The 115,343-nt window shown below is 38.3% G+C and carries 102 protein-coding genes, 1 tRNA gene and 4 pseudogenes (2 of these 107 cut by a window edge); 33 read left to right on the top strand and 74 right to left on the bottom strand.

Annotated features, from left to right (window positions below; translation table 11 throughout):
- The 4 genes from ubiG to yfaE all read left to right on the top strand — a co-directional run.
- Positions 1–564 carry the 3' portion of a bifunctional 2-polyprenyl-6-hydroxyphenol methylase/3-demethylubiquinol 3-O-methyltransferase UbiG gene (gene ubiG, locus HRT55_RS17090; RefSeq protein WP_291623152.1) on the top strand. Its footprint begins 177 nt before the window's first position, so only the last 564 of its 741 coding nucleotides appear in the window; its start codon lies beyond the left edge, outside the window; its stop codon occupies positions 562–564.
- A 547-nt stretch (positions 565–1,111) separates the two neighbouring features.
- Positions 1,112–3,382: a class 1a ribonucleoside-diphosphate reductase subunit alpha gene (gene nrdA, locus HRT55_RS17095; protein ID WP_291623154.1), complete on the top strand. Its 2,271-nt coding sequence runs from the start codon at positions 1,112–1,114 to the stop codon at positions 3,380–3,382.
- Between the two features lie 132 nt (positions 3,383–3,514).
- A complete protein-coding gene (gene nrdB / locus HRT55_RS17100; RefSeq protein WP_291614688.1) occupies positions 3,515–4,645 on the top strand; it encodes a class Ia ribonucleoside-diphosphate reductase subunit beta in 1,131 nt (376 codons plus the stop codon).
- A 109-nt stretch (positions 4,646–4,754) separates the two neighbouring features.
- Positions 4,755–5,000 carry a class I ribonucleotide reductase maintenance protein YfaE gene (yfaE, locus tag HRT55_RS17105; RefSeq protein WP_291623413.1) on the top strand — a complete coding sequence of 82 codons (246 nt, stop codon included), beginning with the start codon at positions 4,755–4,757 and terminating at the stop codon, positions 4,998–5,000.
- Positions 5,001–5,195: 195 nt separating this feature from the next.
- Here the strand turns inward: yfaE and HRT55_RS17110 are convergent, their stop codons facing one another.
- From HRT55_RS17110 to HRT55_RS17215, 24 genes and pseudogenes are all read right to left on the bottom strand, one after another.
- Positions 5,196–6,560 carry a diguanylate cyclase gene (locus HRT55_RS17110; RefSeq protein WP_291623155.1) on the bottom strand — a complete coding sequence of 455 codons (1,365 nt, stop codon included), beginning with the start codon at positions 6,558–6,560 and terminating at the stop codon, positions 5,196–5,198.
- A 77-nt stretch (positions 6,561–6,637) separates the two neighbouring features.
- Entirely contained in the window at positions 6,638–8,812 is a 2,175-nt protein-coding gene (locus HRT55_RS17115) for an ATP-binding protein (RefSeq protein ID WP_291623156.1), read from the bottom strand.
- Complete coding sequence (locus HRT55_RS17120; protein WP_291623157.1) at positions 8,809–9,975, bottom strand: response regulator; 1,167 nt, start codon at positions 9,973–9,975, stop codon at positions 8,809–8,811. The genes HRT55_RS17115 and HRT55_RS17120 overlap by 4 nt, the downstream gene beginning before the upstream one ends.
- Before the next feature lie 22 nt (positions 9,976–9,997).
- Complete coding sequence (locus HRT55_RS17125; protein WP_291623159.1) at positions 9,998–11,746, bottom strand: SpoIIE family protein phosphatase; 1,749 nt, start codon at positions 11,744–11,746, stop codon at positions 9,998–10,000.
- A gap of 34 nt (positions 11,747–11,780) precedes the next feature.
- Positions 11,781–12,086: an STAS domain-containing protein gene (locus HRT55_RS17130; RefSeq protein WP_291623161.1), complete on the bottom strand. Its 306-nt coding sequence runs from the start codon at positions 12,084–12,086 to the stop codon at positions 11,781–11,783.
- 47 nt (positions 12,087–12,133) lie between these two features.
- Positions 12,134–13,324, bottom strand: coding sequence for a methyl-accepting chemotaxis protein (locus tag HRT55_RS17135; protein WP_291623164.1), 1,191 nt, complete (start codon positions 13,322–13,324; stop codon positions 12,134–12,136).
- Positions 13,321–14,436, bottom strand: a complete 1,116-nt coding sequence (locus tag HRT55_RS17140) for a chemotaxis response regulator protein-glutamate methylesterase (RefSeq protein WP_291623166.1) — start codon at positions 14,434–14,436, stop codon at positions 13,321–13,323. Before HRT55_RS17140 ends, HRT55_RS17135 begins: the two co-directional genes overlap by 4 nt.
- Positions 14,437–14,462: 26 nt before the next feature.
- Positions 14,463–15,122 (bottom strand): chemoreceptor glutamine deamidase CheD, encoded by a 660-nt coding sequence (gene cheD / locus HRT55_RS17145; protein WP_291623167.1) that lies wholly within the window; start codon positions 15,120–15,122, stop codon positions 14,463–14,465.
- Between the two features lie 36 nt (positions 15,123–15,158).
- Complete coding sequence (locus HRT55_RS17150; RefSeq protein WP_367241223.1) at positions 15,159–16,064, bottom strand: protein-glutamate O-methyltransferase CheR; 906 nt, start codon at positions 16,062–16,064, stop codon at positions 15,159–15,161.
- A 62-nt stretch (positions 16,065–16,126) separates the two neighbouring features.
- Positions 16,127–16,894, bottom strand: a pseudogene (locus HRT55_RS20975) (methyl-accepting chemotaxis protein); the annotation flags it as partial.
- Positions 16,888–16,932, bottom strand: a complete 45-nt coding sequence (locus HRT55_RS20980) for a hypothetical protein (RefSeq protein ID WP_367241224.1) — start codon at positions 16,930–16,932, stop codon at positions 16,888–16,890. The pseudogene HRT55_RS20975 and the gene HRT55_RS20980, both read right to left, overlap by 7 nt.
- Before the next feature lie 175 nt (positions 16,933–17,107).
- Positions 17,108–19,732: pseudogene (locus HRT55_RS17155) on the bottom strand (PAS domain-containing protein); the annotation flags it as partial.
- A gap of 134 nt (positions 19,733–19,866) precedes the next feature.
- Positions 19,867–20,418, bottom strand: coding sequence for a chemotaxis protein CheW (locus HRT55_RS17160; RefSeq protein WP_291623171.1), 552 nt, complete (start codon positions 20,416–20,418; stop codon positions 19,867–19,869).
- 33 nt (positions 20,419–20,451) lie between these two features.
- Positions 20,452–20,979, bottom strand: coding sequence for a chemotaxis protein CheW (locus HRT55_RS17165; protein ID WP_291623174.1), 528 nt, complete (start codon positions 20,977–20,979; stop codon positions 20,452–20,454).
- A complete protein-coding gene (locus tag HRT55_RS17170) occupies positions 20,976–23,144 on the bottom strand; it encodes a chemotaxis protein CheA (protein ID WP_291623176.1) in 2,169 nt (722 codons plus the stop codon). The genes HRT55_RS17165 and HRT55_RS17170 overlap by 4 nt, the downstream gene beginning before the upstream one ends.
- Positions 23,145–23,267: 123 nt before the next feature.
- Positions 23,268–23,630 carry a response regulator gene (locus HRT55_RS17175; protein ID WP_291623178.1) on the bottom strand — a complete coding sequence of 121 codons (363 nt, stop codon included), beginning with the start codon at positions 23,628–23,630 and terminating at the stop codon, positions 23,268–23,270.
- 74 nt (positions 23,631–23,704) lie between these two features.
- Positions 23,705–23,980, bottom strand: a complete 276-nt coding sequence (locus HRT55_RS17180; protein ID WP_291614719.1) for a lipid asymmetry maintenance protein MlaB — start codon at positions 23,978–23,980, stop codon at positions 23,705–23,707.
- Between the two features lie 274 nt (positions 23,981–24,254).
- The gene (locus HRT55_RS17185; RefSeq protein WP_291623180.1) at positions 24,255–24,455 is read right to left on the bottom strand and encodes a DnrP protein; all 201 of its coding nucleotides are present in this window, start codon (positions 24,453–24,455) and stop codon (positions 24,255–24,257) included.
- A gap of 31 nt (positions 24,456–24,486) precedes the next feature.
- Positions 24,487–26,343, bottom strand: a complete 1,857-nt coding sequence (locus HRT55_RS17190) for a VWA domain-containing protein (RefSeq protein ID WP_291623182.1) — start codon at positions 26,341–26,343, stop codon at positions 24,487–24,489.
- 180 nt (positions 26,344–26,523) lie between these two features.
- Positions 26,524–26,949, bottom strand: a complete 426-nt coding sequence (locus tag HRT55_RS17195; RefSeq protein WP_291623184.1) for a group 1 truncated hemoglobin — start codon at positions 26,947–26,949, stop codon at positions 26,524–26,526.
- A gap of 107 nt (positions 26,950–27,056) precedes the next feature.
- Positions 27,057–27,476, bottom strand: coding sequence for a hypothetical protein (locus HRT55_RS17200; protein ID WP_291623186.1), 420 nt, complete (start codon positions 27,474–27,476; stop codon positions 27,057–27,059).
- Positions 27,477–27,571: 95 nt separating this feature from the next.
- Positions 27,572–27,853, bottom strand: coding sequence for a cytochrome C oxidase subunit IV family protein (locus HRT55_RS17205; RefSeq protein WP_291623188.1), 282 nt, complete (start codon positions 27,851–27,853; stop codon positions 27,572–27,574).
- Positions 27,854–27,890: 37 nt separating this feature from the next.
- Positions 27,891–28,475: a cytochrome c oxidase subunit 3 family protein gene (locus HRT55_RS17210; RefSeq protein ID WP_291623190.1), complete on the bottom strand. Its 585-nt coding sequence runs from the start codon at positions 28,473–28,475 to the stop codon at positions 27,891–27,893.
- A 71-nt stretch (positions 28,476–28,546) separates the two neighbouring features.
- Positions 28,547–29,329 (bottom strand): CbbQ/NirQ/NorQ/GpvN family protein, encoded by a 783-nt coding sequence (locus tag HRT55_RS17215; protein WP_291623192.1) that lies wholly within the window; start codon positions 29,327–29,329, stop codon positions 28,547–28,549.
- A gap of 251 nt (positions 29,330–29,580) precedes the next feature.
- Here HRT55_RS17215 and HRT55_RS17220 point away from each other — a divergent pair, with 251 nt between their 5' ends.
- The 3 genes from HRT55_RS17220 to HRT55_RS17230 all read left to right on the top strand — a co-directional run bounded on the left by HRT55_RS17220 (position 29,581) and on the right by HRT55_RS17230 (position 31,063).
- A complete protein-coding gene (locus HRT55_RS17220; protein ID WP_291623194.1) occupies positions 29,581–30,147 on the top strand; it encodes a septation protein A in 567 nt (188 codons plus the stop codon).
- Positions 30,148–30,214: 67 nt separating this feature from the next.
- Positions 30,215–30,517, top strand: a complete 303-nt coding sequence (locus tag HRT55_RS17225; protein ID WP_291623196.1) for a YciI family protein — start codon at positions 30,215–30,217, stop codon at positions 30,515–30,517.
- A gap of 114 nt (positions 30,518–30,631) precedes the next feature.
- Entirely contained in the window at positions 30,632–31,063 is a 432-nt protein-coding gene (locus HRT55_RS17230; RefSeq protein WP_291623198.1) for a lysozyme inhibitor LprI family protein, read from the top strand.
- 89 nt (positions 31,064–31,152) lie between these two features.
- Here HRT55_RS17230 and HRT55_RS17235 read toward each other — a convergent pair whose 3' ends face one another.
- The 3 genes from HRT55_RS17235 to HRT55_RS17245 all read right to left on the bottom strand — a co-directional run bounded on the left by HRT55_RS17235 (position 31,153) and on the right by HRT55_RS17245 (position 35,619).
- Complete coding sequence (locus HRT55_RS17235; RefSeq protein ID WP_291616472.1) at positions 31,153–32,217, bottom strand: AI-2E family transporter; 1,065 nt, start codon at positions 32,215–32,217, stop codon at positions 31,153–31,155.
- 188 nt (positions 32,218–32,405) lie between these two features.
- The gene (locus HRT55_RS17240) at positions 32,406–34,916 is read right to left on the bottom strand and encodes an FtsX-like permease family protein (RefSeq protein ID WP_291623200.1); all 2,511 of its coding nucleotides are present in this window, start codon (positions 34,914–34,916) and stop codon (positions 32,406–32,408) included.
- Entirely contained in the window at positions 34,906–35,619 is a 714-nt protein-coding gene (locus HRT55_RS17245; protein WP_291623202.1) for an ABC transporter ATP-binding protein, read from the bottom strand. Before HRT55_RS17245 ends, HRT55_RS17240 begins: the two co-directional genes overlap by 11 nt.
- Here HRT55_RS17245 and HRT55_RS17250 point away from each other — a divergent pair.
- Together HRT55_RS17250 and HRT55_RS17255 are read left to right on the top strand one after the other, a co-directional pair.
- Complete coding sequence (locus HRT55_RS17250; RefSeq protein WP_291623204.1) at positions 35,618–36,238, top strand: arylesterase; 621 nt, start codon at positions 35,618–35,620, stop codon at positions 36,236–36,238. The genes HRT55_RS17245 and HRT55_RS17250 overlap by 2 nt on opposite strands.
- A gap of 366 nt (positions 36,239–36,604) precedes the next feature.
- Positions 36,605–38,176 (top strand): cation:proton antiporter family protein, encoded by a 1,572-nt coding sequence (locus HRT55_RS17255; protein WP_291623206.1) that lies wholly within the window; start codon positions 36,605–36,607, stop codon positions 38,174–38,176.
- Positions 38,177–38,671: 495 nt separating this feature from the next.
- Here HRT55_RS17255 and HRT55_RS17260 read toward each other — a convergent pair whose 3' ends face one another.
- The 13 genes from HRT55_RS17260 to yceD form a co-directional block, all read right to left on the bottom strand.
- Positions 38,672–39,439, bottom strand: coding sequence for a TatD family hydrolase (locus tag HRT55_RS17260; protein ID WP_291623208.1), 768 nt, complete (start codon positions 39,437–39,439; stop codon positions 38,672–38,674).
- 124 nt (positions 39,440–39,563) lie between these two features.
- Positions 39,564–39,890, bottom strand: a complete 327-nt coding sequence (locus HRT55_RS17265) for a PilZ domain-containing protein (protein WP_291616927.1) — start codon at positions 39,888–39,890, stop codon at positions 39,564–39,566.
- 9 nt (positions 39,891–39,899) lie between these two features.
- On the bottom strand, positions 39,900–40,913 hold the full coding sequence (locus HRT55_RS17270; protein WP_291623210.1) for a DNA polymerase III subunit delta': 1,014 nt from the start codon (positions 40,911–40,913) through the stop codon (positions 39,900–39,902).
- Between the two features lie 9 nt (positions 40,914–40,922).
- Positions 40,923–41,561, bottom strand: coding sequence for a dTMP kinase (gene tmk / locus HRT55_RS17275; RefSeq protein ID WP_291623212.1), 639 nt, complete (start codon positions 41,559–41,561; stop codon positions 40,923–40,925).
- A gap of 95 nt (positions 41,562–41,656) precedes the next feature.
- Entirely contained in the window at positions 41,657–42,667 is a 1,011-nt protein-coding gene (gene mltG, locus HRT55_RS17280; protein WP_291623214.1) for an endolytic transglycosylase MltG, read from the bottom strand.
- A gap of 50 nt (positions 42,668–42,717) precedes the next feature.
- A complete protein-coding gene (gene pabC, locus HRT55_RS17285; RefSeq protein ID WP_291623216.1) occupies positions 42,718–43,524 on the bottom strand; it encodes an aminodeoxychorismate lyase in 807 nt (268 codons plus the stop codon).
- Positions 43,525–43,909: 385 nt separating this feature from the next.
- Complete coding sequence (fabF, locus tag HRT55_RS17290; RefSeq protein ID WP_291616793.1) at positions 43,910–45,148, bottom strand: beta-ketoacyl-ACP synthase II; 1,239 nt, start codon at positions 45,146–45,148, stop codon at positions 43,910–43,912.
- Between the two features lie 168 nt (positions 45,149–45,316).
- Positions 45,317–45,550: an acyl carrier protein gene (gene acpP, locus HRT55_RS17295; RefSeq protein ID WP_011043112.1), complete on the bottom strand. Its 234-nt coding sequence runs from the start codon at positions 45,548–45,550 to the stop codon at positions 45,317–45,319.
- A gap of 160 nt (positions 45,551–45,710) precedes the next feature.
- Positions 45,711–46,457: a 3-oxoacyl-ACP reductase FabG gene (gene fabG, locus HRT55_RS17300; protein WP_291616785.1), complete on the bottom strand. Its 747-nt coding sequence runs from the start codon at positions 46,455–46,457 to the stop codon at positions 45,711–45,713.
- 148 nt (positions 46,458–46,605) lie between these two features.
- On the bottom strand, positions 46,606–47,544 hold the full coding sequence (gene fabD / locus HRT55_RS17305) for an ACP S-malonyltransferase (protein WP_291623218.1): 939 nt from the start codon (positions 47,542–47,544) through the stop codon (positions 46,606–46,608).
- A 111-nt stretch (positions 47,545–47,655) separates the two neighbouring features.
- Positions 47,656–48,705, bottom strand: coding sequence for a phosphate acyltransferase PlsX (gene plsX, locus HRT55_RS17310; protein WP_291623220.1), 1,050 nt, complete (start codon positions 48,703–48,705; stop codon positions 47,656–47,658).
- A 40-nt stretch (positions 48,706–48,745) separates the two neighbouring features.
- Positions 48,746–48,916, bottom strand: coding sequence for a 50S ribosomal protein L32 (gene rpmF, locus HRT55_RS17315; RefSeq protein WP_011043108.1), 171 nt, complete (start codon positions 48,914–48,916; stop codon positions 48,746–48,748).
- A 48-nt stretch (positions 48,917–48,964) separates the two neighbouring features.
- Positions 48,965–49,477 (bottom strand): 23S rRNA accumulation protein YceD, encoded by a 513-nt coding sequence (gene yceD / locus HRT55_RS17320; protein ID WP_291613533.1) that lies wholly within the window; start codon positions 49,475–49,477, stop codon positions 48,965–48,967.
- A gap of 194 nt (positions 49,478–49,671) precedes the next feature.
- Here yceD and HRT55_RS17325 point away from each other — a divergent pair, with 194 nt between their 5' ends.
- Complete coding sequence (locus HRT55_RS17325; RefSeq protein ID WP_291613535.1) at positions 49,672–50,271, top strand: nucleoside triphosphate pyrophosphatase; 600 nt, start codon at positions 49,672–49,674, stop codon at positions 50,269–50,271.
- 100 nt (positions 50,272–50,371) lie between these two features.
- On the opposite strand, the gene HRT55_RS17330 is transcribed toward HRT55_RS17325, so the two are convergent.
- Both HRT55_RS17330 and rluC read right to left on the bottom strand, forming a co-directional pair.
- Positions 50,372–51,061 carry an HAD-IA family hydrolase gene (locus HRT55_RS17330; RefSeq protein WP_291623222.1) on the bottom strand — a complete coding sequence of 230 codons (690 nt, stop codon included), beginning with the start codon at positions 51,059–51,061 and terminating at the stop codon, positions 50,372–50,374.
- Between the two features lie 5 nt (positions 51,062–51,066).
- A complete protein-coding gene (gene rluC / locus HRT55_RS17335) occupies positions 51,067–52,248 on the bottom strand; it encodes a 23S rRNA pseudouridine(955/2504/2580) synthase RluC (protein ID WP_291623224.1) in 1,182 nt (393 codons plus the stop codon).
- Positions 52,249–52,941: 693 nt separating this feature from the next.
- On the opposite strand from rluC, the gene rne reads away from it, so the two are divergent.
- From rne to HRT55_RS17350, 3 genes are all read left to right on the top strand, one after another.
- Positions 52,942–56,067, top strand: coding sequence for a ribonuclease E (rne, locus tag HRT55_RS17340; RefSeq protein WP_291623226.1), 3,126 nt, complete (start codon positions 52,942–52,944; stop codon positions 56,065–56,067).
- A 613-nt stretch (positions 56,068–56,680) separates the two neighbouring features.
- The gene (locus HRT55_RS17345) at positions 56,681–57,112 is read left to right on the top strand and encodes a DUF4339 domain-containing protein (RefSeq protein ID WP_291623228.1); all 432 of its coding nucleotides are present in this window, start codon (positions 56,681–56,683) and stop codon (positions 57,110–57,112) included.
- A gap of 84 nt (positions 57,113–57,196) precedes the next feature.
- Positions 57,197–58,135, top strand: a complete 939-nt coding sequence (locus HRT55_RS17350; protein WP_291623230.1) for a DUF4339 domain-containing protein — start codon at positions 57,197–57,199, stop codon at positions 58,133–58,135.
- Positions 58,136–58,287: 152 nt separating this feature from the next.
- Here the strand turns inward: HRT55_RS17350 and HRT55_RS17355 are convergent, their stop codons facing one another.
- The 4 genes from HRT55_RS17355 to zwf all read right to left on the bottom strand — a co-directional run bounded on the left by HRT55_RS17355 (position 58,288) and on the right by zwf (position 63,307).
- Positions 58,288–58,935, bottom strand: coding sequence for a bifunctional 4-hydroxy-2-oxoglutarate aldolase/2-dehydro-3-deoxy-phosphogluconate aldolase (locus tag HRT55_RS17355; RefSeq protein ID WP_291623232.1), 648 nt, complete (start codon positions 58,933–58,935; stop codon positions 58,288–58,290).
- A gap of 180 nt (positions 58,936–59,115) precedes the next feature.
- Complete coding sequence (edd, locus tag HRT55_RS17360; RefSeq protein WP_291623234.1) at positions 59,116–60,927, bottom strand: phosphogluconate dehydratase; 1,812 nt, start codon at positions 60,925–60,927, stop codon at positions 59,116–59,118.
- A gap of 215 nt (positions 60,928–61,142) precedes the next feature.
- Positions 61,143–61,838: a 6-phosphogluconolactonase gene (pgl, locus tag HRT55_RS17365; RefSeq protein ID WP_291623235.1), complete on the bottom strand. Its 696-nt coding sequence runs from the start codon at positions 61,836–61,838 to the stop codon at positions 61,143–61,145.
- Positions 61,838–63,307, bottom strand: a complete 1,470-nt coding sequence (gene zwf / locus HRT55_RS17370; protein WP_291623238.1) for a glucose-6-phosphate dehydrogenase — start codon at positions 63,305–63,307, stop codon at positions 61,838–61,840. The genes pgl and zwf overlap by 1 nt, the downstream gene beginning before the upstream one ends.
- 461 nt (positions 63,308–63,768) lie before the next feature.
- Between zwf and HRT55_RS17375 the strand changes: the two genes are divergently transcribed.
- Positions 63,769–64,617, top strand: a complete 849-nt coding sequence (locus tag HRT55_RS17375; RefSeq protein ID WP_291623240.1) for a MurR/RpiR family transcriptional regulator — start codon at positions 63,769–63,771, stop codon at positions 64,615–64,617.
- Between the two features lie 121 nt (positions 64,618–64,738).
- Positions 64,739–66,193 carry a pyruvate kinase gene (gene pyk / locus HRT55_RS17380; RefSeq protein ID WP_291623242.1) on the top strand — a complete coding sequence of 485 codons (1,455 nt, stop codon included), beginning with the start codon at positions 64,739–64,741 and terminating at the stop codon, positions 66,191–66,193.
- Positions 66,194–66,323: 130 nt separating this feature from the next.
- Here pyk and HRT55_RS17385 read toward each other — a convergent pair whose 3' ends face one another.
- From HRT55_RS17385 to HRT55_RS17395, 3 genes are all read right to left on the bottom strand, one after another.
- A complete protein-coding gene (locus HRT55_RS17385; protein ID WP_291623244.1) occupies positions 66,324–67,166 on the bottom strand; it encodes a LytTR family DNA-binding domain-containing protein in 843 nt (280 codons plus the stop codon).
- Between the two features lie 76 nt (positions 67,167–67,242).
- On the bottom strand, positions 67,243–68,319 hold the full coding sequence (locus HRT55_RS17390) for a sensor histidine kinase (RefSeq protein ID WP_291623246.1): 1,077 nt from the start codon (positions 68,317–68,319) through the stop codon (positions 67,243–67,245).
- A gap of 567 nt (positions 68,320–68,886) precedes the next feature.
- Positions 68,887–69,237, bottom strand: a complete 351-nt coding sequence (locus HRT55_RS17395; protein WP_291613563.1) for an HIT domain-containing protein — start codon at positions 69,235–69,237, stop codon at positions 68,887–68,889.
- A gap of 179 nt (positions 69,238–69,416) precedes the next feature.
- On the opposite strand from HRT55_RS17395, the gene HRT55_RS17400 reads away from it, so the two are divergent.
- The gene (locus HRT55_RS17400) at positions 69,417–70,481 is read left to right on the top strand and encodes a succinylglutamate desuccinylase/aspartoacylase family protein (protein ID WP_291623248.1); all 1,065 of its coding nucleotides are present in this window, start codon (positions 69,417–69,419) and stop codon (positions 70,479–70,481) included.
- Between the two features lie 129 nt (positions 70,482–70,610).
- Entirely contained in the window at positions 70,611–72,092 is a 1,482-nt protein-coding gene (locus HRT55_RS17405) for an alkaline phosphatase (RefSeq protein ID WP_291623250.1), read from the top strand.
- 110 nt (positions 72,093–72,202) lie between these two features.
- On the opposite strand, the gene HRT55_RS17410 is transcribed toward HRT55_RS17405, so the two are convergent.
- Positions 72,203–73,384, bottom strand: a complete 1,182-nt coding sequence (locus HRT55_RS17410) for a cystathionine beta-lyase (protein WP_291613569.1) — start codon at positions 73,382–73,384, stop codon at positions 72,203–72,205.
- Positions 73,385–73,843: 459 nt separating this feature from the next.
- Positions 73,844–76,360 (bottom strand): DNA polymerase II, encoded by a 2,517-nt coding sequence (locus HRT55_RS17415; RefSeq protein ID WP_291623252.1) that lies wholly within the window; start codon positions 76,358–76,360, stop codon positions 73,844–73,846.
- Between the two features lie 90 nt (positions 76,361–76,450).
- Between HRT55_RS17415 and dinG the strand changes: the two genes are divergently transcribed.
- A complete protein-coding gene (gene dinG, locus HRT55_RS17420) occupies positions 76,451–78,589 on the top strand; it encodes an ATP-dependent DNA helicase DinG (RefSeq protein ID WP_291623254.1) in 2,139 nt (712 codons plus the stop codon).
- A gap of 343 nt (positions 78,590–78,932) precedes the next feature.
- Here the strand turns inward: dinG and HRT55_RS17425 are convergent, their stop codons facing one another.
- Positions 78,933–79,985 carry a sel1 repeat family protein gene (locus tag HRT55_RS17425; RefSeq protein ID WP_291623256.1) on the bottom strand — a complete coding sequence of 351 codons (1,053 nt, stop codon included), beginning with the start codon at positions 79,983–79,985 and terminating at the stop codon, positions 78,933–78,935.
- A gap of 391 nt (positions 79,986–80,376) precedes the next feature.
- On the opposite strand from HRT55_RS17425, the gene HRT55_RS17430 reads away from it, so the two are divergent.
- The 3 genes from HRT55_RS17430 to rlmF all read left to right on the top strand — a co-directional run bounded on the left by HRT55_RS17430 (position 80,377) and on the right by rlmF (position 82,696).
- Positions 80,377–80,727: a hypothetical protein gene (locus HRT55_RS17430; protein ID WP_291623257.1), complete on the top strand. Its 351-nt coding sequence runs from the start codon at positions 80,377–80,379 to the stop codon at positions 80,725–80,727.
- Positions 80,728–81,264: 537 nt separating this feature from the next.
- Positions 81,265–81,747 carry a DUF2947 domain-containing protein gene (locus HRT55_RS17435; RefSeq protein WP_291623258.1) on the top strand — a complete coding sequence of 161 codons (483 nt, stop codon included), beginning with the start codon at positions 81,265–81,267 and terminating at the stop codon, positions 81,745–81,747.
- A 43-nt stretch (positions 81,748–81,790) separates the two neighbouring features.
- Entirely contained in the window at positions 81,791–82,696 is a 906-nt protein-coding gene (gene rlmF, locus HRT55_RS17440) for a 23S rRNA (adenine(1618)-N(6))-methyltransferase RlmF (protein ID WP_291623417.1), read from the top strand.
- An 82-nt stretch (positions 82,697–82,778) separates the two neighbouring features.
- Here the strand turns inward: rlmF and HRT55_RS17445 are convergent, their stop codons facing one another.
- The 6 genes and pseudogenes from HRT55_RS17445 to HRT55_RS17470 all read right to left on the bottom strand — a co-directional run bounded on the left by HRT55_RS17445 (position 82,779) and on the right by HRT55_RS17470 (position 86,248).
- Positions 82,779–83,582 carry a class II glutamine amidotransferase gene (locus tag HRT55_RS17445; RefSeq protein ID WP_291623259.1) on the bottom strand — a complete coding sequence of 268 codons (804 nt, stop codon included), beginning with the start codon at positions 83,580–83,582 and terminating at the stop codon, positions 82,779–82,781.
- A gap of 498 nt (positions 83,583–84,080) precedes the next feature.
- Positions 84,081–84,215: pseudogene (locus HRT55_RS17450) on the bottom strand (bifunctional 3-demethylubiquinol 3-O-methyltransferase/2-polyprenyl-6-hydroxyphenol methylase); the annotation flags it as partial.
- A gap of 16 nt (positions 84,216–84,231) precedes the next feature.
- Positions 84,232–84,402 carry a replication endonuclease gene (locus tag HRT55_RS20985; RefSeq protein WP_367241225.1) on the bottom strand — a complete coding sequence of 57 codons (171 nt, stop codon included), beginning with the start codon at positions 84,400–84,402 and terminating at the stop codon, positions 84,232–84,234.
- 215 nt (positions 84,403–84,617) lie between these two features.
- Positions 84,618–85,127, bottom strand: coding sequence for a hypothetical protein (locus tag HRT55_RS17460; protein WP_291623260.1), 510 nt, complete (start codon positions 85,125–85,127; stop codon positions 84,618–84,620).
- Between the two features lie 16 nt (positions 85,128–85,143).
- Complete coding sequence (locus HRT55_RS17465) at positions 85,144–85,386, bottom strand: hypothetical protein (RefSeq protein WP_291623261.1); 243 nt, start codon at positions 85,384–85,386, stop codon at positions 85,144–85,146.
- Positions 85,387–86,017: 631 nt separating this feature from the next.
- The gene (locus HRT55_RS17470) at positions 86,018–86,248 is read right to left on the bottom strand and encodes an Arm DNA-binding domain-containing protein (protein WP_291623262.1); all 231 of its coding nucleotides are present in this window, start codon (positions 86,246–86,248) and stop codon (positions 86,018–86,020) included.
- 303 nt (positions 86,249–86,551) lie between these two features.
- Between HRT55_RS17470 and fadE the strand changes: the two genes are divergently transcribed.
- Complete coding sequence (gene fadE / locus HRT55_RS17475) at positions 86,552–88,981, top strand: acyl-CoA dehydrogenase FadE (protein WP_291623263.1); 2,430 nt, start codon at positions 86,552–86,554, stop codon at positions 88,979–88,981.
- Positions 88,982–89,173: 192 nt separating this feature from the next.
- A complete protein-coding gene (locus tag HRT55_RS17480) occupies positions 89,174–89,815 on the top strand; it encodes a TetR/AcrR family transcriptional regulator (RefSeq protein ID WP_291623264.1) in 642 nt (213 codons plus the stop codon).
- A 107-nt stretch (positions 89,816–89,922) separates the two neighbouring features.
- Here the strand turns inward: HRT55_RS17480 and HRT55_RS17485 are convergent, their stop codons facing one another.
- The 6 genes from HRT55_RS17485 to HRT55_RS17510 form a co-directional block, all read right to left on the bottom strand.
- Positions 89,923–91,743 carry an acyl-CoA dehydrogenase C-terminal domain-containing protein gene (locus tag HRT55_RS17485; protein ID WP_291623265.1) on the bottom strand — a complete coding sequence of 607 codons (1,821 nt, stop codon included), beginning with the start codon at positions 91,741–91,743 and terminating at the stop codon, positions 89,923–89,925.
- A 506-nt stretch (positions 91,744–92,249) separates the two neighbouring features.
- Positions 92,250–92,326: transfer RNA gene (locus tag HRT55_RS17490), tRNA-Asp, on the bottom strand.
- A gap of 254 nt (positions 92,327–92,580) precedes the next feature.
- The gene (locus HRT55_RS17495) at positions 92,581–93,951 is read right to left on the bottom strand and encodes a TIGR03503 family protein (RefSeq protein ID WP_291623266.1); all 1,371 of its coding nucleotides are present in this window, start codon (positions 93,949–93,951) and stop codon (positions 92,581–92,583) included.
- Entirely contained in the window at positions 93,942–94,712 is a 771-nt protein-coding gene (gene dnaQ, locus HRT55_RS17500; protein WP_291623267.1) for a DNA polymerase III subunit epsilon, read from the bottom strand. Before dnaQ ends, HRT55_RS17495 begins: the two co-directional genes overlap by 10 nt.
- Before the next feature lie 50 nt (positions 94,713–94,762).
- Positions 94,763–95,251, bottom strand: a complete 489-nt coding sequence (locus HRT55_RS17505) for a DUF2919 family protein (RefSeq protein ID WP_291616239.1) — start codon at positions 95,249–95,251, stop codon at positions 94,763–94,765.
- Complete coding sequence (locus HRT55_RS17510) at positions 95,244–95,978, bottom strand: DUF599 domain-containing protein (RefSeq protein WP_291623268.1); 735 nt, start codon at positions 95,976–95,978, stop codon at positions 95,244–95,246. The genes HRT55_RS17505 and HRT55_RS17510 overlap by 8 nt, the downstream gene beginning before the upstream one ends.
- A gap of 349 nt (positions 95,979–96,327) precedes the next feature.
- On the opposite strand from HRT55_RS17510, the gene HRT55_RS17515 reads away from it, so the two are divergent.
- The 4 genes from HRT55_RS17515 to HRT55_RS17530 all read left to right on the top strand — a co-directional run bounded on the left by HRT55_RS17515 (position 96,328) and on the right by HRT55_RS17530 (position 98,712).
- Positions 96,328–96,750: an META domain-containing protein gene (locus HRT55_RS17515; RefSeq protein ID WP_291623270.1), complete on the top strand. Its 423-nt coding sequence runs from the start codon at positions 96,328–96,330 to the stop codon at positions 96,748–96,750.
- Between the two features lie 145 nt (positions 96,751–96,895).
- Positions 96,896–97,876, top strand: coding sequence for a cysteine synthase A (gene cysK / locus HRT55_RS17520; protein WP_291623272.1), 981 nt, complete (start codon positions 96,896–96,898; stop codon positions 97,874–97,876).
- A 144-nt stretch (positions 97,877–98,020) separates the two neighbouring features.
- On the top strand, positions 98,021–98,467 hold the full coding sequence (locus HRT55_RS17525; RefSeq protein WP_291623274.1) for a hypothetical protein: 447 nt from the start codon (positions 98,021–98,023) through the stop codon (positions 98,465–98,467).
- Positions 98,468–98,502: 35 nt separating this feature from the next.
- Positions 98,503–98,712 (top strand): DUF1653 domain-containing protein, encoded by a 210-nt coding sequence (locus HRT55_RS17530; protein ID WP_291623276.1) that lies wholly within the window; start codon positions 98,503–98,505, stop codon positions 98,710–98,712.
- A gap of 56 nt (positions 98,713–98,768) precedes the next feature.
- Here HRT55_RS17530 and HRT55_RS17535 read toward each other — a convergent pair whose 3' ends face one another.
- Positions 98,769–99,038: an acylphosphatase gene (locus HRT55_RS17535; RefSeq protein WP_291623278.1), complete on the bottom strand. Its 270-nt coding sequence runs from the start codon at positions 99,036–99,038 to the stop codon at positions 98,769–98,771.
- A 147-nt stretch (positions 99,039–99,185) separates the two neighbouring features.
- Between HRT55_RS17535 and HRT55_RS17540 the strand changes: the two genes are divergently transcribed.
- Positions 99,186–100,376 (top strand): class I SAM-dependent methyltransferase, encoded by a 1,191-nt coding sequence (locus HRT55_RS17540; protein WP_291623280.1) that lies wholly within the window; start codon positions 99,186–99,188, stop codon positions 100,374–100,376.
- A 212-nt stretch (positions 100,377–100,588) separates the two neighbouring features.
- Here HRT55_RS17540 and HRT55_RS17545 read toward each other — a convergent pair whose 3' ends face one another.
- The 7 genes from HRT55_RS17545 to HRT55_RS17575 all read right to left on the bottom strand — a co-directional run bounded on the left by HRT55_RS17545 (position 100,589) and on the right by HRT55_RS17575 (position 110,874).
- Positions 100,589–100,888, bottom strand: a complete 300-nt coding sequence (locus HRT55_RS17545; protein WP_291623282.1) for a PilZ domain-containing protein — start codon at positions 100,886–100,888, stop codon at positions 100,589–100,591.
- Between the two features lie 222 nt (positions 100,889–101,110).
- Entirely contained in the window at positions 101,111–105,253 is a 4,143-nt protein-coding gene (gene hrpA / locus HRT55_RS17550) for an ATP-dependent RNA helicase HrpA (RefSeq protein WP_291623285.1), read from the bottom strand.
- 273 nt (positions 105,254–105,526) lie between these two features.
- Complete coding sequence (locus HRT55_RS17555) at positions 105,527–105,727, bottom strand: hypothetical protein (RefSeq protein WP_291623286.1); 201 nt, start codon at positions 105,725–105,727, stop codon at positions 105,527–105,529.
- A gap of 150 nt (positions 105,728–105,877) precedes the next feature.
- The gene (locus tag HRT55_RS17560; protein WP_291623287.1) at positions 105,878–106,591 is read right to left on the bottom strand and encodes a hypothetical protein; all 714 of its coding nucleotides are present in this window, start codon (positions 106,589–106,591) and stop codon (positions 105,878–105,880) included.
- 135 nt (positions 106,592–106,726) lie between these two features.
- A complete protein-coding gene (locus HRT55_RS17565; RefSeq protein WP_291623289.1) occupies positions 106,727–107,617 on the bottom strand; it encodes a DMT family transporter in 891 nt (296 codons plus the stop codon).
- 568 nt (positions 107,618–108,185) lie between these two features.
- Positions 108,186–108,371 (bottom strand): hypothetical protein, encoded by a 186-nt coding sequence (locus HRT55_RS17570; protein WP_291623291.1) that lies wholly within the window; start codon positions 108,369–108,371, stop codon positions 108,186–108,188.
- A gap of 496 nt (positions 108,372–108,867) precedes the next feature.
- Positions 108,868–110,874 (bottom strand): collagenase, encoded by a 2,007-nt coding sequence (locus tag HRT55_RS17575; protein WP_291623294.1) that lies wholly within the window; start codon positions 110,872–110,874, stop codon positions 108,868–108,870.
- A 236-nt stretch (positions 110,875–111,110) separates the two neighbouring features.
- Here HRT55_RS17575 and trxC point away from each other — a divergent pair, with 236 nt between their 5' ends.
- Positions 111,111–111,545 (top strand): thioredoxin TrxC, encoded by a 435-nt coding sequence (gene trxC / locus HRT55_RS17580; protein WP_291623295.1) that lies wholly within the window; start codon positions 111,111–111,113, stop codon positions 111,543–111,545.
- Between the two features lie 120 nt (positions 111,546–111,665).
- Here the strand turns inward: trxC and HRT55_RS17585 are convergent, their stop codons facing one another.
- Positions 111,666–112,112 (bottom strand): plastocyanin/azurin family copper-binding protein, encoded by a 447-nt coding sequence (locus HRT55_RS17585; RefSeq protein WP_291623297.1) that lies wholly within the window; start codon positions 112,110–112,112, stop codon positions 111,666–111,668.
- A 470-nt stretch (positions 112,113–112,582) separates the two neighbouring features.
- Here HRT55_RS17585 and HRT55_RS17590 point away from each other — a divergent pair, with 470 nt between their 5' ends.
- Entirely contained in the window at positions 112,583–113,098 is a 516-nt protein-coding gene (locus HRT55_RS17590; RefSeq protein ID WP_291623299.1) for a hypothetical protein, read from the top strand.
- A 122-nt stretch (positions 113,099–113,220) separates the two neighbouring features.
- Here the strand turns inward: HRT55_RS17590 and HRT55_RS17595 are convergent, their stop codons facing one another.
- Complete coding sequence (locus HRT55_RS17595; protein ID WP_291623301.1) at positions 113,221–113,580, bottom strand: ATP-binding protein; 360 nt, start codon at positions 113,578–113,580, stop codon at positions 113,221–113,223.
- 104 nt (positions 113,581–113,684) lie between these two features.
- On the opposite strand from HRT55_RS17595, the pseudogene HRT55_RS20990 reads away from it, so the two are divergent.
- The 3 genes and pseudogenes from HRT55_RS20990 to HRT55_RS17605 form a co-directional block, all read left to right on the top strand.
- Positions 113,685–114,107: pseudogene (locus HRT55_RS20990) on the top strand (NADAR family protein); the annotation flags it as partial.
- A complete protein-coding gene (gene ribA, locus HRT55_RS20995; protein ID WP_367241226.1) occupies positions 114,096–114,734 on the top strand; it encodes a GTP cyclohydrolase II in 639 nt (212 codons plus the stop codon). The pseudogene HRT55_RS20990 and the gene ribA, both read left to right, overlap by 12 nt.
- A gap of 245 nt (positions 114,735–114,979) precedes the next feature.
- Positions 114,980–115,343, top strand: the 5' portion of a protein-coding gene (locus HRT55_RS17605; RefSeq protein ID WP_291623305.1) for a hypothetical protein. The gene runs 41 nt beyond the window's last position; the window shows 364 of its 405 coding nt (coding positions 1–364); the start codon lies at positions 114,980–114,982; its stop codon lies off the right edge, out of view.

The following is a 115,343-nucleotide window of genomic DNA, read 5'->3' on the forward strand; positions in this document are numbered from 1 at the left end:
GGTTTACTTGATAAGCAAGTAATAGATGTAGGCTGTGGTGGTGGTATATTATCTGAATCATTAGCAAAGTTGGGTGCTAAGGTAACGGGAATAGATATGGGTATTGAACCTTTAAATGTTGCTAAACTACACGCCCTAGAAACAGGCTTAGCCATTAATTACCAGAAAATTACCGCAGAAGAGAAAGCGCAAGAATCTAATGGCCAGTTTGATGTGGTTACCTGCATGGAAATGCTTGAACATGTACCAGACCCTGAATCTGTCATTCAAGCGTGTGCTGCATTAGTTAAATCGGGTGGTTTGATATTCTTTTCCACCCTAAATAAAAGTATAAAATCTTACTTGCTGGCCATAGTTGCAGCAGAAAAGGTCTTCAAACTCGTCCCTGACGGTACCCATGATCATGATAAGTTTATTCGCCCTTCACAACTCATTGGCTGGGCTGAGTCTCATGAATTAAAGTGCATTGATGCTAGTGGCATTCACTACAACCCGCTAACAGAAAATCACAAGTTGATAGACTCGCTTGATGTTAATTATATCTTATGTTGTCGTAAGCTTTAATTGTTAGCACTAAATAATATTGAGTAAACACACTTTGTGTGCTCAGGTTGAGGAATAAGTGTGTTGTATTAATAGCCAAGTTGTTCAAACATTAAACTACCCTAGCCTACTATCGCTAAGTAACTGTAATAACTGGTATTTTTGCAACTTAGATTAAATCACTATAGCGACCAGAGATTTTCATTAAAAATAATTTATATAATTCAGTTGAAAGTAAAATAACGAAAATAATCGTTGCTTTTAGCAAATTCCAAAATGAAAAAGTCTTGCTAGGTTAGTCAACACTAACCCTAGATTTCGGGTCATTAAAAAGGTAAAGATCAACTTATTTTATCGCTTGCAAAAGTGGTCAAACCTCATTATCTTGTGTTTGGAATTATAAAAAACCCTAGATATTGTGCATTCGATGCTCAGTTGTTATTTTTTAATACTACGTTTTAGGCACTGATTGCTAAGACGAGTGTGGGTTTTTTATTAGGGAAGTTTTAGACCCTTTTTATTAGGGACGATAAATAAACAATAACAATACTCTCTTTGCAGGAATTACATGAATAACAACCTCTTTGTAACTAAACGAAATGGTGAGAAAGAAGCCATTGATTTAGAAAAAATTCACCGTGTTATCGCTTGGGCAGCAGCAGGGTTAGAAAATGTCTCCGTATCTCAAGTAGAATTAAAGTCTCACATTCAGTTTTATGACGGAATAAAAACTGCAGATATTCATGAGACTATTATTAAATCGGCTGCTGACTTGATCTCTGAAGAAACGCCAGATTACCAGTATTTATCTGCTCGCTTAGCAGTGTTCCATTTACGTAAAAAAGCCTATGGTCAATTTGAGCCGCCAGCCCTTTATGATCACGTAGTTAAGTTAGTTGAAGCGGGTAAATATGATCAGCACTTATTAGCTGATTATAGTCAAGATGACTTTGAGCATATGGCAAGCTTTATGGATCACACTCGTGACCTTAACTTTAGCTATGCGGCAGTTAAACAACTTGAAGGTAAATATCTAGTTCAAAATAGAGTTACCGGTGAAATATATGAGAGTGCTCAATTTCTTTATATTTTAGTTGCTGCCTGTTTGTTTGCTAAATACCCAAGCAAGACCCGCTTGCGTTATGTAGAAGATTTTTACCACGCTATTTCAAGTTTTAAAATTTCATTGCCAACACCGATTATGGCTGGTGTTCGTACACCAACACGTCAATTCTCATCTTGTGTGCTGATTGAATGTGGTGATAGCTTAGACTCAATTAATGCCACATCAAGCGCCATCGTTAAATATGTATCTCAACGTGCTGGTATTGGTGTTAATGCTGGTCGAATTAGAGCATTAGGCAGTACCATTAGAAACGGTGAAGCATTTCATACCGGCTGTATTCCCTTTTTCAAACACTTTCAAACAGCGGTAAAAAGTTGTTCACAAGGTGGTGTACGTGGCGGTGCAGCTACATTATTTTATCCATTGTGGCACTTGGAAGTTGAAAGTTTACTGGTACTTAAAAATAACCGTGGTGTAGAAGAAAACCGTGTTCGCCATTTAGACTATGGTGTGCAATTTAATAAGCTGATGTACCAACGCTTAATTAAAGGTGGCCATATTACCCTATTTAGCCCAAGTGATGTTCCTGGACTATACGATGCTTTCTTTGAAGACCAAGAGAAATTTGATCGCTTATATGTGCAATATGAGAACGATGACTCAATACGTAAAAAACGTATTAAAGCAATAGAGTTATTTACCTTGTTTGCTCAAGAACGTGCCAGCACAGGTCGTATATATTTGCAAAACGTCGATCACTGTAATACTCATAGTCCGTTTGAGCCAAGTAAAGCCGCTATTCGTCAAAGTAACTTGTGTTTAGAAATTGCCTTACCTACTAAACCAATGAATGACATTAACGATGAAAATGGTGAAGTGGCACTTTGTACACTATCAGCATTTAACCTAGGCGTTATCGATTCATTAGATGAGTTAGAAGGGTTAGCTGATCTAGCCGTTCGCGCCTTAGATTGTTTATTAGATTATCAAGATTACCCCCTTGCTGCTGCAAAAAGTGCCAGCATGGCACGCAGAACACTTGGTATAGGTGTTATTAATTATGCTTATTACCTAGCGAAGAATGGTCTTTATTATTCAAATGGCAGCGCGAATAACTTAACCCATCGTACCTTTGAAGCCATTCAGTTTTATTTATTAAAAGCGTCAAATGAATTAGCTAAAGAGCAAGGTGCTTGTCCTAAATTTCATGAAACTCGCCTAAGCCAAGGTATATTACCGATTGATACTTATAAAAAGTCTATTGATGATATTACGGGTGAGCCATTACATTTAGATTGGGAAAGTTTACGAACAAGCATTAAGAAACATGGCGTAAGAAACTCTACTGTTTCAGCGTTAATGCCCTCAGAAACTTCATCGCAAATATCAAATGCTACCAATGGTATTGAACCACCACGTGGTTTAATCAGTATTAAAGCTAGTAAAGACGGAGTATTGAAACAAGTAGTGCCTGAGTATGAAAGACTTAAAGATAACTATGAGTTATTGTGGAATATTCCTAATAACCAAGGTTACTTAGAGTTAGTCGGCATTATGCAAAAATTTGTCGACCAAGCTATTTCAGCCAACACTAACTACGACCCTTCTAAATTTGAAGGCGGTAAAGTACCCGTCAAACAAATTCTAAAAGACATTTTAACCGCATATAAGTTAGGCGTTAAAACCTTGTATTATCATAATACTCGAGATGGTGCTAGTGACGATATAGAACTAGAAGATGATAGTTGTGCTGGCGGCGCTTGTAAGATTTAATGCGTTTGAAAAACTTATAGCATCACTATTCACCTTGAAATTAATAAATAAAAGGGCCTAGCATAGTACTGGGCTCTTGTTACTACAACAATCTAAGAATAATGCTTGTAGTACTCTAAAGGAATAAGATTCATGACGTATACCACGTTTAACCAAACTCCAAATAATGCTTTATTAGAGCCAATGTTTTTAGGCAATAACGTCAATATATCTCGCTATGATCAACAACGTTATATTGCTTTTGAGAAATTAATTGAAAAACAACTTTCATTTTTTTGGCGCCCTGAAGAAGTTGATGTATCTAAAGACAGAGCAGACTGGCAGAGTCTAACTGACTCTGAAAAGCATATTTTTATTTCTAATTTAAAATATCAAACCTTATTAGATTCAATGGCCGCACGTTCTGTTAACGCGGTGTTTTTGCCGCTAGTGTCTTTACCCGAAGTAGAAACTTGGGTAGAAACTTGGGCCTTTAGTGAAACAATTCATTCTCGCTCATATACCCATATTTTACGTAACTTATTCACCAACCCTGGTGAAGTATTCGATGACATAATCGTTAACCCCGCTATTTTAAAACGTGCAACAAGTATTGCTAAGTATTTTGATGATGTCATTCTGACCACACAATTATTGCAATCTCAGGGTGAAGGTAGCTATGAAGTTGAGGGCAAAACCATTGAAGTCAGCACTAGAAAGCTTAAAGAACGTTTATTCCTAGCAGTATGCTCGGTAAATGCCTTAGAAGCTATCCGGTTCTACGTCAGCTTTGCCTGTTCATTTGCTTTTGCCGAGCGTGAGTTACTTGAAGGTAATGCCAAAATAATTAAACTGATAGCCCGCGATGAAGCACTGCACTTGACCGGTACTCAACATATTCTAAATAATTGGAAATCAGGAAAAGATGATCCTGAAATGAAAATTGTGAGTGCAGAGATGCGAGATGAAGGCTTACAAATTTTCTTAGATGTTGTTGAGCAAGAAAAGGAATGGGCGCAATATTTATTTAAAGATGGCTCAATGATTGGTCTAAATGCTGAAATATTAAATCAATATATCGAGTATATTTCAAATCAGCGCTTAACGGCCATTGGCTATGATGCACCTTTCGACATAAAGAGTAACCCGTTACCTTGGATGAATGCTTACCTGGTTAGTGATAATGTTCAGGTTGCACCTCAAGAGACTGAAATATCGAGCTATTTAGTTGGTCAAGTTGATTCATCTGTTGATGCTGATGATTTTGACGGTTTTGATTTATAGTGATAAGTTGATGGTGATACTAGCCTTAATTTAGGCTAGTTAAATACGTATGAAAGTAAGGAATGCCACTCAAAACGTGAAGGACACCATCAAATTGCAGCCTAAAATTATGGTTCAGGGTAAAGTTGTTCCTTTTGAAAATAACGAAGAAACTTTACTCGACTGTTTAGAGTCTGCCGATATCGAAGTACATTATCATTGCCGGGATGGGTTTTGTGGTGCTTGTCGAGTCACACTAGTTGAAGGTGAAATTAACTACCCTCAAGGAGAGCCTTTAGCGTTTGTTGGTGAAAATGAAATTTTACCTTGCTGCTGTATTCCCGTAACCGACATTACCTTGGTAATAGATGATTAACATCTAACTAACAATCAGGGTAATGCTATTTCTTTCTTCAATCTGCTAAGCTCTTCTGATACCCGTGAAAATAAGCTATTAAGATTAGCTTGTTGCTGTATTACAGTACCTACAACCAACATTACCTTGGCAATAGACGACTAGCGCCACTCTAGTTATTACCAAGTTAATGCTTAGTGAATGCTTAGTTAAAACCTAGCTAACATCCAAGTGTAACTCTATCCCTTTCATCACTCGATTGAGCTCAGGGGAAAGCAGGGAAAATAAACCAACAAAATCATCTTGCTGATCATCATTTATGGCGATATCAAGTGCTTTAGTGGCTTCAAATAAATCCATTGCACCAACAGAGCAAGCAACGCCCTTTAATGTATGTGCAATATGCTTAGCGGTCTCAATATCTTGCTTTTGTATTGCACTTTGTAACTTCTGTCCATCAAGATGATGATCTTGATAAAACATCACTAAAATCTCTTTAAATAGGTCCTTATCCCCTAATACATTGTTAACACCAATATCAAAATCAATACCATCATAATTCACCACAATAGCATTACTATCAGCTATAGATAATATATTATCTGTAGCGATTAAGCTGGCTCTAATAAGGTCACTTTCTACTTCGGCTTCAACAAGGTGAATAAGAGTACCCACATCGACCACTTGGTTACGGCCATTTTCTTTGGCAAAATATAACGCACTGTCCGCTTGTTTTAATAATTCATCAATTGTTAAATTATCATCGTCCGCTAGAACTAAACCAACACTCACCGTAATATTTATTTTTATATTTTTACTATCTGTGTTTGTTATGTTGATACTCTGCTGCTCAACTTGTTGCCGTAATCTCTCGCAAGCAATATAAGCATCGCCACTACCGGTGTTAGGTAAACAGACAGCAAATTCTTCACCGCCAATTCGGCCAACAATATCATAATCTCGAAACACCTCGGTCATATTTTGACCAAACACACGTAATACTTGATCGCCTGCATCATGACCGAAATTATCATTAACTTGTTTGAATAAATCAATATCAAACATTGCTACAACTAATGGCTGCTCTGCTCTATTAGCTAAGCTTATGGCATTGCTGCTTAGTTCAAAAAAACTACCGCGATTATTCATGCTGGTAAGAAAATCAGTTTTAGCTAAGTATTCCAGTTGAGCGGTCTTTTCTTTTAATCTTATGGCTGTCCTAATGCGAGCAAGTAGCACTTTAGCAACATAAGGTTTAATAACATAATCCCCTGCGCCTAGCTCCAAAGATGCAACGACTTCGTCTTCATCTGTTGAGGCTGATAACATAATTACCGGAATTTGAGCACTTTTTACTTGAACTTTAATTTTTGTGAGCGTTTCTAACCCAGAGAGGCCTGGCATATACATATCGAGTAAAATAAGGTCTATTGCTAAAGTGTCTAAAAGAACCAATGACTCTTCACCACTATCACAGCTTGTAACCTGATAACCGGCAGCACCAAGATCAAACTCTAAGAGCAACTGAGTATCTTTAGCATCATCAACAACCAGTATTCTATATTCTTTCTCTAAAATCATTTAGCATTCACCTGGCTACAAAAAAACTATTATCTATGTTTCATAAAGTACACATAGAAGCTTATTACTACTTTCTATTAAATAGCGAGAAATTCAGCTAATTCCTTAGAATTAAAAGGCTTTCTAAGTACAGGGTAATCCCAACTTCTATCTTCGATGGCAATGTAGCCACTAATAGAGAATACATTAATATCTGGGAATTTTTCCATCACCAAGTTAACCGCTTCTTTACCTGATAAGTCAGGTAAAATCATATCGGTAATAAATATCTCAAAGTTAATACCCGAATTGATTTGTTCTATCAATTCTTTTTTATTATTGGCAACGGCAACCTTTGCCCCTTTACTATCAAGGAATAATGCAACAAATTCAGCAATACTAACTTCATCATCAAGCACTAATATATTGGTATTTTGATAACGTAGCGAAGTTAACTTAGACTCACGAGCCAAATATTTTTCTCTCAAGACTTTGCATTTGAACACCAGAGTGAAATGAGCACCACCAAGATCACTACTTCCTTCCACTTGAATCAAACCATTGTGTTTATACATGGTGCTATATACATTTGCCAGACCAATACCATTGCCTTTATTGACAGACTTAGAGCTATAAAATGGATCAAATATCTTAGTTAAATTTACTTTTTCAATACCTATTCCGCTATCTTTAACGTGAATTTCTAACCTGTTGTTATCCATTAAGTTTGCCGATATTTCGATTTGGCCACTAAGACCTTTTTCTTGAATTGCATCTTGAGCATTAAGCACTAAATTTAATAAAATATTAATAAACTCACCTTGGGGGAAGGTAATTAAACAATGCATTGGTTGAAAATTAAAAGTGATCTTAATAGTACTTAGCAATAGTTGCTTAAATAAATACTGATTATCGAAAATATCTTGAATGGGATCAAAGCTTACTACCTTAACGGTTGGTTTACGGGTAAAGGCCAATAAACGCTCAGTGACATCTTTACCTTTATCTATGGCATTTTTGACTCTGTCGATATACGACGAAATGTCTTGTTCTCCACGAGAAAATTTTATCTCTAACATTTCAATAGCACCAAGCGCCACACCTAAGACATTATTAATATCATGAGAGACATTACCAAAGGTATTACCTAACAAAGCTAAACGATTAGAGATCACTTGTTGCTGCTCTTTACGAAACTTATCGGTCACATTTTCAACTATCCAAATATAAATGCCTTCCTCTGCCTCATAAGTAACAGATAAATCAAAAACCGTGGTGTATTTGTCAAAGCTAACATTGTTTTCTTTTATTTGACCTTGTACTTTGGCGAGTTTTTTAAACTCCATATATTCAGTAATGCTAAAGTTTATATAATTAAACAGTACCGCACTGATCCCGTCGTGGTGAGGTGATATATCCTGATAAACGACATTATCATTATCATCTATAAAGAAAATAGGTACTTTTATTGTAAAGTTGACCATAGCTAAGAGCTTCAACTTTTCAAATATTTCTTCACTACGAGTAATGTCTTTATAAACGCCAAAAACGGCAAGTGCAATGCCATTACTATCACGCTCTACTTCAGCAATCACTTCAACCTTAACTTTTTTTCCAGACGGTTGCTTCAAAGCTGTTTTGAGATAAAAAGGCTGTTGTTGGTGAATAGCATTGTGAAAACTGGTGCGAAATTTGGGTCTATCCTTAGCTAAAAGTACATCAACTGCTTGCTCAAAAGTTGGGACGATGGCTTTATTAGTGAGCCCGTGAATACGAAATACTTCTGCAGACCAATCAAGTGTTTGCGACTTAATATCAAAGCGCCAATGACCCGAATTACTGATACGTTCGGCTAGCTTTAACCTGTCATTCTGTTTTTTTAATTGCGCTATCATGTTCTTTGTTTCTGTAACATCTTTTACAGTGCCAAACATCAAACTAGCTCGACCATCAATACGTTCAACAACTTTACCAACCGCATGTAGCCATAATTTATCATCTTGATTGTTTATAATCGCGATGGTGATATCAATGCGGTCAATTGCCCCTTTCAAGTGTTGTTGTATGTTTAGATGCACATTATTTAGGGTATTAGTGTCTAGATGTCTTTCCCATATTTCACTTGTTCCTATTTGTTCTTTATCTTCATAGCCCAATATTTTCATTAACTGAGCGGAATAGAAAATACTTTCATTAACAAGATCCCATTGCCAATAGGCCTCATCAATGCCCGTTAATACCTTGTGTGTTAGATCGTGTGATTGTGAGTTCAAAATAGTTCATCCTCATCATCAATGTCATAAGTATTATCAATTTGATCATTCTCCGTATTTAACTGCTGGAGTTGATCAACACTATTTAAGGCTTGATCGAGTAACTGGGTAACCTCTAGAAAGTTTATATCATCTTGACTATGTTTTTTAAGCGCACCATGGACTAAGTCGGTAAGGTAATCTTCTTGGTCTTGGGTCATATCTAAAATATGGAAACTAGTACCCATTTTTTGCACTATTTCATTCATCACTTCTTGTTGATGATGTTTAGATATTTCCACCATTTTTTTAGTGGTACTCACCGCTTGCTTTATCTGTTCTTGAACACTAACCAGTGAGTTTTTATAGGTAATGAAAGCAATTCTAGCGCCAATACATTCTATTACCGAGGCTAAGGCATCAATATATATATCCGTATCAACAGTGCCATTTTCAAGATTAAGAATGAATAAGGAAACCAAGGTATGATTGAATATGGTTCTTGAGCCAAAGCGATAAAGGCGTGGTTTAATCTTCAACAGCTCCATAACTTCAATTTCAACGGGTGAACAAATACCTTTTTGTGCACTATAGAAACTAGGTTTGTCATTTATTGGATAAAAAGCAATACAACCATGCAAGTCCATACTATTAAAGTAAGAAAAAACCTCATCTCTAATTTTCTCATAAGTAAAACAGTGATTGAGTTTAGAGGTCAATTGCATACAGCTGCCATATTTTGACGCTTGCGCCATTGAGACATTTATAACATTATTTTTTGATTGGATTTCATCTTCAAACTCATGGATCTTAGCTTGATACTCCATCAGCTTATCAAGCTTTGAATTAAGGGCTAATAAAGAAAAGGGTTTTGCTAAAAAATCATCCGCACCACACTCTAACCCCTTAAGTACCGCCTCTTCCGTTGCCGTACCGGAATATAGTACAAATGAAGTAGGGGCGTTTTCATTACCTTGCTGCGATTTAATCCAATCAGATCCCTTCTCACTGCCAATATTTTCATCAACTAAAGCAATATCAAAATGGATATTTTCTTTTAGTAAGTCTTGTGCAACCAAGAGGTTACTGGCACATTTTATCTCGAAAGAATCTTCTAAACTTTCCGCCAATAAATTTAAGTAGTCAATATCATCATCAATAATTAATAAATTATGCTTCACCATCTTACAGTTCCTTTTATGCTACTTAATCGTGCCAAATATAGCTGGCTGTCACTAAGGTACCTTGCTCTTGATAATCCAGGGTGTCACAAAGTTGATTTACTAATTCTACCCCACGACCACTTAACTTTAATCCGTCATTCATGGCAATGCTGTTATCTTTAAAAACATCCAATATATCAAAACCTTGACCACTATCTTTAATATTTATGACCATCTTTCCGCCATGTGCAAGCGGGAAATATTTTAGCGCTATACCGACAAAATCTTCAGATACTTTGTTATCCTCGTTGGCCAACAGATCTAGCCTGTGTGCTCGCTCTTTAAAATATTGACTGAAACCCTCTGCAGAATTTTTTAGCGAGGAGTTTAATCCTAGCACTCCGTGGTCAAGCGCATTGATAAACAGTTCTGTTAATATAGTATATAAACTTTGCCAGTGCTCGCCAGCGCCCTCTAAATCATTAATTTGATTCATAACTAACGGAATTGGGTTAACCTTTTTAAGTAGCCCTCCCGTTAAATGTAAGTGGTATGACCAAGTAGGTAATGAGTTGTCGGCTAAAGCAAAGTAGTTATCTTCTTCAGTGAAACCTTCAGGAATTGTTACTTTATTGCTCACCTTTATTTGTTGCCAGCCACTACAGGGAACATCGACTAAAGAAATATCATCTTCTTGCTCACAATTTTCACAAAAGTCATCAAGGCTGCTCAAAACATTATTAACAAGATCCTTCTGAATGATGCCGGCAATAGCCGCTTGTTCAAAACGATGAAAATCAAAAAGGTCACCTGCAGGGTTTCTCGCCTCTACTATGCCATCAGTAATAAAAACTAATCGGTCATTAGGTTTTACCTGTACCACTTCGACCTGAGCATCGGCTAATAATTGCGGTAATATACCTAAAGGCGGATGTGTGGAGACAAATTGCTGTTTGATGGTCCCCTGAACATCAAATAAGTAACCATCGGGTAAACCGGCATTAAATATATATGCCGACTTTTCATGCTCTGAAATGCAGGCGAAACAAGCGGCAAAAAACAAATCACCGGGAAGTAAGGTAAACATTTGTCGGTTTAATTGCGCGACAATATCTAATATGGAAAAGCCCTTTTTAGTCATGGCTCTAAACGTATCAGTCACAGGAATAGCACCAATTGATGCCCGTAAGCCATGACCAGTAAAGTCGCCAAGTAAAACATGAATGTCCCCATTTGGGCACAAAGCGGTTAGCTGGATATCGCCACTAAAAATAGTGGCCGCCTTTTTAATAGTACCAATTTTATCTAAAGCAAAGTTTCTTGCTTCAATCACCCCTGACATCATTTTTTCAGCCAGCTCAGCATCATTTTGTTGCTCTAGTTGTAGGCCTTTTACCTGGTCAACTAAATCACTAATCCTTTGCATTGCCTTTATTTTTGCCTTAAAAACCTTAGGGGTAAAAGGCCGTACCAAAATACTATCACCGCCCGCATCAACACTATCGATAAAAGCTTGTTCGCTATCCATACTGGTAATAAAAATAAGCGGTGCGAGTGTGCCCTCCCCTGAAAGTTTTTTTATTCTTCGAGTTGCTTCAAACCCATCCATAATGGGCATATTAATATCCATTAAGACAAGGTCAGGTTGATGTTCAATATACATTTGCACACCACTAGCGCCATCATTGGCAATAATTACCTGATAATCTTCCTCTTTCAGTAATACCGATAGCAATTTACATTGCATTTTTGAATCATCAACAACTAAAGCAATCTTTTGAATTCTAGGCATAGCTCGTCCCTAGTCTGTTTAAGGAAATAATAAACTACTCAATCGTCATTAACCGTTGAAATTGTGCTATTTCTAGAATTTTCCTTACCGTGTCGCTTGGCTTGGAAATCGTTAATTGCCCCGCATAAAGTTGCACATGATCTTTAAGTAATAAGATCATACCTAACGCTGAACTGTCCATATATTCTGTTTTGCTTAAATCAAGTACATAGCTTAAATCTTGAGTTGTTATACTGCTGTAAGCATCACGAAATAGTTGGTGCAATGAGAAATCAAAGCGATCATCAATTGCAATAACAAGTTCTTTTCCATCTCCTGAGATTCGACTGCTAACGGTCATAAAAGCATTCCTTATAGTTAGTTAATTACATAGGTTAAATAAATAAGTTAAAATAAATCTACTTCGCCTTCTTCCATATTAAGCTGCAATACACTGCGTGATTCATCTGCTTTTCTTGTCGCTTGATAGACATTTTGACAAGTCGATTTGAGCATAAGTAATTGTTGGTGCACGTCTATATCGGTGTCTTTATTGAACGTTGCCAAGACATCACTGATTTCATGAATACTGCTGACATTCATTTGCAAGGACTCTAGTGACTGCCTCGTAATATCTTCAAATTGCAACGAACGAATGCCAAGGCTTACGGCTTGAGTAATCTTAGGTGATAAAATAGCAAGCTCTTCAACATTCTTTGCTGTCTGAATGTTAACGTCCTCCACATGGCTCATCATGACCGACATTTGCTCTTTCGCTTCAAGGGTTGAGGTCATATCAGCAGAGGCCATTACTTCAACAGATGAACGTAGATTGGCAATGATGCCCTTGGCTTTATTTATTTCAGTACGAATATCCTCATTTAGCGCGGTGGAGCCGACAGACAATGAGCGCACTTCATTTGCAACAACGGCAAAGCCACGGCCAGCCTCTCCCGCTCTTGCCGCTTCAATAGCTGCATTTAAGGCCAATAAATTGGTTTGACTGGCTAAGCCCTCAACTTGCGCTAATAACTTAAATATACGTTCAAATTGTGACACCATCTCATCGGTATAAGTCATAGTTTCAAGGCTTTGTTTGCTGGTATTAATAATGACACCAACAAAGTCGTCTAAGGTTTTATTTGAATCGATGACAAAGTTTTCTAATGTTGCCCCTTTATCATCTTCTTCACTGCCCGAATGAGAAATAAGTGCTTTGATCATATATTGCTGCTCTTCACTTAAACTCTGCAGGTGCTTAAAGCTATCCGATATGCCAATTACCGCATCAGCAACCACTTCTTTGGTCCGCTCTAACTCTTGTTCAACGATATTTATTTCTTGGTGAATAAATTGTTGTAATTCAAAAATGACACTATGGATAAGTTCCTCATCAACCACAGACATGCCCAGGCCAGTTTTAGGTATACTTTCTTGTCGGATTATCTGATTAATTTTAGCAGCTAAATACACCAACAAAATCAGTAAGCTAGATAGGAATACAATAAAAAAGGTTTTATCATCAATAATAAGGTAACTTGCCAGCGACAGCAGGCATAAAAAGCACGATGCATACAAACCATTTTTTATATTTATCATAAAACGTCCCTAACAGTATTTTTTGCTAAAACGTCTTGCATTTCTGTTCTACTTAAACTTGCATATCTCAGCAAATGTTTCGATATTTCAAGTAAAGGTGACTGCATAGTATAAGCAGAAATAGCATGGGCCCTGCCAGGCATGCCCCAGATAAGACTTGAGTTTTTATCTTGAATTATGGTTCGTGAACCGAGCTCTTTTAGCCGTAACATGCCATGGGCACCATCTTGCCCCATGCCAGTTAACAAGACCGCTTGTACGTTATCGGCGAACTCACAAACAGAGTCAAATAACACATCGACAGCGGGTTTATGTCGATTAACCTCTTCACCATCACTTAAAGTACAAAACAAAGCACCATTTTTATGCACTACTTCTAAATGTTGATCTCCTGGGGCGATATATACATGACCCGCTTTAATTTTTTGGCCATGACTTGCCTCATGCACCTCAACTTGGCAGTTGTCATTTAAGCGCTGGGCGAAACGTAAACTAAAGGTTTTAGGGATATGTTGGGTTATAACAATGGCAGGAGAATTACTGGGTAAACTAACAAGAAGTTTTTTAATCGCTTCGGTTCCCCCTGTAGAGGCGCCTATGGCAATAAGGTGGTTAGCACGCTTGCTACCACTAAAAGATAAAATATTCTGGCTATCTTTAACAACTTTATTGCTTGTTAACGTATCCGATAATTTAAAATTCTTTTGATCTATAGTGACTGCTTGAGTTATTTTCTCCGTTAACACTTCTCTAAAGCTGGCTTGGGTGGCAAGTAACTCTTGTACCGTTGGCTTAGCAATGAAATCTACCGCGCCAATTTCAAGAGCTTGTAAAGTAATGTCTGCCCCTTTAGTGGTAAGTGTGGAAAGCATAATGACGGGCATAGGGCGCAAACGCATCAAATTAATAAGAAAAGTAATACCATCCATTTTCGGCATTTCTACATCTAAAGTTAATACATCTGGGTTTAATTTTTTGATCAGATCTCTAGCCACGAAGGCATCTTCAGCCTCGCCAACAACTACAATATTTGAACTGTGGCTTAATGCTTCCTTGATGATGTTGCGAATAACCGCGGAGTCATCAACAATAAGTACTTTAATTATATCCATATAATTTTACTCCTTTGCAGTTACCACTAAAAAAGTTCAACATCACCACTAACCTCTTTTTTATTAATTTCACTGCGATAATTACTTTCTCGGCGAATAATAGTGTCATTGTGCAAGTTATCCAGTCGCTTAATAAGTACTCGGCCACTATAAGGTTCAAAAATGACTTTTCTGGGGTAAATATCCCCGATATCACTACTTTCAATGACAATCTCTTCCTGATCTAAATAGGCCAAGGCAAAATCAATGTTCTTCTGGCCAACATCAGACATTTGATTTAGCACCTTTGCGCCACCAAATAGCTTTGCTCTTAAATTTTTTCGACAACCACCTGACCTTAAAATAGTATTAATGAGATGTTCCATAGCAAAGTTACCATAACGGGTTGCATCTGCCGTTTTGTCTCTTTGTCCCCAATTAACTTCATGTGCTTCTTTATTGGTGATCGGTAACATAAAGTGATTCATACCTCCTATACGGCTATTCTCATCCCAGATACACGCTGAAATACATGAACCCAGAGTTGTTGCTATAGCAACATTTTCAGTGGTCATATAAAATTCACCCGGTAAAATTTTGGCAACAACCATATCTCGTTGTTTATCCCAATAATGATTAATCTGCATAAATTCCGGCAAGCAAAGCGCCATATATTCAGATATTTGTGGATGATTATTACGTAGCACAAAACTTCCTTATTAAAACTGGCTTTAGGTGAATACCTATGGTTTTCTAAAAATGGTTCTCCCCACGCTACTAAAATACTGTTGATAATTACCTAAATTCTCACTGTGTCCTAGAAAAAGTAAACCTCCTGGGGCAAGCATTTCATAATAACGGGAGAATAATTCTTGCTGGGTTTTTTTATCAAAATAGATAATGACGTTTCGGCAGAAAATAGCATCAAAGGGCCCTTGCATCGGCCATTCATGTAATAAATTAAGCTGCTTAAAAGTGATCATATTTTTTAGCTTGTCATGTACTTTGACACTTTCGCTATTTTGCCCACGCCCCTGAAAAAAATAGTTTTGTTTTAATTTTTTTGGAATTTCTTCAATACGATTAAGATCATATATTCCTACTTTACCTTTCGCTAAAACATTACTATCGATGTCAGTGGCGAGAATTTTCACATCCCAGCGAGCTAGTTCATTTTTAAGCGCTTCAAGTATCGTAATGGCTATACTGTACGGCTCTTCTCCGGTGGAACTTGCAGAGGACCAAATTCTAAGTACCTTTTTACCACTCGCACCCGCCGCTTTGTTTTTCATCAAAGCCGGAAGCTCCTCATTGGTTAGATATTCAAAGTGATGATTTTCGCGAAAGAAACTGGTTAAATTAGTGGTTATAGAATTAATAAAATAATCTTTTTCTTGCTCACCTTGGTCTCTTAATAACTGACAATATTCAGAGAAAGTATTAAGATTTCGTTCCCTGATTATGCGAGTTAATCGTCGGTATAACATCTCCCTTTTACTATCATTGAGCACAATACCGGTATTGTTATAAACAAACTGGCAAATAAACTTAAAATCGCCTTGAGACAGTTGCATCGCCTGATCTCTATTAGCCCGACGGTCTTGCAGATGACCTTGCATATGATTAGTATTCCTCCTTAGCTCAGTCATCCCCATTTCCTCTCCATTATTTTCGTTCTAAATTCCTAGTTTTACTGTTTTATCTTGAACTGTTAGAACTCCTCCCATTCTTGATCTACGGCTGTGCTTGGACGTTTGGCTCTGCGTGTTGGCGCCGGACTTGCTGGACTAAAGTTTGACTGCCTCGCTGCTGGCGCCGCTTGTCTTGGAGCAGCTTGTCTTGGTGCTGCTTGTCTTGGGGCAGGTCTTCTTTGATGTTGCTCTGCTGGTTGTTGTTGTTGTTGTTGTTGGCCGTTATCGCCATTATTGAAAAAGGCAACTTGATCTAATAATGATTGAGACTGTTCTTCCATCGATTTACTTGATGCGGATGCCTCTTCAACCAATGCTGCATTTTGTTGAGTCATTTCATCCATTTGACTCACCGCCGCGCTCACTTCACCAATACCAGCAGATTGCTCTTTACCGGCACTATCAATATCGGCAATCATTTTACTGACATCTTCTATGGCCGTCACTAATTCACTAAAGGTTTGCCCTGTTTCATCAACTAACTTAGTGCCTTGACCAACCGCTTCGACACTGTCATTAATTAAGCCTTTAATTTCTTTCGCTGCACCTGCGGAGCGTTGTGCTAGATTCCTTACCTCTGCCGCGACTACCGCAAAACCGCGACCTTGTTCACCAGCTCTTGCCGCTTCAACCGCAGCATTTAGTGCCAGTAGATTGGTTTGGAAAGCTATTTCATCAATAACACTAATGATATCCGCAATCTTTTTACTGGATTTATTTATATCACTCATGGCCGTAATGGCATTTCGAACCACAGCGCCACCACTACTGGCCTTCTCCATCACAGATTTTGATAACTTACTTGCTTCAGTTGAATTCTCCGCATTTTGTTGCACCGTACTGGTTAACTCTTCCATGGCAGAAGCCGTTTCTTCTAAGCTTGAAGCTTGTGATTCGGTACGATGACTTAACTCATTATTTCCTGCGGCAATTTCGCGCGCTGAATCAAAAACATTGGTGGAAGCATTACGTATTTCATCAACCATTTGACTTAGATTTTCAATGGAGCCATTCATCGCATTAGCCAGTGCCAGGAATTCGCCACCATAATCACTACGCATACTTTGGGTTAAATCCCCCTCTGCAAGCGCTTGTGCAACTTGAATAGCATCATTAATAGGCTCAACAATTGAATCCATCAAACTATTAATATTATTGCCTAACTCCTTCATGAAACCTTGGTACTCCTCGGTAGTGATACGGCTATCTAACTTACCGGCGATAGCATCGGTAATTAACTTATCTATCTGACTTTGTGCATCTTTTTCTTCAGTTAAATCTACCCATTGCACCCCTGTGCCCACATGATTCCCATCGCTATCTCGTAAAGCCATGGCAATAAGTTGAAAGGTTAAGCCCGCAACCGAAATTTCAGTGGTATAGGGTAAATTAGCAGGATTGCCTAATAAATTTTGTTGATGTGCTGGGTTTTTATGGAAGCTATCAAAATTGGTACCGACCATAGTATCGACATTAAAAGAAGGTAAGACAGAACGTAGTGTTGTTTCTCTACGACGTAACATAGTTACTACTGCTGGGTTGGCATAAACAATATTACCGTGAGTATCAGCCATCATTATATTAGTAGTCATGCCTTCCATGGTCGAGGTTAAGCGCCCTACTTCAACAGCGTTTTGTCTTGCTGCTGTAACATCTTGCCATTCTAGGGCATTACCTATGTACTCGCCACTGGCATCCAAAATGGCGGTAACATTAAGCTGGAAGGTTAGGTGTTTTATCTGAATATCGGTCGAATATGGTAAGTTATTCGGGTCATCGAGTAATTTACGTTGATGGGCCGGATTCTTATGGAAACTGTCAATGTTAGTGCCAATAATCACCTCGGGATCGGCTTTAAAGCCAGGCCAATTTTCGGCAAAGGTCGCTTCGTGTTCTTTCAGTAAATCTAAAGTAGCTTTATTAGCGTAGGTAATAACAAAGTCCCTATCAATCATGATATTGGCGGTACCCGATTGATCAATGGCGCCTTGTAACTGCACGGTTTTATTTTCTGCCGCACGCGCCGCGGTGACATCTTGCCATTCAAGGGCATTACCTATGTACTCGCCAGCTGCATCCATAATAGCGGTAACATTGAGCTCAAAGGATAAGTGTTTAATTTGAATATCGGTTTTATAAGGTAAGTTATTCGGGTCATCGAGTAGTTTACGTTGATGTGAGGGCACTTTATGAAAAGTGTCAATGTTAGTGCCAATAATCACCTCGGGGTCGGCGACAAAACCAGGCCAGTTATCGGCAAAGGTCGCTTCATGTTCTTTTAATAAGGCAAGTGTGGCCGCGTTAGCATAGGTAATATTAAAATCTCTATCGACCATGATATTAGCAGTACCCGATTGGTCAATAGCGCCTTGTAACTGGGCTGTTTTATTTTCTTGTGCTCGCGCTGCGGTGACATCTTGCCATTCCAGCGCATTACCTATGTACTCGCCAGCTGCATCCATAATAGCGGTAACATTAAGCTCAAAGGATAAATGTTTGATTTGAATGTCGGTTTTATAAGGTAAATTATTCGGATCAGACAGTAATTTACGTTGATGTGACGGCACTTTGTGGAAACTATCAATATTGGTGCCAATAATAATTTCAGGGTCGGCGACAAAACCCGGCCAATTGTCAGCAAAGGTCGCTTCATGTTCTTTCAGTAAAGCCAAGGTGGCGGCATTAGCGTAGGTAATATTAAAATCTCTATCAATCATAATATTGGCAGTACCCGATTGGTCTATCGCGCCTTGTAACTGTACGGTTTTGTTTTCTTGCGCTCGGGCCGCCGTCACCTCTTGCCACTCCAGTGCATTACCTATGTAGTCACCCTTGGCATCTAAAATAGCACTGACATTGAGTTCAAAAGATAAGTGTTTAACTTGAATATCGGTTTTATAAGGTAAGTTACTCGGATCGTCGAGTAGTTTACGTTGATGTGATGGAACTTTATGAAAACCATCAATATTGGCGCCGATAAGCGCCTCTTTACTCGCTTCAAAGCCCGGCCAGTTTTCTGCAAAGGTCTGCTCATGCTTTTTAAGTAAAGCTAAAGTGGCTTCGTTGGCATATGTGACTTCAAAATCTCGATTAATCATCATAAATGCAGTCGCTGATTGTTCGAGTGCCCCTTGCAGTTGCACGGATAAATCGTTGCTTTGCTCATTTTTGACGGTATTCTTTTCCATGGTAGGTCCTTTTGCTGACTGAGTTGTTGCGGCGGCATCAGCTGCGGCAATCATAGTAGTTGCTAAGGTTTGGTATACCACTGTCCAAGCCTTTTTAACGGGGGCGGTAAAGTCATCACCTAAACCTATTGCTAAGGTTTTTAGTAACGCAGCGCCAACCGTATCGTAATGTTCAGGCTCTGCGCCGTAGCGAAGATGTTTAGCGCCTAAATTTTGCACTGCAGGAATTAATTTATCCGGGTTATCAAGTAACTTAACCGCAACATCAAGCATTGCCATTAATTTTTTGCCTTGCTCGGCCATATCATCAGGAAATAATGCTTTTAATGAAGGGTCCATTTCAAACAAAGTGGTATAAAATATGTCTGCGGCTTGTGGCGCAATAGGTAATACTTTTTGCCAACTTTTTTGCACTAAACTTATTTGCTTCGGGTTCATAAGTTATTTTCCTGTGTGGTTATTTTTAATTTATTTTTAATTTATTTTAATTAAATTTTAATAATGGCTGATGGTGTAGTCGCTCTCTTTTACCTGGGTTTACCTTTGATTTACCTTGGCTATAAATTTTCTAGTTAAGCACTTGATAAGGTTGGTGCAGAGGTTGTTGACGCTTGGCTAACCTCTACGTTCGCTGTCACTTGCTCAGACCTTGTTTCACTCTTATGAACAGTGCGATATAAGTCTTCTTCATTTAATAAAGAATCACTGTCGAGTAAAATAATTAGCTTGTCATCGACTGTCGCCATGCCTTTAAGAAAGCAGCCATCAATATTATTGCCAAAAGCAGGGGCTTTACGTATAGCTTGGCGGTTAAACTTATAAACCTCTGACACTGCATCAACAATAATGCCAACTACCATACTGCTGGCTTTAGATTGCTGCCGTAAAATGATGGTGATGGTTTGTTTATTATATTCAAGTGCGGGTTGACCAAAACGTTCACGCAAATCAATAATAGGAATGATTACCCCCCGTAAATTAATGACGCCTTTAATATAATTTGGCTTATTCGGAAGTTCGGTAATTGAGCTCCAGACACGAATCTCTTGCACACATAGAATGTCAACGCCATACTCTTCGCCTTTAAGTATGAAAGTAAGATATTCTTGTTCTATATCAGTCATGCTCTTTCCTTAAACAAAATTGTTACGGTATTACTAACTATGCAGGCTATGCGGTTCTACTTTTTGCAAATGATTAACATTAAGTATGGTGACGACATTTTTTTCACTGTTTATTAAGCCATCGATATATTGTTGACCCACACAGCCGCCAAATGCTGGCGCTGGTTTAATATCAGTACTCTCAATATTAAGCACATCAGAAACAGCATCAACAACAAAACCAATAGTGCGTGATGACTCTTCGCTTTCGTAGGTAAGTACAATCACTACGGTTGTTTCTAAGTAAGTCGCTTCACCAATGCTAAATTTGAGGCGTAAATCGACAATGGGCACGATAATGCCTCTCATATTAATGACACCCTTAATATAACTTGGCGAATTAGGGATTTTTGTTGGTTGCTCCCAACTTCTAATTTCTTCGACACACAAAATATCAACCGCATATAGCTCTTGTGCTAACATAAACGTTAGATACTGATCACCGCTGGTGATAAAGTCGACGCCTTCAACAACGTGTTCACCTTCAGCGGGAATATCTTGTGCCATCTCTTGAATATTCATAAACAAACCTCCGCTGTTACACTAGCATTACCATCAGTTTTTACCCGTTGGGCTTGTTGGGCTTGTGCTAACGCCATATGGATAATTCCCGGTATATCTAGAATCATAGCGACGGAGCCATCACCAAGAATTGTCGCCCCTGATATACCTCCGACCTGTTGGTAATTATCTTTTAAACTTTTTATAACCACCTGCTGTTGAGCCAGTAAATCATCAACCATCAAACCAATTTTTTGACCATCAGCTTCAACAACAACCAGTAAGGCGTTGTCTATTTCTGTACATTCTGTCGCCAAATTAAACAGTTGATAAATAGGTAGCACTGGCACATTGTCATCACGTAAGCGATAAAGCACCATATCGCCCGAAACACGATTAATAAGTTTGTTATCAATTTGCAGTGATTCAACAATAGAAATGAGTGGGATGATGTAGGTTTCGCTGCCCACTTTGACCAGTTGACCGTCTAAAATGGCCAATGTTAGCGGTAAGTGCACCTTAAATGAGCTGCCTTTACCTAGGGTAGATTTAACTTGAATTCTGCCACCAAGTGATTGAATATTGCGCTTAACCACATCCATGCCAACACCACGGCCGGAGATATCGGTGACTTCTGCCGCGGTTGAAAAACCTGGTTCGAATAATAAGTCATATACCTGACTATCCGTTAAGATAGCATTCGCTTCAACAAGCCCTTTTTCTACCGCTTTCGCTAATACAATTTCTCGGTTAATACCGGCGCCATCATCGTTAATTTCAATAACAATATTGCCACCTTGGTGATAGGCATCTAAAGAAATGGTACCTTTTGCTGATTTGCCATTAGCAAGTCTAACTTCACTTGTTTCGATGCCATGGTCAGCAGCATTCCTCACTAAATGTACTAACGGATCGCCAATTTGTTCCATTACCGTTTTATCTAATTCGGTTTGTTCACCTTTGATCACTAACTCCATTTCCTTACCGGTTTTTACCGCTAGATCATGAACAAGGCGAGGAAAGCGATTAAAGGCAAAACTGATCGGTAGCATGCGAATACGCATGACACTTTCTTGTAATTCTTTGGTATTTTGTAATAGTTGCTCAAGACCACTGGTGAGCCGTTCAACTTTGTCCATTTCAAAATCGTTACCCAGTTCTGACAACATAGACTGAGTGATAACTAATTCGCCCACTAGATTAATTAAATTATCTACTTTATCTACACCAACCCTAATGGAACCAACCTCAGCTTTTCCTTTAGTTTTAGTTTTAGTTTTAGAGGTTATATTGTTATCTTCGGCAGTAGAGTCAATAACCAGTTTTGTTTCAGGGTCCTGCACTTCAATATCTTCAGTAGGTTTTTGGCTGGTGTCAGGCTCTGTTTGCTGTTCATTATTTGTTAGAGTGCTTGAAGGCGAGCTTGATGACTGGGTTGATGAAGTACTTGCTGAGATACTTGCTGAGGTAGTTGATGGGGCTTTTATTGGCACTAATTCTAATAAACATTCATCTTCAACCCATTCAAATATTTCTCTGACCTCGCTTTCATCTACTTCAGTATAAAGCGTTAATTGCCAACTTAAATAAAGCTCTTGAGCATCAATGTCCTTTAAAGCGGGTAAATCTTTGGTATCGGCACAAAGTGTTAACTCACCTAGCTCTGCTAAAGCACTGAATAAAAAAATGGGATCATTGCCCGTTTTCGCTAAGCTATGCTCTGGTACGAAATTGATGTTATAACCAGAGATATTATTTTCTGCAACTTTCGTTGTACTTTGATTATCACTGTCCGTTGAGAGCTCATCACCCAAAGTTTCAGCTAAGCGCTTAGACGTTTTCTCAACCTTATCAATATCATACTCTTCATCATCCCGTGCGGCTTCTATTAATAAGCGCATACAATCGATGGAATCAAGCAATATTTCGGTATCTTTAGGGCTGATTTCGCGTCGGCCATCACGCATTTCATCAAGTAATGTTTCTACTAAATGAGTAAACTCAGTGACGTTATCAAAGCCAAAGGTTCCTGCCCCGCCTTTAATTGAGTGCGCGGCTCTAAAAATTGTGTGAATTGTTTCATTATCCCCCTCTTGCAAATTTAATAATTCAGACTCCATTACCTCGAGTCCTTCAAAGCTCTCTTCTAAGAAACTTGGAATAAATTGTGATAAATCAACACTCATAACTGATTACCTACTCTTTCCTTGTCAAAAATCGGGACATTATCACGACAGGGTACTTATATGATAAGTACCTAAGATAAGTATGTTACTAAACGGTTAAACAGGTTTTTTATACTAACAATGTCACTTAACCACTCGTTTAATGGTGGCTAATAATTTTTCTGGGTTAAAAGGTTTAACCAACCAACCCGTTGCTCCGGCCGATTTACCGCGCATTTTCATATCAGTGGAGCTTTCTGTGGTTAACATCAAAATAGGGGTAAATTTAAAATCACCTAACTTGCGTAACTCAGTGCATAAACTAATGCCATCCATATTGGGCATATTTACATCGGAAATGACCAAGTCAAAATTACTGCTTTTAGCCTTATTTAGACCATCCAGACCATCTTTAGCCTCGACGGTTTCGTAGCCGGCACTTTTTAAGGTAAAACTGACCATATCTCTTATTGAGTTTGAGTCATCAACAACTAGCACTTTAGTCATACTGGTTTCCTCATCGTTTAATGCATCGTAGTTTTGTGTTGTTAGCGTTATTTCTCATCGGAAAAACCAAGATTTCAATCCTTGATATATTGCAATAAAATGGCATCTTTGATACCAAGTTGTTGAATACTTTCCTTTAAGATGCTGGATTTTGATTGCCACTTAATTTCTTTACCCTGGGCAATGATGTAGGTAACAACGGCAAGGATAAACTGCACTCCGATAGTATCAATCCGTGCTAAGTCACTATCATCAATGGATATCACATCTTGACCATCTATTATTGGTATGATTAGCGCTTGATACTCGTTCACCTGAGCAATCGTTAAGTCACTGGGGAATTTAATCATTTTTTAATATCCGTATTTTTATTATTTTGCTTTGTGCCTTAAAGCATATGACAGATTTAACGGAATGCAAGAAAGTGTATTCAAAAAGAATGGAATGATGCAACACACTGAAATATAGATACTTTATATAGATTGAAAAATATACAGATAAAGCTTTTAGACTACATTGCAGCTAGCATAAAATATTGAAAGTGCAAGGAAAAATACTTTCCCTTACACTTTATAAGGAATTACCAGCGAGTAAATTGGCCTTGTACCTGCCAAATCAAGGGTATTAACGTGGTAAATAGAAGACCATAACCAAGCAAAACAGCGCTATAAGCCAGAAAGCTTTAACAAAAAACCTGACTTTACTATTTCTATCATTGGGATGTTTTTCGGGTAGCGCCATGCCGCAGTGTCGACATGGTTGTTTTTCATCATCACAGTTATTTTCTGTTTGGCAATACAAACATGTTTTTGTTAATTGAGCCATATTTACCTCTTTTATATTTCACAGCTGATGGTTACTGTGAGGTGAGTTGGTGATATAACTGCGGCAAACGCAATGGTAATTGCGCCGGTCGTAATATCTGGGTAAAACCATCATTGCCAAATAAGTAAGGTAAGTACTCTTGGGCATCGACATCTATGCTGATACAAAAAGGTTTAATACCTAAACGTTTGGCTTCATTTATCGCTTGATGAGTATCCTCAATGCCAAATCGTCCTTCATAGTGATCTATATCATTTGGCTTGCCATCGGTTAATATCAGTAAAAGTTTATCTGTGGTCTTTTGCTCACTAATGACCTTAGTTGCTTGACGAATTGCCGCGCCCATTCGAGTATAAAATCCGGGGGTAATTGCTTGAATGCGCCCTCTGACCTGATCACTATAATTTTCATTAAAGTTTTTCAACATAGTAAAGCGAATATGGCTACGTTTTACCGAAGAAAAACCGTACATAGCAAAACGATCTCCGACTGACTGTAGTGCTTCGCCAAATAACAACAAACTTTCTTGCACTACGTCAATTACCCGATTGTCATTATCTAAGTGTGAATCAGTCGACATAGATAGGTCGGCTAATAATAGACAAGATAAATCGCGATTATTACCCCGATAAGATTTAAACAAACCCTTTTCGGCGGTTGCTGCGGTTTTACTTTCAATATGAAAATCAAGCCAAGCATTGAGATCAAGCTCTTCTCCTTGCGGCTGAGCTTTGAGCCAATATCTGACACTGCGTAATTGCTCAAATTGTGCTTGGATCATTTTGGCTGTTTTTTGTAGTTTAACGGGTAACTTCGCCGGCGCAGCGTCACGTGGCAGCATAGGTTGAAGTAAACAGCGATCAGCTTGTAAGGTTTGAGTTTTATAATTCCACTCAGGTAACTTTATTCCTTCACCCAGTGGAATATCATCTTGTGAGGCCGAGGGTAAATCTAAATCAATTTTTATTTGACCACTTTTTTGATGCTCTTGCTTTTTGGTCAAGGTGATTTTATCTAGATCATCAATAGTACTTTGATAATCGTCTTCATCTTCATCAGTGTCATCCGTGCCACGGTCCATTTTTGAAAATTCACTCCATGAGAACAAGCTTTCTAAACGAAAAATCATCATGCCGCCGCGACTATCCGGTTCATCGACCCGCTCTGCTTTTTTTCGTGCACTGCGGGATTTCTTTGCTATTTTTTTCTCTGATTCTTTATCTTCACTATCCGTTAATAATTCATCTTCATCAAGTTCCGCAGCAACTACATCATCACTGTTCGCCGAAGGGTAAAGCCATAGGTAAACGGCCTTTGGAGCAAAGTTTACTACGGGAAAATCCGTTACCGAGCCTGGAGTAAATATGGCATCTCTTATGGCTTGTTCCATGATTCGTTCCACTTGTTGCATCTTTTCTAACGGCGGACGCATCGCTACAAAAGCTTTGGCTAAGCGGCAATATCGTTTATGTAATGCGGGAAATTTCTCTAGTACCTCTACTACTAACGCTTGGTTATCTTTGGCCCAATGACGGAAATTACCATCATGATGTGCAGCCAAAACGGCTAACCAAATATAGAGATCATAATTAAGGGTTTTGTCATTAAAGACGGCTAAAGATTCAGGCAAACGTAAACTCTCTTCATCTTGCCAAGCGAGGCTTACCAGTTGATTGTCGCCAGATATTTTTTGCAAGAAGCTTTTACGGGTAAGATATTCACGCCCTGTTGCTGCTTCCACGCGTTTAACAACATCACCACCTAAGGCTCTAAAAACCATAGCAACGGATTTACTTACTTGATCAAAATAGACACGCTCGTCGTCAAACTCAGGGTTTGCTTTACGGGTAATATATTTGTGCCAAAGTCCACCAACCCACTCTTCCATAACCTTAATTCTTTCATTCAGTTAAATAATAGTAAGATTGTATCAACAAAATTTTCACTTGCTGTGATGTGGGTCAACAGAAGGTTATTTCACTTGCAATAGCTTGTTCATTACGAGTGAAATTAAGCCCGAAAGAGGGGAAATAGCCATAGTAGGAGTATTTATTAAACCTAGCTGAGGTTATTTAGGTTTAGGAAAATTTAAAATAGGGTCGTTATTAAAACGTGGTTTACATTCAGTAGGCAATTTTTTAACCAAGACTCGACGAAAAGATTCATCAAGGGTCAGCCACTGATTAACCAATTCGGGATGGGTATTGGTTTCTCTAAAAGTATCTAAAAGTAGTTGTCTTCTAACATCAAATAACTCGTCCGGAATAAACATATGTTTATGCGCTATTGGCGGCGCTTTGCCTATGTAGTGATTTTCGCCGCCCAAGACTTTTTGCATAAAATCAACTTGCTGGTCTTCAATATGCTGCTGTGAAATATTAAGAAAATACTGCTTTAACCATGGGTGTTGATAAACTTTATCGTAAAAAACTTTGTTAATAGTAATTAAACTAGCGCGCCCGCCTATTCGGTTAAAGTTTTCACTTCTGGTCATTGCACAATGCGCCCCTATAGCCATTAGAAGAATAAATAGTTAACTAAATTATTACTAAACATTAGCTAAATTGTAGCCAAACTATAGGGTAAAAAAGCTAACATGGATTAAAATATAGGCAGTTTATTTGCCATTGCTCTCGCTAAATTAAACATACCAAGCAAGACAAAACCTGCATGCAAAGTAACAAAATACACTAAGCCAACCATAATAGAGGTTTGCAGCTCCGCTGAGAAATAAATGACCAATGAAGGTATAACTGCCAGTAACAGGCCCGCTAACACCGACAATTGTATACTGCGTATCAAATGAATTTTAGCTATACCTAGATTTCTCAGCCACACCTCATTATTACCGCTACTATTTTTAGCATGTTCGCCATTAATTTTTTTTTGCTGCTTAAATTGCTTAAAGTAATAAAGTAATACTAAGAAAAAAACGCCAGGCAGCAGAAGTAAATTTGCTAGGTATAAAGATTGATAAATTACCGCAAACTTACCGCTTGGGCTAGGGCTTCGATTAATCACACTTCTCTCCTTGATTTTATTTTTAATGACTAAGCTATTTTTAATGACTAGAATTTTTTAAATATTGTCTGTTAGTTGTTTTGGCATTACCAATATTAAACTAAATAAATAACGGCAATAATGAATGGTATCAAGATAATGTAACTTAATAACAGCCAACGCCACAATTTAGGTGCATGATGAAGCTCCATAAAGACATCAACAATTTGTTGGCCTTTAATCACCACGATGCTTAGCGCGCTCACGATATATAGACTTCGATTATCAATAAAACTTGCTAATAAAACCGCAACTATGGTTAAGGCAATCAGTAATAACCAACTGAGGGTAGCAAGGTTCTTTGTTTTGAAGTCTTGTATTGATTTATCTTTATTCACTTGAGAGAAAACTCCATTCGAACTATATACACTATGGTTAAATAACATAAATAAGTGGAAACAAGATAATCCATAATAAGTCCACCATATGCCAATAACTGGCGCCGGCTTCAAAGCCTGAAAGATTATGAGTTTGAGTTTGTTCATGCCAAACACTATGGGCAATGATAGCGAGGATAACCATACCCAATAACACATGCATTAAATGAAAAGCGGTGATTAAAAAATATAAAGTAAAAAAAGTATTGGTTTCAATAGTTATACCGAGTTCAAATAACGAAAGGTACTCCCAAACTTTGACCGTAATGTAAATTACAGCAAAAGCTTTAGCGGTAAATAATAAGTACACCGCCTGCTTTGACTGAGCCTTGTACATAGCCCTTAATGCTAAGGCAACAAAAAAGCTACTGGTAATTAGCGCTATGGTATTGATCAAGCCAAAGCTTTGATGTAATTGTGCCTTACCCTCAGTAAACATTGCCGGATATTGCTGTTCGCTGATGGCAAAGCCAATAAAGAAAATGGCAAAGACGGTAAGCTCTGCCAAGATAAAAAACCACATGGCTAAATCACCCGGTAGTTTTTTATTTTCTTGTGCTGCTGTAAATGATGCATTTGTCATAAAAATTAAACGATAACTTATGGATAACTGATTGAGAATTTATTGATAGCTTATTGAGAGCTTATTGATAACTAGTCGAAGTAGATTCTGGCAACGTCCATTAAAGCTCGCACTGTTTGTGGATCATCCGTCAATGGCTCAGCTAAACAGCAACGGCACACTTCTAATGGATCCATACCAGAGCTGATCATTCGGGCAGCGTAAATTAATAAACGGGTTGAAGCGACTTCATCTAAATCATTTTGTTCTAACCGACGTAACGCGCCCGCAAGCTCAACAAGTTTAAAGGCTAAATGAGGGTCAGCGTCGGCTTCTTTAATAAGTATTTGTTGCTCAAGTTCAGCACAGGGGTATTCAAAGCGTAAAGCGACAAAACGTTGCCGAGTACTGGCTTTCATGCCTTTTAGTAGGTTTTGATAACCTGGGTTATAAGAAACCACCAACATAAAGCCAGGCGCTGCTTCAAGTATTTCACCGGTACGCTCTAAGGGCAGTATACGGCGGTCATCCGCTAAAGGGTGTAATACCACTGTGGTATCTTTACGTGCCTCGACTACTTCATCTAAATAACAAATACCTCCTTCTCTCACCGCTCGGGTAAGTGGTCCATCTTGCCAATAAGTACCGTTAGGACCAATTAAATGCCGTCCCACTAGATCTGCAGCAGTTAAATCATCATGACAAGCTACCGTATATAAAGGTTTATTAAGTTTTTGTGCCATATGCGCAACAAAACGTGTTTTACCACACCCTGTTGGCCCTTTTATCAATACGGGCAGCTGATGTTCAAAGGCATAATTAAACAATGACACTTCATTGTTTTGTTCTTGGTAAAATAACTTGTCAGTTGTCATGGGAAATACTATCTAGGGTAATTAAACTTAACGCTAAACTACTCTGCTCCCTTTAAAAGTACAATTAGACAACGCCGGTTCATTGATAAGGATCAATGACTAAGGCGAAATAAAGGTTTTATTGTTTAATGATATGTAAATATAAGCTTGGCTATTAAACTCGCATTCGTTAAAATTGGCTTATTGCTAACAGACGATTATTAATATCGCTCTATTTGCTCCCTTAATGTCACTTTTAACAATGGTTTTATATGCAACTATTTCTTGAATACTTCCCACTGATTATCTTTTTCATTGTAAATTCAATCGCCGGGATTTACTGGGCTACGGGTAGCTTAATTGTCGCCGCTTGTTTGCAAATTATTTACTATAAAGTTAAGAAAGAAAAAATCCCCGCTAAACAATGGATAATCTTTGGTTTGGTGGTGGTTTTTGGTGGTCTTACTATTTATTTACAAAATGATGCCTTTCTCAAATGGAAAGTAACCATTATTAATACTTTTTTCGCCGCGGCATTATTAGTGAGTGATATTATTTTCAAAAAGAATATCATTAAACAGTTTTTAGGTGAGTCTTTATCACTACCAAAAAACATTTGGACAAGATTAAACTTTGCTTGGGCAATGTTCTTCCTATTTTGTGCTGGATTAAATTATTACGTAGCGTTTAATTTCGACCTTGATACTTGGGTAAACTTTAAGGTATTTGGCTTAACCGGCTTAATGTTTGTTTTCTCTATTACTTCTATTTTATTACTGTATAAGTATTTACCTATTGAAGAAGATGAAAACGATAAAGTTACCGATGATAAAAAGTAGTCACTCTAATTAAGCTACTGCCCTAATAACAAATTAACTCAAGCAATTATTTAAAGGAATACCCGCCATGTTTTATCTTATATACAGTGAAGATGTTGAAAACTCACTTAGCTTACGCCTATCGGTACGCGATAAACATATTGAGCGTTTAAAAGATTTACAAGCACAGGGGAAATTATTATTAGCGGGTCCATGCCCAGCTATTGATAGTGAAGACCCAGGTGAAGCCGGCTTTACCGGTTCATTAATCGTTGCTGAATTTGATAGTTTAACTGCCGCACAAACATGGGCGGATCAAGACCCTTATATCAGCGCTGGTGTTTATAAAAAAGTCACCGTTAAACCTTATAAAAAAGTATTACCCGCATAATTATTTGATAAAAAAAAAGATTATCAACTAAACTTAGCGCTAAAGATTACTAGCTAGTTTACCTGCTATTTAGCGCACTTTGTACTTGTCACTATTAGAGTTTGTAACCGAAAAATGATCTATAAGAAAACACTACTAACCTTATCACTTTTATATCCTTTATTGATGATGAGCCCTGCTAACGCGGCAAAAGATATTGCCTCATGTCAAAAACAAACCGCTGAGGAAATATCCTCTGCGGCTATGTCTCGGTGTTTAGATAGCGTTATTTCATATGTGGATAGGGAATTACAAACTTGGGTTAACTTACATACTTTTAATTTAGAAGAAAAAGCCTTAGTTAATGGCCGATATTCTGCCTTAAGAATGTTTAAGCGTTCACAAAGTAATTTTATTACTTATAGAGAAAATGATTGTCGCTGGCAATATCTAGCAATATCGCCAGAAAGAGGCGCTGATGTCGCCTATAAAACTTGTTATGTGTTATTAAGCCAAAGTCGGATAACTGCGCTTAGTAAAATTAAAACCACTAACACTGCGTCATAAGCCTTACTTTACCGAACTTCTTTATGCTTATTTAGCATGTTAATTAATTCAAATTAACATGCTAAAACTTACACTAGCTAAGTTTAATCCTAGCTAAGCAGTGCTTGTTCAGTTTTATCATCTAATTCATCTTCATCACTTAGCATCACAGCTAACCAACGACCCTCAGGTGAGCTTTCCAAGCCTATCTTTAATATCATGGTCAGTGGCACACTTAATAACATACCAACAGTGCCTAATAACCAGCCCCAAAATATCAGTGATAAAAACACCACTAACGTCGATAAACCTAAACCTTTACCTAGATATCTAGGTTCAATAATATTGCCCATCACCATATTAATGAAAACAAAGCCCAAACCTATTGCACCAGCGTCACCAATACCTAATTGTAGAATAGCTAAAGTCATCGGTGGTACTGAGGCGATAATAGAACCAATGTTAGGAATATAATTAAGTAAGAAGGCCAATACACCCCAGAGTAAAAAGAAGTCTAAACCAAAGGCCCATAACATCAGCGAAACAATACAACCGGTGGCAATGCTAACCAAGGTTTTAATGGCAATATAATGGTTTACTGAAGAGATAAATCGCTCAATTTGTTGCAAACGCATTTGTGGATCATCTAAAGCTAAATGCAGCTTATGCGGAAAAGATGATGATTCAAACAATATAAACACCACAGTTAAAACAATCAAAAATAGATTTGCCATCACCGAGCCAAAACTTGATAGCATTTCAGCCGCTAAGCCCATGGCTGCAGCGGGATCAAAGTACTCGGTTACGATAGAGGTAGAAAGTTGAATATCGTGTTTGGCAAAAAAGTCCGTTAACCAAACAAATTGTTGTTTGAGTTGCACTCGATATTGAGGAATATACTGTGAAAGTTCATTTAACGAACTGCCCACTAAGCCCGTTAAAAAAACAGCCATAGTGACAATAACGGCGATAACAAAAATTATGGAGATTGCTTTCGGTATTTTGAATTCACTGGCTTTTTTGATTAAGGGGTTACAGATGATAGCGATAAAGACTGACAGTAAAAACGGTACTAATATATTCGCTGCAGTTTTAATACCGGCAAAAATGATAAAAATAGCGGCTACCGTGACAAAGGCTTTTACGATAGAGCTATGATTTGAACTTGAAACCATGAAAATTAATCCTTATATTTTTATGATTTCAATATACCTTAAATACTTTAGTTACACTAGCTTAGCTATGTTTAAGCTCAAGTAATCAACTGGTTATTCTCCAGAGCCTGTATGGTTAAAAATTATAACCGCTATAGCCTATGTGCGAGCATAACGACCCAAGCGATAAGCAGGGTCGTTATCTGTGTTTAACCAAGCTTCCTTAACAAGCCTTGGGTATTTTGTCGCATGGTATTAGCCACCATAAGATAACCAATGCTTGAAACAAATAATGCACCACTTACCGGCCCTAACAACCATATATAAGGATGAAGGCGCCCTGCTATATCAAAGAGTTGCTGTTGAATAACCAGTAAAGCAACATCACTCACTATTGCGGCAACTAAGCCGGCAATGCCTCCCAACAGCATAAACTCATAAAGTGTTGCCAACTTAATCAACCGACCTTTAGCGCCTAAAGTTCGTAAAATCACCACTTCTTGCATACGCTCAGCCAAGCTTGCTTGAACCTGAGAAATAAGTACTAAAGCACCACTGACGAGGACAATAGATAAAACAAAACCAATAGCTAAGGATACTTGCGCAATAATTGCTTGCGCCTGTTCAATTTGTGCCTTGATATCTATCATACTTATTGTTGGGTATCGCTGTAATAACTGGCTGATACCTTTGGTATCGCGATCATGTAATTTCGCAGCACTAAAGTAGGTTACCGGTACTTTTCCGGCCATATTAGGGCTTAAAATCATAACGAAATTGGGTTTTAGGCTACCCCAATCGACTTTCCTGAAACTTGTGACTTTAGCGTCTATTGGTTGTTCATTGACCAAAAGTGTAATGGTATCGCCAATTTTTAAGCCAAGAGTTTCTTGCCAACCATCAAAAACGGATACTTCAATATCATCACCAGTACCGCCATCAGTAAACCATTCTCCTTCAGTTATTTCATTACCTTCAGGCAAAGATGTTAACCAAGTTAAATTAGGCTCTCTACTGACCCCTTCTCTGGCATTTTCATCTTTTTCCTCACCCTCTTGTTTAGACACGCGACGAGCAAATTCTTCGCCATTTACAGCATCAACACGGCCACTAAATACGGGATAAAAGTCTTCATGGGCAATGTTGTTGTCCTTAAAGAATTTTTTGATTGGCGTCACTTCTTCTTTAGCGATATTGATGATGAACATATTAGGTGCATCTGCAGGTACTTGCATTTGCCAGTCTGAAATGATGTCGTTTTTTAATACCACCAAAAATAGCATTAACTTAATCGCTAAAGCGAAACTGATCAGTTGGATGGCATTGGCATTGGCTCTTTTTTGTAAGGTGGCTATTGCTAATGACCAACTAGATCCTGGTCTAAGTCCTAGTTTACGACCTGCAGCAAATAATAAGCGTGATAAAGCAAATAAAACCGCAATGACAACTAAAGTCGAAGCAAATAAAATTAAGGTAGTAACAATCTCACCACTAAATAGCCACATCAAGACAAAAATAGTTAGCATTGAAAGGCCAATATGAATTCGGCTTATTGCTAAGGTATCACCTAAGTTACGGCGCAATACTCGAAGCGGCGGAATATCAAATAAATCTAACAGCGGTTTAAGTGAAAACATCAATGCACAAACAAGACCGATAAAAGCAGATAATAACCAAGGACGTACACCCGCTTGCGGCAATTCGGTGCCCATAAAGGTAGCCAAATAATCAGCGCCTATGGTTTGCAAGACAAAGCCTAGCGCTAAACCGGCAACGATTGAAAAAGTTGTCACCAAACTAAGGTGTAAAAGAAAAATATTACGGATAACTTTACGACTACCACCCAGTGTTTTCATCATGGCAACGGGGTCGTACTGTCGCTCACAATAGCGCTTAGCTGACACAGCCATAGCAACCGCGGCTAACATTATGCCAAATAATCCGGCCAATAATAGAAAGCGTTCGGCACGGTCTAAGTTATTGCCCAGTGGTGATTGTCTATCTTTAAGACCTTGCCAGTTTTGGTTACTTTTAAGCTGAGGTTTGAGCCAAGCATAATAATCACTTAACTCTTGTTCATTACCCGCAAAAAGTAGACGGTGGAATACTCGACTACCGGGTTGAACCGCTTGAGTAGTTACAATATCGGCATAGTTTAACAGCACACGCTTATTACCCGATAACGAGAAAAATGGCGCATCAGGCTCTTTTACTAACACTTTAGTGACGTTAAAATTACCAGCGCCCAACTCAACCTTATCGCCAACGTTTACCTTAAGAGTATAAAACAAGCCTTCACTAAGCCAAACTGAACCGGCCTTAGGGCCAGTATCGACTTCATAGGCTTTGCTGGCAAGATTGTCCTTGATGGTGATTTTTCCGCGCAGAGGATAAGCAGCAGTGGTCGCCTTCACTGAGCCTAAAACTAATTCATCATTGGCAAAGAGCATGGAATCAAAATAAAGCATTTGTGCCGTTGCCAGACCAAATTGACTCGCTTGCTTGAGCAACTGTGGCTCAAAAGCATGATTACTTGATAAGCGACGATCGCTGGCAATAAAGTCACTACTTTTTTGCGCAATATTTAGACTGATTCGCTCGGTAATTGCAGATAAACTAAATACGGTAAGCACAGCCAGAGCAATGGCAGCAAAGATAATAGTTAGTTCACCACGTCTAAATTCTCGAGAGAATAGCTTAAAGGCCAGTTTAACCCACATTGGCAGCTACCCCTTCGCTGATTTTTTCCAGTTGTCCGCCTTCAATATGTATAATGCGCTGGCATTTTTTTGCTAATTGTTCATCATGTGTCACGAGTACCAAAGTAGTACCGTTTTGCTTATTTAAATCAAAGAGTAGTGTTTCAATCAAATGACCATTTTTACTGTCAAGATTTGCTGAAGGCTCATCGGCAAAAAGTATTTTAGGCGAGCCAATAAAGGCTCTAGCAATAGCAACTCTTTGTTGTTCACCGCCGGATAATTGTGAAGGATAATGTCCAAGTCGATGTGAAAGCCCTACTTTATCCAATAATTCAACCGCTTGTGCTTTGGCATCATGGTCACCGGCCAGCTCTGCTGGTAACATGACATTTTCAAGAGCGGTTAAACTTTGCACCAACATAAATGATTGAAAGACAAAACCAATTTTTTCAGCCCGTAACTGAGCACGTGCTTCTTCATCGAGTGTACTTAAGGCATCACCGTCGAGATGAACCTCACCCTGACTTGCCACATCTAATCCTGCCAACAAACTCAGCAAGGTTGATTTACCCGAGCCAGAAGCACCAACAATTGCGACTGACTCCCCTGACTTGACAGAAAAGTTTATATCGCTAAGGATAGTGAGGCTTCCTTCAAGTGTGTTAACACGCTGAGTAAGCCCTGACACTTGAATAACATTTAACTGAGAAAGTACTGACATGACACGCTGTTTCCTAAAATCTATTATTATCTTAATTTTGACAAACTTGTCATTAACAAGCCATGCAAACGACAAAATATTACTTATTGGTGACAGCTTAAGCGCTGGCTATGGGCTTGAGCAAGCACAAGCATGGGTTCATTTGTTACAAAATAAATATATAGAAAAAAACCAAGCCATCACAGTAATTAATACCGCTATAAGTGGTCAAACGACCGATAACGCCTTATTGAAAATTGATGCTTGGCTTAAAACACACCAACCGAGTCATGTATTGATTGAACTGGGTGGTAATGATGGTATTAGAGGCTTTCCTGTAAAATTGTTGCAGAAGCATTTAAGTCAGTTGGTCACCATAAGTCAACAACATGGTGCGAAAGTAGCCTTAATGGAGATTCATATCCCGCCTAACTTAGGTCCAAGATATCGTCAAATGTTTACCGACAGTTATAGTAAGGTTGCCAAACAAACCGGCGCTTACCTTATGCCCTACTTTATGAGTGACATAGCTGTTGATACTTCGTTAATGCTTAATGATAACTTACATCCAAATGCCAAAGCACAGCCAATAATCCGTGATTTTATGTACAGTGAAATTAATAAATGGTTAGCCGACTAATTTAGCTCAGTAAGCTAAAGAACAAGCTCCAATAAAGAACGGGGCTATGGCAAGTAAAGACCAAAATGCTCGGCTAAAATGGCCTCAAGTGACTATAACGGGCTTACTCTCAACCCTAATAGCCAACTATTGCTCACACAAGTACCTTATTATCATAAATTCATTGCCGTCAAACTTACTAATTTAATTGGTATAAGAGTTTGTTTTTAAGGTAAACTTATCTTCTATAGCGATGAATACCTGCCAAGGTATTTATCGATATAAAGTAACTTCTGCAAAGATGTAGATATCAAGGTTTATGCCTGCATTTGTTACAAACACCTAGAACTTTCCCGCTCAGTAAAACAACTTAAATAGAGTAATGCTATGGACTTTATCTGGATACTTTTCGCCTTTATCTGCGGCTTGGCAGCAAAAACCACCTCACTTCCTCCCTCTATTGGTTTCCTTGCGGCTGGTTTTATCTTAAATATCGCTGGTTATCAAGCAGATGAAAGCTTGAGTGTACTCAGTGATTTAGGTATTACCATCATGCTATTTACCATAGGTTTAAAGCTCAACGTGAAAAACCTATTCAAAACAGAAGTTTGGCTAGGTTGCTCTTTACATACTTTACTTTGGATTGTGGTCACCATAAGCTTTATTAAAATACTCGCGCTAATGTCAGTGAGTTATTTCAGTGATTTAGATTTTATGACGGCAGCGTTAATCGCTTTTGCCTTAAGCTTTAGTAGCACAGTTTGCGTGATAAAATTATTAGAAGAAAATGGCGAGATGCGTACCCGCCACGGAAAATTAGCGGTAAGTATACTGGTTATTCAAGATATAGTTGCCGTTGTCTTTTTAGTTGTTGCTACCGGTAAAACACCATCAATATGGGCTTTTGCCCTACTGGGGCTATTTCTAATCAAACCCCTTATTAATAGAGTGATTAGCCATGTTGGCCATGGTGAACTCATTCCCTTAATGGGCTTTTTCCTAGCACTTGGTAGCTATGAATTATTCGAACTGGTGAACATTAAGGGAGACTTAGGTGCGCTTATTGTTGGTATGTTCTTAGCCTCTCATGTTAAAGCCTCTGAAATTAATAAAGCCTTAATGAGTTTTAAAGATATCTTTTTAATTGGCTTCTTCTTATCCATTGGTTTTACTGCGATACCAACACTAGAAATGCTAGGTTTAGCGAGTATATTAGTATTGTTAATACCGATTAAATTCGCGCTGTTTTATGGCATTTTCAGTCTATTAAAAATGCGTTGTCGTAGTGCCTTTCTCAGTGCCTTATCATTAAGTAATTTCAGTGAATTTGGCTTAATTGTTGGCGCGCTAAGCGTAACCGCGGGCTGGCTGAGTAATGATTGGTTAGTGATCATGGCATTAAGTGTATCCATTTCCTTTATTATAACGAATATCGTTTATCGCTTTGCCCACACACTCTTTGCTAAACATAGACGATTTTTATCCTATTTTGAACGCCAAGAAAAACTCGACGAAGACAGTTTCTGTCAACCTTGTCAGCGGCCTATTGTTATAATCGGCATGGGTCGCGTTGGCATGGGTGCTTATCAAGCCATTAACAGCCATAGTACTAATCCGGCATGGGGTTTAGATGCAGATAAAGACAAAATAACCTGGTTAACGAGTGAAGGCATTGAAGCTTATTATGGTGATGCTGAAGATATTCACTTTTGGGAGAGTATTGATCTTTCACGTATTGAATTAGTATTACTTGCGCTACCTTCAGTACAAGATGCAATTAGCATTACTACCCAATTAAATGCGGCTAATTATCAAGGAAAAATTGCTGCCGTCGCCCGTTATGATGATGAACGTTTACAACTAGAAGAATTCGGCATTGATAAAGTTTTTAACTTTTATACAGAGGCTGGAGTCGGTTTTGCTGAAGAAAGTTTAGCTTTATTAACTGAAACTAAGTAATAGCGAGTAACTAATGATAGCCGCTTACTGCGCTTATCATTAGTTAATATCAAAACACTTACGGCCCTAAACCGGCAAATAAACAGACAAAATCACGCTGTGCATAGCCTGTGTAAAAGGTGTGATAAAGCGGTGTTACAGCTGTTAACAATATCATTTAAAAACCTGCACAGAAACAACAAAATACCACCTAAGCACCTGTAATATAACAACTAAATAAATAATCAACAAAACATTAGCTATTTAAAAAACATACACTACACTTAATTACACAAGCTTAGCAGGGAGTAAGGTTTTTCCTGCTAAGGTGTTAGTAAACAGGATTTTACACCCTAGTTTATTTTTGTTTTTTGTTTTTATCTTAATTACCAGATAATGGTTAATTAGCGCACGGCTCAAACCCCTTGAGCCAATCTTTAAGCCCAAACGTTTGTTTGGGCCTTTTTTTGTCTTAAATTTATCAAGGTATCTATAGATGGAAGTTTTAACCGCGGATTAAAGCTTAAAAAGTCGATTAAAGTTATCACTAGAAAGTTTAGCTATTTCTTCAACTGATTGGCCACGAATACTTGCTAAATGTTTGGCGACTTCGACCACATAAGCAGGTTGATTTTCTTTACCTCGGTGAGGTACAGGAGCAAGATAAGGTGCATCAGTTTCGATTAAGAATTTATCATCAGGCACTAAAGCCGCAACTTCTCTTAATGCGGTGGCATTTTTAAAGGTAACGATACCTGAAAAAGAAATATAAAAGCCTAATGCTATCGCTTGTTCAGCCATATCCCAGCTTTCAGTAAAGCAATGTAGAATACCTCCTACTTGCTCTGCCCCTTCACTGCGCAGTAGCGCTAAAGTATCTTCTTGCGCTGCGCGAGTATGAATAATGAGCGGTTTATTTAATTGCTTGGCAACGTGAATATGTTTTTTGAATGAATCAAGCTGCAACGCTTTAGTCTCTGGCGCGTAATGGTAATCCAAACCAGTTTCACCAATAGCGATTACTCGCTCATTTTGACTTAAGGCTAATAGCTGCTCAGTTATAATTTCATCTTCTTGATTTAAAGGATGAGCACCGCAAGTCAGCAATACATTGTCATAATGAGCGGTTTTTTCTGCCATTTTAGGAAAATCAGCTAAGGTCACGCTGACACAAAGCAATTTATCTACTTTTGCCGCTTTGGCAGCCTGGATAACATTATCCAGATTATCATCATAAAGGGATAAATTAAGGCGATCTAAATGGCAATGAGAATCTATAAACAACGAGGAGCTCCTGTGCTTTAAAAGGTTTGGCTTTGAATAGCCGTTATAATTTTTGTCACTTATTTATTGTGTGACAAGAAAGCCGTATTATACCAATTGAACTAAGTAATTATTCCGTTTCGTATTACATAGTTAACGTCGGCTCTGAAGAATTTAAATGTCGAGCGATTATTTGCTCAATTTGATGGCGAGTTTTTTCAGGATCTTTAACAAAAGTAACACCAACACCAGGAGGAGTACCGTTTTGCGCGCCAATGGGGGTCAACCAACAAACTTCACCATGAACAACAGACTCTTCTAAAGCATCTGGCAGTAATATGTGTAATTCAACTTCATCACCGAGATCATATTGGCGTGGTGTACGGACAAAAACGCCACCTTCTTTAAGAAAAGGCATAAAGGCAAGATATAAATCACGCTCTGAATGAAACTCTACGTTTAATGGAACCAAGTTGCTCTCCTATGTCGATGGTCTAACGATATCATTTATCGTCATAAGTAGCTGTTCAGCGACGAATTGTCGATTAGCTTGTGTATAAGACTTTATCAGTTTATGACTACTGATGATAGCTTGATATATTTGATTCAACACCTGTACTGAAATTTTCTGATTAACAATCTGCGTAGGCTGTTCAGGGTCATTATCTGAGCCATTAACGAGATAATATTGCCTTACTAGGTTACAGGTTATTTTTTCTAGCCAACGTAAACCGTGTTTATTATCCACAAGCTGGTTGAGTAAAGTAGCTTCACTTTGACCATGATTTAAGTAATCTAAAAAGCATTGATTAAAGGCTTGAAACGCTTGGAAAACATCTTCATCGGTTAATTCGGGCAATTGGGATAAATTAACAAAAGCATTAGCATTTAACTTGTCATTAATACTAGAGCCATTGGCTATTTGAGAGTTACCATGCAGCGATGTTGTGAGTTGAGCCAATAATGCTTCACCGACCATAGGTCTGATAGCATATATTGCACAGCGACTAATTATGGTCGGTAATAAACACTCAATATCATCGGTAATTAAAACAATATAACTGTTCGCGCTTGGCTCCTCTAAGGTCTTTAATAAAGCATTAGCAGCAGCAATCGTCATTGTTTGCGCTTGAGGAATTAATATTGTTTTCAACCGGCCAAGATGCGCTGTTTTTTCTAAGAAAGCATTACCGCGACGAACATCATCAACCCCTAAGGTTTTATTCTCACTGGTTAATAATAAATGATCGGGATAACTGTTACTTTTTCTTAATAAACAAGCTTTGCATTGCTCACAGGCTCTGCTGATGTTGCCATCATCAGCAGAATCACTGCTTGATAATGGTTGTTGGCATATTAGTAAATCAATTAGCCACTTTGCCAAGGCATCTTTACCCGCACCAGCTATACCTTGCAAGATAATGGCATGAGCCAAGGTTTGTTGCTGATATTGTCGGCTTAATTGCACTTGCTTTTCGCGGCATATTTGTAACATATGGGCTATCTAATCCAAGTCTGCTTGCGCGATAAATTTGATCACCGCTTGTTCTATATCTTGATGCACGGCTAGCATTGTTTGTGCTGCATCAACTGTCACAATAGATGTATCCTGTGCGGCTAGCTCGCGATATTTATTATGAACACGAATAAAAAATTCCATCTGCTCTAATTCAATACGGTCTAAATCACCTCGTGCTTTTGCACGAGATAAACCAATATGTGGGTCTATATCTAAATAGAGAGTGATGTCAGGGCGAAAGCCTTTTAAAGTAATATTACTGATAGTATCCATAATATTTTCGTCAAAGCCTCGACCGCCGCCTTGGTATGCACGTGAACTTAAATCATGGCGATCCCCAATTACCCATTTGCCTTCCGCTAAGGCTGGCAATATTTTGTTGGCAAGCAATTGACTGCGACTGGCATACATAAGTAACAATTCTGTTTCAATAGTAAGCTTTTCTTGGTGATCTACTGATTTGACCATATCACGCAAGGATTCAGCCAAAGGTGTGCCACCTGGCTCTCTGGTATTAACATAGTCAATACCTTGTTTCTTTAAGATATTTTCTATTACTGCGATAGCCGAGGATTTACCCGCACCTTCCATGCCTTCAATGACAATAAATTTTCCTGTAGACATATTTTCGCTTTTACCTTGGGTCAGTTATTTTTTAATTTAATCAATTGTGTATTTTAAACACGTGAGTAATATCTACTCAGCTCTTACTGCTACTTTTACCGATTTGCTCTTTTTTGTTTGTTCAAGTAATCCCTAACCGCACGATTATGTTCAGCCAGTGTTTTACTAAAAACATGTTTACCGTTACCACCACTTACAAAGTAATAATAATCACTCGTTGCAGGGTGCAAGGTTGCTTTAAGAGCTGATAAACCAGCCATTGCAATAGGTGTTGGTGGTAAGCCATTAATTCTATAAGTATTATATGCTGTTTTTTCACGTAAATGTGCCCGGGTGATATCCCCTTGATAACGTTCACCTAGGCCATAAATAACCGTCGGGTCGGTTTGCAAACGCATTCTTTTACGTAAACGATTGACAAAAACTGCTGAGATCACAGGCTGCTCGGCAATATAACTGGTTTCCTTTTCTATTATTGAAGCCATGATTAACGCTTGATAAGGCGTTTTATAAGGTAAATTTTTAGCCCTAGCTTCCCATGCAGTATTAAGCTGCGATTGCATATTGGCATAAGCACGTTTTAATAAGGTTAAATCTAAAGTATCTGCGGTGAAGGCATAAGTATCTGGAAATAACCAACCTTCTGGATTTGCTGAATCAATACCAAGTTTTGCTGCTATTTCACTAACGGGTTTACCGTTAACACTTTGTTTAATTTGTGGATGTTCTGCCAAAATAACTAAAGCATCTTTAAAGCGAGTGCCTTCAATAAAAGTAACTGAAAACTGATGCTCTTTACCCTCAACAAGCTGGACTAATAATTGTGCTAAAGTAGAATCTTTTTTTATCAGATAGGTACCCGCTTTAATATTGGCTTTTTGTGGAAATAATCGACCATAGTTTCTTAGCCAAAAACGTGTAGTTACCCACTGTTTTTGCTCTAATTGCTTAGCAAAAGAACTAATAGAACTGCCTGAGGACACAGTTAAAAAGTTATCTTGAGCAATGGCTAGCGGCGTAGTCAAAGCTTTATCAAATTGGTAGGCTAAAGTCGCCGCGGCGCTCAGCAATGCTAACAAAATAAGTAGAATTAGTTTTTTGAGCACACCCTGTCCTTTTTAAAAATAAATATGATAGATAAGTAGATAAAGGTCGTTTAGATAAACCCTGTCATTTGCTTTTGCAGTCGCTGCACATCATCCATTGCAAGTATGCGATTATTGTACGTTTTTACCGGGATAATGCCCATCAAAGAATTACAGATAAACATCCCTTGTGCTTGTTTAAGCTCGCTTAACTTAATTTGGCTAACGTTAATATGCGGATATTTGGCTAAAATAGCCTTCCTAATAATACCATTAACGCCAGAGGATGATAAATCTGGTGTGCATAATTGCCCATCTAGCCAGTAAAATAAATTAGCGCTGATTGCTTCTATGACATACCCTTGGCAATTAGTAACGATTAGGTCATCTTCAATACGATCATCAAGCTCAGCTTTTAATAACACTTGCTCGAGTCTATTTAGATGTTTTAACCCCGCAAGCATAGGGCTAGTCGATAGCTGTTGTTTACTATCCCCTAAGTTAATTCCTTGCTGGGCAAGTGCGCTATAATGACTTGGGAAATCTGACACCATAATAATAACATTGGTGGCGCTTTCGCTTAGCCCTATTCTCGAGTAACCTCTGCCGCCACTACCTGCAGTAATCATCACTTTTAAGACTGCAAGCGGATAAGCTTTAGCAACCGATTGCAATTGTTCCGTTAAGTTTGCCATTACTGGCGATGTTAACTTTAATTGCTGGCAACCTAGCGTTAATCTTTCGATATGTTTATCGAGTAATACTATTTGGCCATCCACAATTTTTGCTGTGGTGAATAGTCCATCACCGTATGCTAAACCGCGATCAGTAACTTGGATATCTGTTTGCTGTTGACCATTTACCGAGCAATATTTCATTGATTGTCACTACATTAATGATAAATACCAAGTACATTAATCAATTGACCACTTAGCGAGAATTAAAAGGCTTAGAGGCAAGGCATTGATTGAAGAGAATGGTTATTCCCTTGTCGAAATTAATAACGATGCATGTAGGCCTTTTAAACTCGCCCTTTGGGAGTTTATTAGCAAACTAATAACTACTCAAAATTAAAGAAATATAGAATAACTATGTTTAAGTAATTTTGTTTGCTCTAAGCTCGCTAATACAACTCTAAGTTGATCAATTCATTAGTGTAATTGGTATGACATAAAAAAGCCTGAAGACTTCCTCAAAGTGAGGCTAGCATTCAGGCTTACTCATTGTTTTTCAGGAAATTGGTATTAGTTATTAGGCACTAAGCTAAATTTTCTTAAAGATAAGGGAGCCGTTCGTGCCACCAAAACCAAATGAGTTACAAAGTACGTATTCAAGTTCAACATCACGCGCTGCACCGGCAATATAATCTAAATCACAACCCACATCGGGGTTATCTAGATTGATCGTTGGCGGCACTTGGTTATGCATCAGTGCCTGAATACTAAAAATAGCTTCAACAGAGCCAGCTGCACCTAATAAGTGTCCAGTCATTGACTTAGTAGAGCCCATCATAACCTTGTGTGCACTGTTACCAAATACGGTTTTAACCGCATTAGTTTCGGCAATGTCACCCGCGTGTGTCGAAGTACCATGAGCATTGATATAGCCAATTTTACTGATATCAATTTTTGCGTCATTAATCGCATTTTGCATAGCACGCGCTGCACCATCACCATTTACAGGTGGTGATGTCATGTGGTAGGCATCACCACTCATGCCAAAACCAACCAGCTCTGCATAAATCTTAGCGCCACGTGCTTTAGCATGTTCATATTCTTCAACAACGATAACACCAGCACCATCACCAAGGACAAAGCCATCACGGTCTTTATCCCAAGGACGCGATGCGGCCTCTGGGTCGTCATTTCGACGAGATAAAGCCCGTGCAGCACCAAAGCCGCCCATACCTAGGGTAGTAGATGCTTTTTCAGCACCACCAGCAACCATAGCATCGGCATCACCATAAGCAATCATACGCGCAGCATGGCCGATATTGTGCACACCACTAGTACAGGCTGTGGTAATAGCAATATTTGGACCTTGCAGACCAAACATAATAGAGATGTGCCCGGCAATCATATTAATAATGGTTGAGGGGACAAAAAATGGCGATAACTTACGCGGATTACCTTCGGCTTTTAACAGCTTATTGTGGTTTTGTTCAATTAATCCTAAACCGCCAATACCTGAGCCAACAGCAACACCAATACGAGGAGCATTTTGCTCGGTTATTTCAAGGCCTGAATCTTTAAAAGCTTGCACACCAGCAGCAACACCGTATTGAATGAAAAGATCCATTTTCTTGGCTTCTTTTCGTTCCATATAGTTTTGCGCATCAAAACCTTTTATTAAACCAGCAAACTTAGTTGGATAATCTGTGGTATCAAAATGGTCAATATTAGCTATACCACTTTTTCCAAGTAACAGGTTTTGCCAGGTTTCTTCTGCGGTGTTGGCTAAAGGGCTAAGCATGCCCATACCAGTAACTACTACACGTCTCATAACAGAGCGGCCTCCGAAAAATTTATTGTATTACCTAAGTTAAGGCTTAATTTAGCCCATAAGTTAAGTATTATCGTCATATTAAAGATAAAAAAAAAGCGGTCACTTACAATTAAGTATACCGCTTTTATTATTTTATAAGCCCGATAAAATCGAACTTATTAACAATTACTGGTTTGCAGTAACGTAATCGATTGCTGCTTGCACTGTAGTGATCTTTTCAGCTTCTTCGTCAGGAATTTCAGTATCAAATTCTTCTTCTAACGCCATAACTAATTCTACAGTGTCTAATGAGTCAGCACCTAAGTCATCAACAAATGATGAATCAATTTTTACTTCTGCTTCACTAACACCTAGTTGTTCAACTGTAATTTTTTTTACGCGTTCTTCGATATTACTCATCTTCTTTCCTTTACTAAAAAGTGTATTCTTTCAAATTGTGTGTAGTGTATTCGTCAACAGCTCACCATGCAAGCTTCTAATTCACTTTTTTATCTGGTCTAACCTGTTGAACTATTGAAAAATATTATTAAAAAACAATGTAAGGCTTAACAAATAAGGCTTACACCATATACATACCACCATTGACGTGAATAGTTTCACCCGTCACATAAGCAGCAGCATCAGAAGCTAAGAAAGCTACCGTACTGGCAATCTCTTCTGGCTTACCTAAACGTTTTGCCGGTACTTGAGAGAAAATACCCTCTTTTTGCTCGTCAGTCAGTGTTTTTGTCATATCAGTATCAATAAAGCCTGGTGCAACTGTATTAACAGTAATACCACGAGAAGCGACTTCACGTGCCAAGGCTTTAGTAAAGCCTAATAAGCCCGCTTTAGCTGCAGCATAGTTTACTTGACCGGCATTACCCATAGTTCCCACAACAGAGCCTATATTGATGATACGGCCAGTGCGTTTCTTCATCATAGGACGAATAGCCGCTTTACTTACTTTAAATACCGACGTTAAGTTAGTATCAATGATATCTTGCCACTCGTCATTTTTCATACGCATAAACAAGTTATCACGGGTAATACCGGCATTATTGACCAAAATATCAATAGAACCATGTGCTTCTTTAATAGCAGCGAACATTTCGCTGATCGAATCATCACTGGTCACGTTAAGCACTAAGCCCATACCACTGCCATTATTTTCCGTTAAGTATTCGGCAATGTTCTTTGCGCCATTTTCTGATGTCGCTGTACCAATTACCGTTGCACCAAGTGCTTGTAATTGTGTTGCTATCGCTTTACCAATACCGCGGCTCGCGCCAGTTACTAAAGCGACTTTACCTTCTAATGAAAACATATTTATACCTACTATTTTTATTTTATCACGCTAACTTGCAGAACAAGTTAACGAGTTAACGAGTTATTTACATTAATAATATTTTGCTAGTTTCTGTCAGCTATTTAACAATAACTTAGCAATGATTTAAAATTATCGATTGTTTTACTTAACTATTAATAAGATCTTTTGCTTGTTGCAAAGTATCATTAGTGTTGTAGCTCACACTTTTTAGTGATTTGTTAATCCGCTTATTTAAGCCTTGCAAGACCTTACCTGGACCCACTTCAACAACTTTTTCGATACCTTCACTGGCAAGTTGGCTGATAGTTTCGCTCCAACGAACCGGTGAATATAGTTGCTTAACCAAGGCGGCTTTAATTGCTGCGCTTGCTGTTTCTTTAGCTACATCAACATTATTGACCACATTAATGGCTGGCACTTTAAAGGTCACTTTATCGAGTTCAACGGCCAACTTAGTGGCAGCATCAGTCATTAAAGCACAGTGCGATGGCACGCTTACTGGTAGCGGTAAAACGCGTTTGGCGCCTGCCTCTTTACATAGTACTCCAGCACGTTCTACGGCTTCTTTATGACCGGCGATAACCACTTGGCCTGGAGAATTAAAATTCACCGCAGAAACCACTTGTGTTTCTTTTGCCGTGGCACAGGCTTTAATAGTCTCATCGTCGCTTAAGCCAATAACCGCAGCCATAGCGCCAACACCTGCAGGTACACAGGCTTGCATAAATTCACCACGTTTTTCAACCAGCACTACCGCTTCACTTAAGGAAAAAACACCGGCACAAACTAAGGCAGAATATTCGCCTAAACTGTGACCAGCCATAACATCGGGAGTCACATCAGACTCGGCTTGCCAAACACGCCATAAGGCAACACTAGCAGTTAACAATGCTGGTTGGGTAAAATTGGTCTGGTTGAGTTTTTCTGCTGGGCCTTGAGCAACTAATTGCCACAAGTCATAACCCAAAGCTTTAGAAGCTTCGGTAAAGGTTGCTTGTACAATACTATTTTCTACAAAGTCACTGAGCATGGCAACAGTTTGAGAGCCCTGCCCTGGAAATACGAATGCTAATTTATTTTGCATCTTGATTCTCTATTTAAGTTCTATTTAGTAAATACGATTATTGATTATTTTTATTGAAGTTAATGCTGTCGATTTTGTTACTTATCGAGACGCTGAATCAGCTATGAATCACTATCGAGCAGAAAAACCGTGTTCTAAAGAGTTTTTGATTTTTTCAGGTACTTGCCTTTCAACTTCTTTAACCGCTTCCATAATTGCGGCTAAAAAAGCACCTATATTGGCATTACCATGACTCTTAACGACAATACCACGTAATCCTATCAAACTTGCGCCATTGTACTGGTCGGGGTTCATGGTTTTAAACAACTTTTTAAAGCTAGGTTTTAACAAGGAACCAAACAATTTAGCCACTAAACTCGCATTAAAGGCCGTTTTTGACTTTTCATAAACTAAGCGAGCGACACCTTCACAGGTCTTTAAAGCAACATTACCAACAAAACCATCACAGACAATGACATCGGCTTTATTAGAAAAGATATCACAACCTTCTATAAAACCGACGTAGTTAATATCTTCATTTTCTTTTAATTCAAGTGCGGCAAGTTTTATATGATCGCTGCCCTTAATGGCTTCTTCACCCATGTTGAGTAAAGCAATGCGCGGTTTAGTAATGCCATCGACTTGCTCGGCCATTACTGAGCCCATAACACCAAATTGGTATAATACATGAGAGTCACAAAAGACATTGGCGCCTAGATCAAGCATAAAGACATGTTTATCTTTATCATGGGTAGGTAGAGATGAAATAAGTGCTGGGCGTTCGACCCCGGGTAAGTTCTTTAAGACAAAGTGTGCCATTGAAAATAGTGCACCGGTATTACCAGCACTGACACAGGCTTGTGCACGCCCGTCATGAACGAGATCAAGCGCTTTACGCATTGATGAATCTTTTTTAGTACGCAAAGCCACAATAGGTTTATCGGTCATAGAGACGACTTGTGAAGTAGCGAAAATACTTAATTGTTTATGAGTAGTTAATTTTTCTTTAGAAATATGGAGACGAGCAAGAGTTTCTGTAATGATTAGTTCATCACCACAAAGAATGAGGTGCAATTTAGGCTGTTGCTTTATCGCCATTATTGCTGAAGAAATTGTTATAAAGGGGCCTTGGTCGCCCCCCATAACATCTAACGCGATGGTTAGATTAGTATCTAAGCTCAAGCGCGAAGCCTAAACTATTTTACTATAACAAAGTAATCGCTTAAACAGCGATTACTTTAACGCCTTTGTAAAAGCCATCAGCCGTTATATGGTGACGACGATGCGTTTCACCTGATACTGGATCTACTGATAAGTTTTCTGGTGTAACTGCATCATGTGAACGGCGCATGCCACGTCTTGAACGAGACTTTTTGCTTTTTTGAACTGCCATGAGTTTCTCCTAAATCGGTTATTAGTTAAAGGGCTGTATGCTTATTAACTACTTGAATTGTTTTAATACATCAAATGGATTTGGCTTCTCAAGCTCTTCTGGCAATTCACCCCAAACTGAATCAGCATCTGCTGGACAGTCTCGAATTTTATGCCGTGGAATTAATGGAAGAATAAGCATGAACTCTTCTTCTATTAATTCGCGTAAGTTTACTTCACCATTTTCATCTAATTCTACTACGTCATAATATGACGGAATTTTTTCAGCGGCTTCCTCATTTTTGGCCGGACTAAAAGTAAACTCTACTTTAAGTTTATGGTCAAAATTTTCGTTACACCGCTGACAAGTTAATGCAACTAATGTCGAGCTCGTACCTGACATTACTGTCAAACCACGTTCATCGACATCAAACTTAACACTAACTTTGACTTCATCGCTTCGGCTTTCGCATTCAGCAAGTAATCGAGTCATATCTGACAATTTAAACGCACCTTCACACACAAGTCTGCGCTGTGCACTACGGGATGGGCTAATTGTTATTGGAAGTTTAAGATTCTGCATAAGCCGCGCATATTATAGTCCCTATAGGCAAGTGTCAAAAGAAAATTGCACTATTTTGTTTAAAAGCTCAAGATAGCTCCAATAATAGTAATAATTGCTTAATAATTGTTTATTTAGACAACGTTTGTCATTCAAATAATCAATTGCGTTAACTTTACCTGCTCAACTCATCATTCTCATTTTAAAGGCTCAATATGAAAACCTTAGTGCTAGGCTCTACCTCTGTATTTCGTAAAACCATTTTAGAAAAACTGCAATTACCGTTTAACTGCGCAAAACCTAATATTGATGAAAGTGCTCAGCAAGGTGAATCACCACAGGCTTTAGTTGAGCGCCTTGCCATTGAAAAGGCAAAAGCGGTTACCGCACAGTACCCAAGTGCTTTAATTATTGGTTCAGACCAGGTAGCTGTATGTGAAGGAGAAATTATTGGAAAACCCCATAATTTTGACAATGCGGTTATACAATTAACTAAATTTAGCGGTAAAAGCATTACCTTTTATACGGGGCTTTGTGTCTATGACAGTAAAAAAGATACTGTGGCGGCTTTAGTCGAGCCCTTTATCGTGCATTTTAAACCATTAAGCCTAGAGGAAATCACTAATTACCTTCAAGCCGAGCAACCTTATAACTGCGCTGGTAGCTTTAAAAGTGAGGGTTTAGGAATATGTTTATTTAGTCGACTTGAAGGGGATGATCCAAATACTTTAATAGGTTTACCCTTAATTAAGCTAGTTGCCTTATTAAAACAACAGGGTATCGATGTATTGGCCGAGCAAAACAAGATTCATTAATAGAGTATAGAAATGATAAAGGCAGTCCCCTTAGGGACTGCCTTTATATTAAGTGTCATTGCAGATACTCGTGCATAAAATCATAAGGCGTTAGCGGCCCCTAAGCAGGCAGTAATAACTGCTGCAACTCTGCCAAAGAGTCAACAATGGCTTTTGGTTGATAACGGTTTAATACCTCTCTATCATGCACTCCTAAAGTGATACCAATCCTATCAACTCCCGCTGCTTGCGCCATTTGCATATCATAACTAGTATCACCAATCATAACAGCCTGCTCGGGTAAAATGTTCAGTTCTGTCAATAGACTTAAGACCATTTGCGGATCAGGTTTTGACCGCGCTTCATCGGCACAGCGTGAGGCATGGAAGAAGTGCTCAGTTTGGCTTTCACAAAAAACCCGTTGTAAACCTTGCCGCCCTTTACCTGTTGCTACCGCAAGCAGTGTATTATTATCCTTAAGCGCAGTTAGCAGTGACAGTGCATTATCAAATAAAGGGGCTGGCGGATTATCACCCTCGACATATTGATATTTATATTGACTGAGCATCGCGGTCAATTGCGATTGGGAGCTATGCGGAAACAGAATATCCAGTGCGATAGGTAAACTTAAGCCAATGATCTCTTTTACTTGCATTGCTGTTGGCATCTCTAATTGACAATGATGTGCAGCGGCTTGCATTGCCGAAACAATACGAGCAACCGAGTCCATCAAGGTGCCATCCCAATCAAAGATAACTAATTTATATTTAGGCTTATATTCAGGCATAAGGTCAGGTATAAGGTCAGGCATAGCGTTTATTCTTTTACCAGTTTAGATAACAATCGCTCTAAACTTGCCTCTAATGGCGCTTCAATTTTCATGCGTTGCTCCGTTACAGGGTGAGTAAATTCAATACTCGCCGCATGTAAGAATAATCTCTTTAAGCCTTTACTCTTCATTTGCTCATCAAACTCTTCATGACCATACTTAGCATCCATGGCTATGCAATGACCACTCGTTTGACAGTGAACACGTATTTGATGTGTCCTGCCTGTTACTGGGAAAGCCCTTACTAGGGTTGCGCCGCGATAACGCTCTAACACCCTAAAGCGTGTTTCAGACTCTTTACCATTTTGGTTGTCGACAACGACAACACGTTCACCCGATTTCAAATCATTTTTCTTTAGTGCTGCAGTCACTCGAGTCAGTTTAGTAGGCCAATGGCCTTTAACTAAGGCGTGATAAAACTTCTGTACATTTTTATCACGAAACTGTTCATGTAAACTGCGTAAAGCCGAGCGTTTTTTAGCGACAAGTAAACAACCTGATGTATCTCTGTCTAATCTATGTACCAATTCTAACATCCGCGCTTCTGGTCTTAACGCACGTAATGCTTCAATTAAGCCAAAACTCAAACCACTACCGCCGTGTACTGCCATACCGGAAGGTTTATTAATAACAATTAATCGGTCATCTTCAAACAATATTTGCTTTTCTAAATTAGCAACAATACTTAATCCCGTAGAAACAGCATCTTTTTGTTCAGAAACTCTAATGGGAGCAATACGTACTTCATCATTAATGGCTAACTTATAAACCGGTTTAATTCGTTTTTTATTAACCCTGATTTCACCTTTACGCATAAGGCGATAAAGATGGCTTTTAGGAACACCTTTAAGGGTTCTTAATAGAAAATTGTCGATACGTTGCCCTGCATCTTCACTATCTATAGTGATATAACGCACCTTAGGCCTTTCCACTTCTTCTGCACTTTTAATTTGCGCAGTATCTTCAACAGGTTTTTTTTCATGCTGGATCTTTTTTACAACAGGTTTATTTGCTTGTTGTGTCTTTTTTATAGCAGGCTTATTTGAATGCTTTATCTTCGTTACAACAGATTTTTTGGCATGCTGTGTCTTTTTTACAACAGGACGTTGTTGATGGTTTGATTTATTTTTATTCACGTGATTAGCTTTTTGAGTGTTTATTTCTTTCATAACGGCAGTTTAACACATTTTATTTAGCGAATAATGCAATTAACTTCCTTTATTATTAGCTAATAAGCAAAGATAGTGGGATAATAAAAGGGTTATTAGTTGATATTTAACGCTAACACCGTATTAAGCAGCCATATGAAAAAACTAACATTAGGCTAATCGACGTAACAATTTAACCCTAGAAGCTTTAAAGAGAGACGTAAGAGGCAAACTGCGGCCACATTAGTATGCGACATTTTTTTTTGTTAATTGTACCTTTTAGGCGCTAACATCATAAAAATAAGACATGCTGATAGTACGGCCTATTGCATAAACTGACACAGGTAATTATCGCTTTTGAAAGTTACCCGATGTAGATTGTCAAAAAAGCATAAACAGTTTTAACAATTTGATTTTAAGATGTTATTAGCCCAGCACCATAAAGCAATTATTATAAAATAATACCAAAGCGATATAAGCTGGTATTTTGCACAGCACACAAGCTGAGCACATAAAGAAACAAATTAACATTGCCTCGCTCAATTAAGGCAGTGATATTGAAAAAACAATCAGAATTTATAACAGCTTAACCTGGTTTTATGACAGGTTAACCCTGACAACCGTGAGGCTGACAAATTGCTGTTACCAGAAAAACAGATTGCTTTGTGTCCTAAGCAAATGGTGTGTTGTGACTAAAAATGAGTCCGACAAACTATGAAACGTATGTTAATTAACGCTACCCAATCAGAAGAATTGCGCGTAGCACTAGTAGATGGCCAAAAACTTTACGATTTAGATATTGAAAGTCCTGGTCACGAACAAAAAAAATCAAATATTTATAAAGCAAAAATCACCCGTATTGAGCCTTCATTAGAAGCAGCTTTTGTTGATTATGGCGCAGACCGCCATGGTTTCTTACCAATGAAAGAAATTGCACGTGAATACTTCCCTAAAGGCTATACCTTTCAAGGCCGCCCAAACATTAAAGAAGTGTTGCGTGAAGGCCAAGAAGTTATCGTTCAAATAGATAAAGAAGAACGTGGCCAAAAAGGTGCTGCACTTACTACATTTATCAGTCTCGCCGGTAGTTACCTCGTTTTAATGCCAAATAATCCTCGTGCAGGTGGTATCTCACGTCGTATCGAAGGTGATGAACGTACCGAATTAAAAGATTCTTTAAGTAAGTTAGAATTACCTAAAGGCATGGGCTTAATCGTAAGAACCGCGGGTGTTGGTAAAGATTATGACGAATTAGCTTGGGATCTCAGTGTACTTTTACACCATTGGCAAGCAATCAGCGATGCAGGAAAAAGTCGCCCTGCCCCTTTCTTAATCCACCAAGAAACAAACCTTATTTTACGTGCTATTCGTGACTACTTACGTCGTGATATTGGTGAAGTATTAATTGATCGCCCTAAAACCTTTGAAAGTGTTAAAAAACACATTGAAGTGGTTCGCCCTGACTTCTTAAACAAAATAAAGCTTTACACCAGTGATGTACCTTTATTTACTCATTACCAGATTGAAACTCAAATTGAAACGGCTTTTCAGCGTGAAGTACGTCTACCTTCTGGCGGTTCAATAGTTATTGACCCAACAGAAGCGATGACATCTATTGATATCAACTCTGCGCGTGCCACTAAAGGTAGTGATATTGAAGAAACTGCTTTTAATACCAATTTAGAAGCAGCTGAGGAGATTGCTCGTCAATTACGTTTACGTGATTTGGGTGGATTAATCGTTATTGATTTTATCGATATGACTCCGGTTCGTCACCAGCGTGAAGTGGAAAATAGAATGCGTGATTCTGTTCACCAAGACAGAGCCCGTATCCAATTAGGTAAAATATCTCGCTTTGGCTTGTTAGAAATGTCTCGCCAACGATTACGTCCATCTATTGGTGAAACTAGCCAAGGTGTATGTCCACGTTGTAGTGGTACCGGTCATGTACGTGGTGTTGAGTCTTTAGCTTTATCTGTATTACGTTTAATGGAAGAAGAAGCCATTAAAGACAATACCTTGCAGGTACAAGCACAAGTACCTGTACCTGTTGCTACCTATCTATTGAATGAAAAGCGCCGCTCAGTTATGCATGTTGAAAAACATCATAATGTCAGAGTTCTGATCATTCCTAATCCACATATGGATACTCCGCAATACGAAGTACTGCGTGTTAAGAATGATGAAACAGTCGTTGAAGCAAGTTATGAATTACCGGTAAAAGAAGCTGAACTTGAAGAAGCTAAAATGCCTAAGTTTGATAAATCTGCAGCGAAGCGTGACGAACCATTAATTCAAGGGATGACAGCACCGACACGTGCTCCTAGACCTAGTGATAAGGCAGATAAAGCTGACGACACTACAATAGCAAAGCAAGAGAAACCTAGTGGCTTCTTTGCTTGGTTGAAGAAGCTTTTTGTTGCTGAAGAAGTTGTTGAAGAAGTTAAAGAAAGCAGCCCTGTTGATAAACCTAGACGTTCTCAAGGTAGACGTGACAGTCAACAAGGTAAACGTCGTAACAGTCGTGGTGGCAACCGTAATCGCAATGACCGTAGTGAACGTACTGAACGTACTGAACGAAATGGTGATAGTTCAACTACTCACTCAAGCAACAGTGCTAATGAATCAAGAAGTCCTCGTCCTGCACGTGCTGACGAACAGACTAAACCTAAGAGACAAGCCCGTAAAAATGACAACCTAGATAAAGATAATGTTGTTAAAGAAGAGAAAAATACTGAACGTCGTCAACGTAGAACGAATCGTAAAAAAATACGTATTCAGTCTGCAGATAAAGCTACCGACTCAGCAGAATCTTTAACAGCCGTTAAAGCGACTGATAATGAACAGCTTAACAAGCCAGTGGTAGACGTCGAAGTTAATATCGAAGTGAATAATGAAGACAGACCACGCAATAGACGTTCACCTAGACACCTAAGAGCAAATGGGCAGCGTCGTCGTCGTAATAACAGTGCTGAAAATAATGCTGAAGTTTCACCAGTAAACCAAGCATTGACTGCTGAACCGGTAACTGCCGATGAATCCGTAGCAGCGCGTTACCCTGCGGCTGCGGTTACAGAAACAGCAGAACAACAAACGGTAGAGACTACTGCAAATGAAGTTAAAGTAACTACTGAAGAAGTTGTTAAAGAAGCTGTCGTTGAACAAGTGAATGCTGCGCCCGTTGTAACTGCTGTTGAAGAACAGTTAAGTACTCCTGTAGTAATAGATACGCCGAAAGCCGAAGAAGTTTCAACCGCAGCGGTTGTTGAGCCAGTAATTGAGCCAGTAATTGAGCCAGTAATTGAGCCAGTAATTGAAGCTAAACCAGTGACTGAAGTTCAGCAAGAGTTACCTTTAGAGCAACAAGAAGAAATTGCTACGACTAAAGAAGCTTCACCTGAAGTGAAAACAGAAGTTGTCGAAGCTACTGTTGAAACTACAGTTGAAACAGTGGTGACAAATCAAGCGACTGAAACTGTTGAGCCAGAAACGGCAAGTGTTGTTACTCCGGTAGCTATTGCGACTGAAACTGCCGATACCAATACCAATGCGCCAGAGGAAAAGGTTGAGGTAAAAGTTAAACCCGCTAAGAAAGCAGCTCCTGTAGCTAAAAAATCGGCTCCAAAGGATAAAAAGCTAGCGAGACAAGTGAAGAAAGCAAATCGCCTTTCTGGTCGTGCAACGGCGCCAATGACAAAAACAGAAACCATCACTACCATTAAAGACATACCAACAAGCTTTATGGCTGATAACGAGCGACTAGCTCATCAATCATCAGGTAGAACGGCTATCACGGCTGATGTTGTGAACCGTAGTAGCGCGCAGGCAACTAAGCCTTAGCAAAACACCTACGAAAAATACAAAGCCAGTTATAAACTTTATAACTGGCTTTTTTTTGTCTAAATTTCAGCTACTTTAATCACAATAATTATTATTCAATTAAAGCAAAAAGGTATGTGATACCAATCTGTATAAGAAAGTGATCGCTTAGCGATAGTTTAAAGGCTTAGAGGCAAGGCATTGATTGAAGAGAATGGTTATTCCCTTGTCAAAATTAATAACGCCGATTATAAGCCTTTAAAAATCGTCCTTCGGGAATGTATGAGTACCATGATAACGACACAAAACCTGTTTGATATAGAACGTAACTATATCTATACAACTTTTATTTGTTCTAATGTCGCTCATATCATTCTAAGTGGTCACTTCTTTATACTGAATGGTATTAATTATGCCATTAAAATATAACATTTATATTACAAGCTATATGGATGGTAATCTATAAAGGCTATACAGGACTATAACTTAGCATTAACAAAATAGCTTGACTGTTGGTCTAGGCTAACGTTAAATAGTTAAATAGTAGAAGACCAGCTGTTAATAAATGATATAGGTCATAATTGTTACCTAGTGAATAGTAAGGTAACGGATAAAAAAGAGAGTAATAATTATTATGAAAAAATGGTTTTTTTCTGACAATGGTGAAGTAACAGGTCCTCTAGGGCTAAAAGAGTCAAACGATTTAATTGCTAAAAATCCAGATTTATATGCTTGGCACCCTTCTTATACTCATTGGGTCCCGGTTAGTTGTATTAATGAATTTGAAAGCACTATCACACCTCCTCCTCCGCCAATAGAGATCCCGAGTGACCTTATTGATGATTTAATTGGCGAAGAAAAAGAATTAATTACCACCTTAGAACGTATCGATAAAACGATTAAAACTACTTCCGACTCTTTATATGAAATAGATACTGACTTAGATAATTTTGGCCAAGTTGCTCATAATTTAACGGAACAAGTTAGAGTGGTAGTGAAGACCATTGAAGAGCAGTATGCCTCTCTACAGAAGAACCTAGCTAACGTAATTAAAACTGATTACTAATAATATTGAGTTGTTTTAACTAGCAGCTAACTAATTCATCAGCTTAATTATAAAAACTAAAGTTAACAGATAAGAGTATTTACAATGAAAAAATGGTTTTTTTCAAATAATGGCGAAGTAACTGCCCCATTAGACTTAGACGCAGCAAAAGATTATTTAGCCAGCAACCCCAATGTATATGGCTGGCATCCTTCCTTTAATCAATGGAAACCGGTCAATTGTATTAGTGAATTTGTCGACGTACTACCACCAACAGTACAAGCGCCATTAATTCCAAAAGCAATATCTGACAAATTTTTAGCAAAAAAACAACGCTTAGAAGCAAAGTTAACCTCAATTGACGACAGTATTAATCACAGTCAATCATCTTTAGGTAAATTTGAACAACAAATTGCCGACTATAAAGACTTAACAAAAAACTTAAATGATGATGTTAAAGGTGCTATCGATAACATCGAGAAAAAATACAAAAGTTTAAGCCGTAAGCTATCGCAAGTTAAAGACGCGGTGCATATTGCAGAAACAGAAATGTCTGAAGTTGTTGACGACTTTGCACATAGAATGAGCTCTAATGACATTTTTATGCCCTCTTGTAATCAAAGTACAGCGATGCCACAAGACTATTCAAGTACAGCATTAGCAGACAGTGCTCATGCAAGCAAAGCCAAACTGGCTCAACAGAAATTAGCAACGCCTCACAGACGCGAAACTCAGGTTGAAGAAGCAGCAATTGCAGTACAAGAGCCGGTAAAAGCGCCTGATAAGAAAGAAGTTAAAAAAGCGGCGAAGAAAACAGAGAAGCCGGCCAGCAAATCACTTTTATATGACACATACGAAGCCAATCACTCTCCTAAAGACAGCTTCAATGGCATGAAAAATATGATGAAGTCGGTCTTTAAAGGCGATAATAAAGTAGACAAGATTGAAAAAGAACAGAAAGTAGAAAAAGTAGAGACAAAGAAAGCTAAAGATGAGCCTTTATCAATGGCTGAACGTTTAAAGATGGCACAAAACAACCAATAAAATCGTTACTGCTTTAGTAATAATATAATTATGAGTAGTCCTTAAAACGACATCAAAAAAAGCCAGTCATTATTTAAAATGACTGGCTTTTTTATTATTAATAAGCAGTAAATGTTTACCGAAAAGGCTAAACATTTACATTTATGGCAAGGCTATTTTACATGCGCTAATGCTTGTTTAGCTAACTTGGTAATTTCAGACCAAGTCTTATTCTCAACGATATCACTTGAGACTAACCATGAACCACCACAACAAACAACATTAGGTAAGGCTAAGTAGTCACGAACGTTATTTAAATTGATGCCGCCGGTTGGGCAAAAACGAATATCAGGGAAAGGTCCACCAATTGATTTGATAGCATTTACACCACCAGATGCTTCTGCTGGGAAAAATTTCAAGTGGTCATAACCATAATCAGCGCCGTCCATAAGTTCTGAAATTGAAGATATACCTGGAATTAGCGCAATATTGCCTTCATTACCCGCTTGTAATAAATCCTTAGTTAAACCTGGGCTAATCGCAAATTTAGCGCCAGCATCATAAGACTGTTGTAGCTGATGACGATTGGTCACTGTACCTGAGCCGATGATTGCTTCTGGCAACTCTTTGGCTATGATACTAATCACATCAAGCGCAGCTGGTGTACGTAAGGTCACTTCTAATACCTTAACATCCGCAGCTAATAATGCTTCAGCAATGGGCAGCGCATCTTCAACATTATTGATTACGAGTACAGGAACAATTGGTCCCATGTTGAAAAGGTCCTTTGGCATAATTTTCCAATTTCTTGATACTGTCATAAATCCTCTTTATCTTTCATTGCGATCCTTACCCTATAGATAAGTATCACTAGATTCTTTTTAATTATTATCGCTAAGCACTATCAAAGTGTGTTTAGCGAGTACTTGTATTAAACTTTTTTGCTGAAATGGCAGCAGTTAATGCGGTCATTAATTATGGGGTACTTTCTTTAACTGAACCTAATCAAATAAAGAACAGGCTCCGGTTTCAGCTGAACTTAAATTACGGCGCATAAAGCCAAATAACTCACGCCCCATACCTTCATGATGACCATTAACTTGAAATATTGCCGTCTTGCGATTGGCTAATTCCTGCTCATCAACAAGCAATGTTAACTCACCTGTTTCACCATTTAGGTTAATCATGTCGCCTGTCTGAACCTTAGCAATCAAACCACCGTCAAGTGCCTCAGGGCATAAATGAATGGCTGCAGGTACCTTACCTGAAGCGCCAGACATACGTCCGTCTGTAAGAAGCGCAACTTTAAAGCCTTTATCTTGTAAGACACCTAACAGAGGTGTCAGTTTATGAAGCTCAGGCATACCTCGCGCTTTAGGGCCTTGAAACCTTACTACGGCAACAAAATCTTTTTCGAGTTCTCCAGCGTCAAATGCCGCCTGTAATTCATGTTGATCTTCAAAAACAACCGCTGGTGCTTTAATGATAAAGCTGCCTTCTCTAAGTGATGACGTTTTAATAACAGAAACACCTAAATTACCTTTCATCACTCGTAAACCACCATGTGAACTGAATGGCTTAGCAACGGTGGCAATAATTGCATCATCAAGTGACTTTTCAACGCAATCAACCCACTTAAGCTCGCCATTATCTAGAATAGGCTTCTTAGTGTATCGAGTTAAACCGCGACCACAGATGGTTTCTACATCTTCGTATACAAGTCCACCTTCAATAAGTTCACGGAACAGTAACGCCATACCACCCGCTTCTTGGAATTGATTGATGTCAGCATGACCATTAGGATAAATGCGTGTTAATAAAGGCACACTTTCAGAAAGGTCATTAAAGTCTTGGAAGTTAATAATGATGCCAGCCGCTTTAGCAAAAGCAATGATGTGCATGACCAAGTTAGTTGAGCCACCCGTTGCTAATAAGGCAACAATTGCGTTAACTACTGATCGTTCATCGACCATTTTACCGATCGGCATATAATTACCCGATTGCTGGGTTAAACGTGTCGCCTGACGAGCAGCAGCTTTGGTTAATTCTTCACGAAGCTGTGTATTCGGTGCAATAAAAGAGGCTCCTGGTAAATGTAAACCCATCACTTCAACAACTAACTGGTTAGAGTTTGCTGTGCCGAAGAAAGTACAAGTACCGGCAGAATGATAGGATGCAGATTCGGCCTCAAGTAACGCTACCTCATCTACTTCACCCTTAGCATGCTGCTGACGCACACGGGCTTTTTCTTTGTTTGGAAGACCTGAAGGCATGGGCCCAGCAGGAACAAATACAATAGGTAAATGGCCAAATGTCATACTTGCTATCAACAAACCCGGGACAATTTTGTCACAGATGCCTAACATTACTGCACCATCAAACATATTGTGTGACAAACCAATTGCTGTAGCCATTGCGATAACATCACGACTCATCAGGCTAAGATCCATACCTGGTTGACCTTGGGTTACACCATCACACATTGCAGGTACACCCGCAGCAACTTGTGCCACGCCACCGGCATCTTTAACTGCAGCTTTGATAATGTCAGGGTATGTCTGATATGGCTGATGAGCACTAAGCATATCGTTGTAAGAGGTGACAATAGCGATATCTGAGTGTTGAATGCCGCGTAACGATGTTTTATCTTCTTTGCCACAAGCAGCAAAGCCGTGGGCTAAGTTACCACATGACAAACCAGCACGATGTACGGTGTCTGATTTTGCCGCGTCAATTTTTGCTAAGTATTGAGCACGTGTTTTAGCACTACGTTTTATGATTCTGTCGGTAATATCTACTATTTGCTGTTTCATTTACTCTCTCAACTTATATACTTTTAATTTTATTTAATACTTAACTTATACCAATTTCATTAAATTATTGCCCACTTGTGCTGGTTAAAACACTCCATGTCAGCGTTGTTCCCAATAGCCAGCTATTGCTCAATCGAGTGCCTTGCCCTGATTTATTTTTCCTATGCACAACAAGATCACGAACTTAATGTTATTGGTATTATTTAACAAGTGAGTTATGGAGCCCAAAAAATTTGAGTGTTTAAGCTAGGGTGCTGTAAAAATGCTCTAATCGGTATTTCAAATGCATCATCACCATTTAACGCTTGTGTTAATACCGTCTTCTTTCCTTCTCCACATGAATGAAGGAAAATATTTTTGCTGGTGATTAAGCTAGCAAAAGTGAAACTGATACGTTGATGCGGCGCTGTTTTAGGTTGCACTTTCATGAGTGCTGCATCGTTTGTCTCATCAAGAGCAACATTGATTTCGTCGCTACACGGGAATAATGAAGCAGTATGACCGTCTTCGCCCATACCTAAAATTAATACATCCAATGGTAATAAAGTGGCTTTAGCAGCAATGTTTAAATCCTTGAGTGTTTCCTCACTAAACTCTTCACCTTGTTTTAAGTGGAAGAATTTCGCTGCTGCAGCATTATTTTGTAGTAAATTTTCATGTACTAAACGGGTATTACTGTCTTGGCTATCAATTGCCACCCAACGTTCATCGGCTAAAGTGACTGTAACTTTTGACCAGTCAATATCACTTTGTGATAACACCTTAAAAAAGCCTTTTGGTGTTGAACCACCTGAAACGGCGATACTTGCTTTACCTTTACGTTTTATTGCTTGTGCAAGGATTTCACTGACTGATTGTGCCAAAGTGACATCTAATTCATTTCGTGTTGAGAACTCTGTTAACTGGTGCATTATTCAACCCACTGGCGATCATCACGCGCGATTAGAGAAATAGAAGATACCGGACCCCAAGAGCCTGCGGCGTAAGGTTTAGGTGTTTCATTGGTGGTTTTCCAAGCTTCAATGATGCTGTCAGCCCAAATCCAAGCGGCTTCCACCTCGTCACGACTAACAAATAATGATTGATTACCATTTAACACTTCTAGCATCAAACGTTCATAAGCATCAACTACACGCTCATCGCCATAGGTATCAGAGAAACTTAAATCTAATTTGTTTTCTTGGATTAGCATTTGTGAAGCTATACCAGGAATTTTATTCATCATTTGTAATTCAACCCCTTCATCAGGTTGCAAACGAATGGTTAATTTATTGGCGGGTAAATCACTGTAACTGTCTTTAAAAATATTATGAGGTTGTTGTTTAAAGTGCACCACTATTTCACTGTGTTTCTTCGGCATACGTTTACCGGTACGAAGGTAAAATGGTACACCTTTCCAGCGCCAGTTATCTATTTCGGCTTTTATCGCAACAAATGTTTCGGTATTACTGTTGGTATTAGCACCTTCTTCATTTAAATAACCAGGTACGGGTTTGCCTTCTAAGAAACCATCACTGTATTGGCCACGAACAACTTTATCTTTAATATTGTCTCGGTTAATTGCTTTTAAGGCTTTAACGACTTTAAGTTTCTCGGCGCGAACACTTTCTGCACTTAAGTCAGCCGGTGGCTCCATGGCCAGTAGCGACAAAATTTGCAATAGGTGATTTTGTACCATATCGCGCATTTGCCCTGCTTCGTCATAAAAGCCCCAACGTCCTTCAATACCAACACTTTCTGCTACTGTGATCTGTACATGGTCGATACTGTTTCGATCCCAATTATTAGTAAATAATGAGTTAGCAAAGCGTAATACCAATAGGTTTAGCACTGTTTCTTTACCTAAGTAATGATCGATACGGTAAGTTTGCTTTTCAGTAAAGTATTGTGAAACTTGATTGTTGATTTCAATAGAAGACTCAAGAGAGTGACCAATTGGCTTTTCCATAACAACACGATCCGCATCGTTAATTAAACTGGCGTGCGCTAAGCCCTGGCAAATATCACCATAAATCGCCGGAGGCGTTGAAAAGTAATAAACACGGGCACTATTGCCATTAGCTAAGGCCGTAGCGAGTTTTTTAAATGAGCTAGCCTCTTTAAAATCTAATTGTTGATACACCAAACGATTAATGAAACGGGCCAGAACTTGCTCATCTATTGTTTCTTTAACAAAATCATTTAAATTTTCAACAACAATATTTTTGAATTCTTCAAGACTATGCTCTTGTCTTGCGGCACCTACTATACGGCTATCTTTATTGATTAAACCACAGACTTCCAATTGGTAGAGGGCGGGTAATAGCTTACGTCGTGATAAGTCACCTAAGGCTCCAAAAATGACGATTTCACTCGCTGCTTGACCATTTAACTTACTCATAGCATTTCTCTTATATAAAATTTATTGCTTTAATTTTACTTAAACCTGCACTCAAGCCTAGGCGCTAGTGAACTTACCGTAAAATAATTAGTTGTAACTAAACTACATATAACCCTAATTTAGCGCTTGTTTAGCTGACAGTAAAGAACTTTTTGTAATTTTACTACACAAATAACTTTCACAAAGAATAATTGGCTTATATGTAAGATGAGATGAGTAATAATGGCGATATTACTGCCATTGAGATAAATACTGTACAGTTTAAAGAGTAACCATCCTGCCTGTTTTGACTTGTTTTCACCCTACATCATGAAATAAAATTTCATTTTTTCTGTTCCTTAAGCAGAAAATAAATTACAGTATAGACAAAATAGCCTGTTTATTGATGCAGGCTATCATTGAAATAACGTTTAAAACTTACTTTAGAAATGAAGATAAACAAGATCTAGGATCAGTCCATAATGAATATATTAGAAAAGATCACTAACGAACTAGACACGCTCAGTAAATCTGAACGTAAAGTAGCAGAAGTCATTTTAGCGTCACCAAGTACCGTTATACACTCTAGTATTGCTGCACTTGCCAAACAAGCCAATATCAGTGAGCCTACCGTTAACCGGTTTTGTCGTCGTTTAGACACTAAAGGCTACCCTGACTTTAAATTACATCTAGCGCAAAGCTTAGCCAATGGTACGCCTTACGTTAACCGTCATGTCGATGAAAATGATAGCGCAGAAGAATATACCGACAAGATTTTTGAATCTACCATGGCCAGTCTTGAATTAGCGCGTAAAAGCTTAGATGCAAATGATGTCAATCGTTCGGTTGATCTATTAACCCAAGCCAACAAAATATCCTTTTTTGGTTTAGGTGCTTCGGCCATTGTTGCCCATGATGCACAAAATAAGTTTTTCCGCTTTAATGTGCCAGTGGTTTATTTTGATGACATATTAATGCAACGTATGAGTGCTATAAATAGTCGCCAAGGTGATGTCGTTATTGTGATTTCACACACAGGTCGTACCAAATCATTGGTTGAAGTGGCCAATTTAGCAAAAGAAAACGATGCCACTGTTATTGGCATTACCACTAAAGGTACACCACTGGCTAAGGAATGTAGCATAGTGCTTACCGTTGATGTCTGTGAAGATACTGACCTCTATATGCCAATGTCATCACGTATCGCTCAACTCGCCCTAATTGATGTTTTAGCCACCGGCTTTACTTTACGTCGTGGTAGCAAATTTAGAGACAACTTGAAAAAAGTAAAAGATAGCTTAAGAAGCTCACGCTTTGAGAAAAAAGACTAAAAAGAAAGACTAAAAAGAAAGACTAAATATATAGTCGCTAATGTTTGAAACTATCTTTCAAACATTAGTACTACCATCGATAAACCTATTTAAACGTAATCAAAAACGTAAGAGGATTAACATGCCTAGAAGAACAAAAATTGTTGCTACCTTAGGTCCTGCAACTGACGATAGAGAAGTTTTAAAAAATGTATTAGCTGCCGGTGTCAACGTAGTTAGACTTAATTTTTCTCATGGTATTCCCCAAGATCACATTGATAGAGCCAAAAATGTTAGAGAAATAGCAAAAGAGCTTGGCATTTATGTTGGTATCTTAGGTGATTTACAAGGTCCTAAAATCCGTGTTTCTACTTTTAAAAATGGCCCTATTAAATTAGCCATTGGTGATAAGTTTGAATTAGATGCCACCTTAGAAAAAGGCCAAGGCTGTCAAGAAAAGGTCGGTATTGATTATAAGAAATTAGTACAAGATGTTAGCACTGGCGATGTTTTATTACTGGATGACGGCCGTGTGCAATTAAAAGTATTATCCACCTCTGACACTTCCGTATTTACAGAAGTAACCGTTGGCGGCCCTTTATCAAACAATAAAGGCATTAACCGTCAAGGTGGTGGTTTAACTGCACCAGCACTTACTGCTAAAGATAAAGAAGATATTAAACTTGCCGCTAAGATTGATGTCGATTTTCTAGCCGTATCTTTCCCACGTAATGCTGCCGATATGCGCGAAGCACGCTTACTTGCCCAAGAAGCCGGTTGTGATGCCCGTTTAGTCTCTAAAATTGAACGTGCTGAAGCGGTTAATGATGATAAAATTCTTGATGGTATTATCTTAGCCTCCGATGTTGTTATGGTAGCTCGTGGCGATTTAGGTGTTGAAATTGGTGATGCGGCACTAGTGGGTAAGCAAAAACATATTATTGCCCGCTCTCGTCAACTTAACCGCGTAGTTATCACTGCCACACAAATGATGGAAACCATGATTGAACAGCCTATGCCAACACGTGCTGAGGTTATGGATGTAGCAAACGCAGTATTAGATGGTACGGATGCGGTAATGTTATCGGCAGAAACTGCCGCAGGTAAATATCCTGTTGAAACTGTAAAAGCGATGGCAAATGTTTGTCTCGGCGCTGAGCAACATCGTTCAGTCAATATTTCCAGTCATAGAATTGAACTTACCTTTAGTGAAGTCTCTGAAACAATTGCCTTATCAGCTATGTATGCAGCCAACCATTTAGACGGTGTTAAAGCGATTATCGCCTTAACTGAGTCAGGTCAAACCAGTAAAATAATGTCACGTATTACCTCTGGCTTACCAATTTTCTCATTATCTCGTCATGCAAAAACATTGAATAAAACGGCAATTTACCGTGGTGTTTACCCGATTGAATTTGATTCAACCGATGTTAACAATGACAATTTATCTAATGAGATATTAAAAGCGGTCAGTGGTCACATTGACTTAGTCGTAGGAGATAAGTTAATTTTAACGCACGGTGATACCATGGAAACCGTTGGTGCATCAAATACCTTAAAAGTATTAACCGTCACTAAAAAGAACCTTAGCAAGTAGCTGCAAATGCTAAGACTAAATAAGTAACAAAAAGGCTAGATGTTGATAACATCTAGCCTTTTTTATTGCTATGTCTTGCTACATTAAGTGAAGCTCCATTCAATGCTGTTACATTCAGTGCTGTTACAGACTAACTATTCACTGCCTGCTTTACTTTATCTTTATAACTTCGACTCACTTTTAATTCTTTACCATTTTTCAATACAAGAAAATACTCGCCATTGACTTGGCTGCAAAATTTTTCAATCACCTTCTTGTTCACTATCGTCGATCTATGATTGCGGATAAATTGTTTGGGATCTAAACACGCTTCTAATTCTTTCATGGTTTTTCTAAGAATATAGGTGTTTTCTCGTAAAGTATTTTGCTTAGTTTCCAAGGTGTGAACACACATATAATCACCGGCAGCATCAATCCAAAGAATATCTTTTACCGGCACACGATTCACTTCACCAGCATCTTTAATTGCCAAGACATCGGAATAGCTAGACAAGGTTAATTCTTGATTGTTCTCTAATTCTGCTAATATTTTTTGATAATCATTACCAGTAACATCACTCACTAAACGCACTAATTTCGATTTATGTGCACTATCAGCACTGTTTTTAAAATATTGTTGTATTTTTTCAATGGTCTGCTCAAGTCTTTCTTCGTCGGCTGGTTTTAAAATATAATCCAATGCATGTACTTCAAAAGCCTTTAATGCGTATTGATCAAATGCGGTAACAAAGACCACGACAGGCATGGTTAAACCTTGCTCGATAATACTTTCAAGTACCTGAAAACCATTAAGACCTGGCATTTGAATATCGAGAAACATCAAATCGACTTTATAAGCACGTATGGCTTCTAATGCCTCTCTACCGTTACAACACTGCTCAATAACATTAATATTATCATGAGCTTGTAATCGTATAGCTAAACCTCTACGAGCAAGTGGTTCATCATCAACAATAAGGGTTGATAGTGACATAAAAAATTCCTAAGTAATTAGTTCCGGTAAACAACAGCGCAGCGCTAACCTATTCGAACAATTTATAATTCTATTATTAGCTTAGCTCAAATGGCATACGCAGATTTACTTTAACACCTGAAGGTTGGTTATGGGAAACAACTAACGAAAATTTTTCATGGTATAAAGCTTGTAGGCGTTCACGAGTATTGACTAAACCGACACCACTTTCTCGGTGTAAATTGCCATTGATAATATCAGCTCCGGGTCCGTTATCCGCGACTGAAATTAATAAGTCGTCGGCAAAGCGCTGTACTGAAATGGTAATTTTTCCGCCCTGCTCTTGTACAGCAATGGCATGTTTAATCGCATTTTCAGCTAAGGGCTGTAAAATCATACTCGGTACTAAGGCCGCTTGGCAATCATCGTTTATTTTAAAGTCCAGCTGTAACCTGTCTTCAAATCGTACTTGCTCTATCGCCAAGTACAGTTGTAAAGCTTGTATTTCAGTTTGTAAACTGACTTTTTTCAATGGGTCTTTATCCAATGAATAGCGTAGAAATTCACTGAGTTTAGTCACCATGGAATTAGCGATTTTATTTTCTTCCACCAAAATAAGCGTTGAAATAGCATTTAGGGTATTGAACAAGAAATGAGGATTCAATTGATAGCGCAACATTTTTAACTGTGCTTGATGTGCCACAGCATTCGCTTTTAATACATTTTGTTTTTCTATTTGCAGCATTTGATAGTATTTACTACCAAAATATAAACCACTCCAACTTAAAATAATGTAAAAAGATCCTAACGTTGAGCGGGTATACATATACCAAAACTCTGGCTCATAGCCATGTTTATAGATTTCCCAATAATTAATATTTTTAACTATTTGCCATAATACGCCGGTAAAATAGGATGAAAGTATCACTACTAGGGCAATTTTAATGGGCGGAAAGTTCCACGCCTTTCGATAAATATAACGCAGCGGTACAGTAAACAACCAACCGGCATAAGCGTTAAGAAAGATAATTATCACAAATATATCACGCAAATCATGCTGCAATGAGCCAAGATAATGCACAAATGCAAAGCCAAACCAGCCTGCGGTGTGTGCTAGCCAAAATAAGCGATTTCTATTTTCTAGTAATTCTTTCCAATTCACAAAAGTAACCATTTAAAGGATGCTATAAGCAAGTATGCGCTAATAATTAGATGATTTCATTGCCTTTGACCTTAGTAAAGTGGCGACTTATCGCATAATTAGCATAATAAGTAGCCGATAAGTCATCTTATATTTTAGCACTGGCTACATGGTTCCTAAGGCGTGTCCATTAGGCTCAAAGATAGGCTATCACCGATTAAGAGCCAATCTCATATGGCCGACAAAACATTTTAACTAGTGGGTAAATAATACTCTGTCAGGATATATACCCGTTACCATGCAAGATGCATGTTTCAGAGTGCTTGAGCAATTTCAATTCAAGGCATATCAATGTAGCCATGGTTATTCAGGAGAATATGCTCCTGCATTCTCTTCTAAGCTACATCCATGTAGCGCCATTTCAAATTGATGTAACGATGAAGTGATGTTGCTCAAGCGCTTCTTCGATGGGTTTAAAATGACTTTAAGCGGCGTTCAAGAACAAAAATATAGAGTGACTATGTTTACGTCCTTCTCCTTGCCTAAAGTCATTTAAATTCCCACTGAAATCGAGCACTTTGAATGGTAACGGGTATAGACCTAACAAGATAACATTGGCCCTAAATGCTGACCACCGAGCAAATGCATATGAATGTGATAAACCTCTTGGCCGCCATCACTATTACAATTGATAATTAAACGATAACCACTTTCATCAATACCCTCTTCCTTGGCCAGTTTTTTAGCAACCGTAATCATACGCCCTAAGGTCAACTCATCTTCGCTAGTTACATCATTAATTGTCGCAATGAGTTTATTAGGCACGATTAAAATATGGCTATCGACTCGCGGAGAAATGTCTCTAAAGGCGGTAACGAGTTCATCTTGATATAACAATGGCGTGGGAATTTCTTGACGAATAATTTTTGAAAAAATGGTTTCTTCACTCATAGCAGTATCTCTATAAAGGTTCTATACAAATGTACTGCTAGTTTACCGCCAAATAAATATAAATCACCTCTTTACTGCACTTTATTGACCTTAATCAACACCCTAGATGGTACAACTATGACAAGCTTATTGATTCTAAAAGGATGTTACCTCAAACATAAAATAACCTAGGCAATACTATGGATATAGATTTTAGTGAAATCAACTACTTAAAAGATCCAACATGGCAAGATTTGCATGCGGATTACGAACAGTTCCTTTTATCGATGACAGGCCCAACTGTTATTGATGTATCGGGGAAAAATCAAGAAAAGTTCCGGGTATTTACCACACTACTCCATGGTAATGAGCCTTCGGGTTTAATTGCCATGCATCGCTATTTAACTGAAGTTTTGCCGCAAGAACAACCCGAGACCAACTTACGTTTTATTATCTGCTCGGTAGAAGCCGCCACTTCACGCCCTCTTTTTAGCCGACGCTATATTAAAGGAGGGATGGATATTAACCGCTGTTTTGGTAAAAACTGCTCTTTTGAATGTCTCCAGGGTCAAAGAGGTTATTGTCAGCGAGCATCATTGATTGAACGGGCGATTAAAGAGGTCGAGCCAGAAATGGTGATCGACCTTCATAATTCGTCAAGCTCAGGACCAACCTTTGCGGTCAGTTCAGTGGTGACCACGGAAACCTTATCTCTGGCTTCACTTTTTTGCCAAACGCTAATTTTATCTGATTTAACTATGGGATCGATAATGGAGCAAGATTTTAATTGCCCATTTATTACTATTGAATGCGGCGGTTGCCAAGACGAACAAGCCCATGAAATTGCTTTTTCCGGCATTAGCCAAGTAGCAAGCTGTGAGAATATTGGCTATATCCACCAAGAAAAACCGGTAGAAGTCATTTATCGGCCGTTAAGGTTGCAACTAAAACCAGCAACAGAACTCTCTTACGCGCAACATGACGAAGGCTATAGTGGCGTTACTTTGAAAGACAATATTGAGTGTTTTAATTTTGGCAGTGCTCACCAAGATGAAATGCTAGGCTGGATTGATGGTAATGGCTTAGATAATTTACAACTTATCGATAAAAGTGGTGCTAACGTCTTGGACGAGTATTTTTATGCCCGTGAAAATCAGTTAGTTTGCCGGCATAACCTGAGACTTTTTAAAGCAACAACCAATAAAAATACCGCGATAAATGACTGCTTATTTTATGTAGTTAAGCTCATTTCAGCTGAAATATAACCGGTTTAACACACATACTAAGATGTTTATTAAAGGGTATGCTGTTGAATTATTGCTCTTTGTTATTAAGTAGACAAAACCAAGGTGACTGTTTAGAATTAAGCGTTTTTCACATTCTCTGGTACCCTTATGTCTAGTTCAAAGTTTAATTTGAAACTTAACTTAAAGTTAAGTTCAAAAGTGTATAACTCGAAATTGTTTAGCCCGAAATTATCAACCACCTTGCTCTCGACATTTGCCTTACTGAGTTGTGTTGGTCTAGCAACTAATAATGCCATTGCTGCCAATAGCGAGCAAAATTCACCGGTAAGTCAACAAGACCTACCAAAAAATATCATTATGGTTATTGCCGATGGCATGGGGCCAGCTTATACCTCTGCTTATCGATACTTTAACGATGACCCAGCAACAGCTGAAATAGAGAAAACTGTTTTTGAAAGACATCTAAAAGGCCTTAGCAGTACTTACCCGGCTCCCGTGTCAGGTTATGTTACTGACTCTGCCGCCGGTGCAACGGCACTGGCTACCGGGGTAAAAAGCTATAATGGCGCCATTAGTGTAGATGTAAATAAAAAACCATTATTGACCGTGCTTGAATGGGCTAAACAACAGGGCAAGAGGACCGGCGTAGTAGTCACTTCTCGTATTAACCATGCCACACCCGCCTCTTACTTATCGCACAATGAAAGTCGAAGAAATTATGATGAGTTAGCTAATAGTTATATCGATAACGGTATCAAAGCAGATGTCTACTTTGGCGGCGGCTGGACCAACTATATTCGCGACGATCGCAATATCGTTAATGAATTTAAACAAGCGGGCTTTCAATATATTGATAGTTACTCACAGTTAGCTGGACTAGCAAACGATAAACCGGTTTTGGGTTTATTTGCTGACTTTGGCTTGCCGTGGGCACTGGATGACAGTAATAAACACCGACTAGCCATGATGACAAAAGCAGCTACCGGACAACTTAAAAATGACGCCGGATTTTTTATGCTCGTTGAAGCGAGCCAAATTGATTGGGGTGGACATGATAATAATATTGCCACAGCCATGCATGAGATGGACGACCTAGCTAAATTAATGGAGTATTTAGAAGTATTCGTTGAGAAAAACCCCGATACCTTAGTGGTATTAACGGCGGATCACAGCACTGGGGGTTTTACCTTAGCGGCTAATAAAGAATATCGCTGGGACCCAGAAGTGTTACGAACCATGAAATACTCTCCAGCAACAATAGCTAAAAATATCATCGCCAAAGACCCGCTAGATCAGAAGGAAATTAATAAGTGGCTTAACTTTGAGTTAAACACAGAGGAATTCCAGCAAATAACTAAGGTCGACTCTAGCTATCAGCAAGCCAAAGCAAAATATGTGTTACTTAGTGCGACAGAAAAAACAGAGAAAAAGGCGCCTGAACTTAAAGAGCTCTATCGCCGAGCAATATTGGCAATCATTGATAAACGCACTAATACTGGCTGGACCACGTCAGGTCATACAGGAATAGATGTGCCGGTATTTGCATTTGGTAAACACAGTGAACAGTTTAGTGGCCAATTAGATAATACCGATATCGCTAAGAAGATTTTCACCTTATTAGGCAAGTAAAGATAATAAGAGAGATAATGTAACGGTACAAACAAAAAGGCAGATAAGTGCAATGAGTCATGCGTTTATCTGCCTTTTAGCTATTTGTCAGTCAATGCTTTTAAAGACACTTAACTCTTAGCAAGTACTTGATTAAAACGTGCAAAACCTGCTTCAAGGTCACTGATCAAATCATCAACATCCTCTAGGCCAATGTGAAGGCGAATTAATGGGAACTCACAATCAAACGTTGTTGCACTACGAATAGCATTAACATTGCTAATACCCAAAATTAAACTTTCAAAACCACCCCATGAATAACCCATTTTGAAGTGGTCTAAACCATCTAAAAACGCGGTTAATGCCACTTTATTGCCACAATTAAGTACAAAAGAGAACAAGCCATTAGCGCCGTTAAAATCTCGTTTGAAAAATTCATGACCAGGACAAGACTCAAAAGCAGGATGAAGAATTTTAGCCACTTCTGGTCGCGACTCTAACCAATTGGCAACGGTGAGTGCACTTTGTTGGTGTTGCTTTAACCTAACCCCAAGGGTACGAATACCGCGAAGCGCAAGATATAAATCATCAGGAGAAGTACACTGGCCCATCAGGTAACTGTAATCACGTAGTTGTGGCCAATATTTCTCAACCGCAGTAGCAGTGCCAAGCATGACATCAGAATGACCGACAATATATTTAGTAGCCGCTTGTACACTAACATCAACGCCATAATCAAAGGGTTGAAAGTTAATACCGGCACTCCAAGTATTATCGAGCATAACAATACAATCATGTTTATGGGCAACAGCACTAATGGCAGGCACGTCTTGCACTTCCATGGTAATTGAGCCTGGGGATTCTAAGAAAATAAGACGGGTGTTATCTTGGATCAGCGCTTCAATTCCAGCACCTAACATAGGATCATAATAGGTAGTGGTAACCCCTATTTTAGCTAATATTTTATCGCAATAATCACGGGTAGGCTCATAAGCACTATCAACCATTAAAATATGATCACCTTGCTGAACAAAAGCGAGAATTGCATTGGTAATAGCCGCAGTACCCGATGGGTATAATGCACAACCAGCACCGCCCTCTAACTCGGTCATAGCATCACTAAAAGCAAAAGCTGTGGTGGTGCCACGGCGACCATAAACCATGGTTTGATTATGTCGGTTAGCAACGGCATGATTCATTTCGGCTACCGTATTAAAAACAACCGTTGAGGCCCGGGTAACTGAAGGGTTTACCACACCCTTAGTCCATTTAGCACTTCGTCCAGCATTTACTATTTTAGTATCTTGTTTCATAATCACTTCCATTGGAAAAACTCAGCTTTAGCAGAATAAATATTATACCAATCGGACTAATTAACTGATCACTTAGCGAGAATTAAAAGGCTTAGAGGCAAGACATTGATTGAAGAGAATGGTTATTCCCTTGTCAAAATCAATAACGCCGCATGTAAGCCTTTTAAACTTGTCCTTCGGGAACTCGTTAGTAAACTGATAACGTCACAAAATGAATGAAATATAGAATAACTATGTTTAACACATTTTGCTTGTTCTAAGCTCACTAACGTAGTTCTAAGTTGGTAAGTTAATCAATCCGTTTGGTATCAGTTCAGCTATCTAGCCATCTAAAAATCTTTATAAAGTAGTTATAACCTGATTAAAGCTTACTGGCTAGAAATTGTTAATATAAATTGAAAATAAATGTCTTATTAAATGCAATTAAAATAAAAAGCGATAGCAGCCATTAAATAGCCTTCAAAAAAGACCCAACTGATCACCGGCAATGGATTCAAAGTCTTTGCCAATAAAGGGTAAAATATCATCTGCTATTGGTTTAAGTTGTTTCTCAACATAAAAATCATAATCAAGTTTGCTGTCCTTAAACTCTAAAGGTTGTACACCATCTAAGGTAATAACATAGCGGATAGTACTTCTATGCTGATATTTTTGCTTCAAGCCCTGCTCTTCAAGCTTTTTATTAGCAATCAAAGCCGCTTTAATATGAGGGGGAGTATTAACATAATCATTTAACTGACGTCGAATTTTTTTCTGGTAGATCAAGCGTTCATCAAAGAGCCCATGCCTCAAATCGTCGACTATTTTTAGAATATACTCATCAATGGGTTCATCGTTAAACACTAACCGATAAAGCTCTTGTTGGAAGTCTTTACTTAACTCGGTCCAATCACTTCTCACTGTCTCCAGGCCCTTAAAAATCATGACGCCATTAGCAATACCGGCATAACGTTTTTTGGTTCCGATAGCTTTTTGATCTTTACCGGCGTATTTACTAGTATTAAAGCCACGTATTTTTGGCATTAAAAATTGAGTAAAATGCGTTTCAAATTCAATGTCTAATTGGCTGGTAATTTTGAAGTCTTCTTTTAGGGTCTGTTGCCATTTATCATTAATAAACCCCTGTAACTCCAAACCTAACTGCTTAGCCTGCTGCTTTGATTTATCAGCGCCGATATAAACGAAAATGGAGTCAGTATCACCGTAGATGACCTTATGACCTTTTGCTGAAATCCACTTGCTGGTTTTCTTTAAAATCTCATGGCTGCGCTTGGTAATAGAGCCAGATAGCCGAGGATCAAAAAATCGACAACCATTAGAGCCTAGTACACCATAAAAGCTATTCATAATAATTTTTATCGCTTGTGATAAGGCGGCATTTTTTTGCAGTTTGGCTTTATCTCGCTCTAACCAAAGAGACTCGATAATATCAGGTAAAAAGTGTGCCTCTCTAGAAAAATAAGCACCATCGAAGCCCTGAATAACAAGGTGTCGATTATCGTGATCTAATTGCCCAACTTGATCTTGAGCAGAATTGAACGCACGAACCTCTTTAAGCCCCTCAATTAAGCCCATAGGATCAATTTTAAAGGTGCGAATTATGGACGGGTATAGTGATTTAAAATCCAAAACAAGCACATTTTTATAGAGCCCTGGAATGGAATCCATGACATAACCGCCAGGCGACACTAAACCCGAGTCACCATCACCCATATTAGGGGCGATATATCCACTGCGATGAAGTTTAGGTAAATAAAGGTTGGTAAAGGCGGCAACCGAGCCGCCGACTCTATCAATAGCTAAGCCGGTAAGTTGTGCGCGTAACTGGGCAAACGCTAATAACTGTGTTTTTTCAAAAATAAGCCAAACTAAGCGGCAATCTTCTAAGTTATAAGCGGCTAGTGCTGCTTTGTTATGATGAAAATTATCGGTGATTTCTTGTACCCTATTGTCAACATCAGCAACCTTTTTACCCAGGCCAAGTAAATTTTTGGCAACATTATCAAGGGAAAAACTGGAAAAACTATAGGTCGCACTTTTCAGCAAATCAATACCATCGAGAACAACACGCCCTGCTATTTCAATAAAATTTTGCTCGGGGTTATTGGCATTTTTACGCCAATAAGGCGCACTACCATCACGGCCGATGGCAAACTTAATACCATGGAGATCACAGCGTTTTTGTAGCAATGAGAAATCAAAATTAATCACATTCCAGCCAATCAAAATATCGGCATCAAAGTCATTAATTTCATCAATAAATTTTACTAATAACTGTCTTTCATCTGTTAGCCATTGAATATAATTTTCAGCGTTTGATTGCGCGTCACCAATCATTAATACCCGCTTAAATTCCTCTTTAGTACCCGAAGAGTTAGTATTAAGAGCATACAAACCAATAGAGTAGAGCTCCCCTTGCATAGAGCATTCAATATCTATAGAGAGCATTTTCAGGCTGACTTCAGCGGGTGTTTTTGCACGCTTACATCGGGTTTGTTTTACTAATTGATAACTTTTAGAAGCTGACTCGTTTTGATTGCCAGCAATATAATCACCTACCCCCTTACCAATAAAATCAATATCCGCGGTAATATGGCGTTCCATTAAAAACCTATCATCGGGCCTAATATCATCTTCATAACATTTTATTTGTTGGTCTTTTAAGGCATCCCTAGCACGGTAAAAACTGCGCATAGAACTGAAATACAGACCGGCAACTTTTTGCTGAGCAAAGGTTTTTAAGGATAATTGTTGATATTTTTTAAGTGGAATGCGTTGTTCATTCAGGCTACTAAGCGCTAGGTCTAGTTGATGATGTTCAATAAAAAAAACAGCTAACTCATTATTTACCTGTAGTTTAACTGGGCCAGTGCTGCTTTTCAGCCACAGGGTTATTTGTAAACCACTGGCGCTATCTTGCACTTGTCGGGTCAGTAAGAAACCACTATTGATATTGATTGTGTTAGAAATTGCCATTTTATCTTGATTTTTTTCGTGCTACGCGCGTAAACCTGTTAATATATACAGCAGTGTAACCGATCTTCTGTTTTTTGGAAACTAGTAACAATGTTATCTGATAAGTTAAAACAAGCTATTCGTCAAGCTTATAAAGCCATAGGCGAGAACTTAACGCACTTTAATCCTCGTAAACAACAAACTTTCCTTATTGCCGAAATAGCCAAGACTCTAGCGGGTGAATACAGTAAAGATAGAAAAATTATTACTATTGAAGCCGGTACCGGTACAGGTAAATCACTCGCCTATTGTTTAGGTACCATTCCACTCGCCCTTGCCCGAAATAAAAAGGTTTGTATTTCAACGGCTACCGTCGCCTTGCAAGAACAATTAGTCGACAAGGATTTACCCTTTTTAAAAGAGCACGCGGGATTAAACTTTGACTTCACTTTAGTCAAAGGCAGACAACGTTATGTATGTCGCCAAAAGCTTACGCAAGCGGTAACCACCAGTTCAGGTAATGAGCCCACTCAAGTGGGTTTTACTTTCGCAGAAAAGCCCGATGCCAAAGAGGTCAGAACACTTAATGCCATGCACAAGGCACTACTCGATGGTAGTTGGCTTGGCGATATTGATTCATGGAAAACACAGTTACCACAACATATTTGGCAGCAAGTGCAAAGTGATAAACATAGCTGTTTAAAAAACCTATCTGAGCATAGTCATTGCCCTTTCCACAAGGCGCGTGAAACTATGGATCAAGCCCATGTTTTAGTGATAAACCATAGTTTGTTATTGGCTGACTTAGAGCTAGGCGGCGGTAGAATACTGTCTTCTCCTGAGGATACCTTTTATATCATTGATGAGGCACATCACCTGCCAAAGGTGACACGTGACTTTTCCAGTGCCAGTATCACCTTAAAGGGCACAATTGAATGGTTAACAAAGCTTGGTGAAACCGGCGATAAAATGGCTAAGTTAATTAAGTCTCAGAGTGCTATTTCTCCTGCGTTAAAGTTAGGTGATGACTGCCAAGAACTATTGTTGGAAATGCAAAAAGTCCTTAACTTTATTGAAGCTAATGCCAATGTCTATTTTCAAGCAGATGATTCACTATCCCAAGGTAATAAATTTACTAAGAAATCTCCGCATGATGAACAAGTATATCGATTTGAAAATGGCATCATTCCACCAACATTAAAAAATTGGGCGGAAGATATACAAAGCCTGAGTAAAAAATCATTAAGCCATTTAAATAAACTCTATAACGGACTTATTGAATCGGTAAAAGATGGCGATACCCAAACCTATCTAGCTGAGCCTCTACTGGGAGAAGCCGGTTTTCTGTTACAACGTTTAGAGAGTTTAACGGCACTTTGGACTATGTATGCCAAAACCGATAATGAAAAATCTGCGCCAATGGCACGTTGGTTAGAAAAACTAACCAGTAAACGTCATGATTACCTATTAAGCGCATCTCCTATCGAAGTAGGCTTCACCCTAGACAATATGCTGTGGAGTAAATGTGAAGGCGCAGTATTGTGCTCGGCAACATTACGTGCCTTAAATTCATTCGACCACTTTCGCTTTCAAGTCGGTTTAAGAAATGATGACGGTAGTCAATATCAACAAGTTGACTCGCCTTTTGATTACCAGAACAATGCACAATTAGTCATAGCGAAGATGGACAATGAGGCCAGTGCTGCTGATTTCACTGATGAAGTAATTACTAAATTACCTAAGTACCTTGACCAGGGTAGTGCTAGCTTAGTGCTATTCTCTTCCTATTGGCAAATGAATAAAGTCGCACAAGCCCTAAGAGAGAACAGCAAACTTGAAATAATGGTGCAAGGAGAGCTATCACGCCAACAAATAATAGAGCAGCATAAAAAACGTTGTGATAATCACAAACAAAGTATTATTTTTGGTACCCAGAGTTTTTCAGAAGGGCTAGATTTACCTGGAGACTACCTCAATAATTTAATTATTACTAAGTTGCCATTCTCGGTACCAACCTCGCCTGTTGAACAGGCACAAGCTGAATATGTCACCGCAAAAGGCGGTAATCCTTTTATGACATTATCAGTACCAGATACTTCAAAAAAGCTTGTTCAAGCTTGTGGGCGGTTATTACGAAATGAAAGGGATAAAGGTGTTATAACACTACTAGATAAACGGGTAGTAACCAAACGCTATGGTAAACAATTACTTGATTCTCTACCGCCCTTTAGCCGAGTGTATGAAAAATAGTTTAATAACTTATTATGCCTATGCACTTTGCTCCGGAGCATTATCCCCGTGGTGTTTTAATCGGACTCGCCATGGATGTCACTTATTAGAGAATGCAGGATGCACATTCTCCTGAGCTTATTGTCCTGAATCCCGGGTCTAAATAGCAATAGTTCTTCGATATGAAGTTTACAAAGAGTTCCTGAGTAAACTATAGAGGCATATAACTTATTTGATTCTCGCTTTGTTTTGCTACGTTGTTCTTCTACTTTAAAAATAGTTTTCTAACAGACATAAAAAAGGCTTAAATAAATTCAAGCCTTTTTTAGTCACTAACTATTAAATAATAATCAAAATACTATTGCTAATTTTTAGCGTCTTCTAATGCTTTTTCAAATGCTTTTGTAGTGGCTCTAACATTAGCTTGTTTAGTAAATTCAATATTCACACCTGCGTTAACTACTTCTTGGTAGAAATCAGCAATGGCACAACTTTCTACTTGTTGACAAACTATTGCATACTTCAATATTGCTGGCTCATAAGCCTGCAAAGCAGCTTTTTGAAACAAAGTAAGTGCTTGGTGTAAATCTTTATCTACCGCGGTGCCGTTAAGGTACATTTGCGCAAGGTTTACTTGACCTTTAGCAAAACCATAGTCTGCGGATTCTTGAAACTTCTCTAAGGCTAATTCCGATCTCTTACCGCCATTAGCAAATTTTAAATATTCTAAGCCTGAAAAATTTTCTTTTTTACCCGGGATGAATACTGAACTAGAGTCAAAATGCGAATCTGGCACAACTACGTTGCCATCAAGCATATTACCTTCAGGACGACGCGCCAAAACAATAGCACCCGACTCGATCATTGCCTGCAATTCACTAATTTTGTAATTATGACGTTTTTCTTGGAAAAACTTTTCAAATCTCAGTTGTGCATAACGAATAGCTTCATTCAACTCATGCTCTTGTAGATAAAAATAGCTACTAAAGTTAAGCGTTACTACATCACCAGTAATATCTTTAACTTTCGCCATTCTAAATTTTTCTGCCGGACGAAGGTTATCTTTTATAACTCGGAAATCGATATAATAAAAATCATTCAATTGCGGTGCAGCTACAATAGCTTGTGTTTGTTGATTTAATAGATTGTCTTTATAGAACATGCTACCTGCTACAGCAACGGCAGCTAAGATAACTAAAGCAATAATTTTGCTTTTATGCTTTATCAACCAAGGATCGGGATCCTTAGTATCAACGGTATAATGGTAATACGGTTCTTCTTGTTTATCGTCAGCGGTCGGAGAATCCACACTAGCTAATGCTTCTTCAGATTCCGTAGGTAATGCTGCCTGTTGATCAACTTCTGCTGTTGGCAAATGCTCATCTTCCTTATATTGGCGAACTGCTGCTTGTGGCATAACCGTTCCTTATTTTTATTTTATTAATTAATACCATTTGAACATAAATTAAACAAGCGTTAATTTTATGTTACTTAGATTTAACATTTCTATTGCTAAACCAAGTCCTTCTTATCATTACGCTAAGATGCCCAGTAGTAATGACTTTCATTCACATCGCAAGCATCTGAGTTTATTAAATTTATTGAAAATGTAACTCAATGTATTTTATTATTTTGAGTATACATTTTTATTTCAATTAAAACAATCGTTTGATTATTGAACCAGAACAGTTTCTTAAGAAACAAAACTGGTTTCCATTGCAAGAAAACTTGCTGTTATTTTGTATAGCCTAACTTAAGTTATCATTATATGATGTCTTTACTTTAAAAGGCTTACCTGTAGTCCACACATGAAACAAACAACCAAAGTTACCTTATTTTCATTACTGATTTTCCCCGGGGCTGGGCATTTATTATTAAAAAAATATGCGATAGCCCTAGGCTTTATTGCTAGCTTTGCATATCTGCTATTGGGATTTGTTAAAGATATTCTTACTAAGAGTCAGCAAGTTATCGATAGCATTATGCGAGGGGAAGTTTCTATGGAGATTTCGGCAATCCAACAAGCATTGGTGGACCAAGGAGTAATAGATAACCCTCAGCTTGCTACTTCGGGGTACTTAATGCTATTTATTTGGGGACTTGCCGCTTTTGACGCCTATCGAATTGCTAAAAAAAATCAGCCAGATAATATTTCCTAATTATCATCGGCTAAAGTTTGTCCTTAAAAACTCAACCACCTTTTACTTTTAGATTTAAAATAGTAAAAAAAATGGCCAGTTAAAATATCAACTGGCCATTTTTTTTAACTAGAGTCTGATGATCTTTCAGGGTCAAAATTTAAAGCGACTTTAATCACGCCGCGAATGTTGTCGCATAGTTATCCTGTGCAAAAAAACGAGCGACAATGAGTAAAAACGCTTTAAATGAAGCCATGGCAGAATTATGGAACCCCATGTCCTATACCTCAGAGGTGTTACCCCTTTACTTTTGACCCAAAAGGTATTACTGGCTAAACACTTTTTAGTTAAGCGCTTATTATACACTTAGCTGTACCTGACTATAAAAAGTATGGATTTATACAAATTAAAGCTTAAGTAGCTAAAGCATTAATTCACCGCATAATAGCAGTATTATTCTGTCATTGAAGCATGTAGTAACTTGTTAGTTTATGTAGCGCTTTTTTATTTGGCAATTGCTGGGTATAATTACCTTGTTTTCCTTTTTGAGCGATATTAATGAATTACCTGCCCCTAGAGAGTTTAAAAAATGCTTGGATTTTCAAGCATAAAAGTTTACCTATTGTAGAATCTGACCTAGCAAAAATAAAACCTATGAATATTGAACGCGCTAATATTGTATGGGATACCTTTATTTCTCGCCAAGTAGATCACCCTGACTTTTTCAAAAAAGGCGATTGGCCTACGGATAAGAGCAACTGGTTAGAGCAAGGGAAATGGGAAGGTCTTTGGGACAGCAATGAAGAAGCGCTACCTGAGCTAATCGAAAAGCATCTGGACTGGGATCAAAATACCGTAGTCTACTACTGTAGCTCACGAGACAATGTCATAGAAACCAACTGGTTGATATTCAAGCGTTGTTGGAAAAACTTTTTATTTATGGATGATGGTCCTATTCTATTGGGTAAAAAACGCCAACAGGTCGTACAATTTACCAGTAATGGCTATTTTAAAATTGGCCAAAAGCCAAGTAGTAATTAAGCAAGCCGCTATTCAAATCATCTTTTATTCTAACGGTACTACTTTGCATAAAAACAATCGGCATATACAGGGTTATAATTTTAAAGCATTGGTGAAAGCTAATACTAAATTATCACCTTTTATTATAAAAAATAAATATAATAATCAAGACACTATAGATTTTTCAAATCCTTTGGCTATTAAAGCCCTGAATTTTTCATTATTAAAAAGTGACTATAAAATTAATTTTTGGGACATACCTGAGGGCTATCTATGCCCAGCAATCCCAGGAAGAGTAGACTATATTCACCATCTACATGACTTACTTGCGACAACGCCTAAAACACTTATAGGTGATAAAAAACAGGTGAAGGTGCTTGATATAGGCACAGGAGCAAGTTGCATTTATCCCCTGCTAGGGCAAAGAGTATACGGTTGGCATTTTGTCGCTTCAGATGTTGATCCTATTTCCATAAAAGTTGCCAAGCACATAGTCTCTGCTGATAAGACACTCGTTAAAGCGATTACCTGTCGTTTACAAGAAGATAGTAATCATATCTTTAATGGTATTATTGCTGAGGATGAATTTTATCATTTAACCCTATGTAATCCACCATTTCATCGTTCTTTAGCTGAAGCTAGCCAAGGCACTAGCCGAAAATGGCAAAATTTGAATAAAGCGAAGACTCCTGCTAAAGCGCAAAGCAAACAACTAAACTTTGGTGGACAAAAAGCTGAGCTCTGGTGTCCCGGTGGCGAATTAGCTTTCATTGGTAATATGATTAAAGAGAGTAAGACTTATCAAAAACAGGTACTTTGGTTTACTTGTCTGGTGTCGAAAAAAGATCATATATCTAAGCTAAAGCTCAGCTTAAAAAAAGCCCAAGCAAGCCAAGTTAAAGTCATTAACATGGCTCAAGGACAAAAAATCAGTCGCTTTATCGCTTGGAGTTTTTATGATGTTAGCTAAAACAACAGTAAAGCATCATGTTATTAGCTTTAGCTATTAAGCACTTTCTTTATCTGTATTAATATCTGGACTAATATCTACACTAATCGGCATTAACATCTGCACTAGTGATATCACCAGCAACTAGCTCTCCTAAACAAAATAACTGCCATTGACCTGGTACCATTTTATGCCAGGTCTCATCATCTGTCAGTGGTTTAGTGGCAATAACGGTAACAACATCATTGCTATTGGTTTCTTTTTTAAAGTCCACCGCCATTTCCGCATCAATAAGACTGGCTTGGCCAAAAGGAGCTTTACGGGTAAGCCAATGTAAATTATTAGAGCAATAAGCGAACAAGTATTCACCATCGGTAATAATAATGTTGCCAACGCCAAGGCTATCGATTTTTGCCGCCAGTGAGGCAACAAAAGAAAACAAGGTTTTAGCTGCAACTTGCTTAGCACCAAACTCTAAGTGCAATTGATCAAGTATCCAGCAAAAAGCATGTTCACTGTCCGTTGTACCAATAGGTAAGTGAAATTCAATCGGTAGTTCATTAGCAAAATCTTTTAATTGACCATTATGAGCATAGGTCCAATTCTTCCCCCACATTTGTCGAACAAATGGGTGAGTATTTTCAAGGCAGACTTCACCTGAATTAGCTTGTCTAATATGACAGACTACCGCTTCACTTTTCATCGGGTATTTAGTAACCAGCTCAGCAATAGGAGAATGTGCACTTGGCATAGGATCTTTAAAGCTACGACAGCCCTTACCTTCATAAAACGTCACTCCCCAACCATCTCTGTGCGGTCCGGTATTACCACCACGTTGCATTAAACCACTAAAACTAAAACAGATATCGGTTGGTACATTGGCACTCATGGCTAGAAGTTCACACATAAATCATTTAATCCTTTTAAAACAAGTAACTTAACCGAACTGACAACCTTTAAAATTCCTCACAGTGTCCGTAAGAGTGTCACTATAGAAAATAAAAAGCTAAACAGATCAAAAATCCGTTTAGCTTTTATTTATATTAAGCTGTAATTGGCTTTAAGTCATTAGATAACTTAACTGCACTGCATTTTGGATAGTGAAAACAGCGGCTTGTGATAATAGTACTGCCAACCAAGTATGTGCATTAACAGCGTAAGAGCTAACTTACGACAAAGCACCTTAATGAAGACAATCCATTAGTTAAATACCCAATGTCACAAACGTCTTTTTTTTGCACTAAATCGGGAGCTTAAGAAGAGTGAATTTTTCTATGGTTTGAATGTTGAGAGATTATTATTGCAGCAATACTGTGACTGCATATAATCACAGTTAACTTTTATTGGTTTGGTGCTAATTATGGCTCGCGGTAATTTTCTGATAATTAATGGCTAAGCCTGTTTATAGAGCGTGTAGTTTAGCAACATTTAAGGGTTCAGTACCCATATCTATACCCGTTACCTTAGCGCCTAACTTTGCTAATGATTCAGATAATATACCACCACCACCTACATCTATTACTTGCTTATCAAATAAGCCATTATTTGAATGAGTATCAATATCTTGCTGGGCAAGTTAGCGTGTAAAAAACGCCAACAAAGCCTAGCTCTGTGGCTATTTCTTCACTTTCGCGTAAGCGCAACATGGTTTCACAACATCTTATAGCTGGGTTGGCAATACCTGCTTTAACGGCTTCGAGTAAATCAATTACTTTACACTCATGGATATTGGTTTAACTTTTTCATCATGTACATTATTTACTTTAAGGGAAGCGTACTTTGAGCGACCATAATATAACTTTACCTTGTTCAAGTTATCTTCCGTGTCTGAATAACGTTCGTTAGGTGGCCGTGATAAAATCCACCCGTTTACATCAAAATAGAATGAGCATGTACATACTCAGTTTCCTTTCAGATAAAATATCTTTTCTATTTTATATCCCTACTCCGCTATAACCTGCTTTCTAATTTCTAAAATCGATATGGTTGCTAAAGTTATTATTATTGATAATTCAACCAATAGTGTACTTGGCGTATACCAGGTCCATAACCACCAACTTTCTCGGTTTTCTAACACCATAATATCAATATGCATTGCTAAATAGGTAATCGTATTAATAGCAAGTAAATACATGATTGCGAATGTAGCTTTGTGTAATTTAACTCTAGTAACTAAGTGAACGGTAATGATAGAAATTATTGCTAATACATCATACTCAAGCCAGCGTAGATAGAAGTTATAGTCTGGTTGAGTATTATCAGTCAGCCAGAAATATTCAAAGGTATTGTTTGCAACCACAAAGCAGCCAAAAAGAATAATACTACAAATAAAAACCGATGGATTAACCCGCCAATTTTTATAACTTAAAATAAAGACACCGATAAAGCCTAACATTACTAAAAAGTCTATTAGCTGAGCGGTCTCTGGGTTGTTAAGTAAATCGAAGTACATTCATTAAAGTCCTTGCTTATGCTTTGTGCTCTTTCTTTGGTGGAACGTAAACGCCGCCGCCACCATGATAAGACTTAACCTGTTCATCATTTAACGCTTTTGAAGCTTCAGCGCTTATTGTCACTGAATCATTAACTTTGGGAGGAACATATACACCACCGCCACCATGTTCAGGTGTTACGATTGTGTCAGTTTTTTTTGTCGTTGAAGGTTGTTCAGAACTTTGAAGTTTACTGCTATCCACACCAGATAAATCCATTGTGATTGAATCCTTAAAATTTAAAGTTAATAAAAAAAGACAGTTAATAATTTTCAAGCTTTATCAAAGCCCTTTAATTATTAACTGTAAATAAAACCAGTACATTTGACCTGGTACACTTTAAAAAACAAATACAACAGGGAAAACTGTAACGCTTTGTTACGAATAAAAACATTACAAGGCATTACGCGCTATTGAATGAAGTACTACTGTCATGTTAAGCCTCTCTATGTTATTGCATTTGTTATGATTTTTTATTTATTACCTTTTCCATTAAAAATGGCTATCCTCGTATTCAGGGCTGCGCGCTTTTCATTTATGTAGTTATATCTATCATAATGAGTCGCAAATACGTCCGATTTATCATGTTGCTGCAATATATCTCGCATTTCCTTACTGATACCCGCCGCCCCCATTAGCGTTTTGCATGTTCGCCTAAAGTCGCACGGGGATAACATTACTAGTTAATGAATTATTAGTGTGTTTGATTGTGGTTGGTGCCCAATTATTTTTAATAAACACAACAAAGTCTTCAATAAATTCTAATAAAGAACTCTGTGCCTCGGCTTGTTGCTTTTCGACTTTTATTTGAATCTTATCAGCAGCCGGATTACCACCTCATGGCACTAATTCAGATAGCGCTAAATTTTTTTTCTGGCATCCGCAACGAAATAGCTCCATAAGGGCCAATTTCTATTCGTCTTCGGCCGTTAGTATAATATTGAAATTGGAATTTTTTAGTGCCTGTTGGGTATACTTTTAATTGCAAGCTGCCAATGTCCCGGACATCACTTTTTGCGGTAGCCACACAGAGCTTTTCTTTAGCCTTTAAAGCCTTAAGACTTTTATCTGTAAAGTGCATAGTGTCAGTTAGCCCCAAACAAGGGTGGCTATGTGAGACAGTATAAACTGCTTAGCTCGTGTAGCAATTGTATTTACTGGGGTGTGGGAGATATCCTGATGCTAATCAAGAAAGAATAAAGAGACATAACTAAGAGTTCAAACATATTTAACCACCTAAAACAGCCAAACACTTAAAAGTAAAATATGCTTGGCTAAATCATCAATTTATTCTATAAATAGAGTATATCATTGACTAAAAAGTATTTTAAATTCAATTACTTTTTCTCTCACCTCACAAAAAAAATACTAAAAGGGAATCCTTGTGGATATTATTATTTGGTTATTTGTCGCATTTACGCTTACTTGGTTTATGAGCTATGCAAGAACATCATTATCCAGTTACACCTTAGCTTTTGCTACGCTGATGGTATTAGGGTCGTTTTTCAACATCATTGGCATTGTCTCTTGGTTACTCTTTGCTGTAATCGCACTACCACTGAATATTGATAGTATTCGCCAACAATTTATAAGTATGCCTTTATTGGCTCTGTTCAAAAAAATAATGCCACAAATGTCCTCGACCGAACAAGAAGCAATTGATGCTGGCACCACATGGTTCGATGCTGATTTATTTCGCGGTGACCCTGATTGGAAAAAGCTCCATAATTACCCTCGCCCAAGGTTAAGCACGCAGGAACAAGAGTTTTTAGATGGACCGGTTGAGCAAGTGTGCGCCATGGTTAACGATTGGCATATTACCCATGAAATTGCCGATCTTCCGCCAGAAATATGGCAGTTTTTAAAAGAAAATAAATTCTTTGCCATGATCATTAAAAAACAATACGGGGGTTTAGAGTTCTCCGCTTTTGCCCAATCACGGGTTTTGCAAAAACTCACCGGCGTTAACTCAGTGCTTGCCAGTACTGTCGGTGTGCCTAACTCATTAGGTCCAGGTGAATTGTTACAAGAGTATGGTACCAAAGCGCAACAAGACCATTACTTACCCCGTTTAGCCAAAGGTGAAGAGATCCCTTGTTTTGCCCTTACCAGCCCAGAAGCTGGCTCAGATGCTGGAGCTATTCCCGATTTTGGTATTATTTGTCATGGTCAATTTGACGGCAAAGATGTTTTAGGTATGAAACTAACCTGGGACAAACGCTATATAACCCTAGCCCCAATTGCAACCGTACTAGGCTTAGCATTCAAATTACAAGACCCTGAGCAACTGCTTTCGGATAAAAAAGATTTGGGTATCACTTGTGCACTTATTCCAACTGACTTACCGAATATTGTCATTGGCCGCAGACATTTCCCATTAAATGTTCCCTTTCAAAATGGACCTACCCAAGGTACAGATGTTTTTGTTCCCCTTGATTTTATCATTGGTGGCGCTGAAATGGCCGGACAAGGTTGGCGTATGTTGGTTGAATGCCTATCCGTTGGTCGTGCTATCACCCTACCGTCAAATAGTGCCGGAGGGATTAAAACCGTGGCTTTAGCCACAGGAGCCTACAGTCGTATAAGACGACAATTTAAAATGCCTATTGGGAAAATGGAGGGTATTGAAGAGCCTCTTGCCCGTATTGGCGCAAATGCCTATCTAATGGACGCCGTCACTACGATGTCAACGGGAGCCATCGATCTGGGCGAAAAACCCTCTGTGATTTCAGCGATAGCCAAATACCACCTTACCGAGAAGATGCGTTCATCCATTATCGATGCCATGGACATTCATGGTGGTAAAGGTATTTGTATGGGACCAAATAATTATTTAGCTCGTGGCTATCAAGGTGCTCCCATCGCCGTCACGGTAGAAGGCGCGAACATTTTAACCCGTAGTCTGATTATATACGGTCAAGGCGCTATTCGTTGCCACCCCTATGTACTGGCAGAACTAGAAGCTGCCAATAATAGTGATAATGAAGAAGCGCTTAACGACTTTGATCATGCACTTTTTGGTCATATAGGTTTTAGCATCAGTAATATTAGCCGTAGTTTATGGTGCTCACTTACCGGTGCACGCTTCTTAGGTAGTCCATTTAATGATGAAACACGCCGCTATTATCAATTACTGACTCGCTTTAGCGCCAACCTCGCCATGCTTTCTGATATCGCTATGCTTGTTCTAGGTGCTGAGCTAAAACGAAAAGAACGTATTTCTGCCCGGCTAGGAGATGTACTTAGCGAGTTGTACTTAGCGAGCGCTACGTTAAAACGATATAATGATGAGGGCCGGAAAAGTGCTGATCTGCCATTCGTTCAGCATGCCGTTGAAGATTGTCTCTACAACATGCAACATGCAATTGACGAGCTTATTAATAATTTCCCTAACAAAGTCGTAGCAAAACTATTACGGGTGATTATATTTCCACTAGGCACTTGGCTGAAGAAACCAAGTGATGAAATAGCACAAAAGGTAGCAAGATTACTTCAAAGCCCTTGCGCAAGTCGTACTCGCTTAGGTCAAGGTCAATATTTAACCCGCGATGGCAATAATATTTTTGGAAAGTTAGAGCAAGTGCTTGAAGATATAATTAATTGTGAACCAATCCATGAAAAAGTCTGTCGTGCTTTAAATAAAAAATTGCCTTTTTATCAACTCAATAAGGTAGCAGAGCTGGGTCTCGCTGAAAGCATCATATCAGAAGCTGAGGCTCAGTTACTAACGACTGCAGAAGCTGGCCGTCAATGGGCAATTGCTGTAGACGATTTTGATAGTAAAGAATTAGCCGCATTTCAGCCTGCAAGCTAGGTTAATATCGATTAACGCCCATGTTGCAATTTGCACTAAATTTTAACATGGGTAAATAAAGTATTTTTTAATTATTATCAGCAGCTAGAAACGATGTTAATATAAGGTAAATATAATGATAATAATGTAACTGAGCTGAACATGGCCGTAAAAGATATAGTTATTCCAGAGCAGACTGAACAGCATAAGAGCTTGTCAGTAAAACGTCGCTCTAAAGGAGAAAGGACTCGCGAAAGAATTCTGATTGCAGCGATTGAGGTTTTAGCGCTCAATGGGATCAAAGGCACTACTCACCGTGCGATTGCCAGCCATGCACAACTTCAACTTTCTTTAACAACTTATTATTTTAAAGATATCCAAGAGCTTATTCATCAAGCATTTAAATTAAATTCCGAACGTATTATCTCACGAGCTGATACCATCTTAGCTGCAGCTTTTACCCTTATAACTAAAATAGAGAAGAAAACACTTAGGAAAACAGCTGTTAAGGAGGATTTGTGTCAACAATTGAGCGAAATGACTGCTCAACATTTAATTGACAATATCAAACATCAGGCCATATCTCTTGCGGTGGAGCAACTAATGTTAACAGAGATACAAGTAACACCTGCTTTACGTTTACTTGCCCAAGAGCATGAATTAGCTCAGTTAGCCCCTTACCAGCAGCTATGTCAATTTTTCAACAAGGTTAGCCCTGAGCTCGATGCTAAAATAATGTACACAGTTTTTTCTCAGCTTCAATATGGCCAGCTTGCCAAGCAAGTAAATATTGATACTGCGTTAATTGAACAGACAACACGCAGGATTATTGCTTGGATTATGTCTCTAAAATAAATTACTAATTAAAAAAATCAATAAAAAAGCACGGTAACTATTATATAAAGTTACCGTGCTTTTTTGTTTGTACAATTAATTAATACTTTTCTTAACTTACGGGTGAATTAAAGAAAAGACATTAACTCTTGATCAAGTTGCATTATGGTTTTTGGATCTGCCATCATAGTTTTAGCTAGAGACTTAGTTCTAGGTAACATGCGCTCGAAATAGAACTCAGCTGATTTAATTTTTGCACGGTAGAAGTCACGATTTTCAACATCACTCGCTAGCTTTTCATAGGCCGATTGTGCCATTTGAGCCCAAAAGTAAGCCATAACTACATAACCAGAATACATTAAAAAGTCTACTGATGCTGAGCCGACAATATCACGATTCGATTTAGCTTTAAGTCCTAAACGCATTGAATACTGTTGCCAGTTAGCAATTGCCTTGCCCAATGGCCAGATAAAACGATTCATTTGACGTTTATGTGGATTACTAGAAATTAAACTCTTGTTCTTACAAAAGCTTAGTACTTCCTTAGAGAAATCATTTAGCGACTTACCACGAGTCATTAATATTTTACGACCTAATAAATCTAGAGCCTGTATACCTGTGGTGCCTTCATACAGTGTCGCGATTCTTGCGTCTCGTACTATTTGCTCCATGCCCCATTCTTTAATGTAACCGTGGCCACCAAAAATTTGCAAACCATGATTAGCACTTTCAGAGCCAAGTTCAGTTAAGAACGCTTTTAAGATAGGTGTGATAAAGCCTAAACGATCGTCTGCTGCTTGACGCTCTGCTTCTGTTTTTGCCATAGAGATATCGTCAACGATTTTGGCAGTGTAATAAATCATTGCCCTGCCGCCCTCAGAAATCACCTTTTGCGTCATCAGCATCTTACGTACATCAGGGTGAACTATAATCGGATCCGCTACTTGATCTGGGAATTTTTTACCGGTTAGTGAGCGCATAGACAAGCGTTCTTTGGCATAAAGTAAAGAGTTTTGAAAAGCTAACTCTGAAGAACAAACCCCTTGTAACGCTGTGCCGATACGTGCGGTATTCATAAAGGTGAACATACATTCTAAACCTTTATTTTCTGGACCTATAAGCGTGCCAACTGAATTGTCAAAATTAAGTACCGCTGTCGCAGAGGCTTTAATGCCCATCTTGTCTTCTATTGAACCACAAGTAACATTGTTTGCTTCACCTAGCGTACCGTCTTGCTCAGCTTTTATTTTTGGCACAATAAATAATGAAATACCACGAGTACCTTTTGGCGCGTCGGGTAATCTTGCTAGTACAATATGGATAATGTTGTCTGTTAGGTCATGATCACCCGCAGAAATAAATATTTTAGTACCGGTGAGGTTGTAGGTACCATCGCCATTTGGCTCGGCTTTAGTTTTAACTTGCCCTAAATCGGTACCACATTGTGGCTCAGTTAAACACATGGTGCCGGTCCACGTACCTTGGATTAAGCGCGTTAAATACAGCTCTTTTTGCTTATCATTACCGTGCGTAGTGATTGTATTCATTGCACCATGACTAAGACCAGGATACATAGCCCAAGACCAGTTAGCCGTACCAGTCAGTTCTGATTGCACCATACCTAATGAAGGTGGTAAGCCTTGTCCGCCATGTTCTAATGAATGTGATAGCGAAGACCAACCACCATCAATGTACTGTTGGTAAGCTTCTTTGAAGCCTTTTGGGGTGGTTACCTTGCCATTATCAAAGGTACAACCTTCTTTATCACCACTTTGATATAAAGGCAGTAATTCGTTTTCACAAAATTTTGCGCACTCTTGCAGGATAGCGTCGACTAAGTCCGGAGTAGCTTCTTCAAATTCTTCATGTTTTTTATAATGATCATAATAATTGAATACATCTTCAAGCAAAAATTTAATATCTGCTATTGGTGCTTTATAACTTAGCATTACCTTTCTCCGACAAATTTAGTGAACTATTTATAATGTTATAGTTAGATTAAAGCACTGGTCGTACCACTAATTCAAGTCTTTTTTATACTTTTTTGCTGACAGGCATGAGGTTATAAAATTTTATTGGGAAAATTCAGGCTAATTCACCGCAAACATTTACTTGTTAACCCGGTGTAAGTCACTACAAGTAGAGAGGTGTTAAAATTGAACAATATATAGCAGTAAGCTTTGTTAAAAAGTTACTTAATAATTGGAATAGATAGTGAGTGCTATTTTAAAATAAATTGACTAAACAAATGAGTTAAAAAGAGATTATTAATCACGAGTAATACTAATTAAAGCGCATAATCTGCTGTATTTAAAACATTGTGAACATAGGAATTATATAGCTATGGATACAGATAATAGGTTTTCTAATTTGATTTTGAGAGAGTTACTGGGGATATTTTAGGAAGTATTCAATAAGTTTTCTATATAATAGAATAGAAAATAAAGCACAAAGTTGGCGGAGTGGACGGGACTCGAACCCGCGACCCCCGGCGTGACAGGCCGGTATTCTAACCAACTGAACTACCACTCCGCGTTAGAACAACTGAACTACCACTCCGCTATATATTGCTATAAGTCACAAAAATTAAAATTAATGAATCTATGTAACCTATCGTCTGCTTCAACAACATGTCGTTGAATGCGGCGAGATAATACGGTTATGACGCGGTGCAGTCAACCACTTTATTAATTAAATTTACGGCATGCACATTTGACGAGCAATCTGATGAAAATCAAAGCATATTCCATCACTATTGGCAGATTAAACGCCAATTGGTCTTAGGTTTACTTAGTTTTTGATTTCTTTCTACCTAAAGCAAAAAACAGCACAAGCGCAATAATGATGATAAAAACATTGCCAGCGACAATCAATAACATAGTTTCTTGCTCTTTTTCTGCTTGTACTTGCTGCTGCTCTAATAAAACCAGCTCATTTTCTTCTTCTGCTTTAACAAGTAAATCAGCTGTTGTTGCAATTACAGCACTCATTTCTTCCGAATTAGCTGCAACACCATCGATAGCCATCATATTATTCACCGCTTCAACATTAAAAGTGAACTCAGGTACCACTAACCGAAATTCTCGTCCTGTTATTGTTTTACCGAAAGCACTGACATTAATTCGATATATACCCGGCTCTGTATTGGTAATAGTAGTTGCCCTACTCTCACCATTGCTCTCCATAATTGAAAAGGGTTCAACTTGACGGTCAGGAAAAGTAAACTTCCCCTGAAAAACAAGACTATCTGGGTCAACATAACTGGGGTCTATAGTTAATACTAATTGGTGAGGTTTATCAGACTCTGCTGATTTAACCACACTCACTTCAACGGGTGTTTTTTGTAAGAGGATAGTTGTTTGCCTTAACTCTCGCGTTGCCATGGGAAGTTTGACCAGGTAAACCGGTTGCCATTCGCCTGGTGCAAAATCTAAGATAAATTCACCGGTAAAGATATTGTCATTAGCGTATTCATCTAAACCATGACCATCATCACGAAAGGAGGTGACTTTAATCGCATCGGCGCCAAAATTTTCATAGGCTGAGTTATTAGTGCTATAAAAATTAATATCTAATTTAACGACATTTTTAAAGTGTGGGCTAACAATGGCATCGTCACCATTAAATAAACGACCTTCTACTTTAAGAGTCTCACCTGAAAAAGCAATTTCAGGTAAGGGGTCGACAGCAATTTTAATATCAGAGACCACCAATATTTGGCTATTCGGTAAAATATCGCCAACCGCTTGCCAAGGACCAGGCATAGGATTTTTTATCTTAATCATGTCAAATGTGCTGTCATCAAACCATTGCACTTTTTCATGATCAAATTCATTGACCCGTATTTTACTACCGTCAGGTCTAATAAGAATAATAGGCTTACTACCACTTTTACGATAAAAAATTAACGTTATTTCATCTAAGTTGGCATCAAGACGAAATCGATTATCAAAATAAGGAACTTGATTGGTTATATTATCCTTTTGATAATATTCAACGCGCGTTTTACTCAACTTATCTACTTTACTGCTATTTTCTATATCACTATTAATCAATGCTCCAGCACTAAATGAAGTTACAATAAAAAGTAAAGCAGCAGACAAGCTTGATACTTTAATTTTTTTAGCGTTAAAACACTGATGCTTAGTTATTTCCAAAGTGGCTCTCCTCCTTTTTTGGCTATTACGGCAACACGATCGGCATGTGCATCTAATTCATCGGCCGAAGCAGCAATAACCTTTAATTTATTCCGTGTGGATGGTAACCGTCTGATGGCATTAACATCTGTATTACTACCATCACCAACTGAAAAATCTAATGTTGACTGCAAGCGCGTCATTTCTATATAGACAAAGGCCAATAATTGCGCATCAATCAATGCCCCGTGATAAGTACGGTCGATTAATTTATCTACTCGGTAGAATCGTGCTAAGTAATCTAAGGTCTTGGGTGAGCCCAGTTTTTCTTTTGACACCTTCAGAGTATCGGTAATAGTACAGATGTCTTCAGTCATCGGTACTTTGTCTTGGCTGCGATTCATGGAGTTGAACAATGAAAATTCATGATCCATAAAGCCAACATCGAACTTGGAGTTATGTATTACGAGCTCAGCGCCACGAATAAAATCAATAAACTCATGAACTACCTGAGAGAAAATAGGTTTGTCATTTAGAAATTCATTGGTTAAACCATGAATATTTATAACCTCTTGTTCCATTTCGAACACATTGCCGCGTTGATCAAGGGGTTTTATATACGCATGAAAGGTTCGGCCTGTTAATTGACGGTTGACCATTTCAACACAGCCTATTTCTACAATTCTGTGCCCTTCTCTTGGATTGATACCAGTAGTTTCAGTATCCAAAATGATTAAGCGATGATCTTTTTCTGCCTCTGAGCTGTCGGGTATATTATTCACTTGCGGGCCTTTTATTTAATGTCTATCACGCATTAAGTTTAATGTGATGACTATTTTTCTGGTAGCGTTTGAGGAAATTCGATTAAGTTAATTTGCATACGTTTACTAGTAAAGCATAGAGTAATTAAAGCAAAGACAATCAAGCCTTGGCAAATTAACCATGGCATGGAAGTCAATTGCCAGAATATAAAGCCAATAAGGTTAATGGTAAAGTCAAAAATTAACGCTCCTATCAACAATGCTCGGCAATAAGGCCATAGGCTTTTTACCCAGTTTGGTGCATTAGGCCGACGTAGACTAATGATAAGTACAACAAATAAACCAATTAAGCCTGACACCAAGCTTAAAAAGAATAAGTTTGTGTCTGGATAAACCCACTGCATGGTTGACACTCGGTCTTTCATATTCGTTACGGACATAAGCCAAACTAGATAGCCACGTAAAACAAACAGTAACACCAGATAAAAACGTTTTGATAACTTTAAACAGTCAAATTTATCAAAATCTTCGATGGAATACTGTTGATATTGTTTAGACACCTGGCATTTTCTCATTTTTCAATTGACGCTCTTGCTGTAATAAATGCTGGGCAGCTGTAATGGCCTTCACCGCCTTAGAATTAAATTCACGGGTATATAAGGTGTAAACGACCCATAAACTCATCAAGACAAATAAAAATGGGTGAAAAAACCAACACATCGCTGCTATGGCAAAATAATACGACCTCAAGCCGTAGTTATAAGAATGGGCAGCTTGGTCTTGCACTATCGCCATTTGCTTTGCATAAGCCAATAAATTCTCATTTGTGCCCGACTGATCAAAGGGCGTCGCGCCTATCATGACATTTAAAAATCCGTATTGGCGCATCGACCAAGTAAATTGAAAAAATGAAATAACAAAGATAAAGGCTAATAAGCTGAGTTTTAATTGTATGGCTAAATGATTAACATCGGCGGCAAAGGGTAATGAAGAAATAACCACCGCCAAGGTATCGACTTTTGCGAATAAGGTAAAAATACCGGCAAGGATCAACAAGGTGCTAGACGCAAAAAAAGCGATATTACGTTCCAAGTTGGCGAGTAAAGCCGCTTCTGAAACCCTTATTTCCCGCGAAATCACTTCATACATCCAATGAATTCGATGTTGATGTAAAGATCTGGCGATGCAGTCTGTGGTCTTGGCTTTTTTTCGGGCAAATACGGTATAACCATACCAAGCGACAACGAAAACAGCTAAAGCTAAAATATCGACTAGGGTAAAAGGCAAATTCAATTCCTTAATACGTAACAGGGACAACAAAAAAATGATTATACGCCAACAATTTTTATTGACCAACAACTTCATTTAATTCCTATAATTACGCTTTGAATTACCGCCAGTATTTAGCCCCCGTAGTAATTACCTAGTAAGTCATACCGATAAAGAATACCGATAAAGAATACCGATAAAGTATTGCTAGCATGAAAATAGTACGTTTAAAGAAATTCCTCATTTAGCTTTTCATAACCTAACAAACTAAGCACTTGAGTTTTATAAATAATTGAATAACACTGACACTATTATAATTAACCGCGTTTTGACATTGAACTCATCACTACGCATTCAAGGTATTTCTATGAGAAATTTTAAACAACTTACGTTGTTAGTTGCGATTGCAACCACACTGACTGCTTGTAATAGCTCTTCGGCCCTGCCAACACAGGAATCATTACCTGGCAGTTGGCTCGTTGAGTCAATTAAGGATAAAGCTGTCATCACTAAAAGTACGGCTCAATTAAACTTTGACGAGCAAAACAGATTAAGTGGCTCTGCATCCTGTAATAACATATCCTCGAACTATACCCTAGAGCACAACTCGGTAAACATAGGCCCAATGGCCGTAACTCGAAAAATGTGTTTACCTGCTTTAATGGAGCAAGAGTCTCGATTATTGCAAGCCCTAGGCAAGGTAAAACGTTTCCAATTGAATAATGGCGAGCTAACAATGTACGACCAACAAGGCAGTTTGCAAATAAAAGCAAAGAGAACAAAACCATAAACTAGCATTTAAGTAATATCAAAAAACAAGCTTTCTATACTTTTTTGCTATATAGCAATATAAGTTATAACAAAATATCACTTCATTTTTTATAACAAAAAGCTACTCTTATGCTGTTAATACAACTAATTCCACAGGATTCAATATGTCTAAAATTTTCGAAGACAACACCACAACCATAGGTAATACTCCTTTAGTTAAGCTAAACCGAGTGATTAATGCTGAAAATGGCGCAAATGTGTACGCTAAAATAGAAGCGAGAAATCCAAGCTTCAGCGTTAAATGTCGTATTGGCGCTAGCATGGTTTGGGATGCCGAAGAAAAAGGTTTATTAAGCCCAGGAAAAGTAATTGTTGAGCCTACCAGTGGCAATACCGGTATCGCCTTAGCGTTTGTTGCTGCAGCGCGTGGTTACGCTATCACCTTAACCATGCCAAGCACAATGAGCTTAGAACGTCGTAAATTACTTATTGCCTTAGGTGCAAAAGTTGAATTGACTGACGGTGCTAAGGGTATGGGTGGCGCAATTGCTAGAGCCCAAGAGCTTAAAGATTCAGATCCAGAAAAATATGTCTTATTAGGCCAGTTTGACAACCCAGCTAACCCAAAAATACATGAAGAAACCACAGGGCCAGAAATTTGGAATGATACCGATGGTAATATCGATATCTTTGTTTCTGGTGTTGGTACTGGTGGTACTCTTACTGGTACAAGCCGCTATATTAAACTAACCAAAGGTAAAGCCATTACTACGGTTGCCGTTGAGCCTGTTGACTCGCCAGTGATCAGTCAAGCACTTGCTGGTGAAGAATTAACACCGGGTCCTCATAAGATTCAAGGTATAGGTGCCGGCTTTATTCCTGGTAACTTAGACCTTGAAATGGTTGATGCCGTTGAACTGGTTTCTAATGAAGACTCTTTTGCTATGGCACACCGCTTAATGAAAGAAGAAGGCATTCTTGCTGGTATTTCATCAGGCGCCGCAGTTGTTGCTGCCAAGCGTATAGCTGAACGTCCTGAAAATAAAGGTAAAAATATTGTCGTCATTTTACCAAGCTCTGCGGAACGTTACCTATCAAGTGCGTTATTTAGCGAGAGCTTTAGCGATAAGGAACTTGTTCAATAAAAATTATTGAATTAATTTACTTTTGACTAAAGACACTTCGGTGTCTTTTTTCGTTTCAAACATCGTCAAAGAAATTTCACTTCACTTTAGCAAAGTAATTACGTTATTATTAAGCATAATGTTTCTACTTTTGACTTAATTATCATGCGCCATTTAAAAAATATTCTATCTTTTTTGTTATTAAGCTCAGTCTTTTTATTAACGGCTTGTGATAGTGATGATTCAAAAAGAATCACTACGGTTGATAACCCTGAAATAGTTGCCTTAGCATTTTTCGATGCCCTGTATAATGAAAAGAATATTGAAAAAGCGGCTTCCGTTTGTAATCCTAAGTTAGCACGACTTATTCTTCATTATCGCTCACCGCAAGCAGTTGCCCGTCACCTGTTTAATATGTCATACGACAAAGTAGAAATGAAACCTGATAGTAGCGGTGTTAAAATTCGAGAACAATTTAAAGGTAGTGCTAATATCACCGTTTATTTTGATGGCTATTACCAAGACAAACGTTTTAAAGAAGTTAAACGCTTAGCGGTTGTCCAACGTGATGGTAAGTGGTTTATTGATAAAATATTAAAAGACCCTTTTTAAAGCTCCTCTCCCATAATTAAATATAAGATAAAATAATGTTAAAAATAGGTACCTACCAACATTTTAAAGGCAACTTCTACCAAGTACTTCATATTGGTCGGCATAGCGAAACTGAAGAATATATGGTGGTTTACCACCCAGCAGATAATAAAGAAGATATATGGCTGCGCCCTTTAACTATGTTTGATGAAACGATAGAGCGAGAGGGAAAAACATTAAAACGCTTCAGCTTTGTTAAGCCATAGCGCTTTAATTGTTAAAATGTAAGTGTTAGAAATAAGGTTGTTGTTGATAAGTAACTTTAGCCAATAGAAAAAAAGGGATGTTCTTGCCATGGCACTTTCTTATGCTGTATGCCGGTCACATCGGCTTGCTCTGGCCCATGGGCAAGCCACACTAGCATTTTTTCAATATTAATTTGTTCACCACAAAGTAATACTTCTACATCGCCATCGGCTAAGTTACGCGCATAGCCACTTAAACTATATTCAATGGCTTGCTGTTGAGACGAGGCTCGAAAATAAACCCCTTGTACCCTACCTGAAATATGCGCAATATAGCTAACATTCATAGATTTTTCTCTTATTAAATCACTATTATTATCAGTAAAGTTTGCACCTAAGACAGTCATTGTCTAAAATCGGCACAAATTCCTCTTTCACCGAATAAAGCCTCGTTTAATACTCGGTATTTATTCATTAAAAATAAGTATAGACCTATGTCAGCAAGAATTTCTTTAAATGTTGGTCGTGAAAAATCATTATTACGTAAACACCCATGGATTTTTTCGAAAGCTATAAACAAAATCAAAGGTAAACCCATGCTAGGCGATACCGTTGATGTATTCGATAGTAAAGGTAACTGGTTAGCTAAGGGTGCATATTCACCTGAATCTCAAATTAGAATTAGAATCTGGAGCTTTGACGAGCATCAAGAAATTGATCGGGATTTTTTCTTTAATAAGTTACAAAAGGCACAAGTTAGACGTGACTGGTTTATTGCCCAAGGTAAATTAACTGGTTATCGATTAATTGCTGGTGAGTCTGATGGTCTGCCCGGCGTTACTATTGATAAATATGATAATTTTCTAGTTTGTCAATTACTTAGTGCTGGCGCAGATTTTCATCGTTACACGCTAGTGAGTTGTTTAAAAGAGCTTTACCCTGATTGCCATATCTATGAACGATCTGATGTTGATGTGCGTAAAAAAGAGGGCTTAGAGCCGGTAACGGGTTGGTTAACTGAACCACAAGACTCTACTGAGTGTGTAATTGAAGAACACGGTATAAAAATTCATGTTGATGTCGCTACTGGCCACAAAACAGGGTTTTATCTCGATCAACGCGACTCTCGCTTGACGGCCGGTAAATTTGCCAAAGATAAAACTATTTTAAATTGTTTTTCTTATACCAGTACTTTTGCATTACATTGCGCGGCAAACAATGCCAAAGAAGTGATTAATGTCGATGTATCGCAAGCGGCCCTTGATATGGGTAAACGTAACTTAGAGTTGAACGGTCTAGCTGATGCCAACGTTTCTTTTGTTAAAGCTGATGTATTTAAGTTATTGCGTTCCTATCGAGAAGAAAAACGTCGCTTTGATATGATTATTCTTGATCCTCCTAAATTTGTTGAATCAAAAGCACAGCTAACCGGCGCTTGTCGTGGTTACAAAGACATCAACATGATTGCTATGCAGTTATTAAACCCTGGTGGTCTTTTGTTAACATTTTCTTGTTCAGGCTTAATGGAAGCAAGCTTATTTCAAAAAGTGGTTGCCGATGCCGCATTAGATGCAAAAAGAAATGTCTATTTTGTCGAACGATTACAACAAGCAGCTGATCACCCTATTTCATCAAATTACCCAGAAGGTTATTATTTGAAAGGTTTAGTTTGTCAGGTTGAATAGTAAAAATTTCAGATAAAACACTTATATTAGTGATGGCTATTGATGTCAATCAAGTAATGAAAGTAAAAGCTTAAAGGCAAGACAAAATAAAGCCAGAGTAATCTCTGGCTTTATATCTTCATGAATAAATAAATAAATAGCAAAAAATCCACTACGCTATTCATTCAATGATTCTATCAGTGAGGTAACAACGAGGTAACCTAAATAAGGTGTTAGTCGACTTCTTCAATGGCAATACCAATGAGGTAACAATTATTACTTTCTTCTTCAATACGAACCACTCGGCCACTAACATCCAATGCTTGTATTTGGCTGCTAGCAGAATCTACTTTAACTCTTACATGGGTAGAAATAGCTAATGGGTGCTCAATTTCAAACGCCATACCCGTCGCACTCAAATCTCGACAAGTAGCAGTAAGTTGACTATTTACTTCGTCATCAATAACAGTAACAGTCACTTCACTATTTAACATCATGCGGTAAAAATCACGTTTATCATCAAAACCGTTCATTCGCTCTCCAAAGCAGACTATATACAACGCTATTATTTATACTGAGCAAAGGCAGAAGTGTCAACTAGTGCTGATAAAAAAGTAACGAATTTGTACAACTGTTACCCCTCTTAACTAACACATAACTAACGATTAACTAAAACCTAGCTAATAATTGACTAATTCTTGTCTAGCACTTAACTGAAATTATTACTTTAATCCTCACTGCCTTGGCTACTTAGATTAAGAAAAGCCCTTTAAATGATTGAGAATACGTTTTACCGATATCGGCGACGCGGTACCCAGGTTTTGGGCAAATAAAGAAACCCTCAACTCTTCAATTAACCAACGGGTGTTAAGTAACTCATTCTCAACGGGCTTATCTTTGCGCTGCTTATTGATAATAGCTTGATAGGTATCAAGCACTTTATTGACATCAATAAGTTTTAATCTGTCTTGGTTAGGGTCAATAGGCAGCTTTTCTAAGCGCCTTAACATGCCTTGTAAATAACGCACAATATCATCTAGCTTACTCAAACCTGAGAAGGTAACAAAGCCTTTGAACACTAACTTTTCACATTGCTGCTTAATATCACCATGAGATTGGATGACATTTAACGGTACGCTACCTTTCATTTTTTTAGTTACTTCATGGCGTAAACTTAATGCCCTTTCAACTTTAATGGTAGCCGCTAATACACAATCAGCAATTTCAGCCCTGACATAATCGCTACACTGAGAAAACTGCTTTTCATCTCTAGGTAGTTGACCATCATTTTGCTGTTGAGCAAACTGCTGCACTAAAGACAAACAAGCACCTTGAATACAGTCTTCTAAAAGCTCATTGATTGAGCCAAAAGGATTAAAGTACAAACCAAGTTTGGCTTTATTAGGCAGTTTTTCCTGTAAATATTTTACCGGTGTTGGGATATTCAACAAAATCAGTCGACTAATACCTTTTAACATAGCGTCTTGTGCATGTTGCTCTTGTTCAAAAAGCTCAATTGCGACACTGCTTTTATGGTCAACTAAGGCTGGAAATGCCTTAATGGTGATATTGGCAACTTTCTTTTCATAACCTTTTGGTAAATTGCCAAAGTTCCACTGGGTTAAATCGGCTTGCTCTATGCCTTTATCTGCTACTTGTTTTATCGATGCTTTAACTTTACCTTGTAGCTCAGCTTTAAGGTCATTAAGGTCTCTGCCCTGTTTTAATAGCTTACCTTTATCATCTACCACTTGAAAATTCATCGTTAAATGCACCGGTAGAGAAATATCCTGCCAAGCTTCTTCGGGTAAACGCACCCCGGTCATGCGCAATAACTGTTTCGCTAACGCGGCTTGTAAGTTACCGCTTTCACTTGGCATTGCCGCTAAACACGCTTGGGCATAGTTAGGCGCCGGCACAAAATTACGTCTTAAGGCCTTAGGCAGTGCTTTAATCAAGGCAATGGCTAGCTCTTCGCGTAGTGCTGGAATCAACCAATCAAAGCCAACATCTTGTACTTGATTCAATAAGGCAATAGGTACAATAAGGCTAATACCATCATCAATGTCCCCAGGAGTAAAATGATAACTGAGCGGCAAAGTGATGTTACCTTGCTGCCAAATATCGGGATAATCAGCTTTACTGAGTTCAGCCGATGATTCATTCAATAAAAAGGCTTTACTAAAGTCTAATAGCTGCTCATTAGCTTGCTTCGCCTTTTTCCACCAAGCGAGGAAACTACGTTGGCAAATAATGGTATCTGGTAATTTATCACTGTAAAAATCAACCAAGTGCTGTTCATCAATCAAAAAATCTTTACGGCGGGCTTTTTGCTCTAACGCTTCAATGCTTTCGACTAACTGCTGATTTTTTCTTAAGAATTTTTCTTTAATAACACAGTCACCATTGACCAGTGCTTCGCGAATAAATATCTCACGGCAAGTAACGGGTTCAATCGTATTAAAGTTAATCTTACGTTTACTGACAATACTTAAGCCATATAAAGTCACTTGCTCAAAGGCCATTACCGCGCCTTGATTTTTCTCCCAATGCGGCTCACTGTAATTTCGCTTAACAAGGTGTGGCGCGAGCGGCTCAAGCCACAAGGGGTCAATCTTGGCATTCATACGGGCAAATAATCGGCTAGTTTCTACTAATTCAGCTGACATTAACCACTTAGGTGATTTTTTAGTTAAAGCTGAACCAGGGAAGATAAAGAATTTCATGCCGCGAGCACCTTTGTACTCGCGATTTTCATCTTGTTGACCGATATGACTCAATAAACCCGATAATAATGCCTGGTGGATAGGAGTTAATGCGGAGTCTTGCTCGTCTTCTTTTGCCTTACCTTCTGCTGAGCTTGCTGCTTGACCTTGCTGATTACTCGGCATAGTAAAACGGTAATCAACGGATGTTAACGGTATTTTTTGCTCTTTAAGTGTCATCTTTAATTGGCTAAAGATATCTTGCCATTCACGCAAGCGCACATAAGAAAGAAACTCACGCTGACAGAGCTTTCTAAACTGATTTTGCTTTAATTCTTTTTGCTGTTCACTAATATACTGCCAAAGATTAAGTAAACTTACAAAATCAGAATGCTTGTTTTTAAAACGATTGTGTTTTTCATCGCTAAGCTGTTGTTTTTCGTGTGGCCTTTCACGCGGGTCTTGAATACTTAACGCACTCACTATAATCAGTACTTGTTCTATACAACCAAACTCAATGGCGGTGATAACCATTTTAGCCAAACGTGGATCTATCGGAAATTTAGCTAATAAACGCCCTGATTTTGTTAACTGTGTAGTCGGACTTACCAGATTACCTTTAGCTGATTTGTTAAGTTTTTCTTTGTCTGGCTTACCTGCAGGCTCAAGCGCGGCAATTTCTTCCAATAAGCGTACACCATCGGTGATATTACGGTTATCCGGTGCTTCAACAAAAGGGAAATTAGCAATGTCGCCTAGGTCCAAGGCATGCATTTGCAAAATAACCGTGGCTAAGTTGGTGCGTAATATTTCAGGATCGGTAAATTCAGCTCTACTGTTATAATCATCCTCTGAATATAAACGGATACAGATACCGTCAGAGACCCTACCACACCGACCAGCACGTTGATTAGCACTTGCCTGTGAAACAGGTTCAATAGGTAAACGTTGTACCTTGGTGCGAGAACTATACCGTGATATACGCGCGGTACCCGGGTCAATCACGTACTTAATCCCCGGTATGGTTAAGCTCGTTTCGGCAACATTGGTCGCCAAAATTAAGTTGCGACCACTATGGGGCTTGAATATCTGGTTTTGCTCACTAATGGTTAAACGTGCATACAGCGGCAGAACATTGGTGTGGCGTAAATTCGCTTTATTAAGTGCTGCCGCTGTATCACGTATTTCTCGCTCACCATTAAGAAACACCAAAATATCGCCTTGCCCACACTCACTAAGTTCATCTACCGCCGATAAAATACCACCAATAATATCAACAGTTTGTGTTGAGGGCTCTTCCGCGTCATCGACAGGTCTATCATTTAAAGGTCTGTAGCGCATTTCAACCGGGAAAGTCCGGCCTGATACTTCGATAACTGGTGCCAACACGCCGGTTTTACTGGCAAAGTGCTTGGCAAAGCGTAACGGGTCAATAGTCGCCGAGGTAATGATAACCTTGAGATCAGGACGTTTAACCAATATTTGCTTTAAATAACCTAAAATAAAATCGATATTTAAACTACGTTCATGCGCTTCATCGATGATGATAGTGTCGTATTGACGCAATAAGCGGTCTTTTTGCATTTCCGCCAGCAAAATACCATCAGTCATTAATTTTATATAACTGCGTTCACTGACTTGATCATTAAAACGGACTTTGTAACCTACCTGGTCACCTAGCTTGGTACCTAACTCTTCGGCAATTCGGTTCGCCACAGTTCTCGCGGCGATACGTCTAGGTTGAGTATGGCCAATCAGACCATCAACACCACGACCAAGTTCAAGACAAATTTTGGGGATTTGCGTGGTTTTTCCTGAGCCTGTTTCGCCGGCAATAATAACCACTTGGTTTTCTTGAATGGCTTGCGCTATTTGCTTAGCATTATCTGCAATAGGTAAACCAGCGGGGTAGCTTATTTTTGGTAAATCACGGATTTTTTGTTTTTTATCGGCAATTGATTCTAAAATATGTTGTTGTAACTGCTCAACTAGCTTTATTTGCTTGGCTGATAACGCCAGTTGCCCTAATTCAGCCTGATTCAGAGAACCGGCCTCTTTAGTTATTGTATTCTTAAGGTTAGTTAACCTTTTAATAAAGCGCCCCACATCACATTTTTTGGCTTGCGGCAATAAATCAAAAAGTTTTTGTATATGGGAAAATGATGTAATAGCGGACTCAATCGAAACAGACAAAACAAACTCGAATAGAAAATAAAAAGGCTATTTTAACAGTAATTCCTGGTAATTACAGCGAGTAAAGTATTAAAAACAGTAAGAATATCGACAGAAATTTTAAAAGGTGTGTCTGTCACCGTGAAGCGAGCACCTACAATGGCAACATGGGAATCGGAGGCGAAGAACTGCGCACTTATGTTTGTAATTAGTTGCTTACGATAAAATTTGTGCCTTTAGCAACAATACAAAAAAATCTTACTAAATCAGAATCCGCGAGTAAGTTTGCAAAGTTTAAACCGATAAATTTACTGATCGGCCTTTTCGATCATCGGCATCATTTCGGCTTGACTCTGCAGCTCTACTTTCTTGAACTTGCCGATTCGCCTCTTGTTGTTCTTTAATGCGCTGTTCGTCTTGCTGACTAGCAACTTGTTGGCGCTGTTGTTGCAGCACTTGAGCTACCGAGCTATTACCTTCGATTGGCGAAACCATTTTAGCCTCCAAATTTATTTAAACAGTTAAAACAGTTAAAACAGTTAAAACAGTTAAATAATAGGTGTTATCTCTACTTACTATTATAGCAGTATAGGTCAACAAAACTAACGTCGTCCCGGAGTAACTTCTCGAGGATATTCCCGGTAATTATGATTTTGACCATAATAAATAGTCTTTATTTAAGCGAGTAAAAATAACTACTAGTACGATAGGAAAAACCACTACAAAAAGGTATTTTGCGTATAACAAGGGTAATAATACCGCGCTAACGATAAGTAAGGCATATAAGCTAATCAGCAATAACTGACTTTTAGCAAAAGAAAAAGCTGCAACAAAATCTCCTACTAGGCCCAAATTATCCAAGCGGGCTATCAAACACGGTAAGACACCAACAATCATAGATAGCAGCGAAAACAACCAGGCTAAGACAAAGTTGAAACAGTAGAATTCAAAAGTCAGGTCGCCTCGCGCTTGTGTTTTGATAGCAAATACTTTGGCAAGAAAGGAGTTTTGATCAACATATAAACTATACAAGGTGATCGCATCGGTTATCCAAATAAGAAAACATAGAAATTGCACCACACATATTAGCCCTATGTTTGCGAGTAAAGCGCGGATGTGAAAAGTTTCTCTTTGCCCCGCTCGGTTAACCAACAAGGGGTGTAAAACTAAGCTAACTAAAGGAATGAATAAAATAAAACCAGCCGTAAATGAAATATACATAAGGCTAAGGTTGTAAGCCGATAGATAAGATTGAATAACTTGCGAGATAAAGAATATCACTAAGCTAGCAAAAAAAACCAAGCCGTAACTGACCGTTTGTTCAGCTGATACACGAGACAGCTTCAAGAACTTTGACACTTCATTCACCAATAAATCATTTGATTAAACAGTGATGTTAGCTTAACGCCTGCTCCTAGATGTTGATGTAAGATAAGGCTAGGTAATACAAGACAAAATAAAAGCAAAAGCGTAGGTTTTATTTCCCTCTTTGGTCTATTTGTTCTTGGCTTTAGTCTTTTTCTTGGTTAAATCTCGAATGCCGATTAGATTACCAATCAGCATCAAACCACCGCCAATAAGCAAGGGCAACTCGAATGCTTCGTGATAAAAAATAACGCCAATCATGGCAATTAACGGCAGTCTGAGAAAGTCGAGGGTAATAATGGTAGTGACTTCAGCATACTGCATTGCTTTAGCTAAACAAAAATGTGCTGACAATGCGCTTAGACCAATAACGACCAGCCAAAGCCACTGCTCACCTTGTGGCCAAATCCAACCTGACAATGATAATGCCAAGCCAATAGGTAATTGAATAAGGCACATAAAAAGTAAAATAGTTAAAGGTGACTCTGTTTTTGATAAAGACTTGGTGGTGGTGTGTGATATGGCAAAACAAATGGCTGAGCCCAGTACCACAATGGCAGCATAATCAATTAAGGCATAACCTGGTTGTACAATAGCAATAACACCTAAGGTACCAAGAAATATCGCTATCAGTTTATTTGCGGTTACTTTTTCATTAAGAAAAAAGCTGGCAATTAACAAGGTCCAAATAGGCACAGTGAACTCTAACGCGAACACTTCTGCCAATGGTAATAGGCCAATACCAAAAAACCAGCCATATTGGGCTAGAAAATGAAAAACATTACGAAAGAAATGCAGTTTCACCACCTGGTGACGCGGTTGATTAAGTACTCCCTTTAAACGCTTATCTTTAAAAAATAGTGAACGAATAAAGTAAACACACGATAGGAACACTAAGCCAATAGCACTGCGAATAGCCAGAGATTGAGCAATACTAAGTTCACCACTTAGCTCTCGAGCACCGATAGCAAGGATACAAAAGGAGGCTAATGCCCCTGTCATCCATAAAAAGAGCGCCATATTAGTTAAGCGTTATTATTTTTAGCAGCAAAGGCTAGCGCTCAACAAAATCTGTGATCAAGTAGTGTCGGCCAGACAGTACTTGATAACAGCCCGCTTCCTGACTTAAGTGCATCAGCAAAAGTAATGGCATTTTGTATTGCTACACTGAGAGAGCTATTAGGCAATATTGCTAATACAAAAAATTTAGCTAATAAAGATGGTAACTGTGCTGGTTTCATATCCGTTTATTCAATGAGCGACTAACCCATTGTTCACTAGATAAAATAGCGTTTAATCATAGTGGATATACTAAAAAAACCAAGCCCTTTTTACTTTACTGTCAAGATGAAAGGTTAGTTAACCTGAACTCTGGATAATGAGTACTTGATGTTAAAGTACAAACAACAACTTAGATTGTTAAGAGTAAAGTTCACAATATTAAGTAACTATATACTCTATCAATGTTTCAATTTATTCGATTATCAAGGTAAAACGTTTATGAATAACGGGTCATTTATCTACGTTTTAACGCTGATAATTGGATAAAGGGGAATGTTGAGCAAGTGCCGCTTATCCAGAGCTCAGGTTAGTTAGAACCTAATTCATAAACTTGGCTTTCATCCTGCTCGTTTAAAGCTTCAGAGTTTTGTCTACAACCTTGCTCACCCCTGCCATCTTCTTGAATAATTGTTTTAACATATTGCTGATAAGCCTCTAGCATTGCCGCGGTCATTATCACCCGTCTATCTTTCCTAATACTGTAATTTAACATAGTCTACCCTCAACTTAATAAATGGCTACGCCCGTTTCATTCTCTACAGTACTAGTGCATCAAATGTGCCAAAAGGCAGTCAGATTTACGCTTGATTACATTCGCTTTTTTAAAAGTGATTAAATAAAGTATTGAAATTTACCATTTTGCAAAACAACTGTTGCAAGGTGAGAGTCCTTTTCAACGTTTCTCTGTAGTAATAACTCATAGTATGTATTTCACAATATGTGATTCCAGCCTGTAACGATTAAAATTAATAAATAGAACACTTTAACTAAGCTTCACGCTAAGTGAGCTCAGTTAAAATGTTGGAATTACTTGCTGCTCATCCTTGACTGAAGTACTGACAAGCTATGTTACCTGTCATTAAACTGACGTTAGTAACTTCGGTCATTATTTCATTAGTGATGCCGTTCGCTACTCTTGTCGTTATTCTGCTCGCTACTCTGGTAGCAATTCCGTTAATTACTTAGCTAATAAGACCTTTAATAATGACTTATGGAGTATTAGCCTTGTGAGCAATTTTTTTCTCCGTGGCTTTTAAGGCATTCTCATGCCAATACTGCCAGTGCATATGTAATTCATCTTCGGTTAAGTGCGCAGGTTGAAGATAATCTTTATAGGTATAGCGATAAAATTGACGCGGCTTTTGTGGGTTATTATCTTCTGCTTCAGCGACATAATTTTCATTATGCTCAACTAGCCACAAATTAAATTCATCATTAAACTTTTCACCTGACTCAGCTAATAATTTTTTGTAGCCGGCAAAGAAGTCTGTCTGTAAAAAATGGGCCATTTCTCTATAATCGCTTTGATGATGTTCATTCATAAAACGCACCGCTAAATAGCCCCAACGATAAACCCTATCAGTACCATCTTTATATTCAGTATTGAAAACATCCGTTAAGCTCGGCCAATCTTTTGCTTCAGTATCATTAACCAGCTTAAAGGCTCTAGGATTATTATCTTCTTTAGCCACATATTCAGCGAGCCCTTCAGACCACCACACCATATGGCTAGGAAAGTGATTAAAGGTGTCGTATTTTACGAAGCGACCGTCTAAGTAATGGACAAATTCATGATTAAGGTTCCACACGGCAAACTCAGGTCTCACCCAGAAGTGTTCGAATGAATAAAAAGTTGCAATATTATCGGGATCTTGAGTAATACCCTCAATGTACATGCCACCATTATCGGTATTAATATCAAAAACTAATTGACCGTATTTATTATATTCTGCGTGATTATCAAAAATAACTACGCGTAATTTATCATTAAAATCGTTGGCTACTGGCTCATTATTAGTTGCTAAAATGTCATGAAAATGACTTTCTTGAGAAATGAGTTTCTGACAAGAATCATTTAATTGCGCTATAGACATGGCTTGGGTCAGAATATAAATTCGGTCTGAACACTCATGATTAATAGGCAAAGCTTGCTCAATCGATGGTGTTATACAGCGCCCAGCGAGAGTACCCTCTTCACATTCAGACTTTCCTCTAAAAGTATTTACCACATAAGGCACACTAAAAAGCGTTTTGCTTTGCTCTGGTGTTACTTTCTTGTCCGTATTTAACGCAGTCCAAACACTGTTATCAAGGGTATGCATTTTAGCTTCAACATCAAGTGATAACTTATCATCATCTAAACGCTTTTGATCATCGGCTGAGCGCTGATAATATTCATTCCAGTATTCTTTATTATATAAATTATAATATTGTGCCAATGCCCATAACGCGTGTTGTTTAGGCCAGTCATTATTTGCTAGGGTATTATTTTTAGCGGTAATAAATTGTATTAGCGCCTGCTGTAATTCATCCTCGCCCAATACGGCTTGGCTAAATACACTTTCATTTTTTCTACGTGCTTCATAAGGCAAAATAGCGCCCGCACGTAATACTTCCCACAAGGCATAATCAATTGCCTTATTATTTTCTTTGTCATTTGTTAGAGACGTATTGGATAAATCGGCACTCGCATAAATGTTTATTAACTGACTTAATGGTTTCACTTGCTCAGCAGTAAAAGGCTGTAATGGCGCTAAGAAATATAACCGGTATAAAGCCACAGCGTAGTTTTCATGTAAACGTGCGGTAGTAGCATTCACTGCAAAGAATCCCGGCATATTGTACAAATCAGTCAAAGCATTGTTTACCGATTCGGCGGTATGTTCAGACCAGTCTTTATCAGTACCAAAACTACTATAAATACGTAAATAGAAAGTAAGTTTTTCCAACTTCTCACTATTTAGTTCGCCTTTTAACGCTTCGATTGAAATGGCTTCGGCAACCGCTTTAAGCATACCAGCTTGATAATGGTTAAAATCTTGACTCCACAATTGCTCAACATCCGTAGCTAACACTTGAGCAACTCTAGCGTCGACTTGCCCCGCTACTGAGCTAATATTTTCTTGCTGTTCGACTATGGTAGGAAGGCTATTACTACAAGCTGAAATGACCGAAGCAATAGCAACGGCGGCAAGTGTCATTGAAAATTTATGCATATGGATATCTTTATTGTTTTAATGATAAAAACATTATTGCATACAATATACCGACGTACACTAACTATTTAGCTCAGTTATTTTGCGCTAATAAGCCGATTTAAAAATCAATACCGCAGGTACTATTGACTCATATTGATTATTAAAAGCGCCTTGAACCGATAACTATTAACTGTTTCATACTAATCAGTTAATATTCGACTCATTGACCAATGAAGAAAGTTACCGGAAAGCATATGAATCTAGTTTGTAGCAATTGTTTTACTACCAATCGAATCCCTGATGATAAAGCTCATAGTAAGGGTAAATGTGGCAAGTGCCAGCAAGGGCTTTATTCCTCAAAACCTATTGAACTCACTAACAACACTTTTGCCGCCTTTATTGAGCGCAATGACTTACCGGTAGTTGTTGATTTTTGGGCTAGCTGGTGTGGGCCGTGCCAAAACATGGCACCTATTTTTAGTAAAGTAGCGCAAGACTCGCCAACAATACTGTTTGCTAAAGTAAATACTGAGCAAGTGCAACAGATAGCGGCTAAGGTGCATATTCGCAGTTTACCCACCTTGGCATTTTTTCATCAAGGTAAGGAGGTCGATCGTATCTCTGGCGGTCTTAATGAAATGCAAATGAAGCAATGGTTAGTGCAAAGCTTACAAAAAATATCCAAGTAGCTCTGAATATCTACATATTTTGACTCAAGTTTATTGACAAAAAACATCAGTAGCGCCTTTAAAAATAGCGAAGCTACTGATGTTTTCAAAAAGGTCATAGCTTTAATCAGTGATTAATTGCTAGTTCTCAATCTTTGCAATTGTCGCTGCTACCCGATCTTTATTCATCACCACGCCAGTCTGTAATGTTTGCCACTGAGCTTTAACATCGTCTATGTTTACTGCTTTTCCGACTTGGATTACACCAAGCATGCCTAAGGCGAAATGCGGTAAACACTTATAGAGATAAGCCCCTTCTTGCTTAAACTCTACGACTGCAGTTTTACCCATAGGCGTACTAAAAGCACTTGCCCCTTTTGGACTGACTAGAGATTGTGCATTATGAGAAGCATCTGAGGGGATAAAGCGCACTGTATCGCCAAGTGCTATTTTCAAAAAGGCTGGCTCCATGATCATAGTTTGACCACTTGCATCGCCGGTTAACATTTTCACCTGATGCTCTTTGGCCACAAGTAAACTCGGCATTAGTGTTAGGAATAGTACAAGGGTAATAATTAATCGTTTCATTTTATGCTTCTGTAAGTTGTTTATGAAGCATGGATGATAACAATTCTCATTACCGTTAACAACAATACATTAACAATGATGCATTAACGCAGTGCTTAAACTTAAAATGTTTGCCTTGGTGATTTATTTATTGGAAGGTTTGTTACTAACTCAACAGTATAAAAAGTAATAGCTTTCGGCAACCCAAGACTATTTCTGTATTTTATACGGCAAACACTTTGGCAAGAAGCTGCCGCTTTACCGTTAAAACAACTCCACTGTAGCTTCACTCAATGCTAATTAGCTAACATAGATCTCCGAATCTTTTAATAAGCGCCCTCATGCTCATCATTGACAATAAATATTGCTAGTTTCCAATCATTCTTATTGGCAGCTTTATATTGGCACAAAGTATGCTCTGTGATGTTCTTGTAGATAATAGATCTCAAACATTTCAAGCATCACAAAGTTATAAGTAAAGGACCGCTATTATGATGATCAACAGCAATTACGCCCAACAAGTTGCACTGGCGAAGTCTAACAATACTACCTTAGTTAATTTTTCAAACACCACAGCTCCCGTACAAGCCATAGCCGGTGAAAAAGACACAGTTAGATTATCGGATAAAGCCTTGGCAATGATGAAAGGTACGGAAATTAAAGAAATCGCACCTACTTATGTAAGGCCAGAGACAGCAAACTCGCTATTAACTAAAAGTGAAGACGCTAAAAATGACGTTCTACATACGTCTAAAAGCACTAGCAGCAAGGACAATGTCACTTTCGATAATCGCTTTAATGAAATAATGCAAAATATCTTGGATCAACGCTTAGGAATCGATCGAGATAAGCTTGAAGAGATCGAAGCCATGATGGAAGAGATAGCTAACAATGAAAATATGAGCCCAGAGGAGAAACAACTGGCATTAGAGAAACTCGCGGAGATGCGCGAGAAGGTAATTGAAGAAAGTAGAGAGATAAGAGAAGTAGCTAAACAAACAGAATAAAGTTTTTAATGACCCCTAGCCCCTAAATTAACAATTTGTATTTTTATTCTGCTTATCCTCATCGCCACATTTACCTGACAACTTACGCTAGAATCGGAAATACAAGGTTAACCTAGACTGTGTTAATTGCTGATTTCTGTAGCGATAGACTCACTTTTTTCAGCACTTAAATCTAATGGGATTTCAACGATAAACAAGGTTCGTTGTACTTTCGACTGAGTATTTTTAGCTGTGCTTAGTCTTATTTTTCCTTTAAGTAACTGATGCACTAAATTATAGATAATATGCAAACTTAAGCCGATGGCCCCTCGACATCTTTTAGTGGTGACGAAGAGGTCAAAAATAGTATTGACTATATCTGGGTTAATACCACAGCCATCCTGCATGTTATCTATCGTTTCAATAACCCGTTTATTCGAGCAGCTGAGAGAGTCCCATAGGCTCAACAGATAGCTTGCTTCGTTTGTAGTTAATAGTTGCATGGGAAGTAGTCACATTAGAAATACAACTACTCAGAAGGTAGATTTAACACTTTTTGGTAAAGCTTCTACACTTAAATGGAATAACATAAAACAAGGAAGATAACATGACTAAAGATATTTGGTTTTATGAACCTTTCGATGCCGACGGCTATTTATCTAATTTCGCAGATTTCCCCATCACGTTTGAACATCAAGAATGGCAAAGCAGCGAGCATTGTTATCAAGCCAGTAAATTTAAAGACAAGGCTATTATTAATCAAATTCAAAAAGCGACCACCCCTAAAGAGACATTCGACCTTAGCCGAAAACATTCTGATAAAGTCCGTGAAGATTGGCTTGATATCCGTTACCAACGAATGTTGGACATTGTCAGCGCAAAGTTCAATCAACATACACGACTTGCCTATTACTTAGTTGCCACTGAAGAGAGGACTATTAAGGAGCATTCCCATAAAGATGATTACTGGGGCGATGGCGGTGATGGCCATGGTAAGAATTGTTTAGGTAAAATATTAATGCAGGTCAGAGAAGAGCTTAAACAAACAGCTCGATTTTCATTATTACGTTATTCAGAATCAACCAAATTGCCGACTCAATTTGGTCAGTTCAAAATGCATGGATTTTATGAACCAAACACTGGCCAAGAACATGTAGTATTGAGTTTTGGCAATTGGAAACAAGATGAACCGGTATTACTTCGCATCCACTCAGAGTGCTTAACCGGTGATGCATTTTCCAGTTTACGCTGTGACTGTGGCGCGCAACTACAGTTTGCAATGAAAAAAATTGCTGATAATGGCTCAGGTCTGCTCATATACCTACGACAAGAAGGCCGAGGTATTGGTTTACTCAATAAAATAAAAGCCTACAATTTACAAGACAAGGGCGCTGACACTGTTGAAGCTAATGTGCTTTTAGGCTTTGAATCGGACCAACGTAGTTACTTCTTCTGCAAAGGCATATTTGAATTTTTTAATATAAATACCGTTAACGTAATGACAAATAATCCACTTAAATTACAGGCACTCGATGAAATTGGTATTAATATTAATCAACGGATACCTTTGAATGATGGCCATAACAGCCATAATAAGCAATACCTCACGACTAAGAAAAATAAAATGGGCCATAAATTAACGATAGATGATATCTAATCACCGTTCTTGGTTACTGGTAATACAGCAATCAAGTTTACCCATTAACTTAGGTATTATTACTTGGTGTTACTTTCCTGTTTGGAATTTCGGTTACTGCTAGGGGAGATCAATCACTGTACTCCCCTATTTTATTCACGATAATACGGAATTTAAACGACCCTCCACTCCTAGAGCCCACAACAAAAATTAAGTAATACATCTATACTCAGTATTATTGGCTCATAATATAAGGAAGTCCTCTAATGAATTCGGTTAATTCAAATACATCAAACTCTATTAATTTGGTGCAAAAGGCGATTACCAGAAATACTGCGACTCAAGTTATTGAGGCAAAAAAATCAGGCACACCAGTTGATGTAGAAGAAATTAAACAATCTAACCAGCAAATAAAAGATGACGCTGTTCAAATTGGTTTATCTGCTTATCAAGCAAATATAAAAAAGAACAATATCGACATCTATATTCAGTCAACTGAAAAAGCCAATGACTTATACAGTACTGATTCATCTGACTCAACAGACACTGAGATTAACAGTTTTGATGCTCAAGCTGTTAATGAAGCTCGTTCAACCGTACAAAAACGTGCCATTGGCATATCAGTATATG

Origin of the sequence: Colwellia sp. (genome assembly GCF_013214175.1) — a bacterium.
GTDB lineage: Bacteria > Pseudomonadota > Gammaproteobacteria > Enterobacterales > Alteromonadaceae > Colwellia.

Coding starts and splice junctions, on each gene's coding strand:
- nrdA (WP_291623154.1), top strand. CDS start 1,112: ATGAATAACAACCTCTTTGTAACTAAACGAAATGGTGAGAAAGAAGCC.
- nrdB (WP_291614688.1), top strand. CDS start 3,515: ATGACGTATACCACGTTTAACCAAACTCCAAATAATGCTTTATTAGAG.
- yfaE (WP_291623413.1), top strand. CDS start 4,755: ATGGTTCAGGGTAAAGTTGTTCCTTTTGAAAATAACGAAGAAACTTTA.
- HRT55_RS17110 (WP_291623155.1), bottom strand. CDS start 6,560: ATGATTTTAGAGAAAGAATATAGAATACTGGTTGTTGATGATGCTAAA.
- HRT55_RS17120 (WP_291623157.1), bottom strand. CDS start 9,975: ATGGTGAAGCATAATTTATTAATTATTGATGATGATATTGACTACTTA.
- HRT55_RS17125 (WP_291623159.1), bottom strand. CDS start 11,746: ATGCCTAGAATTCAAAAGATTGCTTTAGTTGTTGATGATTCAAAAATG.
- HRT55_RS17130 (WP_291623161.1), bottom strand. CDS start 12,086: ATGACCGTTAGCAGTCGAATCTCAGGAGATGGAAAAGAACTTGTTATT.
- HRT55_RS17135 (WP_291623164.1), bottom strand. CDS start 13,324: ATGATAAATATAAAAAATGGTTTGTATGCATCGTGCTTTTTATGCCTG.
- HRT55_RS17140 (WP_291623166.1), bottom strand. CDS start 14,436: ATGGATATAATTAAAGTACTTATTGTTGATGACTCCGCGGTTATTCGC.
- HRT55_RS17150 (WP_367241223.1), bottom strand. CDS start 16,064: ATGACTGAGCTAAGGAGGAATACTAATCATATGCAAGGTCATCTGCAA.
- HRT55_RS17160 (WP_291623171.1), bottom strand. CDS start 20,418: ATGACTGATATAGAACAAGAATATCTTACTTTCATACTTAAAGGCGAA.
- HRT55_RS17165 (WP_291623174.1), bottom strand. CDS start 20,979: ATGAATATTCAAGAGATGGCACAAGATATTCCCGCTGAAGGTGAACAC.
- HRT55_RS17170 (WP_291623176.1), bottom strand. CDS start 23,144: ATGAGTGTTGATTTATCACAATTTATTCCAAGTTTCTTAGAAGAGAGC.
- HRT55_RS17175 (WP_291623178.1), bottom strand. CDS start 23,630: ATGACTAAAGTGCTAGTTGTTGATGACTCAAACTCAATAAGAGATATG.
- HRT55_RS17180 (WP_291614719.1), bottom strand. CDS start 23,980: ATGATTAAATTCCCCAGTGACTTAACGATTGCTCAGGTGAACGAGTAT.
- HRT55_RS17185 (WP_291623180.1), bottom strand. CDS start 24,455: ATGGCTCAATTAACAAAAACATGTTTGTATTGCCAAACAGAAAATAAC.
- HRT55_RS17190 (WP_291623182.1), bottom strand. CDS start 26,343: ATGGAAGAGTGGGTTGGTGGACTTTGGCACAAATATATTACCCGTAAA.
- HRT55_RS17195 (WP_291623184.1), bottom strand. CDS start 26,949: ATGACCAGAAGTGAAAACTTTAACCGAATAGGCGGGCGCGCTAGTTTA.
- HRT55_RS17210 (WP_291623190.1), bottom strand. CDS start 28,475: ATGACAAATGCATCATTTACAGCAGCACAAGAAAATAAAAAACTACCG.
- HRT55_RS17215 (WP_291623192.1), bottom strand. CDS start 29,329: ATGACAACTGACAAGTTATTTTACCAAGAACAAAACAATGAAGTGTCA.
- HRT55_RS17220 (WP_291623194.1), top strand. CDS start 29,581: ATGCAACTATTTCTTGAATACTTCCCACTGATTATCTTTTTCATTGTA.
- HRT55_RS17225 (WP_291623196.1), top strand. CDS start 30,215: ATGTTTTATCTTATATACAGTGAAGATGTTGAAAACTCACTTAGCTTA.
- HRT55_RS17230 (WP_291623198.1), top strand. CDS start 30,632: ATGATCTATAAGAAAACACTACTAACCTTATCACTTTTATATCCTTTA.
- HRT55_RS17235 (WP_291616472.1), bottom strand. CDS start 32,217: ATGGTTTCAAGTTCAAATCATAGCTCTATCGTAAAAGCCTTTGTCACG.
- HRT55_RS17240 (WP_291623200.1), bottom strand. CDS start 34,916: ATGTGGGTTAAACTGGCCTTTAAGCTATTCTCTCGAGAATTTAGACGT.
- HRT55_RS17250 (WP_291623204.1), top strand. CDS start 35,618: ATGACACGCTGTTTCCTAAAATCTATTATTATCTTAATTTTGACAAAC.
- HRT55_RS17245 (WP_291623202.1), bottom strand. CDS start 35,619: ATGTCAGTACTTTCTCAGTTAAATGTTATTCAAGTGTCAGGGCTTACT.
- HRT55_RS17255 (WP_291623206.1), top strand. CDS start 36,605: ATGGACTTTATCTGGATACTTTTCGCCTTTATCTGCGGCTTGGCAGCA.
- HRT55_RS17270 (WP_291623210.1), bottom strand. CDS start 40,913: ATGTTACAAATATGCCGCGAAAAGCAAGTGCAATTAAGCCGACAATAT.
- tmk (WP_291623212.1), bottom strand. CDS start 41,561: ATGTCTACAGGAAAATTTATTGTCATTGAAGGCATGGAAGGTGCGGGT.
- pabC (WP_291623216.1), bottom strand. CDS start 43,524: ATGAAATATTGCTCGGTAAATGGTCAACAGCAAACAGATATCCAAGTT.
- fabF (WP_291616793.1), bottom strand. CDS start 45,148: ATGAGACGTGTAGTAGTTACTGGTATGGGCATGCTTAGCCCTTTAGCC.
- acpP (WP_011043112.1), bottom strand. CDS start 45,550: ATGAGTAATATCGAAGAACGCGTAAAAAAAATTACAGTTGAACAACTA.
- fabG (WP_291616785.1), bottom strand. CDS start 46,457: ATGTTTTCATTAGAAGGTAAAGTCGCTTTAGTAACTGGCGCGAGCCGC.
- fabD (WP_291623218.1), bottom strand. CDS start 47,544: ATGCAAAATAAATTAGCATTCGTATTTCCAGGGCAGGGCTCTCAAACT.
- rpmF (WP_011043108.1), bottom strand. CDS start 48,916: ATGGCAGTTCAAAAAAGCAAAAAGTCTCGTTCAAGACGTGGCATGCGC.
- yceD (WP_291613533.1), bottom strand. CDS start 49,477: ATGCAGAATCTTAAACTTCCAATAACAATTAGCCCATCCCGTAGTGCA.
- HRT55_RS17325 (WP_291613535.1), top strand. CDS start 49,672: ATGAAAACCTTAGTGCTAGGCTCTACCTCTGTATTTCGTAAAACCATT.
- HRT55_RS17330 (WP_291623222.1), bottom strand. CDS start 51,061: ATGCCTGACCTTATACCTGACCTTATGCCTGAATATAAGCCTAAATAT.
- rluC (WP_291623224.1), bottom strand. CDS start 52,248: ATGAAAGAAATAAACACTCAAAAAGCTAATCACGTGAATAAAAATAAA.
- rne (WP_291623226.1), top strand. CDS start 52,942: ATGAAACGTATGTTAATTAACGCTACCCAATCAGAAGAATTGCGCGTA.
- HRT55_RS17345 (WP_291623228.1), top strand. CDS start 56,681: ATGAAAAAATGGTTTTTTTCTGACAATGGTGAAGTAACAGGTCCTCTA.
- HRT55_RS17350 (WP_291623230.1), top strand. CDS start 57,197: ATGAAAAAATGGTTTTTTTCAAATAATGGCGAAGTAACTGCCCCATTA.
- HRT55_RS17355 (WP_291623232.1), bottom strand. CDS start 58,935: ATGACAGTATCAAGAAATTGGAAAATTATGCCAAAGGACCTTTTCAAC.
- edd (WP_291623234.1), bottom strand. CDS start 60,927: ATGAAACAGCAAATAGTAGATATTACCGACAGAATCATAAAACGTAGT.
- pgl (WP_291623235.1), bottom strand. CDS start 61,838: ATGCACCAGTTAACAGAGTTCTCAACACGAAATGAATTAGATGTCACT.
- zwf (WP_291623238.1), bottom strand. CDS start 63,307: ATGAGTAAGTTAAATGGTCAAGCAGCGAGTGAAATCGTCATTTTTGGA.
- HRT55_RS17375 (WP_291623240.1), top strand. CDS start 63,769: ATGAATATATTAGAAAAGATCACTAACGAACTAGACACGCTCAGTAAA.
- pyk (WP_291623242.1), top strand. CDS start 64,739: ATGCCTAGAAGAACAAAAATTGTTGCTACCTTAGGTCCTGCAACTGAC.
- HRT55_RS17385 (WP_291623244.1), bottom strand. CDS start 67,166: ATGTCACTATCAACCCTTATTGTTGATGATGAACCACTTGCTCGTAGA.
- HRT55_RS17390 (WP_291623246.1), bottom strand. CDS start 68,319: ATGGTTACTTTTGTGAATTGGAAAGAATTACTAGAAAATAGAAATCGC.
- HRT55_RS17395 (WP_291613563.1), bottom strand. CDS start 69,237: ATGAGTGAAGAAACCATTTTTTCAAAAATTATTCGTCAAGAAATTCCC.
- HRT55_RS17400 (WP_291623248.1), top strand. CDS start 69,417: ATGGATATAGATTTTAGTGAAATCAACTACTTAAAAGATCCAACATGG.
- HRT55_RS17405 (WP_291623250.1), top strand. CDS start 70,611: ATGTCTAGTTCAAAGTTTAATTTGAAACTTAACTTAAAGTTAAGTTCA.
- HRT55_RS17410 (WP_291613569.1), bottom strand. CDS start 73,384: ATGAAACAAGATACTAAAATAGTAAATGCTGGACGAAGTGCTAAATGG.
- HRT55_RS17415 (WP_291623252.1), bottom strand. CDS start 76,360: ATGGCAATTTCTAACACAATCAATATCAATAGTGGTTTCTTACTGACC.
- dinG (WP_291623254.1), top strand. CDS start 76,451: ATGTTATCTGATAAGTTAAAACAAGCTATTCGTCAAGCTTATAAAGCC.
- HRT55_RS17425 (WP_291623256.1), bottom strand. CDS start 79,985: ATGCCACAAGCAGCAGTTCGCCAATATAAGGAAGATGAGCATTTGCCA.
- HRT55_RS17430 (WP_291623257.1), top strand. CDS start 80,377: ATGAAACAAACAACCAAAGTTACCTTATTTTCATTACTGATTTTCCCC.
- HRT55_RS17435 (WP_291623258.1), top strand. CDS start 81,265: ATGAATTACCTGCCCCTAGAGAGTTTAAAAAATGCTTGGATTTTCAAG.
- HRT55_RS17445 (WP_291623259.1), bottom strand. CDS start 83,582: ATGTGTGAACTTCTAGCCATGAGTGCCAATGTACCAACCGATATCTGT.
- HRT55_RS17460 (WP_291623260.1), bottom strand. CDS start 85,127: ATGTACTTCGATTTACTTAACAACCCAGAGACCGCTCAGCTAATAGAC.
- HRT55_RS17465 (WP_291623261.1), bottom strand. CDS start 85,386: ATGGATTTATCTGGTGTGGATAGCAGTAAACTTCAAAGTTCTGAACAA.
- HRT55_RS17470 (WP_291623262.1), bottom strand. CDS start 86,248: ATGCACTTTACAGATAAAAGTCTTAAGGCTTTAAAGGCTAAAGAAAAG.
- HRT55_RS17485 (WP_291623265.1), bottom strand. CDS start 91,743: ATGCTAAGTTATAAAGCACCAATAGCAGATATTAAATTTTTGCTTGAA.
- HRT55_RS17515 (WP_291623270.1), top strand. CDS start 96,328: ATGAGAAATTTTAAACAACTTACGTTGTTAGTTGCGATTGCAACCACA.
- cysK (WP_291623272.1), top strand. CDS start 96,896: ATGTCTAAAATTTTCGAAGACAACACCACAACCATAGGTAATACTCCT.
- HRT55_RS17525 (WP_291623274.1), top strand. CDS start 98,021: ATGCGCCATTTAAAAAATATTCTATCTTTTTTGTTATTAAGCTCAGTC.
- HRT55_RS17530 (WP_291623276.1), top strand. CDS start 98,503: ATGTTAAAAATAGGTACCTACCAACATTTTAAAGGCAACTTCTACCAA.
- HRT55_RS17535 (WP_291623278.1), bottom strand. CDS start 99,038: ATGAATGTTAGCTATATTGCGCATATTTCAGGTAGGGTACAAGGGGTT.
- HRT55_RS17540 (WP_291623280.1), top strand. CDS start 99,186: ATGTCAGCAAGAATTTCTTTAAATGTTGGTCGTGAAAAATCATTATTA.
- HRT55_RS17545 (WP_291623282.1), bottom strand. CDS start 100,888: ATGAACGGTTTTGATGATAAACGTGATTTTTACCGCATGATGTTAAAT.
- HRT55_RS17555 (WP_291623286.1), bottom strand. CDS start 105,727: ATGGTTTCGCCAATCGAAGGTAATAGCTCGGTAGCTCAAGTGCTGCAA.
- HRT55_RS17565 (WP_291623289.1), bottom strand. CDS start 107,617: ATGGCGCTCTTTTTATGGATGACAGGGGCATTAGCCTCCTTTTGTATC.
- HRT55_RS17570 (WP_291623291.1), bottom strand. CDS start 108,371: ATGTTAAATTACAGTATTAGGAAAGATAGACGGGTGATAATGACCGCG.
- HRT55_RS17575 (WP_291623294.1), bottom strand. CDS start 110,874: ATGCATAAATTTTCAATGACACTTGCCGCCGTTGCTATTGCTTCGGTC.
- trxC (WP_291623295.1), top strand. CDS start 111,111: ATGAATCTAGTTTGTAGCAATTGTTTTACTACCAATCGAATCCCTGAT.
- HRT55_RS17585 (WP_291623297.1), bottom strand. CDS start 112,112: ATGAAACGATTAATTATTACCCTTGTACTATTCCTAACACTAATGCCG.
- HRT55_RS17590 (WP_291623299.1), top strand. CDS start 112,583: ATGATGATCAACAGCAATTACGCCCAACAAGTTGCACTGGCGAAGTCT.
- HRT55_RS17595 (WP_291623301.1), bottom strand. CDS start 113,580: ATGCAACTATTAACTACAAACGAAGCAAGCTATCTGTTGAGCCTATGG.
- ribA (WP_367241226.1), top strand. CDS start 114,096: ATGCAGGTCAGAGAAGAGCTTAAACAAACAGCTCGATTTTCATTATTA.